The organism is Modestobacter sp. VKM Ac-2978 (assembly GCF_026968025.1).
In the GTDB taxonomy this organism is placed as follows: Bacteria; Actinomycetota; Actinomycetes; order Mycobacteriales; family Geodermatophilaceae; genus Modestobacter.
Map to the genome: position 1 here is coordinate 113800 of NZ_JAPVBP010000004.1, position 112041 is coordinate 225840.

General features: G+C 73.6%; 114 protein-coding genes, 1 pseudogene and 1 riboswitch (1 of these 116 only partly in view). Of the genes and pseudogenes, 51 read left to right on the top strand and 64 right to left on the bottom strand.

Annotated elements, in window-relative coordinates; genetic code table 11:
• Positions 1-2: 2 nt before the first annotated feature.
• Positions 3-140, bottom strand: a pseudogene (locus O2W53_RS23915) (hypothetical protein); the annotation flags it as partial.
• Positions 141-214: 74 nt separating this feature from the next.
• Between O2W53_RS23915 and O2W53_RS11530 the strand changes: the two are divergent.
• Both O2W53_RS11530 and O2W53_RS11535 read left to right on the top strand, forming a co-directional pair.
• A complete protein-coding gene (locus O2W53_RS11530; RefSeq protein WP_269163162.1) occupies positions 215-484 on the top strand; it encodes a hypothetical protein in 270 nt (89 codons plus the stop codon).
• A complete protein-coding gene (locus O2W53_RS11535; RefSeq protein WP_269163163.1) occupies positions 481-999 on the top strand; it encodes a DinB family protein in 519 nt (172 codons plus the stop codon). Before O2W53_RS11530 ends, O2W53_RS11535 begins: the two co-directional genes overlap by 4 nt.
• Before the next feature lie 332 nt (positions 1000-1331).
• On the opposite strand, the gene O2W53_RS11540 is transcribed toward O2W53_RS11535, so the two are convergent.
• The 3 genes from O2W53_RS11540 to O2W53_RS11550 all read right to left on the bottom strand — a co-directional run bounded on the left by O2W53_RS11540 (position 1332) and on the right by O2W53_RS11550 (position 4425).
• Entirely contained in the window at positions 1332-2669 is a 1338-nt protein-coding gene (locus O2W53_RS11540; RefSeq protein ID WP_269163164.1) for a PP2C family protein-serine/threonine phosphatase, read from the bottom strand.
• A gap of 158 nt (positions 2670-2827) precedes the next feature.
• A complete protein-coding gene (locus O2W53_RS11545; protein WP_269163165.1) occupies positions 2828-3736 on the bottom strand; it encodes an NAD-dependent epimerase/dehydratase family protein in 909 nt (302 codons plus the stop codon).
• A gap of 92 nt (positions 3737-3828) precedes the next feature.
• On the bottom strand, positions 3829-4425 hold the full coding sequence (locus O2W53_RS11550; RefSeq protein WP_269163166.1) for a universal stress protein: 597 nt from the start codon (positions 4423-4425) through the stop codon (positions 3829-3831).
• Positions 4426-4835: 410 nt separating this feature from the next.
• Here O2W53_RS11550 and heR point away from each other — a divergent pair, with 410 nt between their 5' ends.
• Positions 4836-5567 carry a heliorhodopsin HeR gene (gene heR / locus O2W53_RS11555; protein ID WP_269163514.1) on the top strand — a complete coding sequence of 244 codons (732 nt, stop codon included), beginning with the start codon at positions 4836-4838 and terminating at the stop codon, positions 5565-5567.
• A gap of 46 nt (positions 5568-5613) precedes the next feature.
• On the opposite strand, the gene O2W53_RS11560 is transcribed toward heR, so the two are convergent.
• From O2W53_RS11560 to O2W53_RS11575, 4 genes are all read right to left on the bottom strand, one after another.
• Positions 5614-5766: a hypothetical protein gene (locus O2W53_RS11560; protein WP_269163167.1), complete on the bottom strand. Its 153-nt coding sequence runs from the start codon at positions 5764-5766 to the stop codon at positions 5614-5616.
• Positions 5763-7658: a gamma-glutamyltransferase gene (gene ggt, locus O2W53_RS11565; protein WP_269163168.1), complete on the bottom strand. Its 1896-nt coding sequence runs from the start codon at positions 7656-7658 to the stop codon at positions 5763-5765. The genes O2W53_RS11560 and ggt overlap by 4 nt, the downstream gene beginning before the upstream one ends.
• Before the next feature lie 120 nt (positions 7659-7778).
• A complete protein-coding gene (locus O2W53_RS11570; protein WP_269163169.1) occupies positions 7779-8429 on the bottom strand; it encodes a response regulator in 651 nt (216 codons plus the stop codon).
• Complete coding sequence (locus tag O2W53_RS11575) at positions 8426-9706, bottom strand: sensor histidine kinase (RefSeq protein ID WP_269163170.1); 1281 nt, start codon at positions 9704-9706, stop codon at positions 8426-8428. The genes O2W53_RS11570 and O2W53_RS11575 overlap by 4 nt, the downstream gene beginning before the upstream one ends.
• Positions 9707-9895: 189 nt before the next feature.
• On the opposite strand from O2W53_RS11575, the gene O2W53_RS11580 reads away from it, so the two are divergent.
• Both O2W53_RS11580 and O2W53_RS11585 read left to right on the top strand, forming a co-directional pair.
• The gene (locus O2W53_RS11580) at positions 9896-10858 is read left to right on the top strand and encodes an ABC transporter ATP-binding protein (protein ID WP_269163171.1); all 963 of its coding nucleotides are present in this window, start codon (positions 9896-9898) and stop codon (positions 10856-10858) included.
• Positions 10855-11661, top strand: coding sequence for a hypothetical protein (locus tag O2W53_RS11585; protein WP_269163173.1), 807 nt, complete (start codon positions 10855-10857; stop codon positions 11659-11661). The genes O2W53_RS11580 and O2W53_RS11585 overlap by 4 nt, the downstream gene beginning before the upstream one ends.
• A 76-nt stretch (positions 11662-11737) precedes the next feature.
• Here O2W53_RS11585 and O2W53_RS11590 read toward each other — a convergent pair whose 3' ends face one another.
• The 7 genes from O2W53_RS11590 to O2W53_RS11620 all read right to left on the bottom strand — a co-directional run bounded on the left by O2W53_RS11590 (position 11738) and on the right by O2W53_RS11620 (position 18020).
• Complete coding sequence (locus O2W53_RS11590) at positions 11738-12256, bottom strand: hypothetical protein (RefSeq protein ID WP_269163174.1); 519 nt, start codon at positions 12254-12256, stop codon at positions 11738-11740.
• A gap of 155 nt (positions 12257-12411) precedes the next feature.
• Positions 12412-13404, bottom strand: coding sequence for a Brp/Blh family beta-carotene 15,15'-dioxygenase (locus O2W53_RS11595; protein ID WP_269163176.1), 993 nt, complete (start codon positions 13402-13404; stop codon positions 12412-12414).
• A 16-nt stretch (positions 13405-13420) separates the two neighbouring features.
• Positions 13421-14260 (bottom strand): bacteriorhodopsin, encoded by an 840-nt coding sequence (locus O2W53_RS11600; RefSeq protein ID WP_269163178.1) that lies wholly within the window; start codon positions 14258-14260, stop codon positions 13421-13423.
• Between the two features lie 109 nt (positions 14261-14369).
• Positions 14370-15002 carry a response regulator gene (locus O2W53_RS11605; RefSeq protein ID WP_036336101.1) on the bottom strand — a complete coding sequence of 211 codons (633 nt, stop codon included), beginning with the start codon at positions 15000-15002 and terminating at the stop codon, positions 14370-14372.
• On the bottom strand, positions 14995-16254 hold the full coding sequence (locus tag O2W53_RS11610; RefSeq protein ID WP_269163182.1) for a sensor histidine kinase: 1260 nt from the start codon (positions 16252-16254) through the stop codon (positions 14995-14997). Before O2W53_RS11610 ends, O2W53_RS11605 begins: the two co-directional genes overlap by 8 nt.
• Before the next feature lie 36 nt (positions 16255-16290).
• The gene (locus tag O2W53_RS11615) at positions 16291-17064 is read right to left on the bottom strand and encodes an ABC transporter permease (RefSeq protein ID WP_269163184.1); all 774 of its coding nucleotides are present in this window, start codon (positions 17062-17064) and stop codon (positions 16291-16293) included.
• On the bottom strand, positions 17061-18020 hold the full coding sequence (locus O2W53_RS11620) for an ABC transporter ATP-binding protein (protein ID WP_269163186.1): 960 nt from the start codon (positions 18018-18020) through the stop codon (positions 17061-17063). The genes O2W53_RS11615 and O2W53_RS11620 overlap by 4 nt, the downstream gene beginning before the upstream one ends.
• Positions 18021-18187: 167 nt before the next feature.
• On the opposite strand from O2W53_RS11620, the gene O2W53_RS11625 reads away from it, so the two are divergent.
• Both O2W53_RS11625 and O2W53_RS11630 read left to right on the top strand, forming a co-directional pair.
• Positions 18188-18835 (top strand): maleylpyruvate isomerase family mycothiol-dependent enzyme, encoded by a 648-nt coding sequence (locus O2W53_RS11625; protein WP_269163188.1) that lies wholly within the window; start codon positions 18188-18190, stop codon positions 18833-18835.
• Between the two features lie 73 nt (positions 18836-18908).
• Complete coding sequence (locus O2W53_RS11630; protein ID WP_269163189.1) at positions 18909-19640, top strand: hypothetical protein; 732 nt, start codon at positions 18909-18911, stop codon at positions 19638-19640.
• Positions 19641-19649: 9 nt separating this feature from the next.
• On the opposite strand, the gene O2W53_RS11635 is transcribed toward O2W53_RS11630, so the two are convergent.
• On the bottom strand, positions 19650-20114 hold the full coding sequence (locus O2W53_RS11635) for a MarR family winged helix-turn-helix transcriptional regulator (protein ID WP_269163191.1): 465 nt from the start codon (positions 20112-20114) through the stop codon (positions 19650-19652).
• Between the two features lie 87 nt (positions 20115-20201).
• On the opposite strand from O2W53_RS11635, the gene O2W53_RS11640 reads away from it, so the two are divergent.
• Positions 20202-21071, top strand: a complete 870-nt coding sequence (locus O2W53_RS11640; protein ID WP_269163193.1) for an NmrA family NAD(P)-binding protein — start codon at positions 20202-20204, stop codon at positions 21069-21071.
• A 100-nt stretch (positions 21072-21171) separates the two neighbouring features.
• On the opposite strand, the gene O2W53_RS11645 is transcribed toward O2W53_RS11640, so the two are convergent.
• The gene (locus tag O2W53_RS11645) at positions 21172-22746 is read right to left on the bottom strand and encodes a phospholipase D-like domain-containing protein (protein ID WP_269163195.1); all 1575 of its coding nucleotides are present in this window, start codon (positions 22744-22746) and stop codon (positions 21172-21174) included.
• Positions 22747-22947: 201 nt separating this feature from the next.
• On the opposite strand from O2W53_RS11645, the gene O2W53_RS11650 reads away from it, so the two are divergent.
• Positions 22948-23337, top strand: a complete 390-nt coding sequence (locus O2W53_RS11650; RefSeq protein WP_269163197.1) for a hypothetical protein — start codon at positions 22948-22950, stop codon at positions 23335-23337.
• 34 nt (positions 23338-23371) lie between these two features.
• Here the strand turns inward: O2W53_RS11650 and O2W53_RS11655 are convergent, their stop codons facing one another.
• From O2W53_RS11655 to O2W53_RS11665, 3 genes are read right to left on the bottom strand one after another with little or no spacing between them, the layout of a single operon-like run.
• Positions 23372-23776, bottom strand: a complete 405-nt coding sequence (locus tag O2W53_RS11655; protein ID WP_269163198.1) for a hypothetical protein — start codon at positions 23774-23776, stop codon at positions 23372-23374.
• Between the two features lie 40 nt (positions 23777-23816).
• Positions 23817-24227: a VOC family protein gene (locus O2W53_RS11660; RefSeq protein ID WP_269163199.1), complete on the bottom strand. Its 411-nt coding sequence runs from the start codon at positions 24225-24227 to the stop codon at positions 23817-23819.
• Complete coding sequence (locus O2W53_RS11665) at positions 24224-24682, bottom strand: helix-turn-helix transcriptional regulator (RefSeq protein WP_269163200.1); 459 nt, start codon at positions 24680-24682, stop codon at positions 24224-24226. The genes O2W53_RS11660 and O2W53_RS11665 overlap by 4 nt, the downstream gene beginning before the upstream one ends.
• Positions 24683-24787: 105 nt before the next feature.
• On the opposite strand from O2W53_RS11665, the gene O2W53_RS11670 reads away from it, so the two are divergent.
• The 4 genes from O2W53_RS11670 to O2W53_RS11685 all read left to right on the top strand — a co-directional run bounded on the left by O2W53_RS11670 (position 24788) and on the right by O2W53_RS11685 (position 29877).
• Positions 24788-25435 (top strand): trimeric intracellular cation channel family protein, encoded by a 648-nt coding sequence (locus O2W53_RS11670; RefSeq protein ID WP_269163201.1) that lies wholly within the window; start codon positions 24788-24790, stop codon positions 25433-25435.
• A 276-nt stretch (positions 25436-25711) separates the two neighbouring features.
• Positions 25712-27673, top strand: a complete 1962-nt coding sequence (locus O2W53_RS11675) for a primary-amine oxidase (RefSeq protein ID WP_269163202.1) — start codon at positions 25712-25714, stop codon at positions 27671-27673.
• The gene (locus O2W53_RS11680; protein WP_269163203.1) at positions 27666-29237 is read left to right on the top strand and encodes an APC family permease; all 1572 of its coding nucleotides are present in this window, start codon (positions 27666-27668) and stop codon (positions 29235-29237) included. The genes O2W53_RS11675 and O2W53_RS11680 overlap by 8 nt, the downstream gene beginning before the upstream one ends.
• Positions 29238-29277: 40 nt before the next feature.
• Positions 29278-29877, top strand: a complete 600-nt coding sequence (locus tag O2W53_RS11685; protein WP_269163204.1) for a TetR/AcrR family transcriptional regulator — start codon at positions 29278-29280, stop codon at positions 29875-29877.
• Between the two features lie 43 nt (positions 29878-29920).
• Here the strand turns inward: O2W53_RS11685 and O2W53_RS11690 are convergent, their stop codons facing one another.
• The 3 genes from O2W53_RS11690 to O2W53_RS11700 form a co-directional block, all read right to left on the bottom strand.
• Positions 29921-31045, bottom strand: coding sequence for an NDMA-dependent alcohol dehydrogenase (locus tag O2W53_RS11690; protein ID WP_269163205.1), 1125 nt, complete (start codon positions 31043-31045; stop codon positions 29921-29923).
• Between the two features lie 120 nt (positions 31046-31165).
• Positions 31166-31486: a winged helix-turn-helix domain-containing protein gene (locus O2W53_RS11695; protein WP_269163206.1), complete on the bottom strand. Its 321-nt coding sequence runs from the start codon at positions 31484-31486 to the stop codon at positions 31166-31168.
• Positions 31483-32526: a TerC family protein gene (locus tag O2W53_RS11700; RefSeq protein WP_269163207.1), complete on the bottom strand. Its 1044-nt coding sequence runs from the start codon at positions 32524-32526 to the stop codon at positions 31483-31485. The genes O2W53_RS11695 and O2W53_RS11700 overlap by 4 nt, the downstream gene beginning before the upstream one ends.
• A gap of 313 nt (positions 32527-32839) precedes the next feature.
• Here O2W53_RS11700 and O2W53_RS11705 point away from each other — a divergent pair, with 313 nt between their 5' ends.
• Positions 32840-33475 (top strand): CBS domain-containing protein, encoded by a 636-nt coding sequence (locus tag O2W53_RS11705; protein WP_269163208.1) that lies wholly within the window; start codon positions 32840-32842, stop codon positions 33473-33475.
• A gap of 145 nt (positions 33476-33620) precedes the next feature.
• Here the strand turns inward: O2W53_RS11705 and O2W53_RS11710 are convergent, their stop codons facing one another.
• The gene (locus tag O2W53_RS11710) at positions 33621-36212 is read right to left on the bottom strand and encodes a SpoIIE family protein phosphatase (protein ID WP_269163209.1); all 2592 of its coding nucleotides are present in this window, start codon (positions 36210-36212) and stop codon (positions 33621-33623) included.
• 261 nt (positions 36213-36473) lie between these two features.
• On the bottom strand, positions 36474-36830 hold the full coding sequence (locus O2W53_RS11715) for an ATP-binding protein (RefSeq protein WP_269163210.1): 357 nt from the start codon (positions 36828-36830) through the stop codon (positions 36474-36476).
• Between the two features lie 534 nt (positions 36831-37364).
• On the opposite strand from O2W53_RS11715, the gene O2W53_RS11720 reads away from it, so the two are divergent.
• The gene (locus O2W53_RS11720) at positions 37365-37922 is read left to right on the top strand and encodes a flavodoxin domain-containing protein (protein WP_269163211.1); all 558 of its coding nucleotides are present in this window, start codon (positions 37365-37367) and stop codon (positions 37920-37922) included.
• A 57-nt stretch (positions 37923-37979) separates the two neighbouring features.
• Here the strand turns inward: O2W53_RS11720 and O2W53_RS11725 are convergent, their stop codons facing one another.
• Entirely contained in the window at positions 37980-38654 is a 675-nt protein-coding gene (locus tag O2W53_RS11725) for a universal stress protein (RefSeq protein ID WP_269163212.1), read from the bottom strand.
• Between the two features lie 199 nt (positions 38655-38853).
• Here O2W53_RS11725 and adhP point away from each other — a divergent pair, with 199 nt between their 5' ends.
• The gene (gene adhP / locus O2W53_RS11730) at positions 38854-39864 is read left to right on the top strand and encodes an alcohol dehydrogenase AdhP (RefSeq protein WP_269163213.1); all 1011 of its coding nucleotides are present in this window, start codon (positions 38854-38856) and stop codon (positions 39862-39864) included.
• A gap of 48 nt (positions 39865-39912) precedes the next feature.
• Here adhP and O2W53_RS11735 read toward each other — a convergent pair whose 3' ends face one another.
• Positions 39913-40437, bottom strand: coding sequence for a helix-hairpin-helix domain-containing protein (locus O2W53_RS11735; RefSeq protein WP_269163214.1), 525 nt, complete (start codon positions 40435-40437; stop codon positions 39913-39915).
• Positions 40438-40536: 99 nt separating this feature from the next.
• Here O2W53_RS11735 and O2W53_RS11740 point away from each other — a divergent pair, with 99 nt between their 5' ends.
• Entirely contained in the window at positions 40537-41244 is a 708-nt protein-coding gene (locus tag O2W53_RS11740; RefSeq protein WP_269163215.1) for a class I SAM-dependent methyltransferase, read from the top strand.
• A gap of 12 nt (positions 41245-41256) precedes the next feature.
• Here O2W53_RS11740 and O2W53_RS11745 read toward each other — a convergent pair whose 3' ends face one another.
• Positions 41257-42456, bottom strand: coding sequence for an NAD(P)/FAD-dependent oxidoreductase (locus O2W53_RS11745; RefSeq protein WP_269163216.1), 1200 nt, complete (start codon positions 42454-42456; stop codon positions 41257-41259).
• A 176-nt stretch (positions 42457-42632) separates the two neighbouring features.
• Between O2W53_RS11745 and O2W53_RS11750 the strand changes: the two genes are divergently transcribed.
• The 8 genes from O2W53_RS11750 (at position 42633) to O2W53_RS11785 (ending at position 50163) form a co-directional block, all read left to right on the top strand.
• The gene (locus O2W53_RS11750) at positions 42633-43805 is read left to right on the top strand and encodes an MFS transporter (RefSeq protein ID WP_269163217.1); all 1173 of its coding nucleotides are present in this window, start codon (positions 42633-42635) and stop codon (positions 43803-43805) included.
• A 43-nt stretch (positions 43806-43848) separates the two neighbouring features.
• The gene (locus O2W53_RS11755) at positions 43849-44607 is read left to right on the top strand and encodes an alpha/beta fold hydrolase (protein WP_269163218.1); all 759 of its coding nucleotides are present in this window, start codon (positions 43849-43851) and stop codon (positions 44605-44607) included.
• Positions 44604-45908: a cytochrome P450 gene (locus O2W53_RS11760; protein WP_269163219.1), complete on the top strand. Its 1305-nt coding sequence runs from the start codon at positions 44604-44606 to the stop codon at positions 45906-45908. The genes O2W53_RS11755 and O2W53_RS11760 overlap by 4 nt, the downstream gene beginning before the upstream one ends.
• 150 nt (positions 45909-46058) lie before the next feature.
• The gene (locus O2W53_RS11765; protein WP_269163220.1) at positions 46059-46577 is read left to right on the top strand and encodes a sigma-70 family RNA polymerase sigma factor; all 519 of its coding nucleotides are present in this window, start codon (positions 46059-46061) and stop codon (positions 46575-46577) included.
• Positions 46561-47640: a hypothetical protein gene (locus tag O2W53_RS11770; protein ID WP_269163221.1), complete on the top strand. Its 1080-nt coding sequence runs from the start codon at positions 46561-46563 to the stop codon at positions 47638-47640. The genes O2W53_RS11765 and O2W53_RS11770 overlap by 17 nt, the downstream gene beginning before the upstream one ends.
• A 2-nt stretch (positions 47641-47642) precedes the next feature.
• Positions 47643-48635, top strand: a complete 993-nt coding sequence (locus O2W53_RS11775) for an ABC transporter ATP-binding protein (RefSeq protein WP_269163222.1) — start codon at positions 47643-47645, stop codon at positions 48633-48635.
• Entirely contained in the window at positions 48632-49486 is an 855-nt protein-coding gene (locus O2W53_RS11780; protein WP_269163223.1) for an ABC transporter permease, read from the top strand. Before O2W53_RS11775 ends, O2W53_RS11780 begins: the two co-directional genes overlap by 4 nt.
• Positions 49486-50163, top strand: a complete 678-nt coding sequence (locus O2W53_RS11785; protein ID WP_269163225.1) for a M23 family metallopeptidase — start codon at positions 49486-49488, stop codon at positions 50161-50163. Before O2W53_RS11780 ends, O2W53_RS11785 begins: the two co-directional genes overlap by 1 nt.
• Before the next feature lie 7 nt (positions 50164-50170).
• Here O2W53_RS11785 and O2W53_RS11790 read toward each other — a convergent pair whose 3' ends face one another.
• Positions 50171-51934 carry a DUF2207 domain-containing protein gene (locus O2W53_RS11790; RefSeq protein ID WP_269163226.1) on the bottom strand — a complete coding sequence of 588 codons (1764 nt, stop codon included), beginning with the start codon at positions 51932-51934 and terminating at the stop codon, positions 50171-50173.
• Between the two features lie 174 nt (positions 51935-52108).
• Between O2W53_RS11790 and O2W53_RS11795 the strand changes: the two genes are divergently transcribed.
• Both O2W53_RS11795 and O2W53_RS11800 read left to right on the top strand, forming a co-directional pair.
• The gene (locus O2W53_RS11795; RefSeq protein WP_269163227.1) at positions 52109-52978 is read left to right on the top strand and encodes an NmrA family NAD(P)-binding protein; all 870 of its coding nucleotides are present in this window, start codon (positions 52109-52111) and stop codon (positions 52976-52978) included.
• A 52-nt stretch (positions 52979-53030) separates the two neighbouring features.
• A complete protein-coding gene (locus O2W53_RS11800) occupies positions 53031-54497 on the top strand; it encodes a protein adenylyltransferase SelO (protein ID WP_269163228.1) in 1467 nt (488 codons plus the stop codon).
• A gap of 32 nt (positions 54498-54529) precedes the next feature.
• Here O2W53_RS11800 and O2W53_RS11805 read toward each other — a convergent pair whose 3' ends face one another.
• A complete protein-coding gene (locus O2W53_RS11805; protein WP_269163229.1) occupies positions 54530-55357 on the bottom strand; it encodes an alpha/beta hydrolase in 828 nt (275 codons plus the stop codon).
• A gap of 259 nt (positions 55358-55616) precedes the next feature.
• Here O2W53_RS11805 and O2W53_RS11810 point away from each other — a divergent pair, with 259 nt between their 5' ends.
• A complete protein-coding gene (locus O2W53_RS11810) occupies positions 55617-55994 on the top strand; it encodes a hypothetical protein (protein ID WP_269163230.1) in 378 nt (125 codons plus the stop codon).
• A gap of 151 nt (positions 55995-56145) precedes the next feature.
• Here the strand turns inward: O2W53_RS11810 and O2W53_RS11815 are convergent, their stop codons facing one another.
• Positions 56146-56553 carry a hypothetical protein gene (locus tag O2W53_RS11815; RefSeq protein WP_269163231.1) on the bottom strand — a complete coding sequence of 136 codons (408 nt, stop codon included), beginning with the start codon at positions 56551-56553 and terminating at the stop codon, positions 56146-56148.
• Between the two features lie 768 nt (positions 56554-57321).
• Between O2W53_RS11815 and O2W53_RS11820 the strand changes: the two genes are divergently transcribed.
• Positions 57322-57561, top strand: coding sequence for a hypothetical protein (locus O2W53_RS11820; protein ID WP_269163232.1), 240 nt, complete (start codon positions 57322-57324; stop codon positions 57559-57561).
• Between the two features lie 55 nt (positions 57562-57616).
• Positions 57617-58912, top strand: coding sequence for a hypothetical protein (locus tag O2W53_RS11825; protein WP_269163233.1), 1296 nt, complete (start codon positions 57617-57619; stop codon positions 58910-58912).
• A gap of 719 nt (positions 58913-59631) precedes the next feature.
• On the opposite strand, the gene O2W53_RS11830 is transcribed toward O2W53_RS11825, so the two are convergent.
• The 7 genes from O2W53_RS11830 to O2W53_RS11860 form a co-directional block, all read right to left on the bottom strand.
• Positions 59632-60117, bottom strand: a complete 486-nt coding sequence (locus O2W53_RS11830) for a PH domain-containing protein (RefSeq protein WP_269163234.1) — start codon at positions 60115-60117, stop codon at positions 59632-59634.
• Positions 60118-60214: 97 nt separating this feature from the next.
• On the bottom strand, positions 60215-61117 hold the full coding sequence (locus tag O2W53_RS11835) for a hypothetical protein (protein ID WP_269163235.1): 903 nt from the start codon (positions 61115-61117) through the stop codon (positions 60215-60217).
• A 21-nt stretch (positions 61118-61138) separates the two neighbouring features.
• Positions 61139-61290, bottom strand: a riboswitch (cyclic di-AMP (ydaO/yuaA leader).
• A 157-nt stretch (positions 61291-61447) separates the two neighbouring features.
• A complete protein-coding gene (locus O2W53_RS11840) occupies positions 61448-62422 on the bottom strand; it encodes a quinone oxidoreductase family protein (protein WP_269163236.1) in 975 nt (324 codons plus the stop codon).
• Between the two features lie 4 nt (positions 62423-62426).
• Positions 62427-62786: a hypothetical protein gene (locus O2W53_RS11845; protein ID WP_269163237.1), complete on the bottom strand. Its 360-nt coding sequence runs from the start codon at positions 62784-62786 to the stop codon at positions 62427-62429.
• The gene (locus tag O2W53_RS11850; RefSeq protein ID WP_269163238.1) at positions 62783-63661 is read right to left on the bottom strand and encodes an extradiol ring-cleavage dioxygenase; all 879 of its coding nucleotides are present in this window, start codon (positions 63659-63661) and stop codon (positions 62783-62785) included. Before O2W53_RS11850 ends, O2W53_RS11845 begins: the two co-directional genes overlap by 4 nt.
• A complete protein-coding gene (locus O2W53_RS11855; RefSeq protein WP_269163239.1) occupies positions 63654-64478 on the bottom strand; it encodes a citryl-CoA lyase in 825 nt (274 codons plus the stop codon). The genes O2W53_RS11850 and O2W53_RS11855 overlap by 8 nt, the downstream gene beginning before the upstream one ends.
• Positions 64475-65662 carry a CaiB/BaiF CoA transferase family protein gene (locus O2W53_RS11860; RefSeq protein WP_269163240.1) on the bottom strand — a complete coding sequence of 396 codons (1188 nt, stop codon included), beginning with the start codon at positions 65660-65662 and terminating at the stop codon, positions 64475-64477. The genes O2W53_RS11855 and O2W53_RS11860 overlap by 4 nt, the downstream gene beginning before the upstream one ends.
• A gap of 221 nt (positions 65663-65883) precedes the next feature.
• Here O2W53_RS11860 and O2W53_RS11865 point away from each other — a divergent pair, with 221 nt between their 5' ends.
• Positions 65884-67386, top strand: coding sequence for an amidohydrolase family protein (locus O2W53_RS11865; RefSeq protein WP_269163241.1), 1503 nt, complete (start codon positions 65884-65886; stop codon positions 67384-67386).
• 72 nt (positions 67387-67458) lie between these two features.
• Positions 67459-68289, top strand: coding sequence for an IclR family transcriptional regulator domain-containing protein (locus tag O2W53_RS11870; RefSeq protein WP_269163242.1), 831 nt, complete (start codon positions 67459-67461; stop codon positions 68287-68289).
• A gap of 18 nt (positions 68290-68307) precedes the next feature.
• Here the strand turns inward: O2W53_RS11870 and paaZ are convergent, their stop codons facing one another.
• From paaZ to paaK, 3 genes are read right to left on the bottom strand one after another with little or no spacing between them, the layout of a single operon-like run.
• Positions 68308-70365, bottom strand: coding sequence for a phenylacetic acid degradation bifunctional protein PaaZ (gene paaZ / locus O2W53_RS11875; protein ID WP_269163243.1), 2058 nt, complete (start codon positions 70363-70365; stop codon positions 68308-68310).
• Positions 70362-71000 carry a TetR/AcrR family transcriptional regulator gene (locus O2W53_RS11880; RefSeq protein WP_269163244.1) on the bottom strand — a complete coding sequence of 213 codons (639 nt, stop codon included), beginning with the start codon at positions 70998-71000 and terminating at the stop codon, positions 70362-70364. The genes paaZ and O2W53_RS11880 overlap by 4 nt, the downstream gene beginning before the upstream one ends.
• Positions 70997-72352, bottom strand: a complete 1356-nt coding sequence (paaK, locus tag O2W53_RS11885; protein ID WP_269163245.1) for a phenylacetate--CoA ligase PaaK — start codon at positions 72350-72352, stop codon at positions 70997-70999. Before paaK ends, O2W53_RS11880 begins: the two co-directional genes overlap by 4 nt.
• A 222-nt stretch (positions 72353-72574) precedes the next feature.
• Between paaK and paaA the strand changes: the two genes are divergently transcribed.
• From paaA to paaE, 5 genes are all read left to right on the top strand, one after another.
• Positions 72575-73540: a 1,2-phenylacetyl-CoA epoxidase subunit PaaA gene (gene paaA, locus O2W53_RS11890; RefSeq protein ID WP_269163246.1), complete on the top strand. Its 966-nt coding sequence runs from the start codon at positions 72575-72577 to the stop codon at positions 73538-73540.
• Entirely contained in the window at positions 73540-73932 is a 393-nt protein-coding gene (gene paaB / locus O2W53_RS11895) for a 1,2-phenylacetyl-CoA epoxidase subunit PaaB (protein ID WP_442929280.1), read from the top strand. The genes paaA and paaB overlap by 1 nt, the downstream gene beginning before the upstream one ends.
• A gap of 98 nt (positions 73933-74030) precedes the next feature.
• The gene (paaC, locus tag O2W53_RS11900; protein ID WP_269163247.1) at positions 74031-74942 is read left to right on the top strand and encodes a 1,2-phenylacetyl-CoA epoxidase subunit PaaC; all 912 of its coding nucleotides are present in this window, start codon (positions 74031-74033) and stop codon (positions 74940-74942) included.
• Positions 74943-75004: 62 nt separating this feature from the next.
• Positions 75005-75478, top strand: coding sequence for a 1,2-phenylacetyl-CoA epoxidase subunit PaaD (gene paaD / locus O2W53_RS11905; protein ID WP_269163248.1), 474 nt, complete (start codon positions 75005-75007; stop codon positions 75476-75478).
• Positions 75478-76554 carry a 1,2-phenylacetyl-CoA epoxidase subunit PaaE gene (gene paaE / locus O2W53_RS11910; RefSeq protein ID WP_269163249.1) on the top strand — a complete coding sequence of 359 codons (1077 nt, stop codon included), beginning with the start codon at positions 75478-75480 and terminating at the stop codon, positions 76552-76554. Before paaD ends, paaE begins: the two co-directional genes overlap by 1 nt.
• A 50-nt stretch (positions 76555-76604) precedes the next feature.
• Here paaE and O2W53_RS11915 read toward each other — a convergent pair whose 3' ends face one another.
• Positions 76605-77876, bottom strand: a complete 1272-nt coding sequence (locus O2W53_RS11915) for an aldose epimerase family protein (RefSeq protein ID WP_269163250.1) — start codon at positions 77874-77876, stop codon at positions 76605-76607.
• Positions 77877-78225: 349 nt separating this feature from the next.
• Here O2W53_RS11915 and O2W53_RS11920 point away from each other — a divergent pair, with 349 nt between their 5' ends.
• The 4 genes from O2W53_RS11920 to O2W53_RS11935 all read left to right on the top strand — a co-directional run bounded on the left by O2W53_RS11920 (position 78226) and on the right by O2W53_RS11935 (position 80362).
• Positions 78226-78390, top strand: coding sequence for a hypothetical protein (locus tag O2W53_RS11920; protein WP_269163251.1), 165 nt, complete (start codon positions 78226-78228; stop codon positions 78388-78390).
• 45 nt (positions 78391-78435) lie between these two features.
• Entirely contained in the window at positions 78436-78588 is a 153-nt protein-coding gene (locus O2W53_RS11925; RefSeq protein WP_164699637.1) for a hypothetical protein, read from the top strand.
• Positions 78589-78635: 47 nt separating this feature from the next.
• A complete protein-coding gene (locus O2W53_RS11930) occupies positions 78636-79907 on the top strand; it encodes a D-arabinono-1,4-lactone oxidase (RefSeq protein WP_269163252.1) in 1272 nt (423 codons plus the stop codon).
• A gap of 260 nt (positions 79908-80167) precedes the next feature.
• Positions 80168-80362: a hypothetical protein gene (locus O2W53_RS11935; protein WP_269163253.1), complete on the top strand. Its 195-nt coding sequence runs from the start codon at positions 80168-80170 to the stop codon at positions 80360-80362.
• A 401-nt stretch (positions 80363-80763) separates the two neighbouring features.
• Here O2W53_RS11935 and O2W53_RS11940 read toward each other — a convergent pair whose 3' ends face one another.
• The 3 genes from O2W53_RS11940 to O2W53_RS11950 form a co-directional block, all read right to left on the bottom strand.
• Positions 80764-81114, bottom strand: a complete 351-nt coding sequence (locus O2W53_RS11940) for a hypothetical protein (protein ID WP_269163254.1) — start codon at positions 81112-81114, stop codon at positions 80764-80766.
• Positions 81115-81212: 98 nt separating this feature from the next.
• Entirely contained in the window at positions 81213-81644 is a 432-nt protein-coding gene (locus O2W53_RS11945; protein WP_269163255.1) for a DUF2750 domain-containing protein, read from the bottom strand.
• A gap of 79 nt (positions 81645-81723) precedes the next feature.
• Positions 81724-82185: a hypothetical protein gene (locus O2W53_RS11950; RefSeq protein WP_269163256.1), complete on the bottom strand. Its 462-nt coding sequence runs from the start codon at positions 82183-82185 to the stop codon at positions 81724-81726.
• A gap of 166 nt (positions 82186-82351) precedes the next feature.
• On the opposite strand from O2W53_RS11950, the gene O2W53_RS11955 reads away from it, so the two are divergent.
• Positions 82352-82732, top strand: a complete 381-nt coding sequence (locus O2W53_RS11955) for a hypothetical protein (protein ID WP_269163257.1) — start codon at positions 82352-82354, stop codon at positions 82730-82732.
• Between the two features lie 117 nt (positions 82733-82849).
• On the opposite strand, the gene O2W53_RS11960 is transcribed toward O2W53_RS11955, so the two are convergent.
• Entirely contained in the window at positions 82850-83347 is a 498-nt protein-coding gene (locus O2W53_RS11960; protein WP_269163258.1) for a hypothetical protein, read from the bottom strand.
• Positions 83348-83688: 341 nt separating this feature from the next.
• Here O2W53_RS11960 and O2W53_RS11965 point away from each other — a divergent pair, with 341 nt between their 5' ends.
• Positions 83689-84207 carry a hemerythrin domain-containing protein gene (locus tag O2W53_RS11965; RefSeq protein ID WP_269163259.1) on the top strand — a complete coding sequence of 173 codons (519 nt, stop codon included), beginning with the start codon at positions 83689-83691 and terminating at the stop codon, positions 84205-84207.
• A gap of 52 nt (positions 84208-84259) precedes the next feature.
• On the opposite strand, the gene ppk2 is transcribed toward O2W53_RS11965, so the two are convergent.
• From ppk2 to O2W53_RS12015, 10 genes are all read right to left on the bottom strand, one after another.
• Positions 84260-85096, bottom strand: coding sequence for a polyphosphate kinase 2 (gene ppk2 / locus O2W53_RS11970; RefSeq protein ID WP_269163260.1), 837 nt, complete (start codon positions 85094-85096; stop codon positions 84260-84262).
• Positions 85097-85180: 84 nt separating this feature from the next.
• A complete protein-coding gene (locus O2W53_RS11975; RefSeq protein WP_269163261.1) occupies positions 85181-86188 on the bottom strand; it encodes a sugar phosphate isomerase/epimerase family protein in 1008 nt (335 codons plus the stop codon).
• A complete protein-coding gene (locus O2W53_RS11980) occupies positions 86188-87375 on the bottom strand; it encodes a Gfo/Idh/MocA family protein (RefSeq protein WP_269163262.1) in 1188 nt (395 codons plus the stop codon). Before O2W53_RS11980 ends, O2W53_RS11975 begins: the two co-directional genes overlap by 1 nt.
• A gap of 71 nt (positions 87376-87446) precedes the next feature.
• Positions 87447-88505, bottom strand: coding sequence for a substrate-binding domain-containing protein (locus O2W53_RS11985; RefSeq protein WP_269163263.1), 1059 nt, complete (start codon positions 88503-88505; stop codon positions 87447-87449).
• A 122-nt stretch (positions 88506-88627) separates the two neighbouring features.
• Positions 88628-89797, bottom strand: coding sequence for an ABC transporter permease (locus O2W53_RS11990; protein ID WP_269163264.1), 1170 nt, complete (start codon positions 89795-89797; stop codon positions 88628-88630).
• Positions 89797-91350, bottom strand: a complete 1554-nt coding sequence (locus tag O2W53_RS11995; RefSeq protein ID WP_269163265.1) for a sugar ABC transporter ATP-binding protein — start codon at positions 91348-91350, stop codon at positions 89797-89799. The genes O2W53_RS11990 and O2W53_RS11995 overlap by 1 nt, the downstream gene beginning before the upstream one ends.
• A 219-nt stretch (positions 91351-91569) precedes the next feature.
• Positions 91570-92769, bottom strand: coding sequence for an ROK family protein (locus tag O2W53_RS12000; RefSeq protein WP_269163266.1), 1200 nt, complete (start codon positions 92767-92769; stop codon positions 91570-91572).
• Between the two features lie 56 nt (positions 92770-92825).
• Entirely contained in the window at positions 92826-93266 is a 441-nt protein-coding gene (locus O2W53_RS12005) for a flavodoxin family protein (protein WP_269163267.1), read from the bottom strand.
• Between the two features lie 18 nt (positions 93267-93284).
• Entirely contained in the window at positions 93285-94052 is a 768-nt protein-coding gene (locus O2W53_RS12010) for a creatininase family protein (protein ID WP_269163268.1), read from the bottom strand.
• A gap of 34 nt (positions 94053-94086) precedes the next feature.
• Positions 94087-94551 (bottom strand): RidA family protein, encoded by a 465-nt coding sequence (locus O2W53_RS12015; RefSeq protein WP_269163269.1) that lies wholly within the window; start codon positions 94549-94551, stop codon positions 94087-94089.
• A gap of 69 nt (positions 94552-94620) precedes the next feature.
• On the opposite strand from O2W53_RS12015, the gene O2W53_RS12020 reads away from it, so the two are divergent.
• Positions 94621-96165 (top strand): ATP-dependent DNA ligase, encoded by a 1545-nt coding sequence (locus tag O2W53_RS12020; protein ID WP_269163270.1) that lies wholly within the window; start codon positions 94621-94623, stop codon positions 96163-96165.
• 10 nt (positions 96166-96175) lie between these two features.
• Here the strand turns inward: O2W53_RS12020 and O2W53_RS12025 are convergent, their stop codons facing one another.
• The 7 genes from O2W53_RS12025 to O2W53_RS12055 all read right to left on the bottom strand — a co-directional run bounded on the left by O2W53_RS12025 (position 96176) and on the right by O2W53_RS12055 (position 102699).
• Entirely contained in the window at positions 96176-96553 is a 378-nt protein-coding gene (locus O2W53_RS12025; RefSeq protein WP_269163271.1) for a DUF4267 domain-containing protein, read from the bottom strand.
• Positions 96550-97137: a hypothetical protein gene (locus tag O2W53_RS12030; protein ID WP_269163272.1), complete on the bottom strand. Its 588-nt coding sequence runs from the start codon at positions 97135-97137 to the stop codon at positions 96550-96552. Before O2W53_RS12030 ends, O2W53_RS12025 begins: the two co-directional genes overlap by 4 nt.
• Entirely contained in the window at positions 97134-97808 is a 675-nt protein-coding gene (locus tag O2W53_RS12035; protein ID WP_269163273.1) for a class I SAM-dependent methyltransferase, read from the bottom strand. The genes O2W53_RS12030 and O2W53_RS12035 overlap by 4 nt, the downstream gene beginning before the upstream one ends.
• A 67-nt stretch (positions 97809-97875) precedes the next feature.
• A complete protein-coding gene (locus tag O2W53_RS12040; RefSeq protein WP_269163274.1) occupies positions 97876-98895 on the bottom strand; it encodes a lysylphosphatidylglycerol synthase transmembrane domain-containing protein in 1020 nt (339 codons plus the stop codon).
• A 317-nt stretch (positions 98896-99212) separates the two neighbouring features.
• Positions 99213-100883: an HNH endonuclease signature motif containing protein gene (locus tag O2W53_RS12045; RefSeq protein ID WP_269163275.1), complete on the bottom strand. Its 1671-nt coding sequence runs from the start codon at positions 100881-100883 to the stop codon at positions 99213-99215.
• 152 nt (positions 100884-101035) lie between these two features.
• Positions 101036-101452 (bottom strand): hypothetical protein, encoded by a 417-nt coding sequence (locus O2W53_RS12050; protein ID WP_269163276.1) that lies wholly within the window; start codon positions 101450-101452, stop codon positions 101036-101038.
• Positions 101453-101670: 218 nt separating this feature from the next.
• Positions 101671-102699, bottom strand: coding sequence for an Atu2307/SP_0267 family LLM class monooxygenase (locus tag O2W53_RS12055; protein ID WP_269163277.1), 1029 nt, complete (start codon positions 102697-102699; stop codon positions 101671-101673).
• A 123-nt stretch (positions 102700-102822) separates the two neighbouring features.
• Between O2W53_RS12055 and O2W53_RS12060 the strand changes: the two genes are divergently transcribed.
• From O2W53_RS12060 to O2W53_RS12070, 3 genes are all read left to right on the top strand, one after another.
• The gene (locus O2W53_RS12060; RefSeq protein ID WP_269163278.1) at positions 102823-104160 is read left to right on the top strand and encodes a M20 family metallopeptidase; all 1338 of its coding nucleotides are present in this window, start codon (positions 102823-102825) and stop codon (positions 104158-104160) included.
• Between the two features lie 95 nt (positions 104161-104255).
• The gene (locus O2W53_RS12065; RefSeq protein WP_269163279.1) at positions 104256-106664 is read left to right on the top strand and encodes a phosphoketolase family protein; all 2409 of its coding nucleotides are present in this window, start codon (positions 104256-104258) and stop codon (positions 106662-106664) included.
• Entirely contained in the window at positions 106661-107743 is a 1083-nt protein-coding gene (locus tag O2W53_RS12070) for an acetate/propionate family kinase (protein WP_269163280.1), read from the top strand. The genes O2W53_RS12065 and O2W53_RS12070 overlap by 4 nt, the downstream gene beginning before the upstream one ends.
• Here the strand turns inward: O2W53_RS12070 and mug are convergent.
• Positions 107733-108236, bottom strand: a complete 504-nt coding sequence (mug, locus tag O2W53_RS12075) for a G/U mismatch-specific DNA glycosylase (protein ID WP_269163281.1) — start codon at positions 108234-108236, stop codon at positions 107733-107735. The genes O2W53_RS12070 and mug overlap by 11 nt on opposite strands.
• A gap of 127 nt (positions 108237-108363) precedes the next feature.
• Between mug and O2W53_RS12080 the strand changes: the two genes are divergently transcribed.
• From O2W53_RS12080 to O2W53_RS12095, 4 genes are all read left to right on the top strand, one after another.
• Complete coding sequence (locus O2W53_RS12080) at positions 108364-109224, top strand: NAD-dependent epimerase/dehydratase family protein (RefSeq protein WP_269163282.1); 861 nt, start codon at positions 108364-108366, stop codon at positions 109222-109224.
• Positions 109221-110534 (top strand): glucose-6-phosphate dehydrogenase, encoded by a 1314-nt coding sequence (locus O2W53_RS12085; protein ID WP_269163283.1) that lies wholly within the window; start codon positions 109221-109223, stop codon positions 110532-110534. The genes O2W53_RS12080 and O2W53_RS12085 overlap by 4 nt, the downstream gene beginning before the upstream one ends.
• A 216-nt stretch (positions 110535-110750) precedes the next feature.
• Complete coding sequence (locus O2W53_RS12090) at positions 110751-111890, top strand: globin domain-containing protein (RefSeq protein ID WP_269163284.1); 1140 nt, start codon at positions 110751-110753, stop codon at positions 111888-111890.
• Positions 111887-112041, top strand: partial view of a DivIVA domain-containing protein gene (locus tag O2W53_RS12095; RefSeq protein ID WP_269163285.1) — the beginning only. 634 nt of this gene lie beyond the right edge of the window; 155 of the gene's 789 nt are visible here — the first part of the coding sequence; the start codon lies at positions 111887-111889; its stop codon lies off the right edge, out of view. The genes O2W53_RS12090 and O2W53_RS12095 overlap by 4 nt, the downstream gene beginning before the upstream one ends.

Consider the following 112041-nt stretch of genomic DNA (forward strand, 5'->3'; position numbering starts at 1 on the left):
AGCCGGGTGACTCGTTTGTGGACGGCGGGACTGGACATCACCACATCGCGGGCGAGCCCCGCGGGACTCAGGCGCGGATCCTCGCCGAGCGTTGCCAGGCTGCGCTCGTTCCCCTCGTCCAACAGCTCGAGGTGACGCACCGCCTGCCACCTGTGGCGAGTGGTGCACGGAAGCAGAGGACGTTGTGACTACCGAGGCCAGTACGTCCAATCGGATGTCACAGGGGCAACTGGGGGCCACACTCTGGCGGGCGGCGAATCCCCTGCGCGGCTTCGTCGATCCGGGCGTCAAGCGGGCCGTCCGCCGGCAGGTCGACGGCTGGTGGCTGGAGCGTGACAACCGGGTGGTTGGCACCGACCCGTGGTCGTTCGGTGAGGTGGCCGACGTCGACGTGAGCGGGGTGGTCCGCTTGCGGCTGTGGCCCCAGCCCGGTCGGACCGGCGACGGCTCGTTCTGTGGCTGGGTCGACCGGAGGAACCCGTGACGACCCAGGGGGAGGCGATGGCCGCGCGGCCGGCTCGGCCCCGGGTGGGCGGCGAGCGGGAGCTGCTCGGCGCCTACTTGGACTTCCACCGTGCGACGGTGCTGGCCAAGCTCACCGGTCTCGACGACGACGTGCTCCGACGCCCGGTCGCGCCGACGACCATGTCGCCGCTCGGGCTGCTCCGGCACCTCACCTACGGCGAGCGGTACTGGTTCTCATACGTCTTCGCCGGCGACGAGGTCAGCGTCCCGCAGGCGGCCGGGGACCAGGACCGCGAGTGGCAGGTCGGCCCGGACGAGTCGGCCGCTGGGCTCAGGGCCGAGTACGAGGCGCAGTTGGTCCGCTCACGCGCGGTGCTGGCCGCGCACGGGCTGGACGACCTGGCCCGCCGCCCGCCCGACGGCGAGCCGCACTCGTTGCGGTTTGTGCTGGTGCACGTGCTGGAGGAGACCGCGAGGCACGTCGGTCACCTCGACGTGCTGCGCGAGGCGCTGGACGGAACGACCGGGGAGTGAGCGCGGCCTCCAGGTCCACGACCCCTTCGTTGTTGCGCCGGATGTCCGTGCAGGCGTAGGTCGTGAACAGCAGGGCGACGGTGTGGAGGAGGTCGCCCGCGCCGATCTGCTTGTCGTCGGCCTACAGCCGTGCCGTGGTCCCGGGCCGGGTTGCGACGGGGACTGGGAGCACGCTTCCGGTGTGTCCATCGACACGCGACAACCTCGGATGGAGTCCCGGCCCGTCGGGTGACTCGCGGGCCGGTCCTGGGCCTCGCTGCACCGCCCCTCCTGACGGCGGGGGGCCCACCCGCGAGGAGTCAGCCCGTGCCCCCACTCGTGGCCAGGGCCGGTCAGCTGTCGATGTCGCCGGCGGGCAGCCCGCCGATGATGCCGCGGACCAGCTCGTCGTCCCGCGGCGGACCACGCCACTCCACGAGCAGCAACGAGGCGTCGTCGCTGGTGCGACCGCCCCGGGCCGCCATGAGGGTGTGCGACAGCAGCCGGACCGTCTCGGCCACGCTCATCCGGTCGGCGCTGGTCTGCTCGACCAGCTCCCGCAGCCGGCCCTCGCCGAACTGCATCCCGTCCGCCAGCCGTTCCTCGACGACGCCGTCGGTGAAGAAGAGCACCCGGTCACCCGGCTCGAGCTGGGTCGTCTGCACCGACGGCGCGGCGCCCCCGAACCCCACGGGGCGGCTGATCGGGCCGGTCAGCTCGTCGACGGCGCCGCTCGGGCGGATCCGCAGGGCTGCCGGGTGGCCCGCGTTCACCCAGCTGAGCGTCCCGGTCTCGGTGTCCAGCCGGCCCACCTGGGCCGTCGCGAAGCGCCCCGGGTGGGTCGAGCCCAGGACGTCGTCCATGTGCACGTAGAGGTCCGGCAGCGACGCAGCGGACCGCCGGCCGTGCCGGTAGGCGGCGACCACGACGGTGGCCATGATGGCTGCCTCCAGCCCGTGGCCCATGGCGTCGAACACCGCCAGGTGCAGGACGTGCTCGTCCAGGGCGTAGTCGAAGCTGTCCCCGCCGACGTCGTACGCCGGTTCCAGGATGCCGGCGAGGGCCACGTCCGGAGTGGTCATGATCAGCGGCGGCAGCGTCTGCCACTGCAGATGGGCCGACAGGCTCAACGGTGCCGCGGCCCGCACCCGGGCGAACGTGCCGGTGTAGAGCGACTTGGTCACGATGAGGTCGGCCGTCAGCCCGGCCAGCCGCTGGGCGAGCCGACGGTCGTCGTCGTCCACCCCGGGGAGGGTGAACGCCAGGACGCCGACCCGGTCCGAGCCGTCGAGCATCGGCAGGTACAACCGCACGGACCCGTCGGGCAGCTTCTGCTCGATGCGGGCGTCCTGGGTGAAGGCGCGGCCCGGCCAGCTCCCGTCGATCGGCGTCGTCACGCCGACGAGACCTGTGCCGGCCAGTGGCTGCAGGGTCCGCTGGTCGTAGTCCTGCAGCCAGATGCTGACGTCGGTACCGCCGACGGCGGCGATCTCCTGCGCCACCAACGGCCCCACCAGTCGGGCCGGCATGAGGTGGGCCCGGTCGAGCAGGGACCCCAGGACCCGCTCGCCGAGGCTCTCGGTGCGGGACCGGCCCGCTGCGTCCACGAAGCCCGAGCCCGAGCCCGAGCCCGAACCGGGACCCGGCTCCTGCACGACGATGCCGAGGTGATCGTGCCCGTCGTCCCGCATCGGTTCTCCAACCAGGTCCCGCCCATGAGAGTGACCCGTCGGCGACCCAGGCGCACCGGCTGTGCGCCGGGTGGAACAGCATGGTCCCGACCGTGGGACCGCGTGTCGATCACCCTAGCCGCAGTGGTCGAGGACGTTCCCGGGAGAGCGCGGGGCGGTCACGCGCGGGTCGTCAGGCCCCGCCGCAGCTCGTCCATGGCCTGCGCGAGGCCCACCCGCGGCACCCAGCCCCACCTCCGCGCGCGGTCGGTGAGCAGCTGCCCGGTCCAGACCGGCTCGTCGGTCCACTCGGGCGCGACACCGAGCGCGTCGGTCACCGTGCCGAGGTAGTCCCGCCACGTCGCGGGTTCGCCGGCGACGACGACCGGGGTGGTGCCACCGGCCACGGGGCCCCCCTCCGCGTCCTCGGCGGTCGCGACGGCGCCCGTGGCGACGTCCGCGATCAGGACCGCCAGGTCGTCGACGTGCACCCACGCGAAGGTCTTCGCCGGGTTCACCCGGCGCTCACCGTCGCCGACCGCCTGCGGTCGCAGCGTGTTCCAGACCGACGTGTCGCCGGCGCCCATGATCGCCGGCGGGCGGACCAGCACGGTGGTGAGCCCACCGACCTGCGCCAGCGCGGCATCGGTGGCGTTCTTGGTGTCGGGGTAGTCGCCGCTGCCCTCGGGCAGCAGTGCGCCGTCCTCGGCCAGGTCCCCGACCCCGGCCGAGCGGTCGTAGACCCCGGCCGTCGACATGTGCACGAGCCGGCCGACGCCGGCGTCCCGCGCCGCCCGAGCGACGACCGACGTGCCCTCGACGCCCACCCGGTGCTGCACCTCCCGGGACGAGCCCATCGGGTGGACCGTCGTGACGACCGCGTCGGCACCCTGGACCACCTCGCGGGCGAAGTCCTCGTCGGCGGGGTCGCCGACGTGCTCGGTGACCCCGTCGAGCACGGGCGCACTGCCGGCGCGGCGGACGACGGCGCGCACCCGCGCCGACCGCTCGACGAGCGCGCGGCACACCGCGGTGCCCACCAGTCCGTTCGCACCGGTCACCACGACGACGGGAGAGGACGCGACCATGCCGGCCACACTGCCAGCCGCCGCGCCACGGCGCTGCCCAGCTGCCTCCGGACGTCCAGGCGGCAGCCGCGCCGGGACCGGCCAGCCTCCACTCAGTCGGGCGCGTCGACCCTGCCCCGTCCCTCGCTGGGCCGCTGCTCCTGCCGCTCACGATGCAGACGCAACCGGTGGCTGTGGGCCTCGGGGGAATGGACCACGGTGACCGGGCAGGCGGCGTGCATCGCACACTGCATGCTCGTCGAGCCGAGCAGCATGGTGTGGAAGCCGCCGTGCCCGCGACTGCCCACGACGAGCAGGTCCGCGCCGTCCGACTCACGGATGAGCGCCTCTGCTGGCGGGCCCAGCGCGGCGCGGACCTCCACATCGGGCAGCGGGCCGTCGAAGTCACGGGCGGCCTCGTCGATCGCGGTGCGGACCTTGTCCTCACTCTGGCTGCGCAGCGTGTCGTGCAGGCGTCGTTCCTCGGGCGAGCCGATCCCGTCGTAGTCCACCCACAACTCCGGCAACCGGTAGGCGATCACCGCCTCGACCGGCACGCCTCGCCGTGCTGCGTCCTCGAGTGCGAATCTCAGTGCGGCCTTCGAGCCCCCGGAGCCGTCGACGGCTGCCACCACCCGGCGACCATGCATGACCTCGGGTTCGGCCGGAGCCGCGCCGACGTAGAGGTCGGCCTCCTCGTCGTACACCACGCCACCTCCTCGATCCAGCAACACCGTTCGGCACCTGGCCCGGCGGCATCCTGCTCGGGGTCTCCGGGCCGGTCAGTCCCGCGGCGGGACCGCGACCGGGACGCCGGTCCTCTCGACCGTCCGGGGCACCGTCATGACCTCATGGTCCTCCGCCGGAGCCCGCCTCACCAGGGCCCGTGGCTCGTGGTGACCCGGTCGTGACGGGTCGCGGATCGGTCGGTGTCGGGGCTCGCGCGGCCGGACCTCGCCCGGTCCGCCTTCGCCGGCGCGCTATCGTCGAGTATCAGGAGACTGATGGTCGACTGCCGGAAGGGCAGCGTCCCGGTCCTCCCCCGACCAGGAGGTCGTCGTGAGCGAGCTCGGCAGTCCAGGACCTGCACCGGGCCGCGACCGGGGTCGACGACGCGCGCCTGGCTGGCCTCCGGCGCTGGAACCTGGCGCTGACCGTGCTGCACGCCGCCCAGGCCGCCGCCGTCCTGCTGCTGGCGAGCAGCTTCGCCATCACCGTGACGACGTCCTTCCCGGCCGGTCCGCCAGGCACGGCGGTGCCGGCGCCGGAGCCCCTGGTCGACATCGGGGTGGGGGCCGCCATCGCGGTCTTCCTCGGGCTCGCCGCGGTGGACCACCTGCTGACCGGCACGGTGCTCCGGCGGCGCTACGAGACCGACCTGCGCCGCGGCATCAACCGGTTCCGCTGGGTCGAGTACTCGGTCAGCTCCACCATCATGGTGCTGCTGATCTGCACCTACACCGGCATCACCGGGCTGAGCGCACTCATCGGCATCGCCGGCGCCAACGTCGCGATGATCCTCTTCGGCTGGTTGCAGGAACGGATGAACCCGCCCGGCCGCACCCGGACGACGATGCTGCCGTTCTGGTTCGGGTGCGTCGCCGGAGCCGCGCCCTGGGTGGCGATCACCGCCAACGTCCTCGGGGCCGCGCAGATCCCCGGTTTCGTCCTCGGGATCTTCGGATCGCTGTTCGTCTTCTTCATGAGCTTCGCGGTCAACCAGTGGCTGCAGTACCGGGAGATCGGCCCGTGGCGCAGCTACGCCTACGGCGAGCGGGGCTACCTGGTGCTGAGCCTGGTCGCCAAGAGCGCGCTCGCCTGGCAGGTCTTCGCCGGCTCGCTGGCCACCTGACCCACCGCCCGACCGGTCCGCGTCCGGGCCTGGTCGGCGGCGGGGATCACGCGGACGGTGCGTCGCCCGGGTCCTCCTCGGGCTCGAACGTCCCGCCGTCGTCGTCCGACAGGCCGATCTCCACGCCGCGGCCGTCCGCCTGTGGCGGGTCGGCGTCCGGCCGGCGGGCGTCGGGGTCCGGTGCATCTGGTGTGGTCACGGGGCTCTCCTGTCGTTCGGCCTGCTGCGGACCGTCACTCGTCGCCGAGCCCGGGGGCGAGGCCGGGCACGTCCGGTACGGCTGCGAGGGTTGTCGAGGAGGTCGCGCACGACACCCGCGCTGCCACCGCCGCGGCGGTCGGGCTCCGCGGCGGCCAGCAGCAGGCCGCCCGGGAGGTACTCGATGCCGGTGGCCGCACCGATTTCCTCCACGACGCTGAACTCGTGCCCGAGTGCCTCGAGGGGCGGCCCGTACGCGGCGATGAACGCCGGTTCCGCGGACACCGCGGGGGTGTTCCGCTGGCTGGCCCGGGGCGCGGCGATCGCCAGGGCGAGGTTCATGTCGCGGTCGATGCGGTTGACCAGGGTCTGCAGCACCGTCGTGATGATCGTGCTGCCGCCCGGGGAGCCGAGGGCGAGCACCGGCTCACCGTCGTGCAGCACGATCGTCGGCGCCATGCTGCTGCGCGGCCGCTTGCCCGGGGCGGGCAGGTTCGGCTCGGGCGTCATGGGGTCGGCGGCGGCGAAGGTGAAGTCGGTCAGCTCGTTGTTGAGCAGGAACCCGCGGCCGGGCACCGTGATCCCGCTGCCACCGGTCTGCTCGATCGTCAGCGTGTAGCTGGCGATGTTGCCCTCGGCATCGCCGACCGTGAGGTGCGTGGTGGAGGGGCCTTCCGTGCCCTCCCCCACCGTGAGCTCGCCCGCTGCCGGGCACGGGCCGTACTCGCCGTCCGGGTCGCCCGCCGGGGTCGGCTTCTCCAGCGCGGCGGCCGGGTCGATGGCGCAGGCCCGCTCCGCGGCGAAGTCGTCGGAGAGCAGCTCGGCCAGCGGCACCTGGGTGTACGCCGGGTCGCCGACGTAGGCGTTGCGGTCCGCGAAGGCCAGCGCACTGGCCTCCAGGTAGTGGTGCAGCACCGGCACGGCGGGCAGCTGACCGAGGTCGAACGGCTCCAGGATGTTGAGTGCCTCGCCGACGGTCGACCCACCACTCGACGGCGGGGCCATCCCGTAGACCTCGAGCCCCCGGTACCCGACCATGGTCGGCTCCCGCAACAGGGCGTCGTACAGCGCCAGGTCGACGTCCTCGAGCAGCCCCGCGCGGACGTCCTCGACGCCCGTCGCCTCGGCTGGGTCCTGGGCCGTCCGCACGATCTCCCCGGCCAGCTCCCCGGCGTAGAACGGCTCCACGCCCTCATCCGCCAGCAGCCGGTAGGTCTCCGCGAGGTCGGGGTTGGCGAACACCGACCCCACCTCGGGCAGGGCCCCGCCCGGCAGGAACAGCTCGGCACTCGGCTCGAACGTGCGGAACTTCTCCTCGTTCTCCGCGGTCTGCTGCCGGAACGTCTCGTCGACGACGAAGCCCTCGTCGGCCAGCCGGATCCCGCCCTGCAGCGCGTCCGCGAGCGACCAGGTACCGAACTCCGCCAAGGCCGTCGCCCAGGTCTGCGGCGTGCCGGGCGTGCCCACCGACAGCCCGCTCGCCACCGCCTCGGCGAACGGCAGGGGTTCCCCTGCCTCGTCGAGGAAGGCGCCCGCGCCCATCGCCAGCGGCGCGGTCTCCCGGCCGTCGATCGAGGTGACCGCTCCGGTGTCGGCGTCGTAGTAGAGGAAGAAGCCCCCGCCCCCGACCCCCGCCGAGTAGGGCTCCGTCACGCCCAGCGCGGCGGCTGCGGCGACGGCGGCGTCCGCGGCGTTCCCGCCGGCGGCCAGGACCTCAAGGCCCACCCGGGTGGCGTCGGCATCGACCGTGGCGACCGCTCCCCCGGTGCCGACTGCCCACGGACGCTTCTCCAGCAACGGGTCGGCCGGCGCGGCGCTCGCGGGCCCGCCGGCCGCGAGGGCGCCGGCAGTCAGCGCGGTGAGGGCGACCAGGGTGGTACGCGGACGCAGCATGGAGACTCCTCGGGCGTCATCGATGCGCAGGCCCACATCGGACACCCTCCGAGCTCATCGCGCCACCCCTCCGGTGCAGGACCGTCTGCCGCCCGGGCGCCTGCGCCGCCGGCCCGCCGGTCAGCCGGTCATGAAGCCGCTCTCGTACGCGGCGATGACCGCCTGGGTCCGGTCCCGCGCCCCCAGCTTGAGCAGCACGCTGCTGACGTGCGTCTTCACCGTCTCGCGGCTGAGGAACAGCTCGGTGGCGATCTCGGCGTTGGACAGCCCGCCCGCCACCAGCCGCAGCACGTCGGCCTCGCGGCCGGTCAGCTCCGGCAGTGCGGCCGGCCCGCGGGCGCGGGAGGGGGCGTGCGAGGCGATGAGCCGGCGGGTCAGGTCCGGGAGCACCAGGGACGTCCCCCGGGCGACGACCCGGATGGCGTCGACGAGCGAGTCCGGGTCCGACCGCTTCAACGCGAAGCCGCTCGCCCCGGCCTGCAGCGAACGGAACAGGTAGTCGTCGTCCTCGAACGTGGTCAGGACCAGCACGCGGGGACGCTGCGGGTCACGCGCGACCAGCTGCCCGGTCGCCGCGATGCCGTCCATGTCGGGCATCCGGACGTCCATGAGGACGACGTCCGGATCGGTGTCGGCCGCGACGGCCAGCGCCTCCCGGCCGGTGCCGGCATCGCCCACCACGGTCAGGTCGGGCTCGCTCTCCAGGATCACCCGCAGCCCGGAGCGGACGAGCACGTCGTCGTCCACGAGCAGCAGCCGCAGGGCGGTCACGCCGCACCCGACAGCGGCAGGGTGACGCACAGGTCGAACCCGCCCGACGGCGTCCGCTCGGCGGTGAGCGTGCCGCCGGCAGCGGTCGCCCGCTCCCGGAGACCGGCCAGCCCGCGTCCGCCGCCGGGGCCGGGGCGGCCGTCCTGCTGGGCGACCGGCTCGTTGCACACCCGGACGACGAGGGTGTCCCCGCTGCGGGCGACCTGGGCGACCGTCAGCGGGGTGCCGGCGTGCCGCAGCACGTTCGTCGTCCCCTCCTGGACCACCCGGTAGGCCAGCTCCTGGACGCCGGCGGGCACGTCGTCGACGTCGCCGTCCACCACGAGCTCGACGGGCAGGCCGCCGTCCCGGAGTCCGGCGAGCAGGTCCTCGAGGTCGTCCAGCGACGGTGCGGCGAACGGGACCGGGTCGCGGCCGCCGTCCTCGGCCCGGAGCACGGTGAGCACGCGGTCGAGCTCCGCCAGCGCCGTCCGGGTGTTGGTCTCGATGTGCCCGAGCGCCTGCCGGGCGAAGTCCGGCTGCAGCGGCCGGTCGTCCGCCGGCGTCAGCGTGCGGCGGGCGGCGGTGGCCTGCAGCAGGCTGGCGGTCAGCGCGTGGCCGATGGTGTCGTGCAGGTCGCGGGCCAGCTTGTTCCGGTCGGCCAGCCGCCGGGTGCTCTGCTGCAGCGCGGCGATCCGCTGCTCGGGCGCGGTGCCGAGCAACCGGGGCGCCACGGACGCGGACAGCCGCACCAGCAGGTCGACCACCGCCAGGGTGAGGACGACGTCGAGCGCCATGAGCGCCAGCAGCGGGAGCGCGTTGAGCGGGTTCCACCCGACGTCCCAGCCCAGCACCACGAAGAGGGCGGCACCGAAGAGGACGGCGGCGGACGTGGCGACGCCGAAGAGCAGGCGGGCGCCCAGCCAGCCCAGGGCACGCCAGGTGTCGGGCGCGAGGACCAGCCGCCGGAGCTTGCGGACGACGCTGCGCTGGTCGCGGACCCGCTCCCCCTCGGGGACGTCGACACCGAGCAGTCGGCGGGCCAGCCGGCGCTCCATGCCGGCCAGCCCGCGGGTCACCGCCAGCACCAGCAGGATCAGCAGGACGCCGACGCCGTAGACCAGGGCCACCACCGAACCGATCAGCCCCAGGTACAGCGCCAGGTACAGCGCACCCAGGGGCAGGCTCGCCAGCGCGTAGAGGGCCCGACCGCGCCACCCCGGGCGGGCGGCGATCAGCACCGCCCGCAGCCGGGCGGCGAGCCTGGCCGCCGGGAGCGGGGAGGTCGTCGGGGGCACGGCCCGATCCTGGCCCACCGCCGCGCCCGGCGACTCCCCCTGCGGCGCCCCGCTCCCCTCCCCCACGTGGGGGACGCTGCTCGGCACCGTGGGGTGATCCGCCCGGGCCGGTCGGCCCGACACGCTCCGTGTCATGACTGCACCCCTCCCGTGGCGGCGACGCCGTCACGCCACCGACGGGCCGCGCGCATGATCCAGGTGCGCGGCCTCACCAAGGAGTACGGCACCACGTCCGTTCGCGGGACCAGCACCGTCCGGGCCGTCGACGACCTGACCTTCGACGTGCAGCCGGGCAAGGTGACCGGCTTCCTCGGCCCGAACGGCGCGGGCAAGTCGACCACGATGCGCATGGTCCTCGGCCTGGACCGGCCCACCGCCGGCTCCGCGCTGGTGGCCGGCCGGCCGTTCGCCACGCTGGCCGAGCCGCTCCGGACCGCCGGTGCCCTGCTCGACGCGGGCGCCGTCCACCCCGGGCGCAGCGGGCGCGACCACCTGCGGGTCGCCGCTCGCACGCACGGCATCCCGCTGCGTCGGGTGGACGACGTCGTCGACCAGGTGGGGCTCGGCCCCGCGGCCCGGCGGCGGGTGCGCGGCTACTCCCTGGGCATGCGCCAGCGGCTCGGCATCGCGACCGCGCTGCTCGGTGACCCCGCCGTCCTGCTGTTCGACGAACCGATGAACGGCCTCGACCTGGACGGGGTCCGGTGGATCCGCCGGCTGGTGCGCGGACTGGCCGACGAGGGGCGGACGGTGCTGCTGTCCAGCCACCTGATGAGCGAGATGGAGCAGACCGCCGACCACCTGGTGATCATCGGCCGCGGCCGGCTGATCGCGGACGCGTCGATGCAGGAGGTCATGCGCGGCCAGGGTGCGCAGCGGTCGGTCCGGGTGCGGACCCCGTCGCCCGACGCCCTGGTCGGCGCCCTGCGCCGCCGACGGCTGCAGGTGCACCCCACCGAGGACGGCGACCTGCTGGTCGAGGGCACGACGGCGGAGACCGTCGGCGACGTCGCGCTGGAGACCGGTGTCGCGGTGCACCGGCTGGCCGAGGAGCACTCCTCGCTGGAGCAGGTCTACCTCGACCTCACCGGCGACAGCGTCCAGTACCGGGTCGCCGTCGCGCCCGAGCCGGCCGGACTGGTGCAGCGATGAGCGCGGCGGAGCTCGCCGTCCCGACGACGGGGACGGCGACCACCGAACCGGGGACGGCGACCGTCTTCCGGCGCGCCGCCGGCGCCGAGTGGCTGCGACTGCGCACGGTCCGGACGACGTGGTGGTGCCTGCTGGCGGCCGCGGTCACCGTCGTGGGCATCGGCGCCACCGCGGCCTTCGACGAGGCGACCGGACCGGCCGATCCGTTGACCGGCCTGCCGGCGACCTTCGCCGGTGAGTTCGGCGTCCTGCTGGGCCAGTTCGCGCTTCTGGTGCTGGCCCTGCTCGCGGTCACCCCGGAGTACGCCACCGGGTCGATCGGCCCGACCCTGCAGTGGACGCCGCGCCGGGGCGTGCTGCTGGCCGCGCGGGTCACCGTGCCGGTCGTCGTCGCCACCGTGGCCGGGGTGCTGCTCGCGCTGGTCGCCGACGTGGCCGCCTGGCTCATCGCGCCCGACCTGACCCTGACCCTGGCCGACCTGGCCGACAGCCTCGGCCGGGTCGCGGCGGTGCTGGCCGCCGGGAGCGTGCTGGCGATCGGCGTCGGCCTGCTGCTGCGGAGCACCGCCGGGGCCCTGGCCACGGTCTTCCTGCTCCAGCTGGTGCTGCCGGCCCTGCTGCCCGGGTTCGGTGTCGAGTGGATGGCCGACCTCGGGGAGCTGCTGCCGGGCACCGGTGCCGTCTGGCTGCTGCTCGGGGAGCCGGACATGACGGCAGCCGCGGCGGCGACGCTGCTGGTCGGCTGGTCGGGGGCGGCGTTGGCCGCCGGCGGCTGGTCACTGCTGCGCCGGGACGCCTCGTAGCCCGTGCGGTCAGCTCACCGGCCACGGCACGGGCGGCGGCCGGGGGCTCCCCCGGCCGCCGCCCGCGAGTCGTGCCTCAGGCCGAGGTGGACAGGCTGCGCACGCTGCTGGTCGTCGTGAGGGCGAGCCGGCGGCTGATCCGCAGCCCCTGGTCGGCCAGGGCGAACGTCGCCTCGATGACGTCCTCGGGCCGCACCAGCGCCGCCGGCACGATGCCGCGGACGATGGTCGTGATGCTCTGGACGAGCCCGGCGACGGCGTCCTCGCCACTGGTGGCGGCCTGCTGCAGCTGCCGCCGGGCGCGCTCCTGCTCCTGGTCGCGCAGCTCGGCGAGCAGGCCGGCGCGGGCCTGCTCGAGCACGCGCTCGACCTGCCGGCGCTCCTCCGTGCCGTCGGGCCCGGACGCCACCAGCTCGCCCGCGACCAGCCGCCGGGCACGCTGCGCCACGTTCTCCTGGGTCCGGGCCAGCTCCCGGAGCTCGACGTCGGAGCCGGTGGACGCCTCCGGGGCGACCCGCTCCTCGGCCTCGGGTGCAGCGCTGGGCTGGTCCTTGGTCGCCTGGCTGGACTTCGTCGTGCTCGTCGGTCCGGTCATGAGGTGCTCCTCCTGTGCTCGGTCCATCGGGACCCCCAGGCTCGGCTCGGCAGGTGAACGTCCGGGGGGCCGTGGGGGGACGACCGGCAAGTCCGCTCCGAACTCGGGCGCAGCCCAGGCGTGTCGTCCGGTGTGTCGACGGCCTGCGCCGGCGCTCAGCCGCCCGCCGACGGGGCCACCCGCTCGGGCTGGTGCCGGAGCCCGGCCGCCGTCCGCCGGTCGAGCAGCGCCACCACCGCCATGTGCGGCACGGTGAGGCCGAGGAGGACGGCCAGCGCGCCGGCCGTCCAGTCGGGTCGTTGCGCACTGAGGACGAGGAGTGCGATGCCGGCGAGGGCCACCCCGGTGGGGACTGCGGCCGCCGTGGCGTAGCGGAGCAGCGGGGCGCCGAGCCGGCCGGCCGCCAGGTCCTCGCCGTTGCGGGGGTCGAGCACGAGCAGGCGCCCGATGTGGCGGACGGCGTGCCAGCCACCGAAGTACGCCCCGAACGCCGCCGCCGGCGGAGCGAGGGTGAACAGCGCGGCCAGCAGGCCGGCCTCGGCCGCCCATCCGGGCCGGCCGCGGGCCAGCGCACCGAGGACGGTGCCGAGCAGGGCCACGCCGACGACGGCGAGCGCAGCCTGCCGGACGCCGGGTGTCAGCAACCCCGGCAGCTCCGGGGACAGTGCCGCCAGCACCCGGTCGGCCTCCTCGGGCCACCGGGCGAGCGGGACGGCGACGGGCACCCCGCCCAGACCCACGACGGGCGCGACGTCCCGCAGCGCGGGCCGCCACGGGGTCCCCGACCGCTCGGCGTCGAACGCCACCTCACCCATGCCGAAGTGCACCGCGGAGACGACGAACAACAGCAGCAGGCTCACCACCGGGGCCACCAGGAGGGCGCCCAGTGCGACCAGTGCGGTGACGGCGTAGCCGACCAGGACGCCCGGGCGCAGCATCCGCCCCGGTCGCCCGGCGACCCAGTCCGGGACCAGGTGGTCGACCGCACCGTGCGGCAACCCGACCAGCACCCCGACGGCCAGGACGCCCAGCCCCCACGCGGAGAGCTGGTCGGGCAGCAGCACGGCCACCCCGACGACCGCGCCGACGACCCCGACCGACAGCCGGGTCGTCAGCGCGGTCACCCGCAGCGGTGCGCGTGCCGTCACGACGCCACCCGGCGGATCAGGCAGCCCGACCGGGAGCCGCCACGTCGGTGATGCCGCCGCGGGGCATGGTGACGTCGGAGGCGACGGCCGCGTCGTGGCCCTCGTGCTTGCTCACCTTCTGGGCGATGATCGCCAGCAGGATGCCGTAGACGACCTTGGAGGTGACGTCGGCGACGGTGTAGGTGATCTGCCGGGCGACCACGCCGTCGGCGGAGTCCCAGATCGCCGGCATCAGGTAGGCGCCGGGGTAGAGCATCCAGGAGACCAGCAGCAGCCACCACACGGCCTTGACCAGCGGGCGGACCTCCGCGGGCAGCCGGCCGACGTTGCCGTACACGGTGCGGTACACCAGCGCCAGGATCACCAGGAAGAACACCGTGCTGATCGATCCCCAGATCCAGAACGGCGCGCTGCGCTCGACCTCGTAGAACTGGCCGGCGTAGCCGGTGTAGATCATCCCCAGCCCGGCGACGGTGAAGACGATCCAGCCACGGCGGAACGCGGCGCCGGTCACCCCCAGGACGATCAGCATCTGCAGCAGCAGCACCGGCACGTCGATCGTCCAGTTCATGTACCGGTAGCCGTTGGAGAACAGCTCGCCCGTCGAGCTGAAGGCCTCGCCGTCCCAGCTGAAGGCGTTGTCCCAGCGCTGGGAGATCACCCACAGCTCCAGGAACGCCGACAGCATCACGACCGCGGACAAGGTGGAGGACAGCTGGTACCGGGGCAGCGAGTTCTTGCTGGTCAGCAGGAAGTAGACCAAGCCCGCCGCCATCGCGGCGTAGCCGAAGGTGAAGACGTGGGACACGATGGTGAACTGGAAGAAGTCGTAGCTGAAGGTGTTCTCGACGTTCACGTCGTCTCCTGATCCGGAAGGCGGTGTCGTCGCTCTTCCGTCGTCGGCGGCGCGGCGGATGCAGGCCGGCAGCCCAGCACCGGGCGCCGAGCCCGCCCGGCGCCGTGCGTCAGACAGGCAGGATGCCGCGCTCGTAGGCGGCGGCGACGGCGGCTGCCCGGTCGGTCACGCCCAGCTTGGTGAACACGTGCACCAGGTGCGTCTTCACCGTGGCCTCGCTGACGAACAGGCTCGCGGCGATCGCCCGGTTGGGCGTGCCCTGGGCGACCAGCCGCAGGACCGCCACCTCCCGCTCGGTCAGTTCCGTCCCGGACGTGCCGCGCATCCGGGTGACCACCTGCGTGGCCACCGCCGGGGACAGCACCGACTCCCCGTCGGCCGCGGCGTGGACGGCGGCGACCAGCTGGTCGCGGGGGGCGTCCTTGAGCACGTAGCCGGTGGCCCCGGCCTCGAGCGCCGCGCGCACGTCCCGGGCGGTGGCGAACGTGGAGAGGACCAGCACCCGCACCGGGTCCTCGCGCAGCGCGACGATCGCGTCCAGCCCGTCACCCCGGGGCATCCGCAGGTCCAGCAGCAGGACGTCCGGCCGGAGGGCACGCACCAGGGCGACCGCCGCCACCCCGTCCCCCACCTCGCCGACCACCTCGACGTCCGGCACCGCGGCGAGCATGCCGCGCAGCCCGTCGCGCACCACCGGGTGGTCGTCGGCCAGCACCACCCGGACGGTGCGCCGCTCAGCCACGGGCCACCGGCAGTCGCAGCGAGACCGCCGTCCCACCACCCGGCTCGGACTCCACCAGCACCTCGCCGCCGACCCGCTCGGCTCGCTGCCGCATGCCGCGCAGGCCGAACCGGGCCCCCGCCGTCCCCGCGCCGACGGACCCGGTCGCCGGGAAGCCCACCCCGTCGTCCCGGACGTCCAGGAGGACCTCGTCGTCGAGGAAGGACAGCGTGACCCCGACGCGGGAGGCCCGGGCGTGCCGGGTGACGTTCGCCAGCGACTCCCCCGCCACCCGCAGCAGGACGGCCTCGGCGTCGTCGGGCAGGGGCCGGGCCGCGCCGGTGACGACCAGCTCGGCGCGCGCGCCGGTGCGGGTCACCCAGTCCCGCACCAGCCGGTCCAGCGCGGCCGGCGCGTCGGCGTCGTCCAGCTGGGACGGCAACAGCCCCTCCACGGACCGCCGGGCCTCCACCAGGGCGGCGCGGGCGAGCTCGGTCGCCGCGTCCACCCGCTGCGCGACGGCTGCGGGGGCGGCGTCGCCGGTGACCGCCTGCAGCTGGGTGACCACCCCCACCAGGCTCTGCGCGATGGTGTCGTGGATCTCCAGGGCCAGCCGCTCCCGCTCCTCGTGCCGGCCCGCCTCCCGGGCGCGCTGCAGGAGCGCCGCGTGCAGGTCGGCGTTCTCGGCCAGCGCATCGGCCAGCCGGGCGTTGGTCCGCTCCAGCTCGTCGATGGTGGCGACCCGCGCCGCGGCGAGCGCGTGCTCGTCACGCTCCATCCGGACGAAGAACAGCACGAGCCCCGCGTTGAGCGCGAACAGCCCCAGGAACGCTGCGGCCTGGGTCCGGTCGGCCGGTGGCAGGCCGCCGGACTGCGCACCGGCCAGGGTGAGCGCGGTGAGGAGCACCAGCGGGGTCACCAGCCGGCGCGGCGCGTGCTCGACCGTGTCGAAGTAGCCGACGAAGGCGAAGGCCCCGAAGAACGGGTTGATCAGGACCAGGACGAAGGCGGCGACGGTGCGGGCGGAGACGTAGACCGCACTGAGCCGGTCCGGGCCGCCCGGACGGCGGTCCCACCGGCGGTCGACCACCCAGGCGTGCCCGGCCGCGATCGCGCCGACCAGCGCCGCCGCGGCAGCCCACGCTGCCGGCCCCCGGTCGAACAGGTGCATCGACGCGGCGGCGAGCGCGGAGGCCAGGACGAGGACCAGGTAGGGGCCGCGCCGGAGCAGGAAGCGCCACCGCACCTCGACGGCGGCCGCCGGACCCGTCACCGGCCCCTCCCCTCCACGGAGCTCACTGCGCAGACCTCACTGCCAGCGGAAGCATCGCACCGCCAGGACCGACAGCACGACGGCCCAGCCGGCGACGACCAGCACCTGCAGCAGGGTCGGCAGCTCTCCGGCCTGGGCCCGGTCCAACGCCAGCGCTGCCGCACCGGTCGGCGTCGCGGCCACGACGTCGCGGACCAGCCCGCTCATCGCGCTCGCCGGGTACCAGACACCGGCGGTGAACATGAGCGGGAAGAAGACGACGGTGCCCACGGTGGAGGCGGCCCGGGAGGAGGGCGCCGCCCCGGACACCAGCGCCCCGATGCCGAACACGGCGACCAGCGCGAGCAGGTAGGCCAGCGCCCAGGCCGGCAGGGCGGCGGGCAGCGGGACGCCGAACGCCAGCCGGCCGACGGCGAGCACGAGGACCACCGACACCAGCACCGCGGCCGCGTGCAGGGCGACCTGCGCACCGAGCACGTGCGCGGCCCGGGCCGGGGTGGTGGCGATCCGGCGCAGCACCTGACGTTCCCGGTAGGCGCTGATCACCGCCGGCATCGCCGTGACCCCGGCCATGATCGCGGCCAGCAGGCAGGACACCGGCACGTAGGCGGCCACGAAGCTGACCCCGCCGAACTCCGCGGACGGCTCGTCGAACCCCGGGACGAGGCCGAGCACGACCAGCAGCAGAGTGGGGAACAGCAGGATCCAGAACAGCGAGCCGGGCTCGCGCAGGAACAGCCGGGCCTCGGTGGCCAGGACGGCCCGGCCCGGGCGGGCCCGACGGCTGCTGGTGGTTCGGGTGGCGGTCACGCGGACTCCTGCAGGGTGGGGGCGGCATCGGGGCGGTGCAGGGCGGGGGCGGCATCGGGACGGCGGACGAGGTCGAGGTAGGCGTCGTCGAGGGTGGTGGCGGAGACCCGCAGGCCGACCGGCTCCACGCCACGGGTCTGCAGTGCGTGGAGCACCGCGAGGACGCCGTCGTCGGTGCCGACGACCTCGAGCCGGTCACCGCCCCGTTCGACCCCACCGACGCCGGGCAACCCGGACAGGGCCGCCGCGGGGAGGACGTCGGCGGGAGCGGTGAAGGACATGAGCGTCGAGTTCGCCGAGCGGGCGACCACCTGCTCGGGCGTCCCCTCGGCGACGACGCGGCCGGCGGCCATGACGGCGATCCGGTCGCAGAGCTGCTTGGCCTCCTCCATCAGGTGGGTGACCAGCACGACGGTGGTGCCGCCGTCGCGGACCTCCCGGACCAGCTGCCAGGTGTCCCGGCGGGCCTCCGGGTCCAGGCCGGTGGTCAGCTCGTCGAGCAGCACCACCCGGGGCCGGCCGACGAGGGCGGTGGCGATCGCCAGTCGCTGCTGCTGGCCACCGGAGAGGTGGGCGTACCGGGTGTCCGCGACCTGCCGCAGGCCGAGGCGCTCGAGGAGCTCGCCCGGATCAGCGGGGTCGTCGTGGAAGGCGGCCACCATGGCCACCGCCTCACGGGCGGTGAGCTTGGCCTGCAGCCCGGAGCTCTGCAGCTGCACGCCCAGCAGGCGGGTGACGGCGCGACGGTCCTGCCAGGGCACGTGCCCGGCCACGCGGACCGTGCCGTGGTCGGGACGGGTGAGCCCGGCCATGCACTCGACCGTCGTCGTCTTGCCGGCGCCGTTGGGCCCGAGCACGCCGACGATCTCGCCGTCGTGGACGTCGAGGTCGACGTGCTCGACGGCCACGGCGGAGCGGTACGTCTTGCGGAGGTCGCGGACCTCGATCAGTGGCATGGCACGACACTGGCAACGGCGCCTCGTCGTGCCATCGACCGACCGGCTGGACCCACCTCCATCGATCGGCGCCGGAGCGGCTCTCCGGCGCGGCGGCGGGCAGCGATGACCCCCGCGGTCCGGCCGAGTCGACGAGGCAGCACCGACCGATCCGACTGGAGACCCCTGTGCCCGACAGCACCACCCCCGAGCGCCTGTGGGCGGCAGCCCACGCCGAGCGCGCCGCCCTGGCGGACGACCTGGACGAGCTGGACGAGGCGCAGTGGGCGCAGCCCTCGCTGTGCGGGCGGTGGAGCGTCGAGGAGGTGGTGGCCCACCTCAGCGCAGCAGCCAGCACCGGGCGGGCGCGCTGGCTGGTCAGCATGATCGGTGCGCGCTTCGACGCCGACGTGCACAACGCCCGACGGCTGACCGAGCACCTCGGCTCCACCCCCACCGAGACGCTGCAGCGCTTCCGCACGGTCGTCGACAGCACCACCGCCCCGTCCGGGCACACCGCGGCCTGGCTCGGCGAGGTCGTCGTGCACGCGCAGGACGTCCGCCGCCCGCTCGGTCTGCCCGGCCGGCCCCCGGTGCCCGTGGTCACCGAGGTCGCCCGCTTCTACGCCGCCCGGGACTTCGCCGTGAACAGCCGCACCGCCGCCGCCGGCCTGCGCCTGCAGGCCAGCGACGGGCCCTTCGCCGCAGGGGCTGGCCCGCTGGTCACCGGCACGACCCTGGCCCTGACGATGGCCATGGCCGGACGCGCGGCCTTCTGCGACGATCTGACCGGCCCCGGCGTGCGTGTGCTGCGAGAACGGTGCACACGCCGCTGAGCCACGGGGAACCGCTGGACCGCGTGGGGACGTTGTCCCGGGAGCCGGCACACCGCCCTGGACGAGGAGCACCATGACCACCCCGCTGCCGACCGGCCCCGCCGGTGCCCTGGACGTGCGGGCCGACGAGGAGCTGACCTGGCTGCTCTCGCTGGACCCCACGGTGATCGCCATCCTCGGTGGCGTGCTGGTGACGTTCCTGCTGATCGCCGTGCTCGCCGGGTGGCTGGTCGTCCGGCGGGTCCGGCGCAGCCCGATGGTGGCCCGGAGCCGGGAGATCGCCGTCCGCAGCCGTGAGCTGGGCATGCAGGGCGCCACCGCCGTCGCGGCCCGCCGCCTGCCCCCGGGGCAGCGGCGCTCCTGTGCGGAACTGCAGCTCGAGGTCTGCCGCGCCCGGGATCGGCTGCGTCGCCAGGTGGCGACCGCGCAGGCCGCCGGCGCCCACCTCGGCGAGATACCGGACCTGCTGCCGTCGCTGGAGGCCGAGGGCAGTCGGTTGGAGCAGCGCCTGCGGCAACGGGCGCTGGTGCCCGAGCCGACCGCCCGGGACGACCTGGAGCTGGAGGCGCGGGCCCACCTGGACACGCTCGCCGACGTCTGCGACGCGGTCCGGCAGGCGGAGCGGGTGGCGTCCGCGGCCAGGCGGCCGACCAGCGAGGTCGCCGATGCGGTCACCGCGCTGCGGGCACACACCAGCGCCTACGAGGAGCTCATCGCCCCGCCGGTGGCGCCTCCGCTTCCTCAGCCACCGGCCGGGGCGCCCACCCAGGACCAGTCGCTGCGGACCGAGGACCGGGCTCGCTGAGTCTGCGGATCAGCGTCCTCGGTCCGAGTCGGCCGGTGCGCAGGTCCCGGCACTGCCGTCTCCCGGCGGCGCCGCCATCGTGGCCAGCAGCGCGGACAACTGCCGCTGCTCCTCCCCCGTCAGGCGGCCGAGCCGGTCGGCGGGGAAGTCGAAGGACCGCCGGACGGCGCGGTGCTCGCGGCGCCCGGCCGGGGTGATCGAGACCTGCTTGACGCGCCGGTCCGCCGGGTCGGGCACCCGGGTCACCAGTCCGCGGGCCTCCAGCCGGGCGACGAGCTGGGTGACGTTGGACGGGTCGCAGAGCAGCTCGACGGCGAGCTCCCCCATCGACCGCTCCCCCATGGTCAGCTGGCCGAGCAGGCAGGCCTGGGCAGCGCTCAACCCGACCGCCTGCGCCGCGCGGTCGTACGCCGCGTCGTAGGCGTACACGAAGTCCCACATCTGCTGCTGCAGCGTGCTCGCGTCGTCTGCCACGGCGCCGAGGTTACTTGATGGACTGAAGTAGTCGTGCCACCATGGCGGCAGGAACTTGAGTGACTCAATCAATTGGAGGAGTTCCCCATGGTGGTCGAACACGCAGGCACGACGACGACCCGGGTCCTCGTCACCGGGGTGCGCGGGAAGACCGGCGCCCCGCTGGCGGAGCTGCTCGTCGCCCGGCCGGGCGTCGAGGTGCTCGGCGGCAGCAGCGACCCGGAGACGGTGGACGTCGCCGGGGTCCGGCCGACCGAGTTCTCCTGGGACCGACCGGCCGGCTGGCCCGCGGCGACCGACGGCGTCGACGCGCTCTACGTCGTCCGGCCCGATCGTGCGGACGCGCCGGAGCTGATCGGGGCGCTCCTGGAGGTGACGCCACCCCGGGCGCACGTCGTCCTGCTGTCCGAGCAGGACGCCGACTCCACCGGCCCGGCCGGGTGGGCGCCGGCGGCCGAACGCGCGGTGCGGACCGGCGGCCACAGCTGGACGGTGCTGCGGCCGAGCTGGTTCATGCAGGTGCTCACCGACCCCCGCTTCTACCTCGACCAGCTCACCGGCACCGGCGAGCTGCCGTTCGCCAGTGGGGGCGCGAGCCTTGCCTGGATCGATGCCCGGGACATCGCCGCCGTGGCCGAGCGCGCCCTGCTCGACGAGGGGCACGCCGGTCAGGTGTACGAGCTCACCGGTCCGGCGGCGCTCTCGCTGCCCCGCACCGCGGAGCTGATCTCCCGGGCCATCGGGCGTCCCATGACCCACCGGGAGATCACCATCGACGAGGCGCTGGCCGGGAGCGAGGGCTTCGAGCGGGAGATCACCGCGGTGACGTTCGAGCGCGTGCAGGCCGGCAGCTTCGCCGTCGTGACCGACGCCGTCCAGCGCGTGACCGGGCGTCCGGCCCGGGGCCTGGAGACCTTCCTGGCCGACGCGCTACCCGTCCTGCGGCGCGCCGCCTGACCCCGGCCCGGGGCGCTGTCTGCACGACCACGTCCAGCCCGAGGGACCCCGGACGACCCAGCCCCCACGGCAGGCACGCCGTGAGGGCTGGATCGTCTGGTCAGGCGCGTACGCGGTTGCGTGGCCGACGGCGGCGGGCGAAGAACCGCTCCACCCGGCGCCACCGGTTCGGCGTCTTCTCCCGGTCCATCACCTCGGACTCGGCGAGCGCGCGGTCGACCGTGCCGAGCTCCGGCGGCTCGAACACCACCAGCGACCGGCCGGTCGGCCGGCGCAGCCGCTCGATGCCACGCACGAGCGAGCCGGTGTCGGTGATCGCGGCGGCGACCTCGTCGGGCGTGCAGCCCAGGTGCTCGGCCAGCAGCCGGTGCCGGAAGTCGACGATCGTCGCGGCCACCCGGTCGGCCCCCGGCTGTCCCTCGACCGCCTCGATCGCCAGGTCGCACTCGGTGTCCAGGCCCATCGACCGGTTGTTCAGGTTGCTGGAACCCAGCCGCAGCAGGCGGTCGTCGATGACGGCCACCTTGGCGTGCACGTAGATGGGCTCGCGCTGCTCGGTCACCGGACAGTAGAGCCGGAACCGGTCGTGGACGTCGGCCTCGCGGATCAGTTCCAGCACCCGGGCGCGCGCCGTGCCCATCGCCTTCTCCGAGAGCCAGCCGTCGGCGGTCCACGGGTTGAGCACGACGACGTCGGGACCGTCGGGCTCGCGCAACCGCTCGCCGATCGCCTCGGCGATCCGGCGGCTGGCGAAGTACTGGCTCTCCACGTAGATCGAACGACGGGCCGCAGCGATGCCGGCGAGCCACAGCAGCTCGATCTCGTGGACCAGCTCCACGCCGCCGTGTTCCGGGCGGGTGCGGGAGATCGCGACGTCGACGTCGGTGAGCAGCGGCTCGACCTCCTCGGGCCAGCACTCCCGTCCCTCCGGCAGCGGCTCGAGCCGCTGCCCGGTGCCGCTCTCCCACCGCGTGCGGGCGAGCTCGGCGACAGCTCGAGCGGCGGGCCCGGTCAGCATGCTGGTCGCGTCGTGCCACGGCCCGGCGAGCCTGCCCTCGGCGCGTCCGGCGGCCGGCGACCGTCGGTGCGGGTTGGTGTCGGCGTGGTCGGAGGTGTCCCAGCGGTCGGCGGTGACGTCGATGCCGCCGGTGAAGGCCAGGCAGTCGTCGACGACCACGATCTTCTGGTGGTGCGCGCCCCCGACCGGGTGGTGGGTGTCGATGGCCAGGGTGAGGCGGTCGGAGGTGCGCCGGTCCAGCAGCACGATCGGCTGCAGCCCCCGGCCGAGCGCGCGCAGCATGCCCAGGTCCCACTGCAGGACCCCGACCTCCAGCTGCGGGTTCTGCTCCACCGCGTGCTCGAGCACGGCCCCGAGCCGGTCGTCCTTCGGCCGGCCACCGGCCAGCGGGTCCAGGCGGATCCGCGGGTCGAAGTCCCAGCCGATGAACAGCACCCGCCGCTCGGCGCGCAGCACGGCTCGCTTGAGGGTGGCGAAGTACTCGGCCGCGTCGACGAAGACGGCGAAGCGGGTGGCCCGCTCGATCCGCCAGCAGGTCTCCCCGGGGATCAGCAGGGGCGCGCCCTGCTCCGGCGGTCCGGCGTCCCCGCCACGGGGGGCCGGGAGCCCGGCACCAGGGTCGGTGTCGGGGTCTGTCGTCGCCTGGCCGTCGTCCATCACGTCGGGAGTGTGCCCGTCGTCCCGCACACCTCCAAGGACCGACTCCCTCGAACCGGGGACACGGCTGCGGCGCGACGCCGTCCCCCGGCAGCGGAACTCAGGTGCTGTTCGGCCCGGCAGCTGGGAAGGTGCTCGCCGACCGGACCCGACCGGCTGCGGCGGGACCGTGGACCGCACCGGGAGAATCAAGGAGGCCCGATGGACGGCGACACCGGCCCCACGGACGACGCCCGGTCGCTGCGCGCAGCGCTGCGCACGGAGCTCGTGGCCGCGATGCGGGCCCGCCGGGCCGACGCCGTCGCCGCGCTCCGCAGTGCCCTGGCCGCGATCGACAACGCCGAGGCCGTCGTCGCGCCAGGGACCGCGACCGGCGCCACGAGGGCACACCTCGCCGGCACCCGGACCGGGGTCGGTTCGACCGAGGCGGACCGCCGCGCCCTGTCCCTCGGCGACGTCCGCGCCCTGCTGCGCGCGGAGATCGCGGAGCGGCGGACCGAGGCCGACCGCTACGACGCCCTCGGGCAGCACGAGGCCGCCGGCCGGCTCCGGCGCGAGGCAGAGGTGCTCGACCACCACGTCGACGGGTGACCGCGCGTACCCCGGCTGCGCGGCTGACCGGCCGTCAGCGGCGGGCGAGGACGGCCACGGCCATCGCGCACCCCCACCCGGCCACCACCACGGGGGTCTCGACCGGGTCGAACCCGCCCGGGCTGACCCGGAGGCGGGTGCAACGCTCGCTCAGGTAGCCGAACGCCAGCCCGGTGCCGAGCCACCGGAGCACCCAGCGGGCCCGGTCGTCCGGCCCGCGGAGCAGCCGGGCGGTCGCCCAGACCTGCGGCCCGAGCAGGTACGGGGGTGCGCTGAAGGCCGTGCCGAACCAGAGCCAGTCCCGGACGAGGTGGTCCGGGCTTCCCACCAGGAAGGGGACGTCGAAGTGCCGGCGGCGGCGCAGCGCGACGACGTGACCGGCCAGCTGAGCGGCCAGCTGGGTCGCCGAGACGGCCAGGAGCGTCGATCGCTGCACCATGCCCCCGCACGGTAGGGCGCCCGGGCGGTCCAGCGACGGCTCAGCTCAGTTGGTTGATCCGGATCAGGTTGCCCGTCGGGTCGCGGAAGGCGCAGTCGCGGACGCCGTAGTCCTGGTCCGTCGGCTCCTGGAGCACCTCGGCGCCACTCGCCTCGATCTTGCCGAAGGTGCCGTCGAGGTCGTCGGTGCCCAGGGTGAGGGCGGCGTAGTTGCCCTTGGCGATCAGCTCCAGGACGGTGCGGCGCTCGTCCTCGGTGATGGTGGGGTCGGCGGCCGGCGGGTGCAGGACGACGGAGGTCTGCGGCTGGCCGGGCGGGCCGACGGTGATCCAGCGCATGTCCTCGTAGCCGACGTCGTTGCGGACCTCGAAGCCCAGGACGTCGCGGTAGAAGGCCAGCGAGGCCTCCGGGTCGGTGTGCGGCAGGAACGCGTAGTGGATGGTCAGGTTCATGGCGTCGACGCTAGGGCCGGCACCGGCGCCCGGGCTTCTCGATTCCTGACCGGTCTGGTCACCTGCTTCGCCAGGCACGGCGGGATCCCCGCGCTCCCCCGGGCGGCCTGCTCGCGGTAGACGCTCGGGGGCATCCCGACCAGTTCGGTGAAGCGGGTGCTGAACGTGCCCAGCGACCCGTAGCCGACGGCGAAGCAGACCTCGGTCACGCTGAGGTCGCCCCGCCGCAGCAGGGTCATCGCCCGCTCGATCCGCCGGGTCATCAGGTAGGCGTACGGCGACTCCCCGTAGGCCCGCTTGAACTCCCGGCTCAGGTGCCCGGCCGACACGTGCACCCCACGGGCGAGCGCGTCGACGTCCAGCGGCTGGGCGTACTCGCGGTCGATCCGGTCCCGGACCCGGCGCAGCAGCGCCAGGTCGGCCAGACGCTGCTCGGAGACGGGTCCACCGGCCATGACCAAGATCGTAGGGACGTGCCGGGACAGCACAAGCCTCCCGGCGCAGGAGGTCGCGATGGCCCCACCGCAGCGGGTCGGGCGGGTGTTGGTAGAAACCGGCCGGTGAGCACCGAGGCGACGCTGTTGCTCACCCTCGACCTCGTCGGGACGTTCGCCTTCGCGCTGAACGGTGCGCTGACCGCGCTGCGGGTGACCCGGCTCGACATCGTCGGCGTCGTCACGCTGGGGATGACCACGGCCCTCGGGGGCGGGATCATCCGGGACGTCCTGCTCGGCAGCCTGCCGCCGGCCACGTTCAGCGACTGGCGCTACCTCGCGGTGGCCGCCGTCGGCGGGCTGGTGGCCTTCGTCTTCGGGCCCGGGCTGGACCGGCTGAACACCCCGATCACGGTCCTGGACGCCGCGGGACTGAGCCTGTTCGCGGTCACCGGCGCCGCCAAGGCCCTCGCGCTGGGGCTCGGCCCGGCGCAGGCGGTGCTGCTCGGTGCCCTCACCGGGGTGGGTGGCGGCACGCTGCGCGACGTCCTGATCGGGCAGGTGCCGTCGGTGTTCCGCAGCGGCCTGTACGCGATCCCGGCACTGCTCGGGGCGACGGCCACCGTGGTGGTCATCCAGCTCGACGCGTACGGGGTGGCCACCGCCGTCGGTGCGGCGGTCCTCTGCTTCACCGTCCGGATGCTCGGTGTCCGGTTCGGCTGGAACGCCCCGATGCCCCGGACGCCGCGCGCGCAGCGCCCGCTCGGCGACTGACCACGCCGGGCCCGCGACCGCAGGGGTGCCCGCGGCTCGACGAGGTCGGGAGCCGTAGCGCTGTCGTGCGGGACGTCACCGTGGCACGACACCGGCACGACAGCCCGGCACCGGCGCGCCGCACGAGGGCCGGCGGGGACGACTTGACGAGAACGTCACACCCAGGGTCTTCCGACGAAACGTGACGTGAGGCACTCTGTCCGCCACACCGCGCGGCCACTCCCCTCGTCGCGCACCCGCATTCGTCAACATCCGTAGACGTTCCGAGGTGCAGCCATGACCACCACCCAGCTCCAGCTGACCCATCCGCTGGACCCCGTCCAGTCCGAGGAGATCGAGGAGGTCCGGCGGGTCACCGCCGCGGCCGGCCTGGTCGCCGACAGCACCCGCTTCGTGTACGTCGGCCTCCAGGAACCGCCCAAGCAGGAGGTGCTGGCGCACCGTCCCGGGCAGCCGGTCGCCCGGCGCTTCCGGGTGCTGCTGCTGGACCTGGCCTCCCAGGTCTCCCAGGACGTCGTCGTCGACACGACCGCCGGCGAGGTCGTCTCGGCCGTCGAGCTGGACACCGCCACCTCCGGCCAGCTCCCGGTGCTGGACGAGGAGTTCGAGCTGGTCGAGCAGCTGCTGTCCACCGACGAGCGGTGGCTGGCCGCTCTGGCGGCCCGGGACCTGGACGTCGCCCAGGTCCGGGTGGCCCCCCTGTCGGCCGGTGCCTACGAGGAGTACCCGGACGAGGCGGGGCGGCGGGTCCTGCGCGGCCTGGCGTTCCTGCAGGAGACGCCGACGGACTCCGCCTGGGCGCACCCGATCGACGGTCTGGTGGCCTACGTCGACACGATCAACCGGGTCGTCGACCAGGTGATCGACACCGGCGCCGTCCCCGTGCCCACCGGCTCGGGCAACTACGACGACCCGGCGGTCACCGGCCCGCCGCGGACCACGCAGAAGCCGATCGAGATCACCCAGCCCCAGGGGTCGAGCCTGACCCTGGAGGGCAACCTGCTGACCTGGGAGAAGTGGTCGCTGCGGGTCGGCTTCGACACCCGCGAGGGCCTCGTGCTGCACCAGATCGGGTTCGACGAGGGCGCCGGTGTGCGGCCCGTCGTCTACCGGGCCTCGATCGCCGAGATGGTCGTCCCCTACGCCGACCCCAACCCGGTGCGCTCCTGGCAGAACTACTTCGACACCGGCGAGTACCTGGTCGGCCGCTACGCCAACGCCCTCGAGCTCGGCTGCGACTGCCTCGGCGACATCACGTACATGGACGCCGTCATCGCCGACGAGCAGGGCAATCCCCGCACGCTGCCCAACGCGGTCTGCATCCACGAGGAGGACTACGGGATCCTCTGGAAGCACACCGACCTGTGGAGCGGCTCGCAGCAGACCCGCCGGCAGCGGCGGCTGGTGGTCTCCTTCTTCACCACCGTGGGCAACTACGACTACGGCTTCTACTGGTACCTCTACCTCGACGGCACCATCGAGTTCGAGGCCAAGGCCACCGGCGTCGTCTTCACCTCCGCGCACGCCGGCGGCGACTACGCGTACGCCTCGCAGGTCGCCCCGGGGCTGGGTGCACCGCTGCACCAGCACCTGTTCAGCGCCCGCCTGGACATGACGGTCGACGGCATCGCCAACCGGGTCGACGAGGTGGAGGTCGTCCGGGTCCCGATGGGGCCGGACAACCAGCGCGGCAACGCGTTCACCACCTCCTGCACCACCCTGGCCACCGAGTCCGCGGCCCAGCGCGATGCGTCCCCGGCCACCAACCGGGTGTGGCACATCGTCAACCCCGAGCGGCTCAACCACGTCGGCCAGCCCGTCGGGTACGCCCTGTTCCCGGAGGGGCTGCCGACGCTGCTGTCGGACCCGGACTCCTCGATCGCCCGGCGGGCGGCGTTCGCCACCCGACACCTGTGGGTGACCCGCTACGACCCCGCCGAGCGGTACTCGGCCGGGGACTTCGTCAACCAGCACAGCGGGGGCTCCGGGCTGCCGGAGTACGCCGCGGCCGACCGGGACATCGACGGCCAGGACCTGGTGGTCTGGCACACCTTCGGGCTCACCCACGTGCCCCGGACGGAGGACTGGCCGATCATGCCGGTCGACTACACCGGGTTCACGCTGAAGCCGTTCGGCTTCTTCGACCGGAACCCCACCCTCGACGTGCCGGCCTCGACCTCCGCGCACTGCGCGGGCGGCGCCGCCTCCTGCTCGACCACGGAGGTCTCCGGTGAGTGAGCGCCCGACCACCTCGAACGGCGCGACCGCGCTGACCTCCCCCGGTGAGCCGGCCGGCCGGGGCAGGGACGGCGAGCAGCTGAAGTCCGGCCGGCTCGGCGTCCTCGGCATCGTCTTCTTCGTCGTCGCCGCCGCGGCCCCGCTGGTCGGCATGACCGGCGCCGTGCCGGTGGCCATCGCGGCCGGCAACGGCGCCGGCGCCCCGGGCGCCTACGTCGCCGTCGGGATCGTCCTCATGGTGTTCGCGTCCGCCTTCTCGGCGATGAGCCGGGTGGTGACCAACACCGGGGCGTTCTTCGCCTACGTCGGCCGCGGCCTGGGCCTGTCCGCCGGTGTCGGCTCGGCGTTCGTCTCCGTGTTCGCCTACCTGACCATCCAGCTGGCGGTCTACGGGTTCTTCGGCGGTCTGATGGCCGGGCAGATGGACGCCACCTTCGGCATCGATGCCCCCTGGTGGCTGTGGACGCTCGCCGCCTGGGCGCTCGTGCTCGCCCTCTCGGTGGTCAGCGTCGACGTGGGCGCCAAGGTCCTCGGCACGCTGATGGTGCTGGAGCTGCTCAGCCTGGCCGTCGTCGCCGTCGCCGTCATGCTCGAGGGCGGCGGGCCCGACGGGGCGAACCTGGTCGAGTCCTTCGCCCCGCAGAACGTCTTCGTCGGCGGCCTGGCCGGCTCGGCCGGCATCGCGCTGGCGTTCGCGTTCGCCTCCTACATCGGCTTCGAGGCCACCGCGATCTACGGCGAGGAGAGCAAGGACCCCGAGCGCACCGTGCCGCGGGCCACCTACGCCGCGGTCGGGCTGATCACCGTCATCTTCGCGGCGGCCTCCTGGGCCGTGGTGAGCGGACTGGGCACCGACGACGTCGTCGCCCGGGTGCTCGAGGAGTCCTCGGTGGACGGCGTGCCGCTGGCCGACCCAGCCGCGGTGCTGTTCTCCGTCGCGGCCAGCTACGTCGGCGACTGGCTGGCCACGGTGATGAGCTGGCTGGTGCTCTCCAGCCTGTTCGCCGGACTGCTGGCCTTCCAGAACTGCAGCGCCCGCTACTTCTTCTCCCTCGGCCGGGCCGGGGTCTTCCCCGGGGCCCTGCAGAGCACCAACCGGCACGGCGCCCCCGGCATCGGGGCGGTCGTGACCAGCGTCCTCACCGGCGCGGTCATCGTGGTCTTCGCCCTGGCCGGCCTGGACCCGGTGCTCAACCTCTTCTACTGGTCCTCCGGGATGGCGGTCATCTCCGTCGTGCTGGTGGAGATCCTCGTCTGCCTGGCCGTCCTGGTGCACTTCCGCGGGACGGGGCGCGGGGGCCACTGGTGGTCGACGCTGGCCGCACCCGTGCTCGCCGCCCTCGGCCTGGCCACCGGGCTCTACCTGCTGATCGGCCGGTTCGGCCTGCTGGCCGGCACCGTCCCCGAGGGAGTCGACCCGGCCGTGACGGCCTGGCAGCTCAGCGCTACCGGCTGGACGCTGGTGCTGCTGCCCTTCGTGCTGTTCCTGGTCGGGCTGGTGGTCGGCGCGGTGCTCTCCCGGAACGCCGACCAGCGCCCGGCGCTCCGCGACGTCGTGGGGTGACCGATGCTCCTCTGAGCACCCCCGCGTCCCGAGGAGCCCCGTGCCGAAGATCGTCGACCACGCCGCCCGCCGCACCGAGATCATCGAGGCGGTGTGGTCGCTGATCGTCCGCAAGGGGTTCATCGCGGTCACCATGCGGGAGCTGGCCGCGGAGGCCGGGTACGCCAACGGCGCGCTGGCCCGGTACTTCCCGGACAAGGACGCCGTGCTCCGGGCGGCGTTCCAGCGGGCGTTCGACGCCACGAACGAGCGGGCCCGTGCCGCGATCGGCGACGGCGGCGGGCTCACCGCGTTCCGGCTGCTGTGCCTGGAGATCATGCCGCTGGACGAGGTCCGGCTCGCCGAGGCCCGGGTGGTCATCGGCTTCTGGGACTACGCCGCCGGTCAGCCGGAGCTCGTGGAGTTCTACGACAGCGCCATGGAGACCTGGCGCGAGGAGATGCGGATGTACCTGGGCCAGGCCCGGGCCGCCGGCGAACTGGTACCGGGCCGGCCGCACGACCGGATCGTCGACGCGGTGCTCGCGCTGACCATGGGGATGCAGATCAACGCCTGCTTCTCCCCCCGCCACAACACCCCGGAACGCCAGACGGCCGTGCTCGAGGACTTCCTCGCCACGATCAGCCGCCCGGCCTCCTGAACTGCGCCGCCCCGGCGAGGAGCCGGGGCGGCGCGGTCCAGCGTCAGTCGAAGACGATGACGCCGCGGATGTTCTTGCCGGCGTGCATGTCCTCGTAGGCCTCGGCCACCTGGTCCAGCGTGTACTCCCTGGTCACCAGCTCGTCGAGCTTCAGCTGACCGGCCTGGTACATGCGCAGCAGGGCGGGGATGTCGTGCCGTGGGTTGGACTCGCCGAACAGCGACCCCTGGAGCCGCTTCTGCATGAGCGTCAGGTCGCCGAGGGCGATGGGGGCGCCGGTGGCGGTGACGTCGCCCAGCCCGGTGAGCACGACGGTGCCGGCCTTGCGGATCGCGGCCAGCGCCTGGGCCACGTGCTCGCCCTGCACCACGCCGATCGTGATGATGACGGCGTCCGCGCCCTGCCCGTTGGTGATCGACCGGGCGTACTCGGTGGCCTCCTCGATGCCGGCGAAGGCGTGCGTGGCGCCGAACTCCTTGGCCTTCTCCTGCTTGAACGGGACCGGGTCGACCGCGATGACCGTGCTGGCGCCGGCGTGCACCGCACCCTGCAGGGCGTTGGCGCCGATGCCGCCGATGCCCATCACGATCACCGTGGCGCCCGGCTTGAGGTTCGCCGAGCGGACCGCCGAGCCCCAGCCGGTGGGCACCCCGCAGCCCACCAGGGCGGCGGACCTCAGCGGGACGTCCTTGCTGATCTTCACCACCGAGTCGACCGAGGCGGTCGTGTACTCGCTGAAGGTGGAGATGCCGCACTGCTGGCCGACGGGGTTGCCGTCCTCGGTCATCCGGAAGCTGGTCGGGTCCTCGGCCCGGGCGCCGGTGAGCAGGGAGGCACCCAGGTCGCAGAGGTTGCTCTGCCCCTGGGCGCAGGGCTCGCAGTGCCCGCAGGCGGGCAGGAACGAGAAGACGACGTGGTCGCCCACCTCGTAGCCGGGGGTGTTCGGCCCGACCGCGGTGACCACACCGGCACCCTCGTGGCCGCCGACGTAGGGGTAGACGGCGACCGGCACGTCCCCGGTGGCGACGTGGTCGTCGGAGTGGCACAGCCCGGACGCGGCGAGCTTGACGGTGACCTCGCCCTGGCGTGGGTCGTCGAGCTCGACGGTGGCCGTCTCGTAGGTGCCGGGTGCCTTGCGGACGAGCGAGACGCGGGTGGTGACGGGCACGGGGTGCTCCTCTCTGAGCGCGGAGGATGCGGCCGGTCGGGGAGCCAGCCGCTCCTCCCGAGGTCTTCCTGACCGCGCGGTCAGGAACACCCGCAGCCTAGGTGGCCGGAGTGGCGCACGTCACTGTCCGGCTGCGTCGCCGGTGACCCCTGACGGCGGTGGGCCACCGAAGATGGCCAGCAGTTCGTCCACCTCGTGGGCCGCCGCCGCGGGGTGCCGGAACGGCTGGTGCGGCTGCACGGTGTAGTGCGTTCGGCGGCCGACCCGCGTCCGCCGCACGTACCCGGTGTCCTCCAGGTCGCGGAGGATCGCCAGCGCAGCGCGGGGCGAGATGCCCACCTGCGCGGCGATCTCCGCGACCCGGAGGTCGGGGGCGCCGGCGACGGCCAGCAGGACGTGCCCGTGGTTGGTCAGGAACGTCCACCGCCGCTCACCGGTCATCGCCCGCCGTGCCCCTCTCCCGTCGCGTCCACCCGCTGCCGCCGCCAGGTCGGCTCCAGCGCCGCCGTCTCCTCCGCCGAGGCGACCCGGAAGGGCGCAGCGGCCCCGGATGCCACCGGCGCCCGGCCCTGACCACGCGTCGCCCGCAGGCTGGCCACGACCGACACCCCGATGATCGTGGCGACGACGGCCAGGGAGACCGTCGTCGGCACGTAGAACAGGTCGACCTTCAGCATCATCTTGACCCCGACCCAGACCAGCACCAGCGCCAGGCCGGCCTTGAGGTACACGAACCGGTGCATCAGGTCGGCGAGCAGGAAGTACATCGCGCGCAGGCCCAGGACGGCGAAGGCGTTGGCGGTGAACACCAGGAACGGCTCGTCGGTGACCGCGAAGATCGCCGGGATCGAGTCGACCGCGAAGACGACGTCGGTGACCTCGATGACCACCAGCACGGCGAGCAGCGGCGTGGCGACCAGTCGCCCGCCCATCCGCACCACGAGGCGCTGGCCGTGGTACGCGTCGGTCATCGGCACGAAGCGGCGGAAGGCGCGCAGCGCCCGCGACCGCTCCGGGTCCAGGTGCTCGTTGCGCTGCCGGGCCATCCGGACGCCGGTGACCAGCAGGAACGCCGCGAAGACGTACAGCACCCAGCTGAAGCTGGCGATGAGCACCGAGCCGGCGGCGATGAAGATGCCGCGGAACACCAGGGCACCGAGGACGCCGAGGAAGAGCACCCGGTGCTGGTACTCCCGGGGCACGGCGAAGTACGTCAGCACGATCGCCCAGACGAAGACGTTGTCCACGGCGAGCGACTTCTCGATCAGGTAGCCGGCGAAGTACTGCTGGCCGTACTCGCTCCCCGCCTGCCACCAGACGACGGCGCCGAACGCGACGCCGAGCGCGACCCAGACGGCCGACCAGCCGGCGGCCTCCCGCACGCCGATCACGTGCGCGTTCCGGTGGGCGAAGAGGTCGACGGCGAGCATGACGAGGATGACCGCCAGCACGGCGAGCCAGATCCAGAGGGGGACGTCCACAGGGCACCTTCCGGTCAGGTTGCGACCGGAGGTCTCCCCCGCTCCCGGACACCTGCCCAGGAGCTCCATCCCGCCGGGCCACGAGGGCCGTGCTGACGACGAGGTGGCCTCGGGGTACTCCCCTCCACGACGAGGACAAGTGAAGCAGACTTCACCTGTTCCCGCCAGAGCGGAGAGCCCGGCAGCTGGGCGAGCCCGTCCCCGGTCGGGCCCGAGGACCCTGCCGGGACGCCGCCGAGGGCTCTACCGTCGGGGACGCACCGCCGAAGGACGCCGCTGGGGAACTGGAGGAGCCGTGCAGGTCAGGGACGTGATGACACACGAGGTGGTGACCGTGGGGCCGGACACCTCGGCGAAGTACGCGGCCGAGGTCATGGCCGAGCGGGGCTTCGCCGCCCTGCCGGTGGTCGACGACGGCGGCACGGTGATCGGGATCGTCGCCGAGGCCGACGTCCTCCGGGACCGGCTGCCGCCCGACCCGCGGCTCCACCTCCGCCGGTCGCCCGTGCCCGACGCGCCACCGGCCCTGCTCGTACGCGGGGTGATGACGACGTCGGTCCACACGGTGCCGGTGACCGCGGACGTGTCCGACGTGGCGCGGTTGTTCGTCGACGCCCGGCTGCGCAGCGTGCCGGTGCTGGACGGGGAACGACTGGCGGGCATCGTCAGCCGCCGGGATCTGCTGCGCCCGCTGGCCCGCCCGGACGAGGAGATCCGGGCCGACCTGCTCCGGCTGGTGGAGAGCTACACGCAGGAGACCGGCAGCTGGGCGGTGGAGGTCGCCGAGGGCGTCGCGACCGTCCGACGGTCCCGCGGCACCCCGGACACCGACGACGAGCGGGCCACCGTCGAGACCCTCGCCCGGACCGTCCCCGGCGTGGTGGCAGCGCGCGTGCCCACCGACGTCCTCGGCTCCGACACCGACCCAGGCAGCGCCACACCGCAGTGATCTCGGGGGGGTCCCCGATGCGACGCCGTCCCCGCACCTCCCGAGCAAGGCGACTCCACGCGCTGAGACCGATGAACTGATCCGTGGCGTCGCGGATTCGCCACCCTGCACCACCCACTGGTCCTGACGCCGCAAGGCGGCTGGGTCACTCGGCGGGGACGTTGGGCGGGATCCGGTGCGGCCCGGCCTCGGCCGGCCGCGGCCGGTCCTGTGGGTGCAGCCGGACGGCGATGAGAGCCACGTCGTCGTCCGGTGTGCCCGGGAGCATGCGGGCGAGGACCGTGTCGCACAGCTCGTCGAGGTCTGAGCCGGCGAGTTCGACCAGGACTGCCTGCAGCTGTGCGGTGCCGGTGTCGAGGTCCTGGTCCCGACGCTCGACCAGCCCGTCGGTGTACAGCAGGAGGACGCTGTCCCGCCCGACCTCGACCTGCGACTCCCGTCGCGCGGTGGACGGGTCGACGCCCAGCATCAGGTCAGCGCGGTCGTGGGCCAGGATCTCCACGCGCCCGTCTGGATGGATCACCATCGGTGGCGGATGCCCGGCGTTGGACCAGTGCACCCGGGTCGTGCCGGCTGCCCGTTCCGGGTCCGTCTGCTCCAGCCTGGCGACCGCAGCGGTGGCCAGGATGTGTGACTGCAGGGTCTCCATCACCTGGTCGGCCTGGCTCAGCACCGTGGCAGGTCCGTCGTGGTCATGGGCGCCCAGGGTGCGCACGATGGTGCGCAGCTGCCCCATCGCCGCCGCCGCTTCGGTGTCATGGCCGGCGACGTCCCCGATGGCGAGCACCACCGCCCCGTCGGGTTGGAGGAACGCGTCATAGAAGTCCCCACCGACCTGCGCGGCCTGGGAAGCCGGCACGTAACGCACCACGATCTGCCCGTGGTCGGGCTGCGGGGGTGCGGTGAGCAGGGACCGCTGCAGTCCCTCGGCCACGTCACGCTGCTGCCGGTACAGCCGGGCGTTGTCCAGCACCAGACCGGCGCGGTCGGCGATGTTCCGCGCGGTGACCAGGTCCTCGGGGGCGAACGCGCCCCGGGCGGTGCCGTTGGCCAGAGTGAGCAACCCCACCGGGCCGTCGCGCCCGGGCAATGGCAGGACGGCGACGGCCTCGGGGGCCAGGTCGGCGAGCAGGTCACGCACCGGGCCGGCAGTGATCATCGGCAGCACCTGCGCGGTCGCGCCGGAGTCGACGAGCTGCATCTGCCCGCTGGTCAGCGCGCGGACGAGGATGGAGTCGTCATCCAGCGAGCTCAGCCACGCCTCGGCGTAGGCGGAGGTGGTGTCCCGACGATCGGGGTCGGTGTGCCAGCACGACGCCGTGCGCATCCCGCGACGGGAGCCGGCGGCCCGGTCGTCCTCGCTGCTGGTCACGACGCACCAGTCGGCGACCGCTGGGACGACCAGCTGCGCCAGCCGCTGCGCGGCCTCATCGCCGTCCAGGGTCGCCGACAGGTCCTCGGTGATGCGGGACAGCAGCTGCTCCCGGGCAGCCACCTGCTCGGCCTGCTGCTGGGCCACCACGCGGGAGGTGATGTCGACGAAGTGCAGCACCAGACCCGACGGGCTGGGCACCGCTCTCACCTCCACCCAGATGTTCAGAGGTCTGGGGTAGTAGGCATCGAAGACGACCGGCTGTCCGGTGGCCGCGGCGGTCCGGTAGTTCTGCTCGAAGACGCTCCCCACCCCGGCAGGGAACACCTCCCACATGTTCTGACCGAGCATCTGCCACCGCGGGAGGCCGAGGATGCGCTCGGCCTCACGGTTGACGTGGGTCATCACCCAGTCGGTGTCCAGTGCTATGAACCCGACAGCCATCTCGTCCACGATCTGAGCCGCCCGCTCCTGCGGCTCGCGGGTCGAGGTGCTGTCGTGCACCACGCCGACCAGCCGCCGACCCGACTCCCCGTCGTCACCGACCACCTCGCCGCGGGCGGCGACCCACCGGTGCGAGCCGTCGGCCAGGGCGATGCGGTACTCCGCTTCGTAGGTGCCGCCGGCCTCGATGGCGTACCGCACCCCGGCGACGACGTCGTCGACGTCGTCGGGGTGGACGTGGGCGTAGACGTCATCGGGGCGACCGGAGAACGAGGCCCGGTCCATCCCCGACAGCTCCAGCAGGCGGTCGTCGACGGTCAGTGCACCGGAACCCAGGTCCAAGGCGAAGGTGCCCACCTGACCGGCGTCCAGAGCCAGCGTCCGCACAGACCGGTCGGCGTCCTGCTCCGCCCGGAGCTCCCGCGCCTCGGCCGCGGCCACCGCGGTGCGGTGCTGGGCTTGGCGCAGCTGCAGCTCCGAGCTGCACGCCCCGGCCAGGTCGGTGAGCACCGCCAGGTCCTCATCCGTCCACGTACGCGGCTCGCTGTCGATGGCGCACAACGACCCCACGACCACACCGTCGGCGTCGGTCAGCGGGATCCCGGCGTAGGCGATGACGTGGAGGTCGGGGATCGCCAGGTTGTCCGCGACCAGCGGGTCGATGCGAGCGTCGCCGATCACCAGCGGCTCGCCCGATCGGACCACGTGCTGGCAGAACGAGTGGCTCAGCGGAGTGCATCGCGTCGATTGCCAGGGTTCGGGCAGCCCGATCGCTCCGGGGAAAACCTGCTCGTGCGCCGACACCATCGTGACCAGCGAGACCGGCACGCCCAGCTGCCGGCGGACCAGTCGGGCGAACCGCTCGAACGCCGGATCAGATGCGGCGGGTAGGGAGGAGATCAGAGGCAGCGAGCCGGTCACGCGTCCCCTTCGCGGGCGGACACCCATCAGCCGACGTCCCGTCCAGTGGCCTTCGATGTTACCGGCACGATCAAGCCGCTGGACCGTCGGTCAGCGGGCCCGAAGACCAGACCGCGTTTCCAGAAGGGCCCACCGTCATCCAGGACGCCGCACCGGTGGCACGTCAGCAGGGGGGCTGGCCGAGAGCTCCGTGGTCCTGGGTGGCGGCCGTTACGCGTTCCGGCCTCATGGACGGCGGTGCTGAGCCCGCCGTCCATGACCTCAGGCGGCGGTGTCCACGTTCACGTAGGCCCACACGTGCTTGCGGTCTGCCGTGACCGACCAGCCGTAGTCACCGCACAGCCGAGAGATGAGGTGCAGGCCGAGGCCGCCGAAGGCCGGATCCCGGTCCACCGCCGGGGTCGGTGCATGGTCAGGCGCGGCGTCGGTGACGTCGATCAGCCAGCCGTTGCCTGCGGCAGTGACCGCTGCCTGGACCGGCGGCTGCCCGTGCTTGAAGCCATTGGACGCGAGTTCCTCGTAGGCCAGCAGCAGGCACTCGATGCCCTCGGATATGTCACCCGGTGGCACGCCCGCGCCCAGGACATTGGCTCGGAGGTCCAACCGCGAGCGGGTCAAGTCGGCGGCCTGTTGCAGGTCCCAGGCCCACGGCGGTAGTTGATCTCTCAACGGCCCCGGGAGTGCTCGTTCCGACCAGAGTGGTGCATCCATGTGTCGCGCGCTCCAGATCCCACGATGCGGTGGGAGTTCATCCGACGAGAGAGCCAGTACAAGCTTCCCGAGCCGTAGGCTTGACTCATCGGCCGCTCGCCGTCGGTAGTTGCGACGTTACGCTAGCGGGGAAGCAGCACCGGCAGAGTCCGCTGCGCTGCCACTCCGACCTGATCCTGAGCCCGGGAGCAGGTCGACCACCGCAGTGTTCCCGCCGGACCCATCCAGAACGCCGACGCCCGGACCGTCCCGGGCGTCGTGGCCGCGCGCGTGCTGCCCGAGGGCCAGGGACAGGCAGCCGGCCCCCGGGCTGATCGCCCCGACGCAGCCACGGGTCGAAGGTCCTGGGCAGCCGGGACCCGGGACCCCGGCGCGGACCGCCCCGGTGCGCCGACGCTCGCACGAGCACGCCCGTCCGGTCCGCTGCCGAGAGGAACGACGATGAGCACACACCCGCCGCGGGTCCTGGTGACCGTCGCGAGCCGGCACGGCTCCACCGCCGAGATCGCCGCCGCGGTCGTCCGGCACCTGCAGGAGTCGCCGGCCGGTCGTCGCTGCGGACTCCGCGCGGTCGCCGTCCCGGTGGAGCGCCGCCCCGACCCCTCGTCCTACGACGCCGTCGTGCTGGGCAGTGCGGTCTACGCCGGCCGGTGGCTGGAGCCCGCCCGGCACTACGCCGCCGAACACGCCACCGCACTGCGGGGCCGGCCGGTCTGGCTGCTGAGCAGCGGTCCGATCGGCGCACCGCCCTTCCCACCGGACGAGCCGCACGACGCCGAGCCGATCGGCGCGTCCGTGGGCGCCCGTGGACACCGGGTGCTGCCCGGGCGACTGGACCGGGCCCTGCTCGGGATCGGCGAGCTGGCCCTGGTGACCGCGCTGCGCGCCCCGGTCGGCGACTTCCGCGACTGGGCGGCCACGCAGGCGTGGGTGGAGGAGATCGCCGAGGCGCTCGCCGGCGCGGTGAGCTCCTCGGCGCCGCCCTCCTCGCCGTCCTGAGGCCAGCTCCGTCGCCGTCCTGAGGCCAGCTCCGTCGCCGTCCTGAGGCCGGCTCCGTCAGGAGCGGTGGACCGGGCGCGTGGCCTGGCCGGTGGTCCGGTCGACGGGCTGGTGGCCCGCGGCGGCGGGCGGGAACACCACCGGGACGCCGGCCTCGTGCGCCAGCCGCTCGGCGACGCTGCCCAGCAGCCGGCGGGAGAAGCCCCGTCCGCGGCGCCCCAGCACGAGGACGTCGGCGGCCTCGGCCCGGGCGATCTCCAGCAGCACCCGGGCGGGCTGTCCGCAGCCGATCTCCAGCACGGCACCCTCGGGCAGCCAGCCCGCCCGGTCGGTGAGCAGGTCGTGGGCGGCCCGCCGCCGGGGGTCGTCCGGGAACTCGGCCGCATCGGGGTCGAGCACGCTCACCAGGACGAAGGCCGCCCCACCGCCGGCGAACAGCCGCCCCGCCTCCCGTACCGCCTGGTCCGACTCGGCGGAGCCGTCCACGCCCACGACGACGGTCAGCCGGTCCGGGTCCTCGTTCCGGGGGCTCCCCTCCCCGCGCTCCAGCACCGCGACGTCCCGCCGGGCCCGTTCGGCGGCGATCGGGATGAACAGCGGACCCAGCACGGCGCCCATCAGGTACCACCCCCAGTGGCGGTAGCCCTGCCGGGCGAGCAACACCACCACGGCGGCGAGCCCGGCCAGGACCCAGAGGGCGATGACGATGGCGACGTAGGCGACGGTCTCCACGAGGCGCTCCGTTCCAGTGCGACGAGTCGGGCCGGACGGCGGCGGGTGCGCTGCCGCCCGCACCCTCCAGGCTCCCCACCCCGGGGACCGGGCACAGGGGGCACTCGTCCTGCCTGCCTGGGACGTTGGCCCCTGCCGGTCGGCACCCAGCACCGGGATCGTCGACGCCGACACTCCCGTCGTCGAAACGGAGATCACCATGAAGGCCGCCGTCGTCACCGAACTCGGTGCCCCCCTCCAGGTCCAGGACGTGCCCGTCCCCCAGCCGGGGCCAGGTCAGGTGCTGGTCCGGATCGAGGCCAGCGGCCTGTGCCACACCGACATCCACGCTGCGCGCGGCGACTGGCCGGTCAAGCCCACTCCCCCGTTCGTGCCCGGGCACGAGGGGATCGGCGTCGTCGAGGAGCTGGGCGAGGGCGTGACCTCCCGGGCGATCGGTGACCGCGTCGCGATCGCCTGGCTGGGGTCGGCCTGCGGGGAGTGCCGGCACTGCATCGGCGGCTGGGAGACCCTGTGCGAGTCCCAGCAGAACTCCGGCTACTCCGTCGACGGGGCGCTGGCCGAGTACGCCGTCGTCGCCGCCGACTTCGCCACCCCGGTCCCCGAGGGCGTCTCCAGTCTGGACGCCGCACCCCTGACCTGCGCCGGGGTCACCACCTACAAGGCGATCAAGGTGGCCGGCGTCGCCCCGGCCGAGACCGTCGCCGTCTTCGGCATCGGCGGGCTGGGCCACCTGGCCCTGCAGTACGCCCGGATCGCCGGCGGCTTCGTCATCGCCGTCGACGTCCAGGACGACAAGCTGCAGATGGCCCGCGAGCTCGGCGCCGACGAGGTGGTCAACGCGGCCACCACCGACCCCGTCGCCGCGATCCAGGCGCTCGGCGGCGCCGACGTCGCGGTCGCACTCGCCGCCGCACCGGCGTCGTTCGACCAGGCCTACCGGTCGCTGCGCCGCGGCGGCCGGCTGGTCTGCGTGGCCCTGCCCGCCGACGGCACGATGCAGCTGCCGATCTTCGACACCGTGCTGTCCGGCAAGTCCGTGATCGGCTCGATCGTCGGCACCCGCAACGACCTCGCCGACGTCTTCGCCCTGCACGCCGCCGGCCGCACGAAGGTCATCACGGTCGACCGCAAGCTCGACGACGTCAACGAGGCGATGGCCGACGTGCTCGCCGGACACGTCCCCGCCCGCATCGTCTTCCAGCTCTGACCGCCGCGGCGCCTGATCGGCGCGGCGCCAGGAGGCGTCGGGTGCCGGTCAGTCGCCGAGCAACCGGCGCAGCGACGTCCGGACCGACCACCGGGCCACCCGCAGCGGGACACCCGCCGCAGCGATCGCCAGGTGCACACCCCACCGCAGCAGGTCGCTGTACTCCGCCGGAGGCGCATGCCCCCCCGGTGCGGGCCGGGGATCAGGCGCCGGCTCGGCCGCGGGTGCAGCCGGCGGTGGGGCGGGGGCGAGCACGTCGAACGCGGTGCGCCGCCGTGGGTCCCGGAGCGACTCGAAGGACGGGATCGCCGGCGCATCCGGCGACTCCTCCTCGACCGGCTCCGGCTCCGCGGCCCCCACGGAGCCGGTGGACGGCTCGGGCACCACGGCGCGGATCGCGGCGAGCGACCCCGGGCCCAGGCCGGCGATCGCGGCCAGCTCGGCCCGGGTGAGCGCCGCCAGCTCGGCCACGCTGTCGACCCCCGCGCGGTTCAGCACGGTCACCGTTCGCGGCGGCAGGCCCAGCTCGCGGAGGGTCGCTCCGGGCACACCGCTCGGCGTCCTGTTCGACATGGGGCCAACGTAACGCCGCCGGACGCCACCTGGACGCGCGCCCCGGCCCGCCGACGACGTCGGATCGCCGTCCGGGCCGACTCCTGCCACCCTGACCGCGTGACCGGGGTCGAGCGCGAGACCATCCAGCGGACAGCGAGCGACCGGTCCTACGCCGGTCACTCCGTGCACGCCGCCCCGGGGGTGCACGAGTACGCGGTCACCCTGGTGCAGGCGGCCCTCCCGGACGGCGGGCGGGTGCTGGAGGTGGGCGCCGGGTGCGGTGCGCTGGCGCTGCGCCTGCGGGACGCCGGCTTCGAGGTGGTGCCGACCGACCTCGAGCCGCCGCACGACTGGATCGCCCGGCTCGACCTGGACCACCCGGAGCTGACCGACGAGACGCGCGGCCCCTTCGACATCGTGGTGTGCGTCGAGACCCTGGAGCACGTGGAGAACCCGCGGCAGGTGCTCCGGTCGATCCGGTCGATGCTGCGGGTCGGGGACCGCCTGCTGGTGAGCACCCCGAACGTCACCCACCCGCACTCGCTGCTGAAGACGGTGCTGCGGGGCGCCCCGGTGTTCTTCGGACCCGGGCACTACTACCAGCCCGGGCACATCACGCTGCTCCCCGACTGGATGCTGACCGAGCACGTCCGCCAGGCCGGGTTCGACCAGCTGGAGGTCCGGACCGCCGGCTCGATGGAGTACCACGGGCTCCGCCGCCTGGTCCACCGGGTGGAGCTCCGGCTGCTCCGGCTCATCGGGCTGCGGGCACACCCCGCGGACGGCGAGGGGATCTGCGTGTTCGTCACCGCCGTCGCGGTCTGAGCACCGGGCGGGTCAGCCGGGCGCGGGGAACGAGCGGTCGCCGAAGAGGATGCGCCGCGCTGCGGCCTGTCCCACCGGGGTGCGCAGCGCGGTGAAGGCCGCGGTCGCCATGGCCGGGGTGCGCACCTGGGCCAGCCCCCGGCGCAGCAGCAGCCGCCCGCGGAAGCTCGTGCGCAGCGCCGCGCCGTCGTACCGGTCGAGCGCCTCGGGCCGGCCGGTCCGCAGGGCCTCGTCCAGCACGTCGGCGGCGTGCTCGGACAAACGCAGGCAGGGGTCGAGGCCGCCGGCGGTGAGCGGGGAGACCGCGCCCGCGGCGTCCCCCACGAGCAGCCCGTCGGCGCAGACGATCCGGCGCAGCAGCCCGCCGACCGGGATCGGGCCCCCGCGCAGTTCGACGTCGTCCGGCCGCGGCACCCCGGACAGGCCGGGGGCACGGGCGCCGAACCGCTGCACGGCCTGGCGGAGCCCGTCGGGGAAGCGGTCGGCGTAGCCGGCCACCCCCACGTGGGCGTGCTGCCCGTCGTTGACCACCCAGGCCAGGTAGCCGGGCGCCAGGGAGGGGTCGAGCACGCAGTGGAAGGCCGGGGGCTCCGCGCTGCCGGGCACGGCGAAGACCTCCTCGGCGCCGACCAGCAGGTGCCGGTTGCGGTCCAGGCCCAGGTCCCGCGCGACCCGGGAGCGGGCGCCGTCGGCACCGACCACGAACCGGGCGCGCACCCGGACCGGGCCGTCCGGGCCGGTCAGCAGCGAGTGGTCCGCCCCTCGACCGGAGTACCGGGTGCCGAGCGCCAGCCGCACGCCGGCGTCGGTCGCGGCGCGGGCGGCGGCCCGGTACAGCCCGCCCATGTCGCCCACCCGGTACTCGTCGCGGCCGCTGTCCAGCGTCACCGGGCGGCGCAGTGACGGCGGGTGGAGCACCACCCGCCGGATCGGCGGCCCGAGGCAGTCGGGCGGCAGCGGGAAGTCGTCGAGGGTCTTGCGGACGAAGATCCCGGTCGTCCGGATCGCGCCGCTGAGGCCGGGACGCCGCTCGGCCAGCAGCACGTCGTGGCCGCGCCGGGCGAGCAGGGTGGCGGCGTGCAGCCCGGCCAGCCCGGCGCCGACGACCAGGACGTCGACCGTCTCGGTGCGCAGGGACCCGCCGGAGCCGGATCCCGGACGCCGGGACGGGGAGGCCGGGGGCGGTAGCACCGGGCGCGGATCGGTCGACATGCATTGATCCTCGACTGCAACCTATCGAGAGTCAATCGACACGCCACGACGTCGGCCTGCCCGTGGCGGCACCGGCGGGCCACCAGGGCCGCGGGACCCGCCCGTCGACGACGGCTGTCCCCGGACACCGGCCCATCGGGCGGGGCCGGGCTCCGGTGGCCGGTAGCGTGCCGGGGATGTCGGCGGACACCCTCCAGCGGGACCCTGCGCGGCGACGGCTGGACGCGTTGACCTTCGGGCTGTTCACCGTCGCCCTGGGCACCAACATCCCCACGCCGCTGTTGTTGGTCTACCGGCGCACGCTGGACCTCTCCGACGCCGACGTCACCGCCGTCTTCGGCTGCTACGCGATCGGCCTCATCGCCGCGCTGACCCTGTCCGGGCCCGCCTCGGACCGGTTCGGCCGGCGGGCCCTGGTCCTGCCGTTCGCCGTGCTCGCCGGCCTGGTCTCCCTGCTGTTCCTGCCTGCCGTCGACCACCTGCCGCTGCTCTACGCCGGGCGGCTGCTGCAGGGCGTCGTCTCCGGGGTGGTCTTCTCCGTGGCCAACGCCTGGCTGCAGGAGCTGGCCGGCCCGGACGGCCAGCAGTCGGCGGCCACCCGGGGCGCGGTGTCCACGTCGCTGGGCTTCGCCGTCGCACCGGCGATGAGCGGGCTGCTCGCCCAGTACGGCCCGGCCCCGACGACGCTGCCGTACCTGGTGCACGTCGCCGTCCTGGTCGTCGGGCTGGGTGCGCTGGCCACCGTGCCGGAGACGGTGCAGGCCCGCTCCGGCGGCAAGCTGATGACGCTGGGCCTGCCCCCGGAGGCCCGCCGCCCCTTCTGGGCGGTGCTGGCCCCCACCGCCGTCGGGGTGTTCGCCTTCCCCACGATCGCGGCGACGCTCCTGCCGCTGCTGGTGGTCCCCGACGGGGTGGGCGTCGCCTACGCCGGGCTGGTCGCGGGGCTGGCGCTGGGCGCCAGCGCGGTCGCCGCCCGGCTCGGCCGGCGCGCGGCCCGGGGCGCGGCACCGCTGGGGATGGTGCTCGCCGCGGCCGGGCACGCCCTCGGCGTCGCGGCGATCGTCACCGAGTCCGAGGCGCTGCTGCTCCCCTCGGCGGCGCTGCTCGGCGGTGCGGGTGGGCTCTGCCTCACCGCCGGGCTGACCCTCACCGCCCGGCTGGCGCCCCCGCACGCCCGGGGCGCGATGAACAGCGCCTTCTACGCCTTCGCCTACGCCGGGTTCGGCACCCCGCTGCTGCTGGCCTGGCTGGGCTCGACCTTCGGCACGGTCCCGGCGATGACCGCCTTCCTCGCCGTCCCGGTCGCGCTGGCCGGCTGGCTGTGGCTGGAGCTCCGGCGTCGCGGCTGACGGACCCTTGCCTCCCCGCCGTGTGGCCCACGACACTCCCGGGATGGCGAACGCACCGCTCGTGGTCGGCACCGGCCCCCGGAAGGTCCTGGCACTGCACGGCTGGTTCGGCTCGGCGACCGGGTGGGGCCCCTTCGCCGACCTGATCGACGAGGAGCGGTACAGCGTCCTGTACCTCGACTACCGCGGGTACGGCGCACGCCGGTCGGAGGACGGCGAGCACACGCTGGCCGAGATCTCCGCCGACGCCCTGGCCGCCGTCGATGCGCAAGGGTGGTCGTCGTTCGCCGTCCTGGGGCACTCGATGGGCGGCAGTGCGATGCAGCGGGTGCTCGTCGACGCCGGCGGCCGGGTCACCGGCCTGATCGGGGTGAGCCCGGTCCCCTCCACCGGCGTTCCCTTCGACGAGCAGGCCGGGCAGCTCTTCCGGGGCGCCGCGGGCGACCGGGGCAACCGGTACGCGATCCTCGACCTCACCACCGGCGGCCGGCTGAGCCGCACCTGGCTCGACCGCATGGTGCAGTTCTCCCTCGACCAGTCCGACCCCGCCGCCTTCGGCGCGTACCTGGACGCCTGGTCGGGCACCGACTTCTCCGCCGAGGTGCAGGGCAACCCGGTCCCGGTCCGGGTCGTGGTGGGCGAGCACGACCCGGCGCTGAACGCCGCGGTGATGGAGCAGACCTTCCTGCAGCAGTACCCGAACGCCTCGCTGGAGGTGCTGTCCAACGCCGGCCACTACGCGATGTTCGAGACGCCCGTGGCGCTGCTGACCACCGTGGAGCGCTTCCTGGACGACCTGTGACCCAGCCGCAGGAGACCGCATCCCTCCTGGACCCGGCCACCTACGAGACGGGCCCACCGCTGGCGGAGCTGGCCCGGCTGCGCGCGGCAGGCCCGGTCGCCTGGGTCGACGAGCCGGACGGTCCCGGCTGCTGGCTGGTCCTCCGGCACGCCGAGGTCGAGCAGGTGTTGAAGGACCCGGCCACCTTCTCCTCCTGGCTCGGGGCCACCCAGGTCCAGGACGCCGGGGACCTGCCCTGGGTCCGCCGGATGATGCTGAACACGGACCCGCCGGACCACTCCCGGCTGCGCCGCCTGCTGACCCGGTCGTTCACCCCGCGCGCGGTGGCCGCGCTCACCGCCTCGATCGAGGCCACCGCGGCCGCACTGGTCGACCGGATGATCGGCGCGGACCGGGAAGGCCGGTGCGACTTCGCCAAGGACGTCGCCGCCGACCTGCCGCTGGTCACCCTGGCCGAGGTGCTCGGCGTCCCGGCCGAGGACCGCTGGCTGATGTTCGACTGGTCGAACCGGGTGATCGGCTGGCAGGACCCCGACTACGCCTCCTCGGCGGCGTTCGACGCCAGCAGCGGCACGGCCCTGGCCCGGCAGGCGGTGGCGCTGCGCCCGGTGCCCGACGCCGACGGGCGGCTGCCCGACCCGCGCACCCGCGCCGGGATGCCGGACCTCTACGCCTACGCGCGGCTGCTGGCCGAGGAGAAGCGCCGCGCGCCCGGGCGGGACGTCATGTCGATCCTGCTGGCCCAGCGCGACGGGGACGACCCGCCGGTCAGCGACGCCGAGTTCGAGAACATGTTCTGGCTGTTCGCGGTGGCCGGCAACGAGACGCTGCGGAACGGGCTGCCCGGCGGGCTGATCGCGCTGCTGTCCCACCCGGAGGCGCTGGCCCAGCTGCGCGCCGACCCGGGGCTGCTGCCCGGAGCGGTCGAGGAGATGCTGCGCTGGTGGACGCCGGTGATGGTGTTCCGGCGGACGGCGACCCGCGACGTCACGATCGGCGACACCCGGGTGCGGGCCGGGGACAAGGTGGTCGTCTCCTTCACCTCGGCCAACCGGGACGAGCGGGTGTTCGCCGAGCCGGAGCGCTTCGACGTCCGCCGGGCGCCCAACCCGCAGCTGTCCTTCGGCCACGGGCCGCACTTCTGCCTGGGCGCCCAGCTGGCCCGGGTGCAGATGCGCGCACTGTTCGCCGAGCTGCTGCGGCGCACCAGCGTGCTGGAGCCGGCCGGGCCGCCGGCGCTGCTCCGGTCGAGCTTCCAGCGCGGGGTGAAGCGGCTGCCGATCCGCTGGGTCGCCGCCTGAGCCGGGCAGACTCGCGGCGACCGGGTGTCACATCTGCGCTCGCGGCGGTGCTGTAGGGGCATGGACCTCGTTCGGTACGGAGCCCCGGCGGCGGTACGGCTGCCGATGCCGGGGCGCACAGCGGGTCGGGTCGAGAGGGAGGACAGGACGGTGGCGGGTGCCGTGTCCGGTGCCGTGCGGTCCGACCTCGGCGAGGTGTTCCGGCGCGACTACCCGCAGGTCGTGGCCGTGGCCGCCCGGGTGCTCGGCTCGCGGGACGAGGCCGAGGACGTCGCCCAGGAGGTCTTCCTCGCCTTCGGCCGGTCCACCGTGCCGGCCGCGGAGGCGCCCGGCTGGTTGTCCGTCGCCGCCGTCCACACCGCGCTCAACCTGATCCGTTCCGGGCGGCGCCGCACGTCCCGGGAGGAGACCGTTCACCGCCTCGGCGACGTCGTCACCCCCGACGTCGCCGAGGCGGTGCTCACCCGCGAGGACCGCAGCCGCGTCCGGGCCGCCCTCGGCGGGCTGCCCCGCAAGCAGGCCGTGGCCCTCGTGCTCCGGCACAGCGGCCTCAGCTACGCCGAGGTCGCCGCGGCACTCGACATGTCCCCCGGCAGCGTCGGCACCACCGTCCGACGCGCCGAATCCGCACTGCGCAAGGAGCTGACCCGTCATGCGTCATCCGACTGAAGGCACGCTGCGCCGCCTGCTCGACGAGCCGGCCGGCGTCCCCGACCCCGACCGGGCGCACGTCGCCGGGTGCCCGCAGTGCCTGGCCACGCTGGCCGCCACCCGCCGGGACGCCGACCTCGTCGGCGCCGCGCTGGCGACCGAGGGCAGCTCCGACGTCGACGCCGGCTGGCGGCGGCTCACCGCGGCCCTGCCCGCTGCCGCGCCGGCCGCCCGTCCCGAGCGGGTCCGGCCGAGCCGGTCCCGCGGGTTCCTGCGCCGGCCGGCCGCCGCGGTGCTCGCGGTCGGCGTCGTCCTGGCCGGTGCCGGGACGGCGGCCGCCAACGACTGGCTGCAGGTCTTCCGCACCGAGGAGATCGCCCCGCTGAGCCTCACCACCAGCGACCTGGTCGCGCTGCCGGACCTGAGCGCCTACGGCGACGTCGAGCTCACCGGCGACCCGGACGTGCACGAGGTCCCCGACGCGGCCACCGCCGCGGAGGAGTCCGGGCTGGACGTGCCCGAGGTGGCCGACCTGCCCCGCGGGGTCACCGGCGAGCCGATGATCTCGGTGGGCGGCCAGCTCAGCGCCACCTTCACCTACTCGGCCGACCGCGCCGCGCAGGCCGCCGCCGCGGCCGGTGAGGTGCTGCCCCCGCCGCCGCCCGGCCTGGACGGCAGCTCGGTGCGGCTGGTCGCGGGGCCCGGCGTCGCGCAGGTCTGGTCCTCCGAGTCCGGGCTCCCGGCCCTCGTCGTGGGCCGCGCCGTCGCCCCGTCGGCGTACTCCTCCGGCGTCCCGTTCGAGACGGTCCGCGACCACCTGCTGTCGCTGCCCGGCCTGCCCGACGACGTCGCGGCGCAGCTGCGGAGCTTCACCGCCGACGGCTCGACCCTCCCGCTGCCCGTGCCCGCCGAGCTGGCCACCAGCTCGACGGCGGAGGTCGACGGCGAGGAGGCCACGGTGCTGACCGGCAACGACGGCGCGATGGCGGCCGTGGTGTGGGTCTCCGACGGCGTGGTGACCGCGGTGGCCGGTTCGCTGGACACCGACGAGCTGCTGTCCGTGGCGCGGGACCTGCGCTGAGCATGAGCACCGTGGACAGCGGTGCCGGGGTGCAGGCCGCCGCCGACCTGGTGGCCGGCCTGCCCCCGGCACCGGCGGCCTGGTGCACCGGGCTGCGCAAGCAGTACCGCAAGCACCTGGCCGTCGAGGACGTGTCGCTGCAGGTGGGCCGGGGCGAGATCGTCGGGTTGCTCGGACCCAACGGCGCGGGCAAGACCACCGTGATCAAGATGCTGCTCGGCCTGGTCCGCCCGGACGCCGGGGAGGCGATGCTGCTCGGGCAGCGCTCCGCCGACCCGGCCGCCCGCGCCCGGGTCGGCTACCTGCCCGAGCTCTTCCGCTACCAGCCCTGGCTGACCGCGGCGGAGGTGCTGGCGCTGCACGCCCGGCTCTCCGGCGCCGGGGTGCCCGCCGCCGAGCAGCGCGACTGCCTGGCGCTGGTGGGGCTGTCCGGCCGGGGCGATGACCGGGTGGGCGGGTTCTCCAAGGGCATGCAGCAGCGCCTCGGGCTGGCGGTCGCGCTGGTGGGCCGGCCGGAGTTCGTGGTGCTGGACGAGCCGACCAGCGCCCTGGACCCGCTGGGCCGCGCCGACGTGCGCGACATCGTGCTGGAGCTGCGGTCCCGAGGTGTCGCGGTGCTGCTCAACTCGCACCTGATCGGTGAGGTCGAGCGGGTCTGCGACCGGGTCGTCGTCCTGGACCGTGGTCGGGTCGCCGCCTCCGGCACGCTCGCCGAGCTGCTCGGCCAGCGCGAGGTGCGGCTGCACCTGACCGACCTCTCCCCCGCCGCGCAGCAGCGGCTCGCCGCCCTCGGCCGGGTCGACCGGGAGGGCGAGTGGTCCACCGTCGCACTGTCCGCCGACGACAACGGGACGGCGGTGCCCGACCTGGTGCGCGACCTGGTCTCCCTCGGGGCCCGGGTGCACGCGGTCGAGCCGGTGCGGATCAGCCTCGAGGAGCGCCTGCTCGGCATCCTGCGGGACGGCGCCGCGAGCCGTGCGGCGGGCCCGTCGTGAGCACGGCCCGGACGGTGCTGACCATCGCCGCGCTCACCCTGCGCGAGGCCTCCCGCCGGCGGGTGCTGTTCGCCCTCGCCGCGCTGACCGTCGTCCTGCTCGGGCTGAGCAGCTGGGGCTTCTCCCGGCTGGCGGCCGAGTCGCTGACCAGCGGCGAGGCCCGGCTGACCGCGTCGATCCTGCTGAACCTGGTGATGTTCGGCTACAGCCTGGTCGCCGCGCTGGGCACCGCGTTCCTGGCCGGCCCGACGCTGTCCGGGGAGACCGAGTCGGGCATCGCGCTGTCCATGCTCGCCCGGCCGATCCGTCGCTCGGCGTTCCTGCTGGGCAAGTGGCTGGGGCTGGTCGCGTTCGGCAGCGGCTTCGTCGTCCTGGCCGGGCTGGCCCAGATCGTCGTCGTCCGGGTGACCGTCGACTACTGGCCACCGGCGCCGGCGACCGCGCTGGCGCTGCTCGCCGCCCAGACCGTGGTGCTGCTGACCCTCACCGTGCTGCTCGCGACCGTCATCTCGCCGATGGCGTCGGGCGTGGTGGCGGTCGGCCTGTTCTGCACCACCTGGGTGGCCGGGGTGGTGGGCGCGATCGGCGAGGCCCTGGGCAACGACGCCGTCGGCCGGGTCGGGAGCGTGTCGCGGGTGCTGCTGCCCACCGACGGGCTCTGGCGCGGGGCGATGAACGCCTTCCAGGACCCGTCGGCGATCGTCCAGTTCGGCGGGGCCGACGAGGGCGCCGGGGCCTTCCCGTTCCTCAGCACGGCGCCGCTGACCCTCACCTACCTGGGCTGGGCGGTGCTGTGGGTGGCGATGGTGTGGGCGCTGGCCGCGATGTCCTTCGTCCGCAGGGACCTCTGATGGCCGACCCCGGCGCGGTCGTGCTGCAGCTGCCGTTCCGGGGCACCTGGCGGGTGGAGAACAGCCCGGCGCGGCGGGTGCCGAGCCACGGCACGCACCTGTTCGCCACCACGTACGCCATCGACTTCACCGCCGTGCGGGGACGGCGGACGGCGACCACCCGGGACTGGCGGTCGCTGTTGAGCACCGAGCCGGTGGACCGGTTCGTCGCCTTCGGGCAGCCGGTGCTGGCCCCGGCTGCCGGGCGGGTGGTGTCGGTGCTCGACGGCGAGCCGGACGGCGTGGCGCGCCGCTCGCAGGCCGCCCGGGTGCCCTACGCCCTGACCCAGGCAGGCCGGGCCCGCGGCGGCGCCGGCGCCCTGGCCGGCAACCACGTCGTGCTCGAGCTCGAGCCCGGGGGCGCCCACGTCGTGCTGGCCCACCTGCGCGAGGGGTCGCTCCAGGTGCGCCCTGGTGACCCGGTGACGGCCGGTCAGCAGCTGGCCGAGTGCGGCAACTCGGGCAACTCCACCCAGCCGCACGTGCACGTCCAGGTCATGGACTCCGCCGACCCGTTCACCGCGCGCGGGCTGCCGCTGGCCTTCCGTGACCACCGGTCCTGGCCCCGGGACGGGGGCCCGCCGGTCGTCGTCCCGCTGGGTGTCCCCGCGGAGGGCGCGGTGGTCGAACCGCTGTGACACCGCCTCACCAGCTGCCGCCGCCCCCTCCCCCGGCCGCGCCGCCGACGTAGGTCGAGCCGCTGCCCGCGGTCGCCGGCGGGGAGAGCGCCGGGTTGTCCGGGGCGGAGAACGCCAGCAGCGCCGGCCACACGCCGACGTACCCGGCACCGTGCGCGGGCACGTACCAGGCGGGAGTGACCCCGGGGCCGTCCGCCTGCACCGCGGTGGTCCACTCCTCCGCCACCCCCAGGGCCACCGCGTGCGGCAGGTACCGCACCCGGAGGTCGGTGCGCGCCGCGTCGGCGAGGTCGGCCAGCTGGTCTGCGTCGGCGGACCACGGCCCGTCGGAGGTGGCGAGCTGGTCGCGGAAGGCGGCTGCCCGCTCGTGCACCTGGGCGCCCTCCGGGGTGCGCTGCGGCATCCGCCCGGCCAGCCCCAGCAGGACCAGCGCGGCCAGGACGACGCCGGTACCGGCCAGCGCCCAGGTGCTGATGACGGCCAGGACGACGGTCAGCACGACGCCGGCGACGAGCACCCCGGTGCCGAGGGCGTACCAGCGACGCCGGACCGCGGCCGGGTCGGCGCGGAACCAGCCCAGCTCCACCACGTCCCGGTACATCGCCGCGCAGGCCCGGGCCGCGATGGCCGGGAACCGTGACTGCAGGTCCGACAGGAGGACGACCTCGCCGTCGGCGAAGACGTCGTCGAGCAGCAGCTGCTCGTAGGGGCGCAGCCCCCGCTGGTCGACCGGCGTGCGGACCAGCCGCCAGTCCGGGGGGACGTCGGTGTCCGGCTCGTCGTCGGCGGGGTCGACGGCGACCTCCTCGATCCGCAGCTGGCCGCGGACGGCCAGGTCCAGCAGGGTGGCGAGGACCTCGTGCCGCTGGGCGCGGCCGTCGAGCACGGTGCCGAGCTGGGCCGGCCGGGCGTCGTGTGGCGGGGTGAGCTGCGGCGCCCGCGGCCCGGCTCCGGCCGGGCGGCTCCGCCGGGCCCGCAGCAGCGGCGGGACGACGAGGAGCAGCAGCCCGCCGACGGCCAGCCCCGCGGTCGCCGGGGTGAGGCGGAAGGCCTGCGCCGGGCTGAACGTCTCCTCGAGCACCGGCTCCGCGCCGGCGAAGGTGCCCGCCGGGTAGGTGGCGCTGACCGTCACGCCCTCCCCCGGGTCGAGCCCGGTGGCCTCCGCGCGCAGCGCACCGACGGCCTCGACGTCCATGGGGCAGGCGATCAGGGCGTCGTCCGTACCGACCACGCAGTCCCCCGCGACCGGCGCCGCGCCCGACGGGCCGGTCAGCCGGACGTCGACCTGCTCGATCGGCACCTCCCAGCCGGTCCCGACGGCGTTCCAGGCCAGCCGGTCGCCGTCGTCCCCCGGGTCGGCGACCCCCTCGACCCGGTAGCTGAGCACGTAGGTGTGTTCGCCGGTGACCTCGGTGTCCTCGTCCCCGACCCGGACGGTCAGCACGCCGTCCTCGCTGGTGACCTCGGTGTCCGCGGGCGCACCCGTGGGGCTCTGCACGACGACGTCGCTGATCGGGTAGAGCCGGTCGCGGGTCTGCTCGAAGGGCGCCCGCTCGGGGATCAGCCGCTCGATCCCGTGCCGCTCCTCGTCGCCGAAGTCGTAGGCGATCGTCTCCTCGACCTCCAGCGAGCCGTCGGCACCGGCCACCAGGTCGACCTCGTAGGAGCGGATGGCCTCGGCCTGGCCGTCGCCCGTGCACCCCGCCAGCAGCAGGGCCGGGAAGGCCAGCCCGGCCACCCTGGCCGCTGTCCGCCGTCCGTCCGCGCTCATGTCCCACCGTCCTCGTCTCGACCGCCGTGCCCAGGTGACGGCGGGCAGAGTCTCCCGGACGTCCGGGGTGTCCGGGGACGAGGCGCGGCCGCGCGCTCGCCGGAGAACTGTCGGCACCCCGTGCTGGCATGGCCGGGTACGGCACAGCACACACGCATCCACCGGAGGCTGTCGATGAGGATCGTCGTCACCACCCCGACCGGGCACGTGGGCTCCCGCGTGGTCCGGCTGCTCCTGCAGGCCGGGCTGCGGCCCACCCTGCTGCTGCGCTCCCCGGAGAGGCTGGACCCGCAGACGCGCGAGCTGGTCGACCTCGTGGTCGGTGACCAGGGCGACCTGGACACCGTGCTGCGGGCGACCGAGGGCGCGGACACCCTCTACTGGGTCGACCCGCCGACGCCGGACGACGACCCGGTCGCCACGTCCACCCGGATGGGCGCGGTCGCCGCCCGCGCGGTGCGGGAGAACCAGGTGTCCCGGGTCGTGTTCCAGAGCAGCGTCGGCGCTGAGAAGCGCAGCGGCGTCGGGATGATCGACGGGCTCGCGCGCACCGAGGAGCAGCTGGAGGAGACCGGCGCCGCGGTGCTCCACCTGCGGTGCGGATACTTCTTCAGCAACCTGCTGTCCGACCTCGACGGGCTGCGGGAGGGCGTGCTGCGCACCACCATGCCGATCGACCGGCCGATGCCCTGGGTCGACCCCCGGGACATCGGGGAGGTGGCGGTGGCCAACCTGCTGTCCCCGGGCTGGTCCGGCCGACGGGTGCTCGCCGTGCACGGGCCGGAGGACCTGAGCTTCGAGGGAGTGGCCGGGATCGTCGCCGCCGCCACCGGCCGGGCGGTCCGCGCCGAGCAGATCGGTGACGACGACCTGCGCGCGGGCCTCCGGGCGGCGGGGCTGACCGAGGCCCAGGTGGAGGGGTTCGTCGGGATGTCCCGCGGCCTGCGGGAGGACTTCGTGCCCGCCGACCCGCGCTCGGTGCTCAGCACGACGCCCACCACGCTGCGCTCCTGGGCCGTCGACCAGCTGGCGCCGCAACTCTGAGCCGACGCTGCGGCGACTGGCCGCTCCCGGGATCCGACGTAGCCTCGGTGGGGTGAGTCTCGCACCGGCACCGACCCTCAGCCTGGACCACCGCTTCGCCCGGGAGCTGCCGGAGCTGGCCGTCGCCTGGCAGGCCGACGACGCCCCGGATCCCCGGCTGCTCCAGCTCAACGAGCCGTTGGCCGCCGAGCTCGGGCTCGACCCCGCCACGCTGCGGACCGCCGAGGGGCTGCGCCTGCTGGTCGGCACCGCCGTCCCGGCCGGGGCCACCCCCGTCGCCCAGGGCTACGCCGGGCACCAGTTCGGTGGCTTCGTCCCGCGGCTGGGCGACGGCCGGGCACTGCTGCTCGGCGAGCTGACCGACGTGGAGGGCCGGCTGCGCGACCTGCACCTCAAGGGCTCGGGGCGCACCCCGTTCGCCCGCGGCGGCGACGGGCTGGCCGCGGTCGGCCCGATGCTGCGCGAGTACGTGATCAGCGAGGCGATGCACGCCCTCGGCATCCCCACCACGCGCTCCCTGGCCGTGGTCGCGACCGGGCGCTCGGTGCGCCGGGAGACGCTGCTGCCCGGCGCCGTCCTGGCCCGGGTGGCGAGCAGCCACCTGCGGGTGGGCAGCTTCCAGTACGCCCGGGTCAGCGGGGACGCCCAGCTGCTGCGCCGGCTGGCCGACCACGCGATCAGCCGGCACCACCCGGACGCCGCGCAGGCCGAGAACCCGTACCTGGCGCTCTTCGCCGCGGTGGTCACCGCCCAGGCCGAGCTGGTGGCCCGGTGGATGCACGTCGGGTTCGTGCACGGGGTGATGAACACCGACAACGTGACCATCTCCGGCGAGACGATCGACTACGGCCCGTGCGCCTTCCTCGAGGCCCACGACCTGGCCACGGTGTACAGCTCGATCGACCACGGCGGGCGCTACGCCTACGGCAACCAGCCGATCGTGGCCGAGTGGGACCTCGCCCGGCTCGCCGAGGCGATGCTGCCGCTGTTCGCCGAGGAGCAGGAGCAGGCGATCGAGCTCGCGGTAGCGGCACTGGGTGAGTTCCGGCCACAGTACGACGCGGCCTGGTCGGCCGGGATGCACGCCAAGCTGGGCCTGCCGGAAGGGCTGGACGACAAAGTGGCCGCACCGCTGGTCGAGGAGTTCCTGACGCTGCTGCAGGCCGGCCACGTCGACCACACGTCCGCGTTCCGGCTGCTCGGCGCTGCCGCCCGCGGCGACGTCGACCCGGTCCGCAACCTCTTCCTCGACCTGGCCTCGTTCGACGCGTGGTCGGAGCGCTGGCGCGCACTCGCCCCGGACGCCGACGCCATGGACCGGGTGAACCCGCTCTACATCCCGCGCAACCACCTCGTCGAGGAGGCCCTCACCGCGGCGACCGCAGGCGACCTCGCCCCGCTGGGCCCCCTGCTCGACGCCGTGACCCACCCGTACGCCGAGCGACCGGGCCTGGAGCGCTACGCCACCCCCGCCCCCGCCGACTTCGGCGCCACCTACCAGACCTTCTGCGGCACCTGACCCGCGACGACAGAAATGGCCATTTCTGTCGGTCAGGGGTCGGTCGTCAGGCGGGCCACTTCGACGACGGCGGCGACCAGCTGGTCGCCGTCCAGCAGGACGACGTCGTTGTGGTCGGCGCCGGGCACCTCGACCGTGCGGTGCAGCTGCCCGGCGGCCTCCGCCACCGCTCTGCTCTGCTCCGGCGGCACGATCGAGTCGGCGGTGCCGAGGACGACGGTGGTGGGCACCTCGACCCGGGCGACCTGCTCGGCCACCGGGTAGCGGTCGCGCAGCAGCAGCCGGACCGGCAGGAACGGGTAGTGCTCGCGGCCGACGGCGGCCAGGTCGACGAACGGGGAGCGCAGCACCAGCCCGGCCGGCGGGTGGTCGACGGCCAGCTCGGTGACGACGCCGGCGCCCAGGCTCTCCCCGTAGTACAGGAGCCGCTCGGCCAGGACCCCACCGTCGGCCAGCAGCCAGTCGCGGGCCGCGCGGACGTCCAGCGCCAGTCCGGCCTCGGTCGGGCTGCCCGGATTGCCGCCGTACCCGCGGTAGTCGAACAGCAGCACCGCCAGCCCCGCTGACGACAGCGCCCGGGCCAGCGGCGCCCGGACCCCGCGGTGGCCGCCGTTGCCGTTGGCCACCAGCACGGCCGGTGCGTCGGCCGTCGGCCCGGGCACGAACCACGCGCCGAGGGTCAGCCCGTCGGCGGTGGTCAGCTCGACGTCCCGGCCACCGGGGACGGCCTCGGCAGCGGGCGGCACCGGGCCGGCGTCGGGCAGGTAGACCAGCCGGCGCTGGAACGTCCACAGCAGACCGACCACCACGACCAGCACGATCGCACCGATCAGCGCGGCTCGGAGCACCGACCGCAGCACGACCTCATCGTCGTCCCGCGGGGCGGGCCCGGCCAGCACCGGCGCCCGCAACCGGCTGTGCCTCCAAGCACCAGGACCGCTGACGCCAGCCCCGCCGATACAGACCGAGCAGTGGTGCCGGAGTGTCCCTTAGCGGCCCACTAGGGGCGAGTCCCGCGCCCGCCCGCTGCGGTAGCGGCCCCAGGCGTGCCCTATCGACCTCGGGCAGCCGATACATGAACACGTGAAGCGAGCTGTGGCGAGTTCGGCGTGTGCGGTGGTGGCCTTCTCCTTGGCTGGGTGTGGTGGCGAAGCGGAGGCGACGGCTGCAGTCGACTGTCTGACTGTCCCGCAAGAGGTCAGCACAGCCATCGCGGACGGCTCGCTAGAGGGCAGCGGCTTCGTCGTGCAGCAGGCGTCGGCAGTCCTCGGATCGGGCGGGGAGATCTACTTCGTCGCCATGCGCTTCGACGCGAACGGTGAATCCGACATGACTGGCGTATGGGCGACCACATCAATCGCTGCCAACGAGGCCTCGACTGTCATCAGCGTCGATGGCTTCGCCAAGCAATTCACGGTCTGGCCTGACGCCGAGCAGGCCTTCGACATCTCTCCAACTCACCCCTCCGCACAAGAAGCCTCAGACTGCCTCGGATGAGGAACTGAACCTCGGGGTCGACTAGCGCCTGAGCGTGGCGGGCCGGCCGTGGGCTCACACCGGCGGTAGCCAAGGTGCGCCCTGAGCGGCCCACTCAGGGACAGTCCCGGTGCCTGGCTAGCTAGGAGTAAGTGAGTGCCGCACGGCCCGCTCAGTGGGGACGACGGGGCCGGAACAAGGGAGCACGCAACGCCCACTCGTGGCCGTCGACATCGATCTTCAGCACCGAGTGCGAGCGAATCAGACCGCGCCGGTGCTCGACGCGCCCCCCACCGCGTAGGTACGCACGGACGACGAGTGCAAGCTCGCGGAGCGCGGCTTCCTTGCCCGCTTCCTCGTCGTCGTAGTCCACCTGAAAGGTAGACACGCCAAGGTCGAAGATGTCGGCGTCAAACCACTCATACGAAGCGCGCAGGCCAGCGTGGCGCTGGCCATCTGCGGTGGTGAGCCGAACGCGATGCATGAGCGAGTTGGGCTCTGTCGAGTACGTTGCGTCGACGTCCGCGTCGAAGACTTCGGCAACCACCCGTCGCAGAAGCGCCTCCACGTCGATCGCCACGGGGATGTAGCTTGCCACTGCCCCGCCTAGTGACGCCTACATGGCGATAGGTCGGCACGGCGGGGAGGACGTCCCCGAAGCCGCCCTCTGGGAGCGCTGGCGCTGGTGTCCTAGAGCGGCCCACTATGGGACACGTCCGCCAGGGTCCTCGTGGTGACCAGCACAACAAGCTAGCTGAGGCTATGGGGCTCTAACGACCTCGTTGTCATCGGAGCCGCATGAGATGGTGATTCGTCCTTCGAGGCGCGTCCCATCAGGAACATTGGTTTTGTTCCTGTCACTGTCCTGGTAGATCCCGATGCCTGCGTTGGGATTCCTGCAATCGGGGTCGATGCCTCGCGGCGGCCCGATGCTGCAAACGGTGATCCATCCCCCGAGCGCAACAGCCGCTCCGGCGAGGGAGGCGATAGCAGCCTTGCGCCAGCCCCACAGTCCGAGGACCACGACTGCGCTCACGAGGACGTAGAGGACGAGGCTCCAGAAATACGTACTTCGCAGGTGGCCGCTCACGGTTGCTATTGCGCCTACGGCCCCGATCACGGCGAGGCACGTAGCTAGGCGCCACTTGAGCGCCTCTTGGCGGGCGTCTGAGATTGGTCGTCCGTGGTGTCCGAGGCGGAGTCGTCGGGCATTGCACCCACTCTCTGAGCGGAACGGGCAAGTCTTCCATGAATTACATCGCCGCGCGAGGGGCGGTGGAGCAGACAGGACACGCTGACCAATCGGCCGTGTTCGACGGCATGTCGCAAGTTGGATCACCCTGGCGAGGTGCCCGAGCTGACTCCAGAGCCGTCTCCGGCCTCCACGTACCTCGACACGGTGGAACCCACGTGGACGCACGCGGACGGTTGTCGGTTCTTGCGGCTCACCGGGGCCGAGCAGGTGACCGTCCACCCGAGTGGCCACATCGAGATCGTGGACACGACCCGCCGTAAGTTCCAAGCCCGGACGATCGCCAGCCGCAAGGGGACCCGGATTGACCTCGACCCGCCACCGGACGCGGCCTGAGGCACCGAGACTGCTTCGGTCGGCACGGGTCTGTGAGACTGCATACGGTGCTCGGGTGACCGTGAAAGCACCGACCGCCCTCATCAGTTGGGCACACGACTCTGACGCTGGGGCCTCGCTACCGAAGGGCGCAGCGAGGCGGGAGGCCGATGAGCAGTGGCTAGGCACGGTGTTGGACCTCGTGACGCATCTGCGAACCATCGGGGGCGTTGACGCGGACATCGACTTCGTTCACGGTGCAGAGCCGGTGGACTGGTCCCGCTGGGGACCCGAGAAGGTGCGCACCAGCGACTTCGTGCTGGTGGCGGTGAACAAGGCATGGATTAGGCGCTTCAGCGGCACCGAAGCGCCTACTCGTGGCGCGGGAGCGACCGCTGAGGCCGACGAATTGCTGGGCTTGTTCGAGACGGACCGGGATGCCTTCGACCGGAAGGTCATCCTGGTACTACTGCCTGGCATTGACGCGGCTGACATCCCGAACCGACTTCGTGGTCGGTTGACGCGGGTGCGGATTGATTCCTTTGACGAAGAAGGATTGGACGACCTGCTCCGTCGCATCTATGGCAGGCCGAGATTCCAGCTACCGCCAGTTAGAGGAAATACGCCAGCGTTGCCGCCAACGCATAATCGTGTAAACATTCGAAGTTTCCGCGGTGACAACCCGGCGACTCGGAAAAGCGCGTCCGAGATCAATGAGCGGAACTCCTCCGAGAATGAACGCACCTCTCGGGTGACCACCGCGATTAGCGACCTGGAGAGTCGCCTTGCTGTCGTCACAAGTGGACTTCGCGCACTGCCACCCGACGCAGCGAATGACGAACCTGCCTTGTCTCTGAGTCGTCAGTGGCAGTCCTTGGCGGCCGAGCGGGCCAAAATTGATGACGAACTGCGACGGCGTAAGAGCCTGTCTGACGAGGACCTTCACACTGTCCGGTTCATGTGGGTGGGTGCTTCGCGCGAAATTTGCGGATACCAAGGCGATGTCGACCCGACCGTCCTGCAACAGGGATGGATTGAGCCGAACGCCGCGAGCGAGTTTCCGGGACCTTCAGGCAAGTTCCGGTTGATGCCGCCGGAGCACTGGGGAACCATCGACAGGGAGGATCCAGCCCCCATCTTCCTGCACGAGTCGTATGTGTCGCGCATCGAGAAGTGGATCCAGCCGATCTCCAATCGCGCCGAAGAAGTGCGCGCGATAGCGGAGGTTCGAGATGCCGTCATTGCACTTGTTGACTCGCGGGTTGCGGCCGACCCGAGAGTGATTCCTGTCAGCTCGACGGTCACCACTACAGAAAGCATGCAACACCGAACGGCAGTTGTGGGCCGTGCTGTCGTGATCAGCCCGGTCTGATGCAACATCCCGACTTCTACTCCGTCGCCACCACCGTCGCGCTGGTCTTCCTAGCTGGCGGACTATATGTGGTCAGTCAAGCAACACACCTCCCGATGGCGCGCTTCTACGTACTGTGCGGCCCCTTTATCCTGCCCGGAACTGCTGTCGTCCTGGCATCCCTATTAGTCCTGGCTGAGATTTGGCCCGACACTTCGGCCGTCAGGTGGATTATCGTGCTGCTAGTTACCATCCAACTTTTCAGCGGCAGCGTGGGCCTCGGAGTTCAAGCGGTGCAGGCTCGCCAGAAGTAGCCCTGCGAACTGGTGCTTGGTAAGGAATTCTCCTGGCGTGCGACGACCCTCCGAGCCAGGACCTGACTCAGAGGGTCGTCGTATTGTGGGCGCTGAATGGCCACTGGCGGGACGAAGGTAATCCCGCTACATGACGGCCAGGCGGGAGGACCGGCCGTCACGCGCACCATTCATCCATCCGGCGTGCAGATCGAGCGTAGGGAAGCGTGACCGGCTGTAATCCTTGGCCGACCTGGTCGGGGCGGACGTTCTCAGGCACCGACGAGTCTCCGAGGCTCTTGGCATGCGGCGCCGGCGTACGGCGGCGCCTGGCGACTCGTGGTACGGCATGACCCGAGGGTCGCCCTAAGGCCGCCCTCACGGCTAGCCGACTGGATGTCCCTGAGCGGCCCACGAGGGACACCGATGGACACGGCGGCCCAGCGTCTACTGGGAGCGGTGGTCGCGCAGCCAGTGCAGCAGTTCCGCCGACTGTTCCTCCAGCGCCCGACGCTGCCCGGGTAGCGGCAGAGTCTCGGTCGCTGCAAGCGGCACGGTGGCTCCGTCCTTCAGGTGCACTACGAGTCGGCGGTTCGACCCAACCCCCATCGTCCAAGCCAAGGACACTCGCTCGATGTCCGCGCGCTGCAATCGGCGGGTGCTCAGCCGGTTCCGGACCTCCAGCCGACCGTCAGCCAGCGCGGAGGCGTGGCTCAGAGTTCCGACTGCGGCGTACGCGCCGCCCCCCACCGCCACGGCGATCAACGCGGCCGCGAACCACACCGGAAGATCGGCGGTGAGGGCGAGAGGTATGAGGAGGATGGCCGCCACCAGAGCAATGCCACTCACTGCACGCGCGAGCGGGAGGGGGCGTAGCTCTACGACGACATCCCGGCTGGTCACGACGGCCAGCCTGGCAGCGGCGTTTGCCATCGGCACTGATCGTCACCCATCAGTGAACGAACCCGAGCGGCCAGCCACCGCCGTGTCCCGTAAGCCGCCCTCGGGGCGGCCGTTGCCGACCGGCTCCCTAGCGGTAGTTGACGTGCGGGTGGTCGAAGTGGTTCGCCGTCACGCTGCCCCGGTCCTCCATCTGCTTCCAGGAGCCACCGGGCGAGGAGAGCATCCGCTGCTCCCAGATGATGTAGTCCACGCCGAGCTCGGCCCAGTTGGCGACGTGGTAGGCGACGATCGCGTCGCCGAGGGCGGCGTTGGACATGACCATGTAGTCCACCGCCAGCCCCGACGGGTGACCGTGCGGGTCGGCAGCGCTGGGCCGGGTGCCGCCCAGGGTGATCGAGCCGGCGCCGGGCACGTTGCTGACCACGGCGTTCGCGGCAGCCTGCGCCTGCGGCTTGATCGGTCCGGCGGAATTGTTGATCTTGGCGATCGCGGTCACCGCGGTGCCGGGGCTCGCGGCCGCCGCGGCGGCGGGCTTGGCCGCGGTCCCGGCCCGTGCCGGAGCAGCGGCGGCTGCCTGCGCCTCGGCCTCGACCTCGGCTGCAGCGGCGGCCTCGGCGGCGACCCGAGCGGCCTCGGCCTCCGCGGCGGCCGCGGCCTCGGCGGCGAGGCGTGCTGCCTCCGCCTCCGCTGCCTGCTGGTCGAGCACGGCCTGGTCGGCCGCGGCCTGGGCCTGCTGGGCGGCGGTCTGCTCGGCCTCCCGGGTGGCCCGGCTGGCTGCCAGCTCCTCGAGCGGCCGGAGGTCCTCGGTCCCGTCGACGGCGCCGGACTCGGCGGCCAGCCCCAGCTGCTCGGCGACGCTCACCGGCTGGGACGCCACGGGGTCGGCCTGGGCCGCTGGGCCGACGCCGATGACGACGTTGACCAGGACGGCCCCGGCCGCCGCGATGCCCAGGTAGAGCCCGGGGCGGCGGATGCCGGCCGGCGGACGGCGTCGGCCGGTGGCGGCAGAGGTGGTGGTGCGGGCGCGCATGGGCAGGAGTGCTCCGTACAGGTGTCTTCCGAGTGCCGCCTACCAGGTCAGCTGACGGGTTCGGGCGGGAAGCAGCCCTACCCGGCCCGGACGGTGGTCCGGGCGCGGGATTCACCCCAGTGGTGCGGTGGGTCCCCGGCTCGCCCCGGAGGGCGACTCGGCGGCGTCCGGTCGGGCTCCCCGGGTGGGGACGTGGCGACCGACTGGACCCGGCCAACCTAACGGCGTTATGTAGTCGTGACAATCGGTTGCTGGCATTTCATCGGGTGACGGTGGTCGCGTCACTCTCCGGACACGCGCGTCCCATCCGTCACCACCGGCGGTGTCCGGTCAGCGCGCCGACAGCTCGACGACGGACCGGCTCCCGCCCCCGGCGGCGGTGGCCGCCCAGGCCTCCTCGACCCGCGCCAGCGGGAGGACGGCGTGCTCCACCCGGAGCTGCCCGGCCGCGGCGTGCCGCAGCACCGCGGTCAGCGCGGCGGCCCGCTGCTCGCCGGTGAGCGCGTTGTTGGTGTACCCGAGCACGTCGATGCTCCGACTGCGCAGCACGGCGGAGGAGAACTCGGCGGCGTCCCCGGCCGCGCCACCCAGGTTGACCAGCCGCCCGCCGGGCGCCAGCACCGAGCACGCGGCCGCCGCCACGGCGCCGAACACCGGGTCGACGACGAGGTCGACGTCCGAGCCGACCGTCTGCCGGATCCGCGCAGCCAGGTCGCCGCCGTCCCCGGTGAGGACGACGTCCTCGGCGCCGGCCCGGCGGGCACGCTCGGCCGCGGACGGCGACCGGCACACCCCGACCACCCGCCCGGCCCCCAGCGCGCGGGCGGCCCCCAGCGCGGCCTGGCCGACCGCGCCCCCGGCGCCGAGCACCAGCACCCGCTCCCCCGGCTGCAACCGGCCGCGCCAGGTCAGGGCCATCCAGCCGGCGACCGCCGACAGGCCCAGCGCCGCCACGACCGGGTCGGGCAGGTCGCCGGCGAGCGGGACGACGTCGGCGTCCGGCACGGCGCAGAGCTCACCCAGGCTGCCGTCGCCCGGGCTCATCCCCGCCGAGGTGGCGAACCAGACCCGGGTGCCGGGTGTCAGCGCCGCCGACGACTCCACGACCCCCACCCCCTGCACGCCGGGCACGTAGGGCACGGCCGGGCGGCCGAAGTACGACGTCCCGGAGGCGCAGAGCAGGTCCAGCGGCACGACCGGGGCGGCGGTCACCCGGACCAGGGTCCGGCCCTCGCCGGGCACCGGGTCCGGGTGGTCGGCCAGGGCGGGCGGCTCGCCCGGCGAGGTCAGGACGGCGGCGCGCACCGGCTCAGGTCGCGATGTCGGGATAGGGCATGGAGATGTGCTCCATCGCCTTCCCGTAGGCGCGCTGGTACTCCATCGGCCCGTGGTCGCGTTCGAACAGCGCGATGAACAAGGTGAGCGTCAGGAACGGGTGCGCGCCCATCTGGAACAGCGCGACGTGGTCGTGCTCGGCCAGCGCCCGCCGCTCCTCGTCGGTGAAGGCCAGCCAGGTGGTCTTCTCGGCGGGGATGCAGTTGAGGACGGTGTTGGCCATCTCGGCCTCCCACCAGGTGACCGTGCCGGCCGGGTCCTCCCGGTAGCGCTCGGTCAGCTCGGGGTCGCGGTCGACGGTGAACAGGAACTTGTCCAGCAGGTACTTGCTCATGCCGACACCCCCGCGCTCGGGACCCCGTTGGGGTACCAGGTGAAGTACGCCTCCATGGTGTGGAACAGGTCCAGGGTGTCGACGTGGTCGGCCTTCGCGCCCTCGCCGGCCACGCCCATCATCAGCATGAAGTCCATGAACCCGTGGGTGGCGTTGCCCGGGTGGTGCAGGGACTCCAGGGAGACCTCGGCCAGGCACCCCTCGATGTCCCCGCTGGCGATCCACTCGACGGCCTTGCGGTCGAACTCCGGGTCCGGCCCGTGCTCGCCGAACTGCCGCGGCCCGCCCAGCTCCAGGGACAGGTGCCCGGTGCCGATCACCGCCACCCGCTTGTCCGACTCCCAGGACTCGACCATCTCCCGGATCGCCCGGCCCAGCTGGACGAAGCGCTTCGGCTGCGGCAGCGGCGGGGCGAAGATGTTCGTGTAGACCGGCACGATCGGCAGGTCGGCCTGCGGGCGCAGCGTGATGATCGGGCAGGTGATGCTGTGGTCGATCCGCAGCTCGTTGCTGAAGGCCAGGTCGAAGTCCCGGTCCAGCCCGTCCCGCAGCAGGTGCGCCGCCAGGTCCTCCTCGCCGCGCAGCGTCATCTTCGGCAGCCCGAACTCGCGCTCCTCGTTGTGGAAGTTGGCGTCGAAGAACGGCGCCTTGCCCACCAGGAACTGCGGCATGTTGTCCAGCCAGAGCTGGTGGAAGTGGTCGCTGCCGACCATCACCAGGACGTCGGGCTCCGCGCGGGTGAGCGTCTCGCGGAACGCCTCGATCTTCGCCACCCACTCGTCGGCGAACGGCGGCCGGTCGGCGCCGGTGGCGGTGCTGGCCCGGTAGTAGAAGGGGTGGTGGGTGGACGCGATCACCGCGGCCAGTTCAGCCATGACTGTCTCCGTTGAGGTCAGGGAGGTACGGGTCGGGGGCGACGGACCGGTTGTTGAGGTCCACGGACAGGAAGACGTCGTTGGCGACCGGGTGCCGCAGTTCCTCGGCCAGCTGCCCGATCAGCCCGGCCGTGCGGGCGAGCAGGGCGAACCCGCGGAGCAGCTCCAGCGGCAGGCCCAGGTCGGCCAGCGCCGCACCGCACACCCCGGCCCCGTTGAGCGGCAGGGTCTTGCCGAGCACCTGGGGGTGGACCCGGCCGATCGCGGCGAACAGCGACAGGTGCGGGCCGAACAGCCCCTCCTCGGTCGCGATCTCGAACAGCCGGGGGGTGCGCGGGTCGCCGTCCTTGTGCACGTGGTGGCCGAGCCCGGGGACGAAGCGTCGCGCCGCCCGCTGGGCGGTCACCGTCTCCAGGGCCAGGGCGTCCCAGCCGGCGTCGTCGGTCGGCAGCTCACCGTCCACGCCCTTCAGCACGTCGTCCAGGAACCGGCCGGAGTCCTCGGTGACGCCGAGGAACCGGGAGCCACCGCCGAGCAGGCCGGCGGCGAGCGCCCCCTGCACCGAGTCCGGCGCCGACAGGTAGGTGAGCCGGGTGACGATGGCGGTCGGGGTGAAGCCGTGGTCGGCGAGCGCGGCCAGCACCGCCTCGAAGACCCGGGTCTCCCCCGGTGTGGGCCGCCGCTGGGTGGCCAGCCAGAAGGCCAGCTCACCGAAGCCGACGGTGCCCATGACGTCGCGGGCCAGGTCGGTGCCCAGCAGCGTGATCGACTCGCGGCTGGAGGCACCCAGCGCGGTCGGGTACTCGGGCGTGGTCACGCGTCCTCCTCGGTGGCCAGCCACCGTCGCAGCTCGGCGCCGTGCTCGTCCAGGCCCGGCGGTGGCAGCCGGTAGTCGGCCGGCGTCTCGGAGAAGGTGATCGGGTGGCGGACCGACGGCACTGCCGCCTCGCCCTCCCCCACGGTCACCACGGGGTCCAGGCCGATCGACTCGGCGAAGGCGACCCCCTGGTCGACGGTGTTGATCGGCCCGCAGGGCACGCCCGCGGCGATGATGTCGTCGAACCAGTCCCGCTTGGACCGGGTGCTCAGCCGCTCGACCAGCAGCGGGCGCAGCTCGTCCCGGTTGGCCGTGCGGTCCTCGTTGCGGGCGAAACGCGGGTCGTCGGCGAGCTCGGGCACGCCGAGCACCTCGACCAGCCGGCGGAACTGGCCGTTGTTGCCGGCGGTGATGATCAGGTCGCCGTCGGCGCACGGGAGCGGCTCGTAGGGGAACAGGCTCGGGTGGCTGTTGCCCATCCGGAACGGGACGACGCCACCGGCGACGACGGCGCTGGCGTGGTTGACCAGCCCGGACAGCGCCGAGGACAGCAGGTTGACCTCGACGTGCTGGCCGCGGCCGGTCTCGTGCCGGACGTTCAGCGCCGAGAGCACGCCGATGGTGGCGTGCAGCCCGGCCATCACGTCGAAGACGGAGATGCCGGCCCGGAACGGCTCGCCCTCGGGGTCGCCGGTGAGGCTCATCAGGCCGGAGATCGCCTGCACGATCAGGTCGTACCCGGGCAGCGGCGCACCGGCCGGGCCGCTGCCGAAGCCGGTGATCGAGGCGTAGACGACGCCGGGGTTGGTCGCGCTGACGCTCGCGTAGTCCAGGCCGAAGCGCCCCAGCCCGCCGGTCTTGAAGTTCTCGATCACGATGTCGGCGCGGCGGGCCAGCTCCTGCGCGGCGGCGGCGTCGGCGGGGTCCTTGAGGTCCAGGGCGATGGAGCGCTTGTTGCGGTTCACGCCCAGGTAGTAGGTCGACACCCCCTCGCGCACCGGCGGCGCCCAGCTGCGGGTGTCGTCGCCGCCAGGGCTCTCCACCTTGACCACCTCGGCCCCCATGTCGGCCAGCAGCATGGTGGCGTAGGGCCCGGCCAGGACCCGGGAGAAGTCGGCCACCAGCAGGCCGGAGAGCGGCCCCCGGCCCGGCGAGCTGCCGGGCGGCAGTGGGTGTTCGGTCATCGGGTGTGGCCCCTCGAGCGGTGCAGCGCCGTCAAGCGGACGGGCGTCCGGAGTGACGCAGAGTCTCGACACGTCCGACAGCCGCTGTCAACCGGAAGTCGCCAGAGCCCGGTTCGCCTTGACATGTGGTCGCAGTCACCCTGAGAGTGGGCCCGGTCGCCAGGCTGACCGTTGTGCGGACACTCGTCCGCGACAGTCCGGTGACGGCCTGGAGGTAGACGATGTCCCAGCCCGACACCGACGTCGCGGGGCAGGCGACCGACCGCCCGGTCGCGCTGCGCAACGGCACCGTGCTGACCATGGACGACGCGCACACCGTGCTGCCCGACGCCGACGTGCTGGTCGTGGACGGGAAGATCGCCGCCGTCGGTCAGCAGCTCGACGTCCCGGCCGGGACGCTGGAGATCGACGCGCAGGGCGGCGTCGTGATGCCCGGCATGATCGACACCCACCGGCACATGTGGCAGACCGCGATGCGCGGCTACGGCGCCGACTGGACGCTCACCCAGTACTTCGTCTGGTACTACCTCGAGCACGGCAAGGCCTTCCGTCCCGAGGACGTGTACGCCGGCAACCTGCTGTCGGCCTGGGACGCCGTCGAGGCCGGGGTGACCACCACCGTCGACTGGTCGCACGGGCTGCAGACCGTCGACCACGCCGAGGCCGCCGCCGACGCCCTGCTCGCGGTGCCCGGCCGGTTCCTGCTGGCCTACGGCAACATCCAGGCCGGTCCCTGGGAGTGGGCCACCGACCCGGCCGTGCAGGCGTTCCTGAAGCGTCGCCAGGACGAGGGCAAGCTCGGCCTGCAGCTGGCCTTCGACGTCACCGGTGACCCGGCGTTCCCGGAGAAGCCGGCGTTCGAGGTGGCGCGCGAGCTCGGCCTGCCGGTCACCACGCACGCCGGCGTCTGGGGGGCCACCGGCGACGAGGGCATCCGGCTGATGCACGAGAACGGCTTCATGACCCCCGAGACGGTCTACGTGCACGCCGCCACGCTGACCACCGACTCCTACCACCGGATCGCCGCGACCGGCGGCTCGATCTCGGTGTCCACGGAGTCCGAGCAGAGCGCAGGGCAGGGCTACCCGCCCACCTGGCAGGTGCGCCGGCACGGCATCCCGGTCTCGCTGTCGATGGACACCAGCGTGTGGTGGAGCAGCGACCTGTTCTCCGCGATGCGCAGCACGCTGGGCGCCGACCGGTCGCGGGAGCACCTGGAGGCCCACGCCCAGGGGCAGACGGTCACCCAGGTGCACCTGCGGGCCGAGCAGGTCGTCGACTGGGCCACCCGTGGCGGCGCGCTGGCGCTGGGCCGGGACGACCTGGGCAGCCTGGAGCCGGGCAAGCAGGGCGACGTCGTGCTGATCAAGAACGACCGGTCGCCGGTCTCCTTCCCGCTGCTGAACCCCTACGGGCACGTGGCCTTCCAGGCCCAGCGCGGCGACGTGCACACCGTGCTCGTCGGCGGCCGGGTGGTGAAGCACGAGCACCAGCTGGTCGGCGCCGACCTGGCCGCGGTGCGGCGGACCGTCGACGCGACGGTCGAGCACCTGCAGTCGACCCTCGGCCCCGAGGCGTGGGCGGCCGGCATGAACCCGGCACTGCCGGACGACGACGTGCTGGACAACCCGTACACCTACACCGAGTACAAGTCCCACTCCACCCACGGAGCGCGGGGCAACGTCTTCGGCGAGCCCTCGCTGGACCAGCACAGCTCGCACTGAACACCCGTCGCACCGCGCCGGCCCGGCGCGGTGCGACGCACCAGCAGCAACGGGACGGGGAGGTGGCACACAGTGGCAGGACGGGGCACGGGGCCGGACTTCGTGGAGGCGCTGGCGCGCGGACTGGACGTGCTGGCCTGCTTCGACGCCGACCACCCGGTCATGTCGCTGAGCGACGTCGCGACGTCCGCCGGGCTGGCCCGGCCGACCGCGCGACGGCTGCTGCTCACCCTGGAGGAGCTGGGCTTCGTCCGGTCTTCCGCCGGCGCCTTCCGGCTCACCCCGAAGGTGCTCACCCTCGGCATGGCCTACGTCGGGGCGCTGGGGCTGTGGGAGATCGCCCGCCCGCACCTGGAGGGGCTGGTCGCGCAGACCGGTGAGTCCTCCTCGATGGCCCAGCTCGACGGCTCGGACATCGTCTACGTCGCGCGGGTCGCCGTCCCGAAGCTGATCACGCTGCGGGTGGAGATCGGCACGCGCTTCCCCGCCGTGCAGACCTCGCAGGGCAAGGTGCTGCTCGCCGGCCTCTCCCCCGCGGAGCTGGAGGCCACCCTGGCCCAGCCGAGCCGGGCCGGGCTGCCGACCTACATCGGCCGCTCCGCCGACCAGCTGCAGACCGAGCTGACCGAGGTCCGCGCCCGTGGCTGGGCACTGGCCGACGAGGAGCTGGCCCCCGGCGTCCGCTCGGTCGCGGTGCCGGTCCGGGACGGCGCCGGCGCCGTGCGCGCCGCGATGAACGTGACGGTGCACGCCGCCGAGACCTCGACCGACCGGCTGCTCACCGAGCACCTCCCCCGGCTGTTGCGCACCGCCGGCGACATCAGCGCCGAGTGGGCGCTGTGGCAGACCCGGCCGCACGTCGAGGTCACCCGCCGGCCGGACGGCTCGACGGCCGCCGGCTGAGCGCCTCCCTGCCGCCGATCAGCTCGGGTCGGCCGCCGGGGGCCAGGTCTTCGCGACCATGGTGAGCACGTCGTAGGTGGCCACCGGCTGCCCGTCGCCGTCCACCACGACCGCGTCCCAGCGCACCTCGCCGTGGTCGGCGCCGCCCCGCGGGGTGATCTGCTTGGCGGTGAGGGTGACCGTCAGCTCCGCACCGGGCTTGACCGGGGTGAGGAACCGCAGGTTGTCCACCCCGTAGTTGGCCAGCACCGGGCCCGGGTCCGGGTCGACGAACAGCCCGGCGGCCCAGGAGACGATCAGGTAGCCGTGCGCGACCCGCCCGCCGAACAGCGGGTTGGCCGCGGCGGCCGCCTCGTCCATGTGGGCGTAGAAGGTGTCGCCGGTGAACTCGGCGAAGTGCTCGATGTCGGCGAGGGTGACCGCCCGCGGCCCGGCGGTCACCGAGTCCCCGATCCGCAGGTCGGCCAGCGACTTGCGGAACGGGTGCACGCCGTCGTCGGTGCGCGCGGCGCCGGTCACCCACCGGCGACCGATCGCGGTCAGCATGTCGGGTGAGCCCTGCACGGCGGTGCGCTGCATGTGGTGCAGCACCCCGCGGATCCCGCCGAGCTCCTCGCCGCCACCGGCCCGCCCGGGGCCGCCGTGCACCAGCACCGGCAGCGGGGAGCCGTGGCCGGTGTTCTCCCCGGCGTCGTCCCGGTCCAGCACCAGCACCCGGCCGTGCGCGTGCGCGGCACCGAGCACGAACTCCCGGGCGACCGCCGGGTCGTGGGTGACGATCGAGCCCACCAGGCTGCCCTGCCCGCGCGCAGCGAGCTCGACCGCGTGCGCCACGCCGTCGTAGGGCAGCACCGTGCTGACCGGCCCGAACGCCTCGACGTCGTGCGGCTCGGCGGCGGAGAGGTTGTCGCAGCGCAGCAGCATCGGCGGCAGGAAGGCGCCCCGGTCCCGGTCGGCGCCGACCACGGAGAAGTCGTCCGGGTCCCCGGCGACCAGGTCGGCCACCCCGCGCAGCGCCTTCACCGCCCGGAGCACCTCCTGCCGCTGGTCCAGGCTTGCCAGCGCGCCCATGGTGACGCCCTCGGCGCCCGGGGCACCGACGACGACCTCGGCGAGCTTCGCCCGGGTGGCCTCCACGACGTCGTCGGCCAGCTCGCGCGGCACCAGCGCCCGGCGGATGGCGGTGCACTTCTGCCCCGCCTTGACGGTCATCTCGGTGACCAGCTGGTCGACGAACAGGCCGAACTCGGGGGTGTCCGGGGTGGCGTCGGGGCCGAGCACCGCGCAGTTGAGCGAGTCGGCCTCGGCGTTGAACCGCACCGAGTTCGCCACCACCGCGGGGTGATTGCGCAGCTTGCGGGCGGTGGACGCCGAGCCGGTGAAGAACACCAGGTCCTGCCCGGCGAGCCCGTCGAGGACGCCGGCGGCGCTGCCGGCCAGCAGCTGCACGCTGCCCTCCGGCAGCAGGCCGCTGTCGACGATCGAGCGGACGACGGCCTCGGTCAGGTAGGCGGTCTGGCTGCCCGGCTTCACCACGGTCGGCACGCCGGCGATGAAGGCGGGGGCGAACTTCTCCAGGAAGCCCCAGACCGGGAAGTTGAACGCGTTGATCTGCACGGCGACCCCGCGCAGCGGCGTGTACAGGTGCTGGCCGAGGAAGGTGCCGCCCCGGCCCAGCGGCTCGGGGGCCCCGTCGAGCACCACGGTGTCGTCGGGCAGCTCCCGGCGCGCCTTGCTGGCGTAGGACAGCAGCGTGCCGAAGCCGCCGTCGACGTCCACCGCGGTGTCCCGGTCGGTGCACCCGGTGCGCCGGGAGAGTGCGTAGACCGCGTCCTTCTCCGCCATCAGCCGCAGGCCCAGCTGCTTGAGCAGCGCCGCGCGCTGGTGGAAGGTCAGCTCACGCAGCGCCGGGCCGCCGACCGAGCGGGCGTGGTCCAGCATCGCCGGCACGTCCAGCCCGGTGCTGGACACCCGGACGACGGTCTCGCCGGTGACGGCGTCGGCGATCGGCGTCCCCTCGTCGGGGGCGGTGTACCAGCGGCCGGCGACGTAGCTCGGCAGCAGCGGTGCGGTCATCGGAGCGCCTCCGGAGGGACGGGTGCGGCTGCGGTGCGCAGGCCGCTGAAGGTGGTCGTGACCAGCGCGTCGGCCAGCGCCTCGGCGTCCAGGCCGCGACCGGGGCGGTACCACTCGGTGAGGGAGTTGACGGTGCCGAACAGCAGCCGGCTGGTCACCGCGGGGTCGACGTCGGGCCGCACGTCGCCCTCCTCCTCGGCCGCGCGGACCAGGTCGGTGACGATCCGGTCGAACTCGCGGCGCCGGTCCAGCGCCTCGGACTCGACGGCGGAGTTGCCGCGCACCCGGAGCAGCAGGGTGACGAACGGCAGGTGGGTGGTCAGCACGCGCACCGACCCGCGGACGACGTGCTCCAGCCGGTCGATGGCCGGGCCGTTGAGCGCTCCCGGCTCGTCCAGGACGGCGAAGAGCGCGTTCAGCGCCCGGTCCAGGGCCAGCCGCAGCAGCTCCACCTTGCTCGGCACGTGGTGGTAGATCGCCGACTTGGTGACGCCGAGCCGGGCCGCCAGCTCGTCCATGCTGGTGGCCTCGTACCCGCGCTCGATGAACACGGCCACCGCGGTGTCCAGCAGCGAGTCCAGCGAGTGCCCGGGCCTCCCCCGCCGCGCCGGGATCGCCGGAGAGGTCGCGGTCATGGCCGGTCGCGGCGGTCGGTGAGCCGCTGCAGCTTGCCCACCGAGCGGGCCAGCGTCTCCGGGTCGACGACGGACACCTCGACGGTGATCCCGATGGTGTCCTTGACGGCCGTGCCGACCTCCTGGGCCGCAGCGGCGCGCCGGTCGGCCGGGCAGTCCGGCCGGGCCTCCACGTGCACGGTCAGGTGGTCCATCCGCCCCCGGGTGGTCAGCTCGAGGGAGAAGTGCGGGGACAGCCCCGGGGTCCGGAGCACGACCTCCTCGATCTGGGTCGGGAAGACGTTGACCCCGCGCAGGATGATCATGTCGTCGGTCCGGCCGGTCACCTTCTCCATCCGGCGCATGCCCGGCCGGGCGGTGCCCGGCAGCAGCCGGGTCAGGTCACGGGTGCGGTAGCGGATGACCGGCATCGCCTGCTTGGTCAGCGAGGTGAACACCAACTCGCCCTGTTCCCCCTCGGGCAGCACCTCGCCGGTGTCCGGGTCGATGACCTCCGGGTAGAAGTGGTCCTCCCAGATGTGCAGACCGTCCTTGGTCTCGACGCACTCCTGCGCGATGCCCGGGCCCATGACCTCCGACAGCCCGTAGATGTCGATCGCCTCGATGTCCAGGCGCTCCTCCATCTCCCGGCGCATCTCCTCGGTCCACGGCTCGGCGCCGAAGATGCCGATCTCCAGCGAGCAGGCACGCGGGTCCAGGCCCTGCTTCTCGAACTCGTCGATGATCGTGAGCAGGTACGACGGCGTCACCATGATCACCCGCGGCTGGAAGTCCTGGATCAGCTGCACCTGGCGCGGGGTCATGCCACCGGAGACCGGGATGACCGTGCAGCCCAGCTTCTCCGCGCCGTAGTGCGCGCCCAGCCCGCCGGTGAACAGCCCGTAGCCGTAGGCGTTGTGCAGCTTGTCCCCGGCGCGGCCGCCGGCCGCGCGGATGGAGCGGGCCATGACGGTGGCCCAGGTGTCGATGTCGTCCTCGGTGTAGCCGACGACGGTCGGCCGCCCGGTGGTGCCCGAGGAGGCGTGCACCCGGCGGACCTGGTCCTGCGGGACGGCGAACATCCCGAACGGGTAGTTCTCCCGCAGGTCGGCCTTGCCGGTGGTCGGGAAGCGCGCCAGGTCGGCCAGCTCGCGGCAGTCGTCGGGGTGCACGCCGGCGGCGTCGAACGCCGTCCGGTAGTGCGGGACGTTCGCGTAGACGTGCCGCAGGGTCCACTGCAGGCGCTCCAGCTGCAGGGCGCGCAGCTCGTCGACGCCCATCCGCTCGGCCGGGTCGAGCAGCGCCGGGTCGGGCGCCGAGCCCAGCCGGCGGGCGCTCTCGTCGGTGCCCGTGGTCCCGGTCGCTGTGGTCATGCGCTGTGTCCTCCGCGGTCGCCGAGCGTCGTTGCCGGCCGGCCGGCCGGGCGCACGCGGCACCCAAATACCGTCCAGGTGGTCAGTAACCAACTCCTCGCCGGGACGGCTGTCAACCCGCGTCGCGCCGCCCGGCCGGGACGGGTTGTGCCGCGCCGCGCGAGGGTGGACACTGAATACCGACCGCATGGTCAGTAATTGATCGCCCAACGAGGGGACGTCATGTCTGCGCCGACGCTGGACCGCCCGACTCCGGACGAGACCGTGCTGCAGCAGCAGTTCGACGCCACGATCGCGGCCGACCACCGCATCGAGCCGCGCGACTGGATGCCCGAGGGCTACCGCAAGGGCCTGATCCGGCAGATCGCCCAGCACGCCCACTCGGAGATCATCGGCATGCAGCCCGAGGGCGACTGGCTGCTCGCCGCCCCCAGCCTGCGGCGCAAGGCGATCCTGCTGGCCAAGGTGCAGGACGAGGCCGGCCACGGGTTGTACCTCTACTCGGCCGCCGAGACCCTCGGCGCCGACCGGGCCGACCTCACCGACAAGCTCATCGAGCGCAAGCAGAAGTACAGCTCGATCTTCAACTACCCGACGCTCACCTACGCCGACGTCGGCGTCATCGGCTGGCTGGTCGACGGCGCGGCGATCTGCAACCAGGTGCCGCTGTGCCGCAGCTCTTACGGGCCCTATGCCCGGGCGATGATCCGGGTCTGCAAGGAGGAGTCCTTCCACCAGCGGCAGGGCTACGAGCTGCTGATGACGATGATGCGCGGCACCGACGCCCAGCGGGCGATGGTGCAGGACTCCGTCGACCGCTGGTGGTGGCCGTCGCTGATGATGTTCGGCCCGCCGGACGACGACAGCCCCAACTCGGCCCAGTCGATGGCCTGGGGCGTCAAGCGGCACAGCAACGACGAGCTGCGCCAGCGCTTCGTCGACATGACCGTGCCGCAGGCCGAGGTGCTCGGCGTGACGCTGCCCGACCCCGAGCTCGCCCTGGACCCCGAGACCGGCCGCTACCGCTTCGGCGCCATCGACTGGTCGGAGTTCAAGCAGGTGCTGGCCGGCAACGGCCCGTGCAACGACGAGCGGATCGCCCGCCGCCGGGCCGCCCGCGACGACAACGCGTGGGTCACCGAGGCGGCGACCGCCTACGCCGACAAGCACGCGGCCGTGAGCGCCTGATGAGCGACCAGGACGCCGGCGGGCCGATGGGCGACGTCACCGCCGAGGGTGGGCACGGCGCCGTCCCCACCGGGCCGGGCGTGCCGGTGGCCGACCAGCCGGCGGTGAGCAAGCGCGACTGGCCGCTGTACGAGGTGTTCGTCCGCGGCAAGCGCGGGCTGAACCACGTGCACGTCGGCTCGCTGCACGCCCCCGACGACGAGATGGCCGTGCACGCCGCCCGCGACCTCTACACCCGGCGCAACGAGGGCGTGAGCATCTGGGTGGTCCAGGCCGGCGCCATCACCGCCTCCAGCCCCGACGAGAAGGACCCGCTGTTCGCCCCCAGCGGCGACAAGGTCTACCGGCACCCGACGTTCTACGAGATCCCGGAGAACGTCCCCCACATGTGAAGGACCTCCTCTCCCCCCACCCGCCTCGTTCCTCGGCGGGCGGGCCCCTGAGAGAAGGCCGATGGCCGTGCACTCCGTGCCCGGAAGAGAGGTTTCGCATGGCGCATGAAGAGACCGTGTACGAGGCGTTGGACCATGCGCACGGGGGCGAGGGGCAGTGGGCCTTCGGCACCGGCTTCGACGAGCCGCTGGCCGGGGTCGACACCACCGTGCCCGAGGGCATCGACCCGGCTGACCTGGGCGCCTACTGCCTGATGCTCGGCGACGACGCGCTGGTGCTCTGCCAGCGGCTCACCCAGTGGGTGACCAACGCCCCCGAGCTCGAAGAAGAGGTCGCGCTGGCCAACTGCGGGCTGGACCTGCTCGGCCAGGCCCGGCTGCTGCTGGCCCGCGCGGGGTCGGTCGGCGTGCTCGGCCGCAGCCGCGAACGGGCGACGGCGAGCATCCCCGACGAGGACGCGCTGGCCTACTTCCGCGATCCCGACGAGTTCCGCCACTCCGGACTCGTCGAGGCGCCCAACGGCGACTTCGGGCAGACCGTCGTCCGACTGCTGGCCGCCTCCGCCTGGCGGCTGGCACTGTTCGCCCGGCTGCGCGAGTCCCGCGACCCGGTGCTCGCCGCGATCGCCGCCAAGGGCGTCCCCGAGCTGACCTACCACCGCGACCACGCCGCCCGCTGGGTGCTCCGGCTCGGCGACGGGACACCGGAGTCACACCGCCGCACCCAGGCCGGCGTCGACGCCGTCTGGCCGCTGCTCGCCGACCTGTTCACCGCCACCGACGTCGAGACCCGGCTGACCGCCGCCGGGGTGGCCGTCGACCCGGCAGAGCTCACCGACGAGGTGCGCGACGTGCTCACCCTCGTGCTGGAGCGGGCGACCCTCACCGCGCCCGAGTGGCCCACCCCGCAGCCCAGCCGCGGCCGCGCCGGTGAGCACAGCGCGGACTTCACCACGCTGTTGACCGAGCTGCAGTCCACCGCCCGCGAACACCCGGCCGCGACCTGGTGACCGCGATGTCGTCGACCCCGAGGGGCCAAAGTCGCGATTTTGGCCCCTCTGACGCGCGGGCGGTGGCGGAGACGGTCACCGACCCCGAGCTGCCCATGCTGACACTGGCCGACCTCGGCGTGCTGCGCGACGTCCGGGACGAGGACGGCACGGTCGTCGTGGAGATCACCCCCACCTACTCCGGCTGCCCGGCGATGGGCGTCATGCGCGCGGACCTGGTGCACGCGCTGCACCGGGCCGGGTTCGCCGACGTCGACGTCCGCACCGTCCTCTCCCCCGCCTGGAGCACCGACTGGATCAGCCTGGCCGGCCGCCGCAAGCTGGCCGACGGCGGCATCGCACCGCCTGGCGACGCGCCGGTACGCCACACGGGCCCCGTGCCGCTGCAGCTCGGCCCGTCCCGGCGGACGGCGAGCTGCCCGCAGTGCGGGTCGGCCGACACAGAGGAGATCAGCGAGTTCAGCGGGACCGCGTGCAAGGCGATGCGCCGCTGCCGGGTCTGCCTGGAGCCCTTCGAGCACCTCAAGGAGATCTGATGACGGCCCCCGCCCGCCGGCGTCCGCAGTTCCACCCGCTGAAGGTCGCCCAGGTCGAGCGGCTCACCGACGACGCCGTGGCGGTGACCTTCGACGTCCCGCCCGAGCTGGCCGAGGACTACCGGTTCCGCCCCGGCCAGGCGCTGACCCTGCGCCGGGTGGACGGCGACCGGGACGAGCGGCGCTCCTACTCCATCTGCGCGCCGGTCGGCGCCGCACCCCGGGTCGGGGTCCGCGAGGTGCCCGGCGGCTTCTTCTCCGCCTACCTGGTCAACGAGGTGCGGCCGGGCGACGAGATCGAGGTGCTCCCCCCGTCGGGCACCTTCACCGCCGACCTGTCGGTGCCCGGCGACCACGTGTTCGTCGTCGCCGGGTCCGGGGTCACGCCGGTGCTCTCGCTGGCCGCCACCGTGCTGCGGGACGGCGAGTCGACCGTGACCGTCTTCTACGGCAACCGCCGCACCAACACGGTCATGTTCGCAGACGAGCTCGCCGACCTGAAGGACCGCTACGGCACCCGACTGCAGCTGGTGCACGTGCTGTCCCGCGAGCCGCGGGACGCCGAGCTGACCAGTGGCCGGCTGGACGGCGACCGGTTGCGCACCCTGGTCGACGCCTTCACCGACGCACCGCAGGTGGACCACTGGTGGCTGTGCGGCCCACACGGGATGGTCACCGACGCCCGCGAGCTGCTCACCGAGCTGGGCGTGCCGACCGAGCGGGTGCACCAGGAGCTGTTCTACGTCGACGACCTGCCGCCGGAGCCGGTCCGCGGCGACGACCAGACCGTCGAGGGTCCGAGCAGCTCGGTGACGATCGTGCTGGACGGCCGCACCACGACGCTGACCCTGCCGCGCGGGGTGCCAGTGCTCGACTCGGCGCAGCAGGTGCGCGGCGACCTGCCGTTCGCCTGCAAGGGCGGGGTGTGCGGCACCTGCCGGGCCCGGGTCACCGACGGCGAGGTGGAGATGCGCCGCAACTACGCGCTGGACCCCGGCGAAGTGGACGCCGGGTACGTGCTGACCTGCCAGTCGCTGCCGCTGACCGACGAGGTCACCGTCGACTACGACGCCTGACGTCGCCGGCTGCGAGTGGGGAGCCCCACCCGCAGCCGGCGACCCGGCCGTCAGTTGTCCAGGATGAACACCGTGGTGCTCTGGTACTCCTCGCCCGGCTGGAGCTCCGTCGAGGGGAACTCGGGCTGGTTCGGGGAGTCCGGGAAGTGCTGGGTCTCCAGCGCCAGCCCGTCACCCTGCCGGTAGACGCTCCCGCCGGTGCCCACGATCGTGCCGTCGAGGAAGTTGCCCGAGTAGAACTGCAGGCCCGGCTCGGTGGTGGCGATCGTCAGAGTCCGGCCGCTGTCCGGGTCGTGCAGTACGGCGGCCTTCTCCAGGGCGTCCTCGCTGTCCGAGCCCTCGCGCGCGCCGTTGTCCTCGCGGTCGAGCACCCAGTTGTGGTCGTAGCCCTGGCCGTACAGGATCTGCTGGTCGGCCACCCGGATGCGCTCCCCGATCGCGGTGGGCTCACGGAAGTCGAACGGCGTGCCCTCGACCGGCGCGATCTCCCCGGTGGGGATGAGCGTCTCGTCGACCGGGGTGTAGGCGTCGGCGTCGATCTTGAGCTCGTGGTCGTAGATGGTGCCGGACCCCTCGCCGCCGAGGTTCCAGTAGGTGTGCTGGGTGAGGTTCACGACGGTCGGTGCGTCGGTGGTGGCCTCGTAGCGGACGGCCAGCCGGTTGTTCGCGTCCATGGCGTAGGTGACCGCGGTGGTGAGGGTGCCGGGGAAGCCCTGGTCCCCGGCCGGGCTGACCAGCTCCAGCCGCAGCGCGGCCACGCGGTCGTTGCCGACGGGGGTCGCCGTCCACACCCGGTCGTCGAACCCGTCGGGCCCGCCGTGCAGGGTGTTCGGGCCGTCGTTGAGCGGCAGCTGGTAGGTCTCGTCCTCGATGTCGAAGGTGCCGCCGGCGATGCGGTTGCCGTAGCGGCCGATGAGCGAGCCGAAGTACGGGTCGGCGTCCGAGGCGTAGCCGGCCACGTCGGGGAAGCCCAGGACGACGTTCTCCACGTCCCCGTCCTCGTCGGGCACCTCCAGGGTCTGGATGACACCGCCGTAGGTGAGCACCCGGACCGTCATGTCGCCGTTGCTCAGCGTCCAGCGCTCGACCGGGGTGCCGTCGGGCGCGGTGCCGAAGGGCTCGACGGTCGTGCTCGCGGAGCCGCGGTCGGAGCCGCCGCCGCGTCCCGGGTGACCCTCGCCCGCGGCGGCCGGTGCGGCCGCGCTGCCGACGAGGAGGCCGGTGCTGAGGGTGGCCACCAGGGGCCAGTGGCGCCGTCGGTGCCGTCGGGTCGCCGCGGCGGCCGGCTGACGGGAGGAGGGCAGGGTGGCGCGTCCAGGCATGCGGGACTCCGGTGTCCGTGGTGGTCCACCGGCGTCATCGCGCGGTGGCGGGGGCCGTGCCCCGCAGCACCAGGAACGGCGAACGGGGTCGTGCCCTCGGTCAGTCCGGTGGAACGCGCCCGACCGTAGGGAGGTCAGCGGAATGGTGTCAATGGGACGCCTGGGGCTGCGCGCGTGGCCCGGGACCACCCGGAGTCGGCTTCCACGTCTGGATCGCGCCCGGGCTGGGCATGGAGGTGGTCGACCCGGGCGAGCCGAGCCCGGGGACCCGAGCCCCTCCGGCGGCCCGGCGTGGCCCTCGGTCCACGAGTGCGCCGCGGTGGGGCTCCCGTCCTGGGAGGAGAGACCCATGGCCGACACCCCCGACTCCGGTCACTCGGACGAGCCCGGACTGCGCCAGCAGATCGCCAACGGCGGCTGGCAGCTGTACGCCCTGGAGTTCGTCGCACTGCTGGTCGTCTTCGGCTGGCTGTTCGTCACCGTGTACTTCGGCGGCGGGGAGGGCCCTTGGTGACCCGGCGCTGCGTTTCAGCCCGACTTCCCCGGGCACGCACCCGTCGTGCGTGAGATGGACCCCAAGGACCCCAGCACCCTCTACGCCGAGGGGCCGGTCGCCGACGAGCCACCCGACGACGACGTGCCCGAGTCGTCCCCCGTCCGCGACTCCGGGGGCACCGGGCCGGGGCCGGACGACCTCGACCGGCTGCTCTGACCGACGTCCCGCCCGACGCGGACGACGCACCTGCGGGAGACTGGGGTGTGACCGAGGCACCCGTGGCACTGGCGACCACGAACTGGGCAGGCAACCACACCTATCGCGCGACGCAGCTGCACCGGCCGGAGTCGCTGGCCCAGCTGCAGCAGACGATCGCGAACGCCCGGCAGGTGCGGGTGCTGGGCTCTCGGCACTCCTTCACCGCCATCGGCGACAGCGCCGAGCTGGTGTCGCTGGAGGCGATGACCTCCGACCGGGTCGACGTGAGCAGCGACCGGCGCACGGTCACCGTCGATGCGGGCCTCCGGTACGGCGAGCTGGCTGCCGCCCTGCACCGCGAGGGCCTGGCACTGCACAACCTGGCCTCGCTCCCGCACATCTCGATCGCCGGCGCGGTGGCCACGGCCACGCACGGATCCGGTGTCGGCAACGGCAACCTGGCGACGGCGGTCGCCGGCCTGGAGCTGGTGACCTCCAGCGGGGAACTGGTCCGGTGCGCGCGCGGCGACGCCGACTTCGACGGCATGGTCGTCGGGCTGGGCGCGCTCGGGGCGGTCACCCGGATGACCCTCGACGTCGAGCCGACCTTCGAGGTGCAGCAGCGGGTGTTCGAGCAGCTGCCCTGGGACGCGCTGTACGGCAACCTGGACGAGGTCCTGTCGGCCGGCTACAGCGTCAGCCTGTTCACGGGGCTGGGACCGAGCGTGGACATGGTCTGGGTGAAGTCCCGCACGGACGCCGCCGACTCTCCCGCCGGTGACCTGTTCGGCGCGGTCGAGGCCGCCACCGAGCTGCACCCGCTGCCCGGCATCGACCCGGCGCCCACCACCGCGCAGCTGGGCAGCGCCGGCCTCTGGTCGGACCGGCTGCCGCACTTCCGGATGGGCTTCACCCCGAGCAACGGCAACGAGATCCAGTCCGAGTACCTGCTGCCCCGCACCGCAGGGGTGGAGGCGCTGGAGGTGCTGCGCTCGCTGGCGCACCGGATCCGGCCGCTGCTGCAGATCTGCGAGGTCCGCACGATCGCCGCCGACGAGCTGTGGATGAGCACCGCGTACGGCGAGCCCACCCTCGGCCTGCACTTCACCTGGCTGCCCGCCCAGGCCGACGTCGAGGAGCTGCTGGTCGAACTGGAGGCCCAGCTGCTGCCGCTCGGCGCCCGCCCGCACTGGGGCAAGCTCTTCCTCGCCGACGCGGCCACCCTCGCCCCCCGGTACCCGCGCCACGCCGACTTCCTGGCCCTGGTCGACCGGCTCGACCCGCGCGGCGCCTTCCGCAACGACTGGCTCCAGCGGCACGTCCTCGGCGACGCCTAGGTCGGCGGCCTCCGCCCTGCGGCTGCGACGCAGACAGCCGGCTCAGCGCCCTGAGCGGCCCACTCAGGGACCCCGGGCGGGTCACCTCACCTCTCTTGTGCCTGGCGCAGGTGGACGGCGTCCTGCTGGACTGCCCGGGACCAGGAGTGATCTGGAGCGGTGACGGGCGGGAGGCCGATTCGATGTGGGTGTGGGCGGGACCGAGATGGACACGCCCCGGTGGTCGATTCAGCCGGGCCACGTGGCTCGCCAGCCTGCCCGTGGCGGCGCTCCTGATCTGGTTCGGGTGGACCCACATGGACGCCGGATCTGCCGCCGGGGGCGTGGGCTTCCTCGTCGCATGGACCGTGGGCATCGTCGCCATCACGGCCTGGAACTTCCGCACCATGTACCTCGGGCGAGGCGCGCGCGCCGAAGCCCTGCAGCGCGCAATCGAAGAGCATGACCCACGCTGAGTCCGTCGAGAGCACGTCTGGCGGATGTCGCTGAGGCCACCTTCGGGGTCGACATGGCCGGGTGCGGCACCGTCGACCCGGCTGAGCCTGCAGCACGAGAGGCGGCCGCCGCGGCCGGCTCAGGGGACGATGTGCTGGCTCTCCTTGGGCGGCCGGAGGCAGTCCTCCTCCACCGGCGATCGGGGCGGCAGCTCCGGCGCGGGCGGGGTGAGGCCTCATACGGCACCTGGCTCAGCGCGTGGGCCATCACGTTGAGCCGGGCCCGCTTCTTCACCTCGGCCTCGACCACCCACCGGGGCACCTCGGCGATGACGGGTCAGCGGGAGTCGCGTCGTTGGCTCCGGAGAACCCGCCCCGTCGCCCTCAACGGTCCCTACGGGACACCGCAGTCGCGCTGGTGCTCAGTCCCGCGGGCGGTCCACCGGCTCGGAGAAGCGGCCGGCGCCCAGTTCTCTGAGTGTTGACGTCCGCCGCAGTTCTTCGAGGGCCGCCTCGTCCAGCCACTCGGTCCTCGCACCCAACTCTCGCCAGAGGACGAGCCCGGGGGCGGCAGCGGCCACGGCGAACCGTGGGTCGCTCACCTTGATCGTGCCGGCGCACTTCCAGTCCGGCAGCCGCAGCCGGATGACGGTCTGTCGCCACTCATGCCGCGAAGTGGCCGCGACGAGGTACTCGAGGTCCTCCACTGACACCCGGTCGCGACCGTGCCAGTGCCAGACGGACAGGCGGCCAGCCGCGTCAGGCGCGTTCACGCACTCATGATCGGCTGCGCGATCGCGTCTCTCCAGCCGGCCGGCTCACTCGTCTCGTAGCGGGCCACTCAGGGACGACCTGACCGTCGTGGTCCTGGCTACGGCAAGACCCGAGCCAGTCCGGCGGGATCGTTCATCCAGGCAGCCGACTCGCGTTGGTCCTGCGGGACCTCGTCCAGCAGTCGGGTCGCGAAGTCGCGGACCGAGTACGTACCAGCGATGTGGCCGTCAACTGGGTGGACGGCGATCCCCACGTCGGCATCCGCCCAGCGACGCAGGCTGCTCACGAGCTCGTCCAGCGGTCGTTCGAGGACCCGCTCACCCGGCTCGCCGTCGTCCTGGTTCTCCGAGGACGCAGATGCCTCGTCAGGCCACAACGGAAGCAGTGTGTCCCCGTTGCGGTCCTCCCACGGCGTGACTCCTTCGTCGGTCCCCCAGCTGAAGCAGACACCCTGCTCGACCACGTGGCGAAAGAAGGCTGCGGCCCTGGACTTGTTGGCGGCCACCCGTTCGAAGGGCCTGGGAGGCATGCCACCGACCGTAGCCCCGGCGGAACCGTCGTCCCGGATGCCTGCGGCCCGTGTCCCTGCGCGAACCACTTCGGTTGACTCACTCCACCCGGAGGGCTGCCCTACGCCGAGCCTCTGCGAGGCGCCGTTCGAGTCGCTGGGCGGCTACCTCCCAGGCGTGCATCGGCGTGAACCCGTGGTCCTCGTACACCCACCAACCGGTTGGGTCGGCTTCCTGTGTCTCGATGGACTCCTCCAGGTAGACCGTCAGCCAGCTGGCTGACGCCTCCTCGTCAGAGAGACGGTCACCGCAGGCACCGCCTCTTTCGGCGCCCGCATCCCGCAGGAGTCGGAGGAGCTGGTCCTGCTCGAAGCGCAGTCGGATCGGCTCCCCATGACGTTCGAGTTCGACGACGCCCTGCTCAGGAACGAAGCTGCTCAGCACCTCGTGGACTTCCCGCACCGTCTCGCTTGCGCCCGCATCGACGGAGTAGGTCACCTCCACCTCACTCCCGAGCATGTCTGCGAAGCGACGCAGCACGCCCTCAGCCTCGGCATCCACGGCGACAGCGTGAGTCTTCTGCGCGGATCTGTCACTCAGGGCGATCTCTGCGTGTTGGCGCTCGAGCCACCCTCTGGGCGAGCCGGCGGTGGCGCCTCTCAGCGGCCCACCAAGGGACACCGCCCGCTTCCCATGCAAGACCGGTGTGCACCCATAGATTGACCGCATGGTGCGCCGACGTCCAACGCGCAGGCAGTCCTTCGCGCAGGTCGTGGACCAGTTGGACCCGGCGCAGCCGGGCGCAGATCAGTCAGCGCCAATCCCCAACCTCGCTCTGCAGCCCGAGTTCACCGACCGCAGCGGAGTCACGTGGATCCGGCGGGGAGGACTCATCACCGAGAAGCGTCTGCGGAAGTTGCTGCACGATCCTTCGGTGCGAGTGCTGCATGACCATCTGGGTGAGACGACGGAGGTGCCGGCCGACGGGCGCGAGACGTTCTGTCAGTCGGCGCGGGAGCTTTCGCGCCAGTCTCCGTACTCGCAGTTCACATGTTCGGAGTTCAAGAGCGAGGGTCGGCACCTCTTGGTCGTGCACGAGGACTGCTGAGCGCGCGAGTTCCCCCGAGCGTGAGGGACGCTTCCGAAGCCGCCCTCTGGGCGAGCCGGCGCTCGTGCCCGTGAGCGACCAATTCAGGGACTCCGGGGGCGTGGAGAGGCTCGCACCTCACATGCCCGTCCGCTGCTGTAGCTCGACGGTGAGCTGGGCGGCCGAGAACAGCAGACTGGTGTTCACCGTCAAGAGCGAGAAGACGTTGGTGGGCGGGTGGTAGTCGAGTTGACGGACTTGTCCGCGGACGTCCGCGGGTGTCTCGACCAGGTCGTAGTCGTCCTCCCACTGCCACACCTGTACGTCGGTGAACCGAAAGACGGCGACGGGAGTGGCGCGAGCCTCGACTGGAGTCCACTCGGGATCGTCGTAGACGAAGCGCATGGTCAGCGTCGGTTGTTGGACTCGGTAGTCAAAGCCAGCGAACTGCATCTCGTGCAGGCGAACCCAGATGCCACCCTCGGTCTGGAACTCGTAGGGCCTGAAGTCCGGGTGATCCAGACTGCTTCGTGCCACTCCCTCGTACTTGACCGGCGCCCGCTCCACCTGCGGCCACGCGTGCAGTGACGACTCGACGGGTGCGCTCGGCTTCATTCCTCGTCGGAACAGGCTCACGGTCAAGAACGCTAGCCGGTCCCGACCGCACGCCTGCCTGCCCGCGCGGCCCACTACTGACGACGCCGTCCTCGCCCTACGCTGATCGATCGATCAGCTGGCGCGCCTCACGAAGAGAGTCAGCTCGTCCGCACACCTCAAGCGAAATGCCCGTGCGACCAGATCAGGCGGGCGCGGCCGACGAACTGTGGATGAGCTCCGTGTACAGCGAGCCCACCCTTGAACACAGATTCCGGGGCCGAGGGAGTCGCCGGACCACTGGGCGACGGGTGGAACGGTGTCGGACGCGGCGGCCCCCTGCCCCTCGCGTATGCCGTGCAGGGGAACGGGTAGCGAGTGGCATGTCGCAGTTCGAGATCACCGCCCTTGTCCTGGCCGAGCACGAGGTCTTCCGGCGGGAGTTCACCGCGCTCGACGACCTGCCCGCCGAGGAGCTCGCCGCCGCCTGGGAGGCGCTGCACGCCAAGCTCGAGGTGCACGCCGTCGCCGAGGAGCAGCTGTTCTACCCGCTGCTCGCCCAGGAGGCGGACGCCGAGCAGGAGACGGCGGAGGGCGTGCACGACCACAACGAGATCCGGCACGCCGCGGCCGCCGTCGGGGAGCAGCAGGTCGGCAGCGAGGCGTGGTGGGAGGCAGTCCGGAACGCCCGCCAGGTCAACGCCGACCACATGGCCGAGGAGGAGACGGACTTCTTCCCGCCCTTCAAGGAGGCCGTCGACGACGAGCAGCGCGAGGCCCTGGGGATGCAGTGGCTGGCCTTCCACGACGAGCACGAGCAGGCCGAGGGGTTGTCCGGCGACGACGCGGAGGTGGCCGAGGTGGTCGCCACCGAGGTGCCGGAGGGTGACCCGTCCCGCTAGGGACGCCGACCCGGCGCGGCTGCGGCGCGGAGGGCGAGCTCCGCAGTCACGCTCAGGGGACGATGTCGGGCACGATGTGCTGGCTCTCCTTGGGCGGCCGGAGGTAGTCCTCCTCCACCGGCGGTCGGGGCGGCAGCTCCGGCGCGGGCGGGGTGAGGTCCTCGTACGGCACCTGGGTCAGCAGATGGGCCATCACGTTGAGCCGGGCCCGCTTCTTCACCTCGGCCTCGACGACCCACCAGGGCGCCTCGGGGATGTCGGTGGCCGCGAACATCGCGTCCTTGGCCCGGGAGAAGTCGACCCAGCGGTTCCGGGCCTCGAGGTCCATCGGGCTGAGCTTCCAGCGCTTGGTCGGGTCCTTCAGCCGCTTCTGGAAGCGCTTCTCCTGCTCCGTGTCGCTGACGGAGAACCAGTACTTCACGACCGTGATCCCGCTGCGCACCAGCATCCGCTCGAACTCCGGGCACGACCGGAGGAACTCCTCGTACTCCTCGTCGGTGCAGAAGCCCATGACCCGCTCGACGCCCGCGCGGTTGTACCAGGACCGGTCGAACAAGACCATCTCCCCCGGGCCGGGCAGGTGCGCCACGTACCGCTGGAAGTACCACTGCCCTTTCTCCCGCTCGGTCGGAGCCGGGAGCGCGACGACATTTGCGTGCCGCGGGTTGAGGCTCTCGGTGATCCGCTGGATCGCGCCGCCCTTGCCAGCGGCATCGCGGCCTTCGAAGAGGACGACGACCCGCAGGCCCCGCGCGCGGATGTGCTCCTGCTGCTTCACCAGCTCCGTCTGCAGCCGGGACAGTTCCTTCTCGTAGAACTTCGTGTCCACCTTGCCGGTGGACTCTGGGGTCTCCTCGACCGACGACGTCGGACCCGGTGCGCTGACCATGTGACGAGCATCATGCGCTGACCGTCCGGCGGCAAGCGGTGTGCCGTCGGGCTGCGGGACCCCGTGGCCCCGCAGCCCGGCGGGTCAGGCGCCGCTGGAGAAGGCGGCGTCGAAGGCGGCGGCCGGCGGGTCGAACGCCAGCCGGCGGACGAACTCCAGCGCCTCGGGCGCTCCGACCAGTCGGTCCATCCCGGCGTCCTCCCACTCCACCGAGATGGGGCCGGCGTAGCCGATGGTGTTGAGCATCCGGAAGCAGGCCTCCCACGGGACGTCGCCGTGCCCGGTGGAGACGAAGTCCCAGCCGCGCCGCGGGTCGGCCCAGGGCAGGTGCGACCCCATCCGGCCGTTGCGCCCGTTGCCGACCTGCTTCTTCGCGTCCTTGCAGTCGACGTGGTAGATCCGGTCCTTGAAGTCCCAGAGGAAGCCGACCGGGTCCAGGTCCTGCCAGACGAAGTGGCTGGGGTCCCAGTTCAGCCCGAACGCCTCGCGGTGGCCGATCGCCTCCAGGGTGCGCACCGTCGTCCAGTAGTCGTAGGCGATCTCCGAGGGGTGCACCTCGTGCGCGAACTTCACCCCGACCTCGTCGAACACGTCCAGGATCGGGTTCCAGCGGGCGGCGAAGTCGGCGTAGCCCTCGTCGATCATCGACTCGGGCACCGGCGGGAACATCGCCACGGTCTTCCAGATCTTCGACCCGGTGAACCCGACGACGACGTCGACGCCCAGCGCCCGGGCCGCCCGCGCGGTCGCCTTCATCTCCTCTGCCGCGCGCTGCCGCACCCCCTCGGGGTCGCCGTCCCCCCACACCCGGGGGTGCACCATGCCGCGGTGCCGCTCGTCGATCGGGTCGTCGCAGACCGCCTGGCCGTTGAGGTGGTTGGAGATGGCGAACACCTGAAGGCCGTGCCGCTCGAGCAGGTCCAGCCGCTCCTTGACGTAAGCCGGGTCCTCGGCGGACCGGACGACGTCGAGGTGGTCGCCCCAGCAGGCGATCTCCAGGCCGTCGTAGCCCCACCCGGAGGCCAGCCGGCACACCTCCTCGAACGGCAGGTCGGCCCACTGGCCGGTGAACAGGGTGACGGGGCGGGGCATCAGTGCCCTCCTTCGATCTCGGTGAAGGCGGAGTTGTCGGCGGCGCTGCGCTCCACGGCGGCCAGCACCCGCTGCACCTGCAGGCCGTCGGCGAACGACGGCGTCGGCTGCTCGCCGGCGGCCAGCGCGGTGACCAGGTCGACCACCTGGTGGGTGAAGCCGTGCTCGTAGCCCAGTCCGTGGCCGGCCGGCCACCAGGCCCCGACGTAGGGGTGCTCGGCTTCGGTGACGACGATCCGCCGGAAGCCGGCCGTCGTGGCCGGCTCGCCGCCGTCGAAGAAGTGCAGGACGTTCATGTCCTCGAAGTCGAAGGCCAGGCTGCCGGCCGAGCCGTTCACCTCGATCCGGATGGCGTTCTTCCGGCCGAGGGCGAAGCGGGTGGCCTCGAAGGTGCCGAGCGCTCCCCCGGTGAACCGGCCCAGGAAGACGGCGGCGTCGTCGACCGTCACCTCCCCCATCCCCTCGCCGCCGACCCCGCCGAGCCGGCCGCTGCTGGCCGGTAGCGGCCGCTTGTTCACGAAGGTCTCCAGCATCGCGCTGACGCCGGTGAGCGTCTGCCCGGTGATGAACTGGGTGAGGTCGACGATGTGCGCCCCGATGTCACCCAGCGCGCCGGACCCGGCCTTGTCCTTCTCCAGCCGCCAGGACATCGGCGATGCGGGGTCGGTGAGCCAGTCCTGCAGGTACTGGGCCCGGACGTGCCGGATCTGTCCCAACCGCCCCTCGGCGATCAACTGCCGGGCCAGGGTGATGGCCGGCACCCGCCGGTAGGTGAAGCCGACCATCGCACGCACCCCGGAGCCGGCGGCCCGTTCGGCGGCCTCGGCCATCGCCTCGGCCTCGGCTACGGAGTTGGCCAGCGGCTTCTCGCAGAGCACGTGCTTGCCGGCCGCCAGCGCGGCGATCGCCATCTCGGCGTGGGTGTGGCCGGGGGTGCAGATGTCGACGAGGTCGACGTCGTCCCGCTCGAGCACGCGGCGCCAGTCGGTCTCGGTGTCGGCCCAGCCGTACCGGGCGGCCGCGGCGGCGACCCCCTCGGGGTCCCGGCCGGCCAACACGGTCAGTTCCGGGGTCAGGGGCAGGTCGAAGAAGCGCGGCGCGGTGCGCCAGGCGTGGGAGTGCGCCGCGCCCATGAAGGCGTGGCCGATCAGTCCGACGCGCAGCGCCGGCCGGGCAGGGAGGGTCATCGCAGGCTCCAGGGGTGGGACCGGCGCCGCCGGTGACCGGAGGGGGTCACCGACGGCACCGGTCGGGGAGGTCAGGACTCGAACGCGTCGTCGATGTACTGGTCGACGTTCTCAGCCGTGACCACCGGCGCGTTCAGCACGATCTCCCGCGGCACCTCCTGGGACACCAGGTCGGACATGCTCTTGCCCTGGGCGATCAGGCGGGCCAGCGCGATGCCGTCGGCGGCCTGGGTCGCCGGGTAGATGACGGTCGCCTCCAGCACCGAGTCACCGGACTGGATGTCCCGCATGGCGTTGGCCGAGCCGGCCCCGCCGACCATGAAGAACTCGTCGCGGCCGGCGTTGTTGATCGCGGCCAGCACGCCGACGCCCTGGTCGTCGTCGTGGTTCCACAGCGCGTCGATTTGCGGTGCGGCCTGCAGCAGGTTGGCCGCCACCTCCTCACCGGACTCGACGGTGAACTCCGCAGCCACCCGGTTGTCCACGTCCAGGCCGCAGTCGGCCAGTGCGTCGGCGAAGCCCTGGCTGCGCTCCTGGGTCAGCGGCAGCGAGTCGATGCCGGCGATCTCGGCCACGACGGCGTCGGGCTGGTCACCCAGCCGGGAGCAGATGTACGTGCCGGCGGAGACGCCCATCCCGTAGTTGTCGCCGAGGATGGTGGCGCGGGCGGCGAACGGGCTGGAGAACTCGCGGTCGACGTTGATCACCGGGATACCGGCCTCCATCGCCCGCAGCGCCACCGGGGTGAGCGCGGCGCCGTCGAAGGGCAGCAGCACGATCGCGTCGACGCCCTCGTTGATGAACGTCTCGACCTGCGCGATCTGGGCGCCGACCTCGTTGGTGCCCTCGGCGACGACCAGGTCGATGTCCTCGTGGCGGTCGGCCTCAGCCTGGGCGGCGTTGCTGATGCCGGCCATCCAGCCGTGGTCGGCGGCCGGCGCGGAGAAGCCGATCCGCACCGTCTCACCGGTCTCGTCGTTGGAGCTGGCGACGACGTCGCCGCCGCCCTCGTCGGAGCCGGAGCTCTCCGGCGTGTTGCTGGTACAGCCGGCCACCAGGGCACCGGCCCCCACCACGCAGACGGCGGTGGACAGCAGGCGACCGTACGGACGCTGCCTCGTTGCAGACATGTTCTCTCCTCGCAGATCGCCGCCCTGGCCGCGCAGCCAGGAGTCGGGGGTTCAGGGTGGTTCGGGTGGTGCGCCGGAGGCCGGGCGGGCCGGCCGTCGGTGCTGATCCCGCCGCAGCGGGCTCAGTGCGGGGGGCGACCGCCGGAGTCGCCGGGGCGGGCACCGGCCGGCCCGCCGTCGGCGGCCGACCCGCCGGGCTGGGCACCGGTCGGGCTGCCGGGGGCAGCGGCGCCGCTGGGGCCGCCGCGGGCCTTCTTCCGCGGCCGGGCACCGCCGAGGGCCAGCCGCTGCTGCAGCAGGACGGCGATCACGATGATCACGCCGCGGGCCACCTCCTGCGCCGAGCTGGAGAGGTTGTTCAGCGTGAAGACGTTGGCCAGCGTGGTGAAGATCAGCACGCCCAGCACGGTGCCGACGATGGTGCCGCGGCCGCCGACCAGCAGGGTCCCGCCGATGACCACGGCGGCGATGGCGTCGAGCTCCAGCAGGGTGCCGTGGGTGGAGCTGCCGGTCGTCGTCCGGGCCATCAGCAAGACCGCGGCGATGCCGCAGGTGACCCCGGACAGCACGTACAGCCACACGGTGTGCCGCTGCACCCGGATGCCGGCCAGCCGCGCGGCCTCGGCGTTGCCGCCGACGGCGAAGGTGCGGCGGCCGAACGTAGTGCGGTTGAGCAGCACCCAGCCGGCCGCGGCGACCAGCGCGAAGACGATCACCAGCGAGGGGATGCCGAACACGTCGCCGGCGAAGAAGTCGATGAAGCCGCGGTCCTGGACGATCTGGGTGCGCCGGTTGGCGATGATCTCCGCCAGGCCACGGGCGGCCGCGAGCATCGCCAGGGTGGCGATGAAGGCGACGAGCTTGCCGTAGGCGATGACGATCCCGTTGACCAGCCCGGCGCCGGCGCCGACGGCGATCGCCGTGAAGACCATGACGATCCAGTGGAAGTCCTCCGCCATCGCCTGGGTGGCCAGCGTCGTCGCCCAGACCGAGGAGAGCGCGACCAGCGCGCCCACCGACAGGTCGATCCCGCCGCCGATGATCACGAAGGTCATCCCGACGCTCACCACGCCGATGACAGCCGCCGCCCGCAGGATCGTCAGCACGTTGTCCACGTCGACGAAGCGATCGGGCGCGGTGATGGCGCCGACCACGCAGAGCACCAGCAAGGCCACGACCAGCCCGAGGTTGCGGCCCAGCGGACCGCCCAGCAGGCTGGGCGCCTTGCCGCCGCCGTCCGATGCGCCGGCAGCACTGCCCGCCGGCGGAGTCGCAGTGGTGGTCTCACTCATCACGCCACGTCCCCTTCGCGTGCGGCGCCCGAGGTCGGGGCCGCTCCTTCCATGACCATGTCGAGCACCCGGTGCTCGTCGAGCTCGTCGGCCGGGCCGCGGGCGACGATGGCGCCGTCGGCGATCACCAGCACCTGATCGGCCATGCCGAGCACCTCCGGGATCTCGCTGGAGACGACGACCACCGCGACACCGCGGTCGGCCAGCGCCCGGATCAGCGCGTAGATCTCCGAGCGCGCGCCGACGTCGACGCCCCGGGTGGGCTCGTCGAGCAGCAGCACCTTGCAGTCGCGCAACAGCCAGCGGGCCAGCACGACCTTCTGCTGGTTGCCGCCGGACAGCGTGCGGACCTCGCGGTCGACGTCGACCGGCCGCAGGTCGAGCGCCTCGGCCTGGTCCCGGGCGGCCTGCTTCTCCGCCCCTCCGGACAGGAAGCCCCCGTTGGCGAAGCGGGCCAGGCTGGCCAGCGTGATGTTGCGGTAGATGGGCTCGCCCAGCAGCAGGCCCTGGCTCTTGCGCTCCTCCGGCGCCAGCCCGACCCCCGCGTCGACGGCGGCGGCCACGTTGCCGGACCGCAGCCGGCGCCCGGCGACCTGCACCGTGCCGGTGGTGGCCCGCCGGGCCCCGTAGACGGTCTCCAGGATCTCCGACCGGCCCGAGCCGACGAGCCCGGCCAGGCCGAGCACCTCCCCCGGTCGGACGGCGAAGGAGACGTCGCTGAACGTGCCGGCCAGCGAGAGGTCCTGCACCTGCAGCACCGGCTCCTCGGCCTGGCCGGGGAACTCGCGGCGCTCCGGGAAGACGTACTCGATGGTCCGGCCGGTCATCAGCGTGATGACCTCCCCGGTGGAGGTGTCGGCCGCCGGAAGCCCGGTGGCGACCGTCCGGCCGTCCTTGAGCACGGTGATCCGGTCACCGACGTCCCGGATCTCCTCCAGCCGGTGGGAGATGTAGACGACGGCGACGCCCTCGGCGGTGAGGTCGCGGATGACCTGGAAGAGGTGCTGGACCTCCTCGCTGTCGAGCACCGCGGAGGGCTCGTCCATCACGATCAGCCGGGCGTCCTGGGACAACGCCCGGGCCATGCTCACCATCTGCTGGGACGCCGCGGACAGCGAGCCGACCTCGGCGGTGGGCCGGATCTCCGGGTGCCCCAACCGGGCCAGCAGCTCACCGGCGGCCCGGTTCCCCTGGGCCGGCCGGGTGATGCCGAGGTGGGACCGCTCGCGGCCCAGGAACACGTTGTCCGCCACGGTCAGCCCGGCGACCAGGTCGAGCTCCTGGTAGATCGTGGCGATGCCCCGGGACATCGCCGCCTGCGGGTCGCCGAGGGTGATCTCGGCTCCGTCCCAGGTGATCCGGCCCTCGTCGGGCTGGTGCGCGCCGGCGAGCACCTTGATCAAGGTGGACTTGCCCGCGCCGTTCTGGCCGAGCAGGCAGTGCACCTCACCGGCCCGGACGTCGAGGTCGACGCCGTCGAGGGCGCGGACGCCGGGGAACTGCTTGACGATGCCGTGCATCTCCAGCAGCGGCGTCGCCGACGGAGCGCTCACGCAGAGACCCCGTGCCGGGCGAACAGGACGCCGGTCATGCCACCACTCCAGACTTATGCTCAGCACTGAACAGAAGTACGTCAGGCGGGACACTATGTCCGGCGTCACACAGGGGTCAAGAGACCGCGGCGGCGTTACCGAACCGCAACCGCAGCCGGGCAGCCGCGAGCCCGGCCCGTGGGCCTGGGAAGCGACTGCCCGAGGGGACGAACCCCGAGGTCAGCGGGCGGTCGGGGCCTCAGCGGAGGCTGCGTCGGCGCGCGCCACCTGGTAGGCGGAGTCCTCGTCCAGGAAGCCCTCGATCGCCATCAGCGCGGCACCGAGCCGCCCGGACAGGTCCGGCGCCGCACTCACCGAGATGTCCAGCGTCCGGGCGGCCAGCGGCAGCGAGCGGCCGTAGACGGCCTCCCGGATGCCGGCCAGCAGCGGCGGCCCGGCCTGCGCCACCCCACCGGTCATCACGATCCGGTGCGGGTTGAAGAAGTTCACCAGGCTGGCCAGCACGGTGCCGATCGTCCGGCCGGCGTTGCGGACCAGCTCCAGGGCCGGCCCGTCACCGTGGGCGGCCAGCTGCACCAGCTCGCGCGTCGTCGTCACCGGCAGGCCGGCCGCCAGCGCGTCGCGGAGCAGGGCGCCGCCACCGGCGATCGCCTCGAGGCAGTTCTCGTTGCCGCACCGGCAGAGCACGGGCTCCCCGTGCGGCGGCGGGACGGAGATGTGCCCGATGTCGCCGGCGCTGCCCTGCGCGCCGCGGTAGACCTGCCCGTCGACGACGATGCCGCAGCCGATCCCGGTGCCGACCTTGATCACCAGCACGTCCTCGGTCGACCCGGCGATGCCCATCTCGCCCAGCGCCATCACGTTCACGTCGTTGTCGGCGAAGACCGGGCAGTCGTACCGGCCGAACGCGCTGGGGATCGGGTGGTCGTGCCAGCCCGGCATGATCGGCGGGTGCACCGGGCGGCCGGTGGAGAACTCCACCGGACCGGGGACGCCGACGCCGACGGCGCACACGTCGGCCGGGGTCAGGCCCGCCTCGGCCAGCACCCCCTGGGCCAGCCGGTCGACCTCCGCCAGCACCGGGCCGGGCCCCTCCGCGATGTCGATGGGGTGGCCCACCGTCGCCAGGATCTCCGCCGACAGGTCGGTGACCGCGACGTCCACACTGGTCACGCCCAGGTCGACGGCGAGCACGCACCCGGCCTGGCTGTTGAAGCGCAGCAACGTCGGCGGCCGCCCACCGGTGCTCCAGCCGCGGCCGCCCTCCTCGAGCAGGTTCGCCGCGATCAGCTGGTCGACCCGCGCGCTCACCGTGTTCCGGGACGAACCGGTCAGCGCGACCAGCTCGGCGCGGCTCCGCGCCCGTCCGGTGCGCACGTGGTGCAGCAGCGCGCTGGCCGAGGCGGAGGTGGAAGCCACGCCGTCATGGTGGCACGCGCGGCGGTGACCCGGCGGCGGTCATCGTGCGCGCGCTGTCACAGACCGACCGCGACCGTCGCCGCCAGCTCCCGGCACGCCTCGAGGTCCTCGGCCCCCGGCGCCCCGGTCAGGCTCAGCGGTGCCGCCACCTGCTGCCAGCCCAGCGCACCGGTGATCCGCTGCACGCTGGTCAGGGCGCCCGCCGTGTCGTCGTTGCCGTGCACGTAGACCCCGTACGGCAGACCGGCCGTGGCGTCCAGGCACGGGTAGAAGACCGTGTCGAAGAAGTGCTTGAGCGCACCGGACATGTACCCGATGTTGGCCGGCGTCCCGAGCAGGACGCCGTCGGCGGCGAGCACGTCCGCCGCCCCCGCCGACAGCGCGGGCCGCACGGTCAGCTCGACCTCCTCGACCAGCGCGACGCCCTCGCGGACGGCGGTCAGCACCGCCTGCAGGGCCGGCGAGGGCGTGTGGTGGACGACCAGCAGGCGCGGCATCCCGGCATCCTCCCCCGCTCAGGGCTCCGTCCGCACGGCCTCCAGTCGCTGCGTGAAGTGGGCCGCGAGCGCGTCGGCGACCCGCTCCAGGCACAGCTCGCCGATGGCGGTGGAGAGCCCGTGCGCGTCGCCCATGACCCCGGTGTCGGAGATCGCCCCGATGCCGCCGGTGAACATCCGCTGCAGCAGGGCGTCGTCGACCGGCCCGGTGTACCCGCGGACCAGCCGCTCGGTGCGCACCTGCCCGGGCCGGAGGACGGCGTAGACGGACGACTCCGCGACGTCGGCGTGCCCACCGACCCGGTCGGGGTCTCCCCCGGCGTCGGCGACGGCGGACCGCCAGAGGTCGACCAGGCCGAGGAGGTCGGAGTAGACGACCACCCGGCAGTCCGGTCCCACGGCGGCGTCCAGCCGCTCCGCCATCTCCGCCAGCGGTGCGAAGTTCCCGCCGTGGGCGGAGAAGCAGAGGATGGACCGGAAGCCGTGCGCGGCCAGGCTCTGGCAGTAGTCGGTGTAGACCGCCTCGAAGGTCTCCGGGCGCAGGCTGATCGTCCCGGCGAAGCCCATGTGGTGCGGTGAGACGCCGACCCGGATCGTGGGGGCGACCAGCGCCGTCCCGAGCCGCTGTGCCAGCTCCAGCGCGAGCCGGTCGGCGTGCACCGCGTCCACGTCCAGCGGCAGGTGCGGGCCGTGCTGTTCCACCGCGCCGCACGGCACGATGACGTCGCACCGTCCGTCCGCGAGCGCGGCCTGCACCTCGGCTGAGGTCATCGTCTCGAGCAGCACGTCGTCTCCTGGAGGTTCTCGGCGGGGAACGGGTTCACGCGGTGATGCGGACGACGGCCTCGATCTCCACGGCGATGTCGAACGGCAGCTCGGCCATGCCGACCGCCGACCGGGCACCACGGCCGGCGTCGCCGAGCACGTCGACGAAGAGGTCCGAGCAGCCGTCGATCACGGCGGGCGTGCGGTTGAACCCGGGTCGGCAGTTGACCATCCCGAAGAGCTTCACCACCTGGCGGACCCGGCCGAGGTCACCGAGCTCGGCGCGCAGCGCGGCGAGCAGCTGCAGCGCGGTGAGCCGGGCGGCCTCCCGCGCGGTCTCCAGGTCCAGGCCACCGTCGCCGACCTTGCCGGTGACCAGGGTGCCGTCGGGCCGGACCGGGCCCATCCCGGAGAGGAAGACCAGGTCCCCGGCGGCCATGGCCGGCAGGTAGTTGCCGCCCGGCCCCATCGGGGTGGGCAGCTCCAGGCCCAGGTCGCGGAGCCGTGCGTCGACGTCCATGGGCGCATCCTGGCCTGCGGAGGCCCGGAACGGGAGTCCTCCAGCCCATCGGACTGGGAACATGACCGGGTGCTGCTCGCCGACGTCCTCGCCGCGTCCACCGCGGTCACGGCCACCCGGTCCCGGACCGCCAAGGCCGCGGCCATCGCCGCACTGCTGCGGGCCGCCGCCCCCGACGAGGTCGTGCCGGTCACCGGGTGGCTGGCCGGCGAGCCCCGCCAGGGCCGGCTCGGCGTCGGCTGGCGCACCCTGTCCCGGCTGGGCGGGGGCACCGCGGCCGCGCCGTCGCTGACCGTCGCGGCGGTCGACTCGGCGCTGACCGACCTGGGCGGGACATTCGGGGCCGGGTCCGCGGCGCGGCGTGACGCCGTCCTGGGCGGACTGCTCGACGCGGCGACCCCGGAGGAGCAGCAGTTCCTGGTCCGGCTGCTCACCGGCGAGCTCCGGCAGGGTGCGCTGGAGGGCGTCGTGCTGGATGCGGTCGCCGCCGCCGCCGAGGTGCCGGCCCCCGTCGTCCGCCGGGCCTTCATGCTCTCCGGCCGGCTGCCGGAGACCGCCGCGCTGGCGATGGCCGACGGGGCCGCGGCGCTGGCGGGCGTGCGGCTGGAGGTGGGCCGCCCGGTGCGGCCGATGCTGGCCAGCCCCGGGTCGTCGCTGGACGCCGCGCTCGACGACCTCGGTGCCGACGTCACCGTCGAGTTCAAGCTCGACGGCGCCCGGATCCAGGTGCACCGGGACGGCGATGTCGTCCGGGTGTGGACCCGGTCGCTGCGGGAGGTGACCGACGGCGTGCCGGAGCTGGTCGAACGGGTCCGGGCGCTGCCGTGCGACACCGCCGTGCTCGACGGGGAGACCCTCGCGCTGGACGACGACGGCCGGCCGCGCGCCTTCCAGGACACGATGAGCCGCTTCGGCAGCGAGTCGGCCGACGCGGGCGTCCTGCTGAGCCCGTTCCTCTTCGACGTCCTGCACCTGGACGGCCGGGACCTGCTCGACGAGCCGCTGGCGGTGCGGCTGGACGCGCTGGCCGGGCTGCTGGCCGACGACGCCCACGCGGCGCTGCGGATGCCCGGGGTGCGCCGGCCCACCCCGGAGGAGGCGGCCGGCGTCCTCGACGACGCGCTGACCGCCGGGCACGAGGGCGTGGTGGTCAAGGCGCTGGACGCGCCCTACGCCGCCGGTCGCCGCGGCAAGGCGTGGCAGAAGGTCAAGCCGGTGCACACCCTCGATCTGGTCGTGCTCGGTGCCGAGTGGGGGTACGGCAGGCGCGCCGGTTCCCTCTCCAACATCCACCTCGGGGCCCGCGACCCCGATGGCGGCGAGCCGGTGATGGTGGGCAAGACGTTCAAGGGGATGACCGACGAGCTGCTGGCCTGGCAGACCCGGACGTTCCCCGAGCACGCCGCCGAGCGCCCCGACTGGGGCGTGCTGCTGCGCCCCGAGCTCGTGGTCGAGATCGCGGTGGACGGCGCCCAGCGCAGCACCCGCTATCCCGGCGGCGTCGCGCTGCGGTTCGCCCGGGTGCTGCGCTACCGCCCGGACAAGACCCCGGCCGAGGCCGACACGATCGACGCGGTGCGTGCCCTGCTCGCCGGTGGCCCGACGGCCGACTGACCGGGGCCGGTCAGCGGCGGTGCCAGTGCGCGGCGCCGGCCGCGGCCAGCCCGAGGACGGTCATCGACAGCCCCACGCTCCGGTCGGCCACGTCGCCGCCGCGCCGACCGACCAGCACGGCCGCGCCGTCCAGCGCGGTGAGCAGCAGGGTGACCTCCGTGGTGCGCCGGGCCTGGGGCACGGGGGTGACCAGCAGGGCCGCGCCCATCGCGATGTTCCGGGCGGCGATCAGCCGCACCAACAGCGGCAGCGCGATGTCGTTGCCGGTGGCACGCTCGTCGACCCCCAGCGCCCGGGTCATCGCCCGCGGCGCGAACAGGGCGCCGGTCCCCAGCCAGATCGACAGCGTGCCGATGCTCTTCCGGGTCACGTCCCAGTTCAGCGTCATGCCCGGCTGGTGCCCGGCCGCCCGGCTCGGAAACCGGTGGCCACCAACACCAGGACGAACGCCAGGTACGGCAGCGTGGCCGCGCTGGCCACGACGTCGCTGACGGTGGCCACCGCGAAGGCACCGACTTCGGGTGAGTCCAGCGGCCCGAGCACCCGGCCGGCGCCCAGTGCGGCGATCGACACGGGCAGGGTCAACAGCGCCGACACCGCCCCGCCGGTGACCACCCCGGCCAGCACCGTCCCGGGCGCACTCCCCACCGCCCGGACCGCCAGTGCGGCCCCCCGACGCAGGGCACCGGCCGGGGTGAGCCGCCCGCCGTCGAGCAGGCCGGCGAGCGCACCGGTCACCCACAGCTGCGCGACCAGCGCGGTCAGGAAACCGACGACGTCGACGGCGAGAGCAGCCCACAGGCGGGGGTCGTCCCAGACCAGCACCTGCCGCAGCACGTCGGGGACGGTGTTGACGGCGGTGGCGACGACGGAGGCGAGGAAGGCGGCCGGGGCGTGCCGGCGGAACAGCCGGAGGGCGGCGGCGAGCGTGCCGGTCGTGGAGTGCCCGGAGCCGTCCCCCGGCGCGGTCACGACCGGGTGGCGACGAGCGCCGTCCAGCAGCCGGCCAGCCGAGTCTCCTGCGCGGTGACGGTCAGCCCGGCGGCCCGGCACGCCTCCGCCAGGGTCGCGGGGGTGGGGCGGTCGCCGTCGGCAGGGTGGGCGGAGACCGCGCGGAGCAACCGGCTGTCGATGAACCGGGCGGTCATCTCGCAGGAGTAGAAGCGGCCGCCGGGGCGCAGCACCCGCGCGGCCTCGGCGACCACCGCCCGCCAGTCCTCGGTGTGGTGCAGCACGTGCCAGCCGAACACCGCGTCGTAGGCGGCGTCGTCCGCGCTCAGCCGAGTCGCGTCGCCCTGGCTGACCTGCACCCGGTCGCCGAGATCGCGCACCGCCGCGCGACAGTCCGCAACGCTGGCCGGGAAGATCTCGACCCCGTCGGCGTGCGCGGCGCCGAAGGTGTCCAGCGCCGACCGCAGGCCGGTGCCGCGCCGGCCGGTGCCCAGCTCCAGCACCCGGCCGTCGAGCACCGGGCCGCCGAGCCGGCGCAGCAGCCGGGCCTCGATGCGGGCCTGGACCAGCGCGCGCAGGCGGGCGTCGACCCACAGCCGGGTGCCGTCGACGAAGGTGGGTGGGACGCCGGGCGCCCGGCCGCTGCGTGCGGTGGCCGGGCCGGACGGGGAGTGTTCGGGGAGGTCACGCACGCCAGCCGGTGTGCCCGCCGGAGACCGCACGAAACGGGACGGCGCCGTCCCGGGGCGGTCGCGCGGGTCAGCTCGCGGGGGTGTCGGCGTGCCGGCGGCGACCCCCGCGTGCCGTGGAGCCCGGGTCGGCCAGGAGGAGCAACGCCCCGATCCCGACGAGCAGCCAGAGGCTGACCAGCCGGTAGACGAGCACGGCCGGCACCGCCTGGCTGGCCGGGAGGCCGACGGCGACCAGCGCCGAGGCCAGCGCCGCCTCCACGACCCCGATGCCGCCCGGGGTGAGCCGCGCCGAGGAGACCAGCGCACCGGCGCCCCAGGCGAGCAGCAGCCCCTGCCACGGGACGGGCGCGCCGACGGCCACCAGCGCCAGCGCCAGGGCGGCGACGTCCAGCACCCAGTTGGCCAGCGCGAGCAGGCCTGCGGCGGACGCGGCACCGAAGGACAACCGGAAGGCACCCAGGGAGGTCAGCAGCTCCTCGATCCGCCGCTCCACCTGCCTGCCCCGCAGCGAGCGCACCCAGCGGGACAGCGTCGTGACGACGCCGGTGGCCAGCCGGACGACCACGGTGCGCGACCGCTCGTGCCGGAGGACGAGCACCAGCCCCACCACCGGCAGGACGCCGGCCGCCGTGGCGAGGAAGGCACCGAGGGACCCCCAGAGCGAGCCGGTGGCCGCGGACCCGACGGCCAGGACCACGGCCAGCGTGGCCGTGGCCGCGATCCCGGAGACCGCGAGCGCCCAGCCCACGAGGGCGGGGCTGTTGCCCAGCGCGTGCAGCCGGCGGTAGGTGTACGCCGCGCTCGCCGCGGCCCCGGCCACCGGGACCGTGGAGGCGATGGTGTTGCCGGCGTAGATGGTGGTCGAGGCGTGACGCAGCGGGACGTCGCCGCCGCCCGCGCGTACGAGCACGCGCTGCTGCAGCGCCAAGCAGTGCAGGGACAGCAACTGGGTCAGCGCGGCGAGGGCGACCCAGGACCAGGCGACGCCCACCAGGCCGTCCCACCACTCGGCGAGCCGGTCCCGGAAGACGACGACCGCCGCACCGACCGCGACCAGCAGGACGACCCTGAGCAGGGCGCCGACCACCTTCCGGCGACGACTCCGCAGGCCCGCCGGTGAGGCACCGGAGGCAGGGTCGGGCGCCTCTGGCGCTCCCGACTCTCCTCTCTCGCCCACCCACACATGGTCCCCGTCGACGCACATCGGGCACACATCAGGGGTCGAAGCCCGGTCGCACACAACCGAACCGGGCCCGGACCGGGAGCCCACAGACCGTCCCGCCGACCTCTGTGCGCGGCGGAGGAGGTCGGCGACGCACCCCGGCCCCAGGCAGCCGCAGGTCACGTGGTCTGCCGGAGGAGTCCGCGACGTCCACGCGTCGAGGCAACCGAAGGCCATGGGTGTCAGAACGGGGGCGGATCGTCCGGATCGGGTGATGCCCCGCTGCCGGTCAGCACAGGGGGGTGGGACAGCCGGAGGCCGGGTGGTCGGGTGGTGCGGGTGACGCCGGAGGGTGTGGTGACGGTCAGGACGCCGTTGTCGGTCATCGTGAAGCGCCATCTGGGTGCGTGGGTCTTGAGCCGGTGGTGTCGCCGGCACAGGCAGCACAGGTTGGTGCAGTCGGTGGCCCCGCCGTCGCGGTGAGCGCAGACGTGGTCGAGGTCGGTGCGGGCGGCCGGTCGCCGGCAGCCGGGGTGCCGGCAGGTGCGGTCCCGCGCCCGCACGAAGCGGAACTGCGCAGGGGTCGGCGTGTACCGGTCGACGGCCGGTGGCCGGTCCAGCACCGCGCATCCGCAGTCCCGGTCGGGGTGGGTGTGGCAGCCGCGGCGGGCCAGCCGCTCCAGCTCCGGGCGGGTCACCGTCGCCCGCAGCGCCCCGGTGACCGGGTCGGTGAGGTCGATGGCCAGGCTGCCGCCGGTGGGTGCCTGCAGCCCACCGGGGCAGATCGCATCCAACTGCACCAGCAGTTCCCGCAGCTGCCCGGCAGTGATCGGCGCCCCGGCCACCGTGGCGGCATCCCGGTCATCGCAGGGCGCGCTGCGCCCATCGCCCGGCGCGCTGAGGCCATCGCCCGGCGCGCTGCGCCCACCGCTCGGCGCGCTGAGCGCTCCACCTGGCGCGGCACGACCATCGGTGGGACGGGTGCGCAGCGCCGGCAGCGGCGCCTGCACGTGCAGATGCGCGGTCACCGACTCCCGGCTGGTGTCCCACGGACGCAAGATCAGGTCGGCCATCACCTGCGCCCGCAGCTGACCGATCGGCCGCCCATCACCCGCGGCCTTCGCCATCCGCGCGTAGGCGTCCACCGTCTCCCGGCACGCCACCGCCACCGGCATCGCCGCGACCAGCTCACCCATGCCATCGGCGGTGGCCCGGGTGGTCACATCCGCACACCGCTCGGCCTGCTTCCGCCGCCGATCAGCCGCCGCCTCATCCAGCGCGATCAACGCCGCCGTCCGCTCCTGCAACCGCCGCGGCGTCTCCCCCGCCACCGCCCACCCCAGCGCTTGGGCCTCCACCTCGGCCACGATCCCCGGCTCCACCCGACCCCCGACATCGACCGACTGGCCGCCCAGCGCCCGCACGATCGCGTTCGCCCGCGCCGGGTCGATCAGGCTGTCGGCCAACGCAGCCCAGGTGGCCGGCAGCTCACGCACCAGCACCAGGGACCGCTCGGCCAGCACCGTGGCCGCCGTCCGCGAGATGCCCGCCACCAGCGCCAGCTCATCGGCCAGGAACTCCGACACCCCCACCGGCACCCTGACCGGGGCCCAGTCCTCGGACCCGTGACCCGGCTGCTCCTCGGACAGGTCCCACTCCACCGGCCGACGCCGAGCCAACTCCGCCACCACCACCGCCTCATAGGCAGCCAGCTGCGCCCGCACGTCGGCGAGCGCAGCCAACTCCCCCACCAGGCCCGCGTCAGTGAACCCGCTCGGCGACAGCACCTCCGACAACCGGGTACGCCGACGCGTCACCCCCGCCGGCGGTGGCGGCAACTCAGCCAGCGACGCCGACACCGAGGACCGCGGCGACACCGTCACCGCCACCCCGAACCCACCGGCCTCGAACACACCCCGAAGCTACGGACGGGGTACGACAGTTCCGACTCTTACCGGCAGGTCTACACGGCCGGCTCCATGCCGAGTTCACGTCAGTGATTGCAGCGGTCTTTGCCCGCTGCCATCACTGCGCCCGGCGTCTCCCCCACACCCTCAACCGGCAGTCACCGGCAATCGACGGTCGCGTTCCCGCTCGGGGTCACTCGCAGACTCCCGAAACTCGACTCCTCCTCGGAATCGGGCATCAGCCAGCACGCCACCGTGAGACGGAGACCGTTCCGCGGCAGGTCGGACCCATCGCCGACACCGCCGTCCGCAGACACGTACTGCGAGACCCCGCGGAACTGGCACCGGTAGCTGGTCGTCACGCCGTCATCGACCTTGCGCTGCACCAACCTGCCGTAGACGTCGACACCGCTCCCCAGAATGGTGCCGCCGAGCTTGCACGTGTCCTCGCCCTCGATCGTGACGATCTGCAGGACGTGATCGGCCTGGGCGGGTGTGGCCAGCGCAACGCTGAGACCGGCGCCCACCAGGACGGCGGAGAACAGGCGTCGAATGCGCACGAGGAGTCCCTCCATCGAGGCCACTCATCCGCAGCGACCAGGGCGGTCAGTCTCAGGCTGTGCACCGAGATCGCTGGACCGGTCGGCGGCGTCTTCGAGATCTGCGCGGAACGTCGTCGCGCAGGGTTCGTCGTCCGTCACCGCACCGCTGCATGTGCGTGCGGACGACACCGCGTGCCGCGGTGGTGGCAGCCGGTACACACCCGTTCCGGCCGCCCCCACGGTTGACCGGGTCAGGCGTCGGCGACCTTCGGCAACACCTCGGTGCCGAGCAGTTCGATGCCGCGCAGCAGGTCGGCGTGCGCCAGCCGGGGGTTGGTCATCTGCAGCGAGATCCGGTCGACCCCGCCGAGCTGCCCGGAGATCCGCACCAGCTTCTCGGCCACGGTGTCCGGGTCGCCCATGAAGAAGGCCCCGTTCGGCCCGCTGGTGGCGTCGAACTGCGCCCGGGACGGCTGGGAGAAGCCGCGCTCGCGGGAGATCTTCGCGAACATCTCGTGCCACCCCGGGTAGATGGTGTCCGCGGCAGCCTGGTTGCTGTCGGCGACGTACCCGAACACGTGCAGCCCCACCTGCAGCTTCTCCGGGGCGTGCCCGGCCTGGGCACCGGCGCGGCGGTAGAGGTCGATGAGCGGCGCGAACTGGCGCGGCTCGCCGCCGATGATCGCGACCATCAGCGGCAGCCCGAGCAGGCCGGCCCGGGCGAAGGACTCCGGGCTGCCCCCGACGCCCACCCAGATCGGCAGCGGGTCCTGCAGCGGCCGCGGGTACACGCCCTGGCCGGTCAGCGCCGGGCGGTGCCGGCCGGACCAGGTGACCTGCTCGGAGTCGCGGATCTGCAGCAGCAGGTCGAGCTTCTCGCTGAAGAGGGTGTCGTAGTCGCCCAGCGAGAGGCCGAACAGCGGGAAGGCCTCGGTGAACGAACCGCGCCCGACCACCAGGTCGATCCGGCCCTTGGCGATCAGGTCGAGGGTGGCGAACTGCTGGAAGACCCGCACCGGGTCGGCGGCGCTGAGCACGGTCACCGCGCTGCCGAGCCGGATCCGGGAGGTCCGCGCCGCGGCGGCCGCCAAGATGACCGCCGGCGCCGAGTCGTAGTACTCGCTGCGGTGGTGCTCGCCGATCCCGAAGGAGTACAGCCCCACGCGGTCGGCGAGCTCGATCTCCTCCAGCAGGTCCGCCATCCGCTCCTCGGGGCCGACGAGGCGCTCCGTGGTCGGGTCGGTCACCGCTGAGACGAAGCTGTCGACGCCGAGGTGCATGGGGTCCTCCTGAGGGTTCGCGGACGACGTGGGTCGGCGTCCATCAAGCGCTCAACCACCCGTCCTCCTGGATCGTTCCCCACCGGACCGCCCGGGTGGCCCGGCACCGGGTAGACACGGCACATGACCGACCACGCCGACGCCCGGCTCCCCCGCCCGGCGGACCCCGCCCACCTGGACCAGCTGCGCGCGGCCACCGACCGTGCGGCCGCCACCGCCGAGCCGCTCGCCTCGGCCCACGACGGCGCCCCCGAGGAGCTGCTGGCCCGGGCCGAGCAGGCGATCGAGTCGGCGTCGGCGGACCTGCTGGCGCTCAGCCACGACCTGCACGCCCATCCCGAGGAGGGGTACGAAGAGCACCGGTCCGCCCGGGCGGTGGCCGACCTGCTGGCCCGCTCCGGGATCGAGGCAGAGGTCGGCGTCTTCGGCCTGGAGACGGCGCTGCGGGCCCGCGTCGGCAGCGGCGGGCCGACGGTGGCGGTGCTGGCGGAGTACGACGCGCTGCCCGGCATCGGCCACGGCTGCGGCCACAACGTCATCTGCGCATCCGCCGTGGGCGCCTTCCTCGGTCTGGCCGCCGTGCTGGCCGACGGCGGGGTCGCCGGGACGGCGCTGCTGCTGGGCACCCCCGCCGAGGAGGGCGGCGGCGGCAAGGAGGTGATGGCCCGCGCCGGCGCGTTCGACGGCGTCGACGCCGTGGTGATGCTGCACCCGTTCTCCTACGACGCCGCGGTGCAGCCCTTCCTCGGCCGCCGCCAGCTGCGCGCCGTCTACACCGGCATCGCCGCGCACGCCTCGGCCCAGCCGTTCATGGGCCGCAACGCGCTGGACGCCGTGGTCGCCGGCTACAACGGCGTGGCGATGCTGCGCCAGCACGTCCCGGACACCGACCGGGTGCACGGCGTCATCACCGACGGCGGGCAGCGGCCCAACGTCGTCCCGGAGACCGCCGAGGCGCTGTACTACGTGCGCTCCGCGACGCCGGAGACGCTGGCCGACCTCAGCCGCCGGGTGGAGGCGGTCATGGCCGCCGCAGCGGAGATGACCGGCTGCGGCTACGAGCTGTTCTGGGACGAGCTGCCGGCCTACCTGCCGATCCGGGCCAACCTCGAGCTCGCCGCCCGGTGGACCAGGCACCAGGCCCGCCGCGGCCGCACCGCACTCCCGCCCGGCGTGACCCCGGCGTCGCTGGCCGGGTCGACCGACCTGGGCAACGTGAGCGTCCGGGTGCCCTCGATCCACCCGATGATCGCCATCGCCGGGCCGGACACCTCCATGCACACCACCGGCTTCGCGGAGGCCGCCGCCTCCCCGGCCGGTGACCGGGCGGTGCTGGACGGGGCGGTGGGCCTGGCGCTCACCGCGCTGGACGCGCTGGTCGACCCGGCCGTGCTGGCCGCGGCGAGGGCGGAGTTCGAGGCGGACGGCGGCGTCCTGGAGCTCACCGACCTGCTGGGGTGACGGGACCTTCGACCCGGGCGCCCGACGGCCCGGTCCGCGCACGATCGGACCGCGCCGACCCCCGGCGTTCACCCGCGACCGACAGTGTGGAGCGCATGACCGAGCAGGCGACCGCGACGGTGCACTACCCCGACGACGAACTCGACCTGGACCTGCGCTGGTGGGCCGCAGCCAACTACCTCACCGTCGGCCAGATCTACCTGCGGGACAACGCGCTGCTCGCCCGGCCGCTCGCGCACCCCGACGTCAAGCCGCGGCTGCTCGGCCACTGGGGCACCAGCCCGGGGCTGTCGGCGCTGTACGTGCAGCTCAACCGGCTGATCCGGCGCACCGGCACCCCGTGCCTCTACGTCGCCGGGCCGGGGCACGGCGGCCCGGCGCTGGTCGCCGCCACCTACCTGGAGGGCACCTACAGCGAGGTCTACCCGCAGGTGAGCCGGGATGCGGAGGGGGTGCACCGGCTGTTCCGGCAGTTCTCCACCCCCGGCGGCGTCCCCAGCCACGTGAGCGTGCAGACCCCGGGCAGCATCCACGAGGGCGGCGAGCTCGGCTACGCGCTGGTGCACGCCGCCGGGGCGGCCTTCGACTCCCCCGACCTGCTGGTGGCCTGTGTGGTCGGGGACGGCGAGGCGGAGACCGGCCCGCTGTCCGGCTCCTGGAAGATCCCCGCCTTCCTGGACGCCCGCCGGGACGGCGCCGTCCTGCCGGTGCTGCACCTGAACGGGTACAAGATCAACAGCCCGACGGTGTGGGGTCGGTCGTCGGACGGGGAGATCGCCGACTACCTGAGCAGCCAGGGCTGGGCGCCGGTGTTCGTCTCCGGCGACGACCCGCGCGCGGTGTTCCGGGACCTGGAGGCCGCCGTGCGCACCTCGCACGACCGGATCCGGGAGATCCAGGCCGCCGCCCGCGGCGGGGCCGAGGACGTGCGCCCGGGCTGGCCGGCGATCGTGCTGCGCACGCCCAAGGGCTGGACCGGCCCCGCGCAGGTCGACGGCGTGCAGATCGAGGGCACCTTCCGCGCGCACCAGGTGCCGCTGTCGGGGGTGCAGACCGACGGCGCGCACCTGGCCCTGCTGGAGGACTGGCTGCGCTCCTACTCCCCCGAGACCCTCTTCACCGCCGAGGGCGCGCTGGTGCCCGAGCTGGCCGCGCTGGCCCCCGAGGGCGACCTGCGGATGGGCGCGACGCCGTACGCGAACGGCGGGCGCCGGCGCACCCCGCTGGACCTGCCCCCGCTGGAGCCCTACGCCGTCGACGTCCCCGCGCCGGGGACCACCTACGCCCAGACCACCCACCCGCTCGGTGAGCTGCTGCGCGACGTCTACGCCCGCACCACCACCGACGACGGTGGCGGGACGTTCCGGCTGTTCTGTCCCGACGAGACGGCCAGCAACCGGCTCCAGTCGGTGTTCGAGGTGACCGACCGCTGCCTGCAGGCCGAGGTGCTGCCCACCGACGACCACCTCTCCCCGCACGGCCGGGTCATGGAGGTGCTGTCGGAGCACCTCTGCCAGGGCTGGCTGGAGGGCTACCTGCTGTCCGGCCGGCACGGCCTCTTCGCCACCTACGAGGCCTTCGCCATGGTGAGCGCCTCGATGGTGGTCCAGCACGTGAAGTGGCTGCAGCACGCCGCGACGCTGCCCTGGCGGGCGCCGGTCTCCTCGCTGACGATCCTGCTGACCAGCACCTGCTGGCGCAACGACCACAACGGCTTCAGCCACCAGGGCCCCGGCCTGCTGGACACCGTCATCCCGCTCTCCCCGCAGGTGGTGCGGGTGTGGCTGCCGCCGGACGCGAACACCCTGCTGTCGGTCGCCGAGCACTGCCTGCAGAGCACCGACCACGTCAACCTGCTCATCGCCGACAAGCAGCCGCACCTGCAGTACCTGACCCTGGAGCAGGCGCACGCGCACGCGGCGGCCGGGGCGTCGGTGTGGGACTGGGCCGGCACCGAGGACGACGGGCAGGGGGAACCGGACGTCGTCCTCGCCGCGGCCGGCGACGTCCCGACGATGGAGACCCTGGCGGCCGCCGAGCTGCTGCGGGAGTGGGTGCCCGCGCTGCGGGTCCGGATGGTGAACGTGATCGACCTGATGGGCCTGCTCCCCCCGGACGACCACCCGCACGGGTTCTCCGACAAGCACTTCGACCAGCTGTTCACCGCCGACACCGACGTCGTCTTCGCCTTCCACGGCTACCCCCGCGCGGTGCACCAGCTGCTGCACGGCCGCCCCGACCCGGCCCGCTTCCACGTGCGCGGCTTCGAGGAGCAGGGGACGACGACCACCCCCTTCGACATGGTGGTGCTCAACCGGATGAGCCGGTACCACCTGGTGATCGAGGCGCTGCGCCGTTCCCGGCGGGCACCGGAGCGGGGCGCGGAGCTGGTCCGGTTCTGCCGCGCGCAGCTCGACCGGCACCACGGGTACGTCCGCGAGCACCTGGAGGACATGCCGGAGGTCCGGGACTGGACCTGGGGCGCGGGGGCGGCACGGGGATGACCGACGGCGCCGTCCTGGCCGTCAACCCCGGCTCCCGCTCCCTGAAGGCCGCCGTGCACGACGCGGCCGGGCAGCGGCTGCTCGACGTGCACGTCACCCGGCCGGTCGACGACGCCCGCACCGCGGTCGCCGAGCTGGCCGACCGGGTGGCCGCCGAGGGCATCCAGCTCGTCGCCGTCGCCCACCGGGTGGTGCACGGCGGGCCGGAGCACGTCCGCCCGGCGCTGGTGGACGACGAGCTGCTCGCGTCGCTGCGGGCGCTGGCGCCCTTCGCCCCGCTGCACCTGCCCGGGGACGTCGCGGAGATGGAGGCCGCCCGGGCGCAGTGGCCGGACCTGCCGCAGGTCGCCTGCTTCGACACCGCGTTCCACGCCGACCTGCCCGCGGAGGCCCGGCGGCTGCCGCTGCCGGCCGAGGTCGACGCCCTCGGGGTGCGGCGCTACGGCTTCCACGGGCTCAACCTCGAGCACGTGGTCGACACCGTCCCCGAGCTCGGCCGGGCGGTGATCGCCCACCTGGGCGGCGGCTGCAGCGTCACCGCGGTGGCCGAGGGCCGGTCGGTGGCGACCTCGATGAGCTTCTCCCCCACCGGCGGCGTCCTGTCGGCGAGCCGCAGCGGCGACCTGGACCCCGACGCGCTGCTGTTCCTGGCCGACCGCGGCTGGTCGGTCGAGGAGCTGCGCGACCTGGTCGACCACCGCTCGGGGCTGGCCGGGATCGCCGGCTCCACCGACGTCCGGGAGATCACCGAGCGGGCGGACGCCGGGGACGCCGACAGCCGGCTGGCCCTCGACGTCCTCAGCCGATCGGTGGCGGTCGCCGTCGCCGGGTACACCGCGGTGCTCGGCGGCCTGGACACCCTGGTGTTCACCGGCGGCGTGGGCGAGCACTCGGCGACCGTGCGCGCCGCCGTCGCCGACCGGCTGGCCCACCTCGGCGTCGTCCTGGACCCCGCGGCGTCCGCCCCCGGGGACCTGTCCGCCGCGGGAGCGGCGGTGCGCACCCTCGTCGTCCCGGCCGACGAGGAGGTCGTGCTGGACCGGCAGGCCCGCCGGGTGCTCCGCGAGCTCAGCCGCTGACCTCGGGGGCGTCGCGCAGCTCCCGGTACAGCCGGGCCAGGTCGGGCAGCTGGTGGTGGGCGTTGAGCCCGCTGGGGTTCGGCGCGACCCAGGTGGTCACCCCGCCGACCCGCTCGGGCTGGCGCCCCAGCGAGGCCCTCGGCCGGTCGAACGCCTGTCGCCAGGCGGTGACCCCGAGGACGGCGAGCACCCGCGGCCGGTACCGGGCCACCAGCGCCTCGAGCGCCTGCGCGCCGGCGCGCAGCTCGGCGGGGTCCAGCTCGGCCGCCGTCCGGGTCGGCCGGTCGACGACGTTGGTCACCCCGAGCCCGTGGCGCAGCAGCTCCGGGCCCTCCGCCGGGGTCAGCTGGCGCGGGGTGAGGCCGGCCAGGTGCAGCGCGGGCCAGAACCGGTTGCCCGGCCGGGCGAAGTGCTGACCGGTCTCCGCCGACCGCAGCGACGGGTTGATCCCGCAGAACAGCACGTCCAGGCCCGGGGCGATCAGGTCGGGCACCGGTTTCGACCCTCCGTGCGCTGTCATGGCGGCCAGTCTCCCGCCCCGGTGTGCGGCCGGGCCCGGCACGGGCGAGGCTGTCCCGGGCACATCGCCTGCGAGACCAGTCGACGGACAGAGGAGAACCATGGCGCGGGCAGCGGTCACCGGCAGCAGCGGGAAGCTCGGCCGGGCGGTGGTCACCCACCTGGTCGAGCAGGGCTGGGACGTCCTCGCCCTGGACCGGGTGCCCAGCCCGCGGGCCGACGTCGAGTCCGCGGTCGTCGACCTCACCGACTCCGGCCAGGCGGTCGAGGCGCTGGCCGGCTTCGACGAGCACCGCGCGCCGATCGACGCCCTGGTGCACCTGGCCGCCGTCCCGGCGCCCGGCCTGCTGCCGAACGCGGCCACCTTCGCCAACAACGTGACCGCCTCCTACAACGTTTACAGCGCCGCGCTGCGGGCCGGCGTCCGGAAGATCGTCTGGGCCTCCAGCGAGACGGTGCTGGGCCTGCCCTTCGACGAGGCCCCGCCCTACGTCCCGGTCGACGAGGAGTACGCGCCCCGGCCGACGACCACGTACTCGCTGGTCAAGACGCTGGAGGAGGAGCTGGCCCGGCAGCTGTGCCGCTGGCACCCGGACCTGTCGATGACCGGGCTGCGGTTCAGCAACGTCATGTACCCCGAGGACTACGCCGCCTTCCCCGGCTACGACGCCGACCCGGCCGTGCGGCGTTGGAACCTGTGGGGCTACATCGACGCCCGCGACGGCGCCCAGGCGGTGCGCCGCGGGCTGGAGCACCGCGAGCCCGGGGCCGACGTGTTCATCGTGGCCAACGCCGACACGGTCTCCGCCCGGCCGAACGACGAGCTGCTGGACGCGCAGTTCCCCGGGGTCCCGCGCCGCCGGGAGGTCGGCGAGCACGAGACGCTGCTGTCGATCGACAAGGCCCGCCGGGTGCTCGGCTTCGCGCCCGAGCACTCCTGGCGGGACACCGTCGGCCAGTGATCTCCCGGCTGCTCCTGCTCGGCGCCACCGGCGACCTCGCCGGCCGCTTCCTGCTGCCCGCACTCGCCGAGTCGCTCGCGGCGGGCCGGCTGCCGGGAGACCTGCAGCTGCTGGGGGCCGCCGAGCAGGACTGGGACGACGCCCGGTTCGCCGAGCACGTCGCCACCCGGCTGCGGGAGCACGCCGGTGACCTGCCGGCGACCGCCCGGCAGGCGCTGGTGGACGCCGCCCGCTACCGCCGGGTCGACCTGGCCGAGCCGGACACCGTCGCGGCCGCGGTGACCGCCTTCACCGGGACCGGGCCGGTCGCCGGGTACCTGGCGCTGCCGCCCGTGCTGTTCCCCGCGGCCGTCCGGGCCCTGGGGGCTGCCGGGCTCCCGCCGGGCAGCCGGATCGCGGTGGAGAAGCCGTTCGGCCGGGACCTGCCCGACGCACAGGCGCTGAACGCGCTGCTGGCGGCGGCGACCGGCGACGTCGAGCAGGCGGCCTTCCGGGTCGACCACTTCCTGGGCATGCCGGCGGTGGCCGCCCTGCAGGAGCTCCGGCAGCCCGGCGGCGTCCTGGCCGGGCGGTGGAGCGCCGAGCACCTCGCCCGGGTCGACGTCGTCTGGGAGGAGACGCTGGACGTCGGCGGCCGGGCCGGCTTCTACGACCGGACCGGCGCGCTGCGCGACGTGCTGCAGAACCACCTGGTCCAGGTGCTGACCGTGCTGGCGATGGAGCCGCCCGCGACGTCCGCCGAGGCCGACCTGCACCGGGTACGGCTGGACCTGCTCCGGGCGGTGCGGGTGCCCGAGGTGGGGGCCACCCGCCGGGCGCGCTACACGGCCGGCCCGTCCACCCGGGCCTACGTCGACGAGGACGGCGTCGACCCGGCCCGGTGCACCGAGACCTTCGCCGAGCTGGAGTTCACGGTGGACACGCCCCGGTGGGCCGGCACCCGGTTCGTGCTGCGCACCGGCAAGGCCCTGGCCGCGGACCGCAAGCACGTGGCGCTGCACCTCCGGACGCCGGCGCCCGCGGAGTGCCCGCCGGGGGTCGAGCGGGTCGCCGAGGACCGGCTGCAGGTCCCGCTGGACGGCGCCCAGCAGGCCGGCGCCGGGGTGGCGGTGCACGCACCGGGCGAGCGCAGCGCCTACAGCGCGGTGCTCACCGACGTGCTGTCCGGCAGCAGCCGCACCGCGGTCAGCGCCGCGGAGGCCGAGGAGGCCTGGCGGTTCGTCGACCCGGTGCTGCGGGCCTGGGCCGCCGGCGAGCCGCCGCTGCTGGAGCACCCCGCCGGCTCCGCCGGGCCGCCCGGGGAACGCTGACCACGGCCCACCGCCGGAGCTCCGGCGCCGGTCGGTGGGGGTCCACCGAGTGGTCCACCGCCCGGTCCACCTGGTGATCCACGAGTGGCATCGCCCGTGCGGAGCGACCAGACTCGCCGTCGTGTCCGTGGCCCTTCGGCTACCGGCGGTGAGCACGGCAGGCAGCGCCGGCGCTGAGGGGCGCACCGAACGCCGACCAGGAGGAGGACCGAGCGAGTGGACATCCCCGCGATGCGGGCGAGCTTCAGCAAGGCGGCCGCCCACGGAGACCAGGTCCCGCTGTGGTTCTACTCCCACCTGTTCCTGACCCACCCGGAGACGCGGGACATGTTCCCGGTGTCCATGGCGACCCAGCGCGACCGGCTGTTCGCCGCCCTGGGTGAGGTCATGGCCCGGGTCGACGACCTCGAGGCCCTGGTGCCGATCCTGCAGCAGCTCGGGCGGGACCACCGCAAGTTCGGCGCGCTCGCCGCCCACTACCCCGCCGTCGGGGCCAGCCTGCTGGCCACCCTCGAGCACTTCGACGAGGACTGGGACGACGAAGTGGCCGCCTCCTGGACCGAGGCCTACGGCCTGATCGCCGAGGTCATGATCGGTGCGGCCGACGAGGTGGCCGAGCAGCCGGCCTGGTGGGAGGCCGAGGTGGTCGCGCACGAACGGCGCACCCTGGACGTCGCCGTCGTGCACGTGCGCCCGCGGACGCCACTGGAGTACCTGCCCGGACAGGCGATCTCGCTGGAGATCGACCAGCGCCCGCGGCTGTGGCGGTGGTACTCCCCCGCCAACGCCCCCCGGTCCGACGGCGTGCTGGAGCTGCACGTCAAGGCCCGGGACGGCGGCCCGGTCAGCTCCGCGCTGGTCCGGCTGACCCAGGTGGGCGACGTGATGCGGCTCGGGCCCCCGGTCGGGCACCTCAGCCTGGACACCGAGTCCGACCGCGACCTGCTGCTGGTCGCCGGCGGCACCGGGCTGGCGCCGCTGAAGGCGGTCGTCGACCAGGTCGCCCGGCACGGACCGGCCCGGCGGGTCGACCTCTTCGTCGGTGCGCGGACCGAGGACGCGTTCTACGACCGGGCCGACCTGCGCCGCCTGGAGCAGGAGCACCCGTGGCTGACGGTGACGCCGGCGGTCTCCCAGGAGAAGGGGTCGCCCTCCGAGCACGGGGACATCGGCGACGTCGTCCTCCGGCACGGCCCCTGGAACAGCCGGGACGTGTACATCGCCGGCAACCCGGCCATGATCGAGGACACCGTGACCCGCCTCATCCACTCGGGGGTGCCCATGGCGCGCATCCGCACCGAGGTGTTCGCCCCCAGCCGACCGAGCCCGACTCTCGACGGGAAGGTGACCGAATGACCACCAGCCACAACGGGTCCGGCTACGAGGCGGGGCCGCCCACGGCCGATGACCTCCGCGCCGTCCACTTCACCCCGGCGAGCATGCTGCACCCCGGCTACACCAATCGCGAGGTCGACGCCTTCGTGACCCGGGCGGCCGACGGGCTCGC

Bases quoted from the DNA above. Each gene is read 5' to 3' on its own strand.
- O2W53_RS11530 (WP_269163162.1), top strand. From the start codon at position 215: ATGTCACAGGGGCAACTGGGGGCCACACTCTGGCGGGCGGCGAATCCC.
- O2W53_RS11540 (WP_269163164.1), bottom strand. From the start codon at position 2,669: ATGCGGGACGACGGGCACGATCACCTCGGCATCGTCGTGCAGGAGCCG.
- O2W53_RS11545 (WP_269163165.1), bottom strand. From the start codon at position 3,736: ATGGTCGCGTCCTCTCCCGTCGTCGTGGTGACCGGTGCGAACGGACTG.
- ggt (WP_269163168.1), bottom strand. From the start codon at position 7,658: ATGCTGCGTCCGCGTACCACCCTGGTCGCCCTCACCGCGCTGACTGCC.
- O2W53_RS11580 (WP_269163171.1), top strand. From the start codon at position 9,896: ATGATCCAGGTGCGCGGCCTCACCAAGGAGTACGGCACCACGTCCGTT.
- O2W53_RS11585 (WP_269163173.1), top strand. From the start codon at position 10,855: ATGAGCGCGGCGGAGCTCGCCGTCCCGACGACGGGGACGGCGACCACC.
- O2W53_RS11590 (WP_269163174.1), bottom strand. From the start codon at position 12,256: ATGACCGGACCGACGAGCACGACGAAGTCCAGCCAGGCGACCAAGGAC.
- O2W53_RS11620 (WP_269163186.1), bottom strand. From the start codon at position 18,020: ATGCCACTGATCGAGGTCCGCGACCTCCGCAAGACGTACCGCTCCGCC.
- O2W53_RS11630 (WP_269163189.1), top strand. From the start codon at position 18,909: ATGACCACCCCGCTGCCGACCGGCCCCGCCGGTGCCCTGGACGTGCGG.
- O2W53_RS11640 (WP_269163193.1), top strand. From the start codon at position 20,202: ATGGTGGTCGAACACGCAGGCACGACGACGACCCGGGTCCTCGTCACC.
- O2W53_RS11645 (WP_269163195.1), bottom strand. From the start codon at position 22,746: ATGGACGACGGCCAGGCGACGACAGACCCCGACACCGACCCTGGTGCC.
- O2W53_RS11650 (WP_269163197.1), top strand. From the start codon at position 22,948: ATGGACGGCGACACCGGCCCCACGGACGACGCCCGGTCGCTGCGCGCA.
- O2W53_RS11655 (WP_269163198.1), bottom strand. From the start codon at position 23,776: ATGGTGCAGCGATCGACGCTCCTGGCCGTCTCGGCGACCCAGCTGGCC.
- O2W53_RS11660 (WP_269163199.1), bottom strand. From the start codon at position 24,227: ATGAACCTGACCATCCACTACGCGTTCCTGCCGCACACCGACCCGGAG.
- O2W53_RS11665 (WP_269163200.1), bottom strand. From the start codon at position 24,682: ATGGCCGGTGGACCCGTCTCCGAGCAGCGTCTGGCCGACCTGGCGCTG.
- O2W53_RS11675 (WP_269163202.1), top strand. From the start codon at position 25,712: ATGACCACCACCCAGCTCCAGCTGACCCATCCGCTGGACCCCGTCCAG.
- O2W53_RS11695 (WP_269163206.1), bottom strand. From the start codon at position 31,486: ATGACCGGTGAGCGGCGGTGGACGTTCCTGACCAACCACGGGCACGTC.
- O2W53_RS11705 (WP_269163208.1), top strand. From the start codon at position 32,840: ATGACACACGAGGTGGTGACCGTGGGGCCGGACACCTCGGCGAAGTAC.
- O2W53_RS11720 (WP_269163211.1), top strand. From the start codon at position 37,365: ATGAGCACACACCCGCCGCGGGTCCTGGTGACCGTCGCGAGCCGGCAC.
- adhP (WP_269163213.1), top strand. From the start codon at position 38,854: ATGAAGGCCGCCGTCGTCACCGAACTCGGTGCCCCCCTCCAGGTCCAG.
- O2W53_RS11735 (WP_269163214.1), bottom strand. From the start codon at position 40,437: ATGTCGAACAGGACGCCGAGCGGTGTGCCCGGAGCGACCCTCCGCGAG.
- O2W53_RS11745 (WP_269163216.1), bottom strand. From the start codon at position 42,456: ATGTCGACCGATCCGCGCCCGGTGCTACCGCCCCCGGCCTCCCCGTCC.
- O2W53_RS11750 (WP_269163217.1), top strand. From the start codon at position 42,633: ATGTCGGCGGACACCCTCCAGCGGGACCCTGCGCGGCGACGGCTGGAC.
- O2W53_RS11755 (WP_269163218.1), top strand. From the start codon at position 43,849: ATGGCGAACGCACCGCTCGTGGTCGGCACCGGCCCCCGGAAGGTCCTG.
- O2W53_RS11770 (WP_269163221.1), top strand. From the start codon at position 46,561: ATGCGTCATCCGACTGAAGGCACGCTGCGCCGCCTGCTCGACGAGCCG.
- O2W53_RS11775 (WP_269163222.1), top strand. From the start codon at position 47,643: ATGAGCACCGTGGACAGCGGTGCCGGGGTGCAGGCCGCCGCCGACCTG.
- O2W53_RS11785 (WP_269163225.1), top strand. From the start codon at position 49,486: ATGGCCGACCCCGGCGCGGTCGTGCTGCAGCTGCCGTTCCGGGGCACC.
- O2W53_RS11790 (WP_269163226.1), bottom strand. From the start codon at position 51,934: ATGAGCGCGGACGGACGGCGGACAGCGGCCAGGGTGGCCGGGCTGGCC.
- O2W53_RS11795 (WP_269163227.1), top strand. From the start codon at position 52,109: ATGAGGATCGTCGTCACCACCCCGACCGGGCACGTGGGCTCCCGCGTG.
- O2W53_RS11830 (WP_269163234.1), bottom strand. From the start codon at position 60,117: ATGGCAAACGCCGCTGCCAGGCTGGCCGTCGTGACCAGCCGGGATGTC.
- O2W53_RS11835 (WP_269163235.1), bottom strand. From the start codon at position 61,117: ATGCGCGCCCGCACCACCACCTCTGCCGCCACCGGCCGACGCCGTCCG.
- O2W53_RS11845 (WP_269163237.1), bottom strand. From the start codon at position 62,786: ATGAGCAAGTACCTGCTGGACAAGTTCCTGTTCACCGTCGACCGCGAC.
- O2W53_RS11850 (WP_269163238.1), bottom strand. From the start codon at position 63,661: ATGGCTGAACTGGCCGCGGTGATCGCGTCCACCCACCACCCCTTCTAC.
- O2W53_RS11860 (WP_269163240.1), bottom strand. From the start codon at position 65,662: ATGACCGAACACCCACTGCCGCCCGGCAGCTCGCCGGGCCGGGGGCCG.
- O2W53_RS11865 (WP_269163241.1), top strand. From the start codon at position 65,884: ATGTCCCAGCCCGACACCGACGTCGCGGGGCAGGCGACCGACCGCCCG.
- paaZ (WP_269163243.1), bottom strand. From the start codon at position 70,365: ATGACCGCACCGCTGCTGCCGAGCTACGTCGCCGGCCGCTGGTACACC.
- O2W53_RS11880 (WP_269163244.1), bottom strand. From the start codon at position 71,000: ATGACCGCGACCTCTCCGGCGATCCCGGCGCGGCGGGGGAGGCCCGGG.
- paaK (WP_269163245.1), bottom strand. From the start codon at position 72,352: ATGACCACAGCGACCGGGACCACGGGCACCGACGAGAGCGCCCGCCGG.
- paaA (WP_269163246.1), top strand. From the start codon at position 72,575: ATGTCTGCGCCGACGCTGGACCGCCCGACTCCGGACGAGACCGTGCTG.
- paaB (WP_442929280.1), top strand. From the start codon at position 73,540: ATGAGCGACCAGGACGCCGGCGGGCCGATGGGCGACGTCACCGCCGAG.
- paaC (WP_269163247.1), top strand. From the start codon at position 74,031: ATGGCGCATGAAGAGACCGTGTACGAGGCGTTGGACCATGCGCACGGG.
- paaE (WP_269163249.1), top strand. From the start codon at position 75,478: ATGACGGCCCCCGCCCGCCGGCGTCCGCAGTTCCACCCGCTGAAGGTC.
- O2W53_RS11915 (WP_269163250.1), bottom strand. From the start codon at position 77,876: ATGCCTGGACGCGCCACCCTGCCCTCCTCCCGTCAGCCGGCCGCCGCG.
- O2W53_RS11920 (WP_269163251.1), top strand. From the start codon at position 78,226: ATGGCCGACACCCCCGACTCCGGTCACTCGGACGAGCCCGGACTGCGC.
- O2W53_RS11945 (WP_269163255.1), bottom strand. From the start codon at position 81,644: ATGCCTCCCAGGCCCTTCGAACGGGTGGCCGCCAACAAGTCCAGGGCC.
- O2W53_RS11955 (WP_269163257.1), top strand. From the start codon at position 82,352: ATGGTGCGCCGACGTCCAACGCGCAGGCAGTCCTTCGCGCAGGTCGTG.
- O2W53_RS11965 (WP_269163259.1), top strand. From the start codon at position 83,689: ATGTCGCAGTTCGAGATCACCGCCCTTGTCCTGGCCGAGCACGAGGTC.
- ppk2 (WP_269163260.1), bottom strand. From the start codon at position 85,096: ATGGTCAGCGCACCGGGTCCGACGTCGTCGGTCGAGGAGACCCCAGAG.
- O2W53_RS11975 (WP_269163261.1), bottom strand. From the start codon at position 86,188: ATGCCCCGCCCCGTCACCCTGTTCACCGGCCAGTGGGCCGACCTGCCG.
- O2W53_RS11980 (WP_269163262.1), bottom strand. From the start codon at position 87,375: ATGACCCTCCCTGCCCGGCCGGCGCTGCGCGTCGGACTGATCGGCCAC.
- O2W53_RS11985 (WP_269163263.1), bottom strand. From the start codon at position 88,505: ATGTCTGCAACGAGGCAGCGTCCGTACGGTCGCCTGCTGTCCACCGCC.
- O2W53_RS11990 (WP_269163264.1), bottom strand. From the start codon at position 89,797: ATGAGTGAGACCACCACTGCGACTCCGCCGGCGGGCAGTGCTGCCGGC.
- O2W53_RS12005 (WP_269163267.1), bottom strand. From the start codon at position 93,266: ATGCCGCGCCTGCTGGTCGTCCACCACACGCCCTCGCCGGCCCTGCAG.
- O2W53_RS12015 (WP_269163269.1), bottom strand. From the start codon at position 94,551: ATGGACGTCGACGCACGGCTCCGCGACCTGGGCCTGGAGCTGCCCACC.
- O2W53_RS12025 (WP_269163271.1), bottom strand. From the start codon at position 96,553: ATGACGCTGAACTGGGACGTGACCCGGAAGAGCATCGGCACGCTGTCG.
- O2W53_RS12050 (WP_269163276.1), bottom strand. From the start codon at position 101,452: ATGGAGGGACTCCTCGTGCGCATTCGACGCCTGTTCTCCGCCGTCCTG.
- O2W53_RS12055 (WP_269163277.1), bottom strand. From the start codon at position 102,699: ATGCACCTCGGCGTCGACAGCTTCGTCTCAGCGGTGACCGACCCGACC.
- O2W53_RS12060 (WP_269163278.1), top strand. From the start codon at position 102,823: ATGACCGACCACGCCGACGCCCGGCTCCCCCGCCCGGCGGACCCCGCC.
- O2W53_RS12065 (WP_269163279.1), top strand. From the start codon at position 104,256: ATGACCGAGCAGGCGACCGCGACGGTGCACTACCCCGACGACGAACTC.
- O2W53_RS12070 (WP_269163280.1), top strand. From the start codon at position 106,661: ATGACCGACGGCGCCGTCCTGGCCGTCAACCCCGGCTCCCGCTCCCTG.
- O2W53_RS12080 (WP_269163282.1), top strand. From the start codon at position 108,364: ATGGCGCGGGCAGCGGTCACCGGCAGCAGCGGGAAGCTCGGCCGGGCG.